We start from the raw sequence: 115343 nt of genomic DNA on the forward strand, positions 1-115343 counted from the left end.
TGTTCAACCTGCCGATGGCCGAGAAACACAACCTCCTCGTCGGTCTCGGTACCGATGTGGGCGCTGGCACCAGCTTCTCGCTGCTACACACCCTCAACGAAGCCTACAAAGTCATGCAACTGCAAGGCGCACGCCTGAGTCCGTTCAAGTCGCTGTACCTGGCGACCCTCGGCGGCGCCCGCGCGCTACGCCTGGAAGACCGGATCGGGACCCTGCAACCGGGCACCGACGCCGACTTCCTGGTGCTCGATTATCACGCCACTCCGCTGCTCAGCTACCGCCTGCAACAGGCGAACAACATCGCCGAAACCCTGTTTGTATTGATGACCCTGGGGGATGACCGGACGGTGCTGCAGACTTATGCGGCGGGGAACCTGGTGCACCAGCGCTAGGTTTCCACAGGCATAAAAAATCCCCCTGCGCTTTGCAGCCTGGGGGATTTTTCTTGTCTGTCAGATTGCTATCGTCGGAACGCCGCCCGGAGCAAGCCCGCTCCCACAGTGATCTTCGGTGATTACAAAATTCCAGTACACCACAGACCTTGTGGGAGCGGGCTTGCCCGCGATTGGCGCGACACAATTTCGGATCAGAGCTTGGCGGGTGAGCGCCCTGGCTTCTTGGTCTGCAGCAGATGGGAGAACACCGCGTGCAGGTCGTCCGAGGCGCTTTCTTCGTCGAGGTTGAGCTTGCTGTCGATGTGATCCATGTGATGCATCATCAGGTTCACCGCCAGCGTCGCGTCGCGGGCTTCGATGGCATCGATCAACTGGGTGTGTTCGTCATAGGAACAGTGCGAGCGGTTACCACTTTCGTACTGGGCAATGATCAACGAAGTCTGCGACACCAGGCTGCGCTGGAAGCTGATCAATGGCGCGTTTTTCGCTGCCTCGGCCAGCTTCAGGTGAAACTCCCCGGAAAGGCGGATACCCGCACCGCGGTCACCGCGGGAAAAGCTGTCGCGCTCGTCGTTGACCATCTGGCGCAACTCGCTCAGCTCTTCGGCGCTGGCGTGTTCGACCGCAAGTTCAGTAATCGCCCGCTCCACCAGACGCCGGGCCATGAACACCTGGCGCGCTTCGTCGACACTCGGGCTGGCAACCACGGCGCCACGATTCGGGCGCAACAGCACCACGCCTTCGTGGGCCAGGCGCGACAGGGCGCGGCGAATGATGGTGCGGCTGACCCCGAAAATCTCTCCCAGCGCCTCTTCGCTCAATTTGGTACCGGGCGCCAGGCGCTGTTCGAGGATGGCCTCGAAGATATGCGCATAGACAATATCGTCCTGGGTTCCGCTGCGGCCGGCTTTGCCTGCTCGCGGTTGTTTCTTGAGGGGCTGCAACTGTTCGTTCATGGGCACTCGAGTCGGGAGAACTGCGGCGAAGAGACCGTGACTGTAATACGTCACAGTGGGTCGCTGGCAAGTATCGCGTAAAAAACACGGCATATTGTACACAACTGCAGGTGGCAACACGACTGTACGGCCATATACGCCCCCGGCTGTATTGCAACGATCAGTTACGTTTGAGTTTAGGCTTGAACTCGCAAAACGCCTGCCCGCTTCACTCGCGGCCTACAAGACACAAGGAACAGCGCTGTCATGAACGACGCCACCCGCACCCAGCTCCGCCCGCTGGCCGATACCTCACCCTCGGCCATTGTCGCCGGCTTCATCGCAATGATGACCGGCTATACCAGCTCCCTGGTGCTGATGTTCCAGGCCGGACAGGCCGCCGGCCTGACCAGCGGGCAGATTTCCTCGTGGATCTGGGCCATCTCGATCGGCATGGCGGTGTGCTCCATCGGCCTGTCCCTGCGTTATCGCACCCCCATTACCATTGCCTGGTCGACGCCGGGCGCTGCGCTGCTGATCACCAGCCTGTCGGGGGTCAGCTACGGCGAAGCGATTGGGGCCTACATCACCTGCGCGGTGCTGGTAACGATCTGCGGCATGACCGGCAGCTTCGAACGCCTGGTCAAACGCATTCCGGCGTCGCTGGCCGCAGCCTTGCTGGCCGGGATCCTGTTCAAGATCGGCAGCGAGATCTTCGTCGCTGCCCAACACCGTACCGGCCTGGTCCTGGGGATGTTTTTCACCTACCTGGTGGTCAAGCGCCTGTCGCCGCGCTACGCGGTGCTGGCGGCGCTGTTGATCGGCACGGCGTTGTCGGGGTTCATGGGCCTGCTGGACTTCAGCGGCTTCCACCTCGAAGTAGCGACGCCGGTATGGACCACCCCGCACTTTTCCCTCGCCGCGACCATCAGCATCGGCATCCCGCTGTTTGTGGTGGCCATGACCTCGCAAAACATGCCCGGCATCGCGGTGCTGCGCGCCGATGGCTATGACGTGCCAGCCTCGCCACTGATCACCGCCACTGGCGTTGCCTCGCTGCTGCTGGCACCGTTCGGCTCCCACGGGATCAACCTGGCGGCCATCAGCGCAGCAATCTGCACCGGGCCGCACGCCCATGAAGATCGCAACAAGCGCTACACCGCGGCGGTCTGGTGCGGGATTTTCTACGGCATTGCCGGGGTCTTCGGGGCAACGTTGGCGGCGCTGTTCGCGGCCTTGCCCAAGGAGTTGGTGCTGTCGATTGCCGCACTGGCGCTGTTCGGTTCCATCATCAATGGCCTGAGCATTGCCATGAGTGAAACCCGGGAGCGTGAAGCGGCGCTGATCACCTTCATGGTCACGGCATCGGGGCTGACGCTGTTTTCCATTGGCTCGGCGTTCTGGGGGATTGTCGCGGGGGTGGTGACGCTGATGATTCTGAATTGGCGCAAAGCCTGATAGATAAAAAAACGGCGACCCGAGGGTCGCCGTTTTTTTCAACTTATTCATGTAGCTCCAGGGAGTAAAAACTGTATAAACACTCTGACCCAATGCAATAAAAAAATTCACACGAAGCAGCAGAGCGTTATTACCTTTTTGAGTGGCTAACAAGTCGCTCGACAAAAAACTCTACATGCCCTCTTGGAGCGCCCAGCAATGGCCACGCGTCAGCCTTGAGCGCTACCTCCTGAAAGGCTTTGCTGCATTTGCATCGCGGATGTCTCTCGTAAACCGCCCGCCGTGTCTGCGCGGCATTACGTACATATTCGTCGTAAGGAATTGCTCCCGCATACTCCAGGAAAACATCCAGGAAGTGGTCCGTGAGTTTAATAAGCTTGGCAAACAAATTCTGCCCTTCCAGGGGGTTGATCTCCATGTTGGCCAACACCCTGAAGCGCTTCATTCCGTGCTCATGATTAAGTACTTTGATCAACGCGTAAGCCCCGGAGATGGACGCCGGCTCATCGCATACAATCACCAAGACTTCATGGGCAGCTCGAATGAAGCTGACTACCGGTTCGCCAATACCCGTGGCGGTGTCGATCACCAGCACGTCCAGGCTGTCCGCTATCTCGCTGAATGCCTGTATCAGGCCTGAATGCTGAGCCCGCGACAGGCGCACCATACTCGGGACACCTGAACCAGATGCAACTACGCGCACTCCTCCCGGCCCGTCCATCAAGGTATCGGACAATTCACAGCGGCCCTCGATCAGATCGACAAGCGTATACCGTGGCACAAGCCCCAATTGGACGTCGACATTCGGGAACTCAAGGTTTGAATCCAGCAAAACGACGCGGCGCCCAAGCTCCGCCAGCGCCAATGATAGATTCACCGCCACAGTAGTTTTGCCTACACCGCCCTTACCGCTGGCGATAGCGATAACTTGTACAGCGTGCTCGGTATCCATACTGACTTTTCAACTCCATATTTAACGCTGACAAGCAATTGAATTCCTTAAATCATCAAGTTCCAAGTCTTCCAGAATCAGCCATTAACGACTGCTCAGCCACAACCACCGCACATAAGTTCGCGCTCGCCGATCAGTCGTCCTGATCGCCGAATGGATGGCTAATATCCAGAAAAAAACAGACTGAAAAAATTGAATACTGTAAAGACCGACGCACCAACCAAGATCAAAGCGGACACTATTTTCTTTTTTAACAACGGTAAACGTCCCTGTTATCGATGTATAAAACTGAAACGGGGATAGCACACCCGGACATGCCCTGATTATGCGCCAGGTGATAGCACTGCGCTATACGCCAAGCAACGTTCAAGCGCTGCTTTGAGCAGCACCTGACGTGCATCGGTAATCAGCCAAGGGATCGGCGTGCAGGGATCCACCGGCTGACCCGGGTGCTTTGGCTCAAACGCCGACCACCAGCTTGGGGGCCGGCAGCGCCTCGCCAGTCCGCCCATAGACATCCTCCAGGCGCTCGATGTCGTCCTCACCCAGGTAGCTGCCGGACTGCACCTCGATGATCTCCAGCGGGATTTTCCCGGGGTTGGCCAGGCGGTGCACCGAGGCGATCGGGATGTAGGTGGACTGGTTTTCGGCCAGCAGGAAGACCTTATCGTCACACGTCACCTGGGCGATGCCGGATACCACGATCCAGTGCTCGGCGCGGTGGTGGTGCTTCTGCAGCGACAGCTGCGCGCCGGGCTTCACGGTGATGCGCTTGACCTGATGGCGAGTACCGTTATCCACCGAGTCGTAGCAGCCCCAAGGTCGATTGACCGCACAATGGCTCTGGGTTTCCGAGCGGCCCTTCAGATCCAGGCTGTTGACCAGTGCTTTGACGTCCTGAACCGAGTTCTTGTGGGTAATCATCACCGCATCCTTGGTTTCCACTACCACCAGATCGTCCACACCGACCAAGGCCACCAGCTTGCTGCTGCTGTGGACGAAGCTATTGCGGCTGTCGTGGATCATCACATCGCCCTTGAGCACGTTGCCGGCCTCGTCCTTCTCATGCACGTCCGACAGAGAGGACCAGTTGCCCACGTCGCTCCAGCCGGCGGCGAGCGGCACCACGCAAGCGCGGGTGGTCTTCTCCATCACCGCGTAGTCGATGGAGTTGTCCGGGCAGCACTCGAAGGTGCCGCTATCGATGGTTATGACATTGCCGGTGCGGTGGCTGCGTTCCAGGGCCAGCGCACAAGCGTCGTAGATGCCCGGCGCATGCTTGAGCAACTCGTCCAGATAACGGCTGGCACGGAACAGGAACATGCCGCTGTTCCAGTAATAGCCACCCGTGCGGACGAGCTCGCGGGCCAGTTCTGCATTGGGCTTCTCGACGAAGTGGCTGACCCGGTAGACGCCGGGATGCATCCCGCCGGCGTCACCTGCACGGGTCGCCTTGATGTAGCCGAAGCCGGTCTCGGGACGCTCGACCGGGATGCCGAACAACACCATCTCCCCTTCCTCGGCCACCGCGCGCGCCACTTCCAGTGCCTCGCGCAGCGCCGGTTGGTCCTCGATCACATGGTCGGCGGGCAGCACCAGCATCAGTTCGTCGCGGCCCTCGGCCAGCAGTTGCAAGGCGGCCATAGCCACGGCCGGCGCGGTATTGCGGCCGAAGGGTTCGAGCAGTGTCGAGTGCCCCTCGACGCCGATCCGCTCCAGTTGCTCGTTGACGATAAAGCGGTGCTCAAGGTTGCACACGATCAGCGGGCTCTGCATACCTTCGAAGTCCAGGCGCTGCAGGGTCTGCTGGAACAGCGAATGCTCGCCGGTCAGGGCGAGGAACTGCTTTGGATACTGCTTGCGCGAAAGGGGCCACAAGCGCGAACCACTACCACCAGAAAGAATTACCGGAATCATGGGAGAAGCCTCATTAAAGTTCCATTTCAAATTAATACTTGTCCCCGCCGAGGCCCTGCCTCGGACTACCGGGAGAGTGAATGCATCGATGCGATCAAGGGTTGAACAACTGGGTGATATCCCCTCCTAGCCGATAGGTCTCCAGCGGCTCCAGAGAGCGGCGCCACGAATCGGTCTCGGCCGAGCAGCGATAAAGTGCGCAGTAGGGCTCCAGCCAGGCGAACTTGCCGTCCTCCTGCATATCCTCCAGTTCCTGCGGGTAGCCGGACCGGGCCTCGAAAAGGCGCGGGTTGTGCACGCCACTTTCGACCCGCTGGGCGAGCCGCTGCAGGGCACCACCGTTGTCGCCACGCAGATCCAGCCCGTTGGCCTCGGCGAATGCCGCGATCATTACCAGCGGCCCCAGGCTGTAGTTGTGGTAGGCAAGCGCCCGGGTCTGCCGGGACAGCTCCAGCGGCAGGTAGCCATCGGCGTCGACCTGCTCCATACCATGGCGGTACTGCTCGACCGCCCAGTCGAACAGGTCCTGGCGGTCGAGCACCACGGCGCTTGCCATCACCGCCCAGGCAGCCCAGTACTGGTGGTTGTTGCGCCGCTCACGCGGTTGCTCGTTCCAATCGTGCACCACCTGATCGGCGAGCTGGGCGAACCACTGTTCGATGGCGCGAGTTTCGGCCTCATGCCCACGCAAGGGTTCTGAGCCGGAAAACTGTAGCCGCAGATAGGCGGAAGACAGGCTGCCCAGCGCCCATTTGCGCACCGACTTGCCGGTGTGGTTGTAGGTTCGGCTGAGCAGCGCGTCGGCTTCGGCCCATGTGCTCAACCAGGTCAGGGCGCAGTCGGCGTATTCCTGACGGCCATCCTCCAGATACTTGCCGACCAGCTTGCTCACGCCGCTTTCCAGCGTACGCACATCGCCGGTCAGCCGCTTGTAGCGCGCGGCGGCCTGCGGGTTGAGCTTGTCCCTGGCCGAGTCCGAACCTTCGTACTTGCTCGGGAACAGCAGGTCGCCCGAATAGGGCGCGGGTACCTCGGGACAGGCCGCCACCTTATCCTTGGGGGACGGAGCGGCCAGGTAGTAGCCGCTGGGCGGCACGAGACTGGCGCCGGCGTTGCGTTCCAGGGGCTTGCTGCAGCCGCCGGCCAGCAACAGGGCCAGGCCGGTGAGCGCCATCCGCGAGCAGATCTGCCAGGGTTTCATAGCCATTCCTCAGTTGGTCGCAACCGGACGCTTGACCCAGGCCGGAGACAACTTGTCGGCGGAACCGGTGACGAACAGGCTGACCACTTCGCCACGCTCCAGCACCAGCGGGTCGAGGTCACGAATCTTGCGGTCGCCAGCGAACAGCGTCAGGCGCACCTTGACCGGGTTGATCTCGCGCTCGCCACGGGCGTTAGCCGAGACCGGGCGGATGACCTCGGTACGACCGTCGGCGGTTTTAATCGACAGGGCGGTGTCGGATAGATTCTGCAGGCGCAGCAGGGACTTCTGGCGATTCTTGAACGGCGGCTCCTCCACCAGTTCCAGCGCCCCATCCGGCATCTGCACCAGTGTGTAGTAGCGCTCGGCGTCGAGCTTCACCGCCAGGCTCTTGCTATCTGCGCTGACGGTGTATTTACCGGCCGGCAGGAAGGCGAAATCGCTGCTGCTTTTGGCGCCCAGGTCATTGATGCGGACAGGGCCGAGGTTGGCGTCAAAACTGCTGTTTGCGGCGTTGAAGCCGCGTACGAAAGCCGAGCCATGCGGTGCCGCCGGACCGTAGAGCGCCGCTTCGTCAGCCATCACCCACGGGGCGGACAGGCCAAGCAGCAGGCTGCCCAAGCGCAGGGTGTAGGAAATCGAGGAAAAAAGGGACATACAGGTACTCCTAGAATTGCAGGACGGGCTCAGTGGAGGTCGAGGTGGCGGTGTGCAGCGCGCGGCTGACCGGCTCCTCGCCGTTGTGCAGCCGGGCGAGCCAGGCCGCATCGAATCCGGACAGATCGCTGGGTAGCATCAGGTAGCGCTCGGGGAACTCCCAGATCACCAGGCGCAGCCCGGCGAGCTCTTTATCCCCCTGCTGCAGCAGGTTCAGCATGGGCACCAGTGGGCCCTTGCCCTCCTCGGCGTAATTGACCAGGTCGCTGCCCAGGGCCTGTTTCAGCGCACCGGCGAAGTTCCAGTCCGGGTTGGCGCTGTAGCTGGTCCCGACCAGCGCGATCGATGGCAGGGCGTCGACGAACAACTCATCCTCGGCGCTCGCCTCCTGTCCCTCGGCGGCCCGGGTCAGGCGCGGGCGCAGGCGCTCGGCCGGTAGTTGCAGGTCGGCGAAGTACGGCTCCAGGGGCAGGAAGCTCAACAGGTCGCCTTTGTGCTCCCGGCTGGCGACAGCCTCGGTGACGAAGGTCTGGTCGCCACGCTGCCAGATACCCTGCCGCGCCAGATGCTCGGCCAGACTCCTGGCCGCGACCTCTGCGCCGAAGGGGGTCCAGTGGCTGTCGGTACGCAGGAACACTGGCTCCTGCGCCTTCGCCTGCTGCAGCGCAGGCAACAGATCCGGCCCGCTCAACCCGGCTTGGCGCATCATGTCGAGGACCTTCGGGTACAGGCTCTGCTGAGTCAGCACGGGTCGCTCGTCATCCAGATGCTCCGGATAGAGTCGAACCTTGGCTGGCAGGAGCGCCAGCACCAGCGTCACCCCACGACGCTCGAACTCGGCCCGTACGGCGTTCACCAACCGCCAATTGTCCTGCAACTGATCGGGTTTGCTCGCCGGCTTGAACTCCTCGTCCGAGAACAGCCAGCCGTCCTGGCCGATGACCACGCCCTGGCGGCCTTCGCCGAAAAGCGTGTAGTCCGCCAGCGCCCAGAGATTGGTGCCCAGTTGCTTGACCGGGAACTGGGCGTCGTAGTGCTTCTCGAAGGCCAGCGCCAGTTTGCCGTCCAGCACGCTGGTTTCACTGGCTGCGGAGAAGCCGAATACCGCGCGCAGGGACCACAGGCAGAGCGCCAGCAGCAGGCTGCAGAAGAGCACGCTGTAGAGCAGGTTCAGGGTTCTGTTCATAGTCGGTTCCCCTCAGAACTGAAAGTACAGGAAGGGCGAAAAGCTTTGCGCCGAGAGCTTCAGCACCGAGACGGCGAACAGCAGGAGCACGGCAGCGTGGAAGGTCACGGCGCCTATCCGCAGGCGCGCCACGGCGGCTGCGCCGTTGGCGTTGATCATCATGCCGTGGTCTTCGCTGGCGCGGTCCTTGGCTCCGCCGGCCAGCGGCTGGGCGTAGAACTGACGGATGCCGAAGATGGCCAGCACGACATAGGCCAGCACCAGGGTGGCGATCTGCAGGCTGGTGAGCTGAGCGTGGTTGAGCTCGGAGAGCCGCCAGTCGGCGAAGCTGAACATGGCAACGTACATGCGCCAGGCCACGTCGAGGTTTTCGGCGCGGAAAATCACCCAGCCGATCACCACCAGCATGAAGGTGAAGATCCACTTCAGCGGGTTGAGCACCCGTGGCGCGGCGTTCACGCCCCAGAAACGCTCAATGGCCAACCAGACGCCGTGCCAGGCGCCCCAGAGGATGTAGGTGAAGTTGGCGCCATGCCACAGACCGCCCAACAGCATGGTCAGGAACAGGTTGCGGTAGGTCTGGAAAGCGGTTCCGCGGTTGCCGCCCAGGCTGATGTACAGGTAGTCGCGCAGCCAGGTGGAAAGGCTGATGTGCCAGCGTCGCCAGAACTCGGTAATGGATTGGCTGATGTACGGCTGCTTGAAGTTTTCCATGAAGCGGAAGCCCATCATCAGGCCCAGGCCGATGGCCATGTCGCTGTAGCCGGAAAAGTCGAAATACAGTTGCGCGGTATAGGCCAGCGCACCCAGCCAGGCGTCGCCCGTGGTGGGGTCGGAAAGCGCGAAGCAATGGTCGGCGATGGGCGCGATGCTGTCTGCGATGAAGACCTTCTTGATGAAGCCTTGCATGAAACGCGTACAGCCCTCGGCGAACTTGTCCACCGTGTGGGTACGGTGGTTGAACTGGTCCACCAGGTCGCGAAAACGCAGTACCGGGCCGGCAATCAGGTGCGGGAAGATCGCCACAAAGGCGGCGAAGTCCACCAGGTTATGGGTGGCTGGGGTGTCGCCGCGGTAGACGTCGATGATGTAGCTGATGGACTCGAAGATGTAGAAAGAGATCCCGATCGGCAGCAGGATGTGCGTGAGCACAAAGGGCTCCATGCCGAACGAGGTGATGATGGCGTTGAGGCTGTCGACGCCGAAATTGGCGTACTTGAAATAGCCGAGTACGCCGAGGTCCACCACCACGCCGAGGAGCAGCCATTTCTGCGCAGTTTTCGTGCGCACTCCGGCCGCGCCGATGCGCAGGCCAATCCAGTAGTTGAACACTGTCACGACAGCGAACAGCACCAGGAAGTCGATGCGCCACCAGGCATAGAAGATGTAGCTAGCGACCAGCAACAGCAGGTTTCGATAGCGCGTTCCGACCAGGTAGTACAAGCCGAGGAAAATCGGCAGGAACAGGAACAGGAACACGTTGGAAGAAAAAACCACGCTCTCAATCTCCTTTTGAATGATCGTCGTTGCCCTAAGGAGTCCATGCGCCAGGTGCAGCCCGGCGCATGGCTCAATCAGGTCAATCGGCCTTGGCTTGCATCACGCTTGCGGGTTTGTCCGCCCTGCGGCAGATCTTCGCCTCGACCTGCAGCCCCGGGGGCATGTCTGCCGGCATATCGATTTCCAGGGAGAGCAGCGTCTGCCCCGCCCACTCGGCGTCCTCACGCAAGCGGAAAACAAAGCGGCCGTTCGACTCGACTTCCCGCGACCGGCTGATCAACAGGTTTTCCCTCGAGCCGCTCATGTACCAGACGGTACTGCGCAAATCGCTGATCTCGGGCTTGCTGAACTGGATCTCGACGACGGCGTCCTCACTGCGGATCGGCTTGACCCCAGTGTTGACCAGCACCTCGTTCTTGCCTGGCCGCAGGGTCAGCTTCTGGTCTATTTGCGCCGTTACGTTCCGGCAACCGTTATCCAGCAGGGGCATGGCCTGGCGATAGAAAGTCGCCATGGCCAGGTCGTAATAGCTGTTGACCTCCCAGATCAGTACCTTCGGCGGTTTGTCCTGGAAGTCCTGGGTGCCGAGGTACTGCAGCATGGCACTGTGGAAGCCCCCGCCTGTCACCGAGCGGTTATCCACGTCGACGTTGGCGTACTGTTTGAGGAAGCCGTCGAAGTTGTACTGTGCGGAACTGAAACTGGTGCCGACCAGCACCACGTCGGGCCGCTCGGTATCACCAAACAGCTCGGTGCTCTCTTCTTTGGGCTCGGTCACGGCGCGGGTGAAATATTCATTGGCGTACCCGCTGCCACAGATTTTGCCGAATGCCTGGTTGAGAGAGCCGGCCTTGTACAGGCTGCCCTCGGTGCGCGTGGCAAATTCCTTGCGCGCAATCCCCTCGAAGACCTTCGACTTCCTGAGCTCGGCGGCCAGCAATTGCGCGGTCAACTCAGCGCCTTGCGGCGTCCAGTGGTTATCGCGTTTGAAGAAGAATTTGCTGCGCACGTCGGCCGGCAGATCCAGCAGTGCGGTGAGATCCGGCACGCGAATACCCAGGCTGCGCAGGCGCTCGATGGTCGCCAGGTAATTGCTGCGCGACAGTTCGGCATTGAAGCTGCTGCGCTCCTGCGGGTTGAGCATTTCAGTGACGAGCAGGCCCCGCGGTGGCAGGTAGACCATCACCAGTTCCACGCCCCTGGCTTTCAATGCATCACGCAGATCTTCCAGCAACTTGAAACCTTCGGGCGTGGTGCCGATGTTGGTCATCAAGTCGATCTTGCTGCGAAACAGCCAATCTTCCTGCCCCTGCGCCAGTCGGCTGAAATCGCCCAGATCACCGGTGTAGCTGCTGTCTTGCAGCGCCTGCGGGCAGATCTGGCAGCAGCGCTCGATCTCGTAGACGGGCGCCTCGGCGGCCAGGCTCAGGGAACTGGTGAAGAGCGTCGCAACCGAGGCGCACGCCAGCCACCCTTGGGCTAAGCGGCCCATTGAACTCCGTTTCATTGTTTGTCACTCACTTGAAGTTGCGCCAACTTGTCGAGCGGCAGGACCAGCACGGCCTGCTTCTGTCGCACCAGCAGGTCGATGATTCGGCTCTGCTCCTTGGCAAGCGCACCGAATATGCCGATGCCACTGGGCTGGGTCGGCATCAGCATTTCCACACCGTAGAGCTTCACGCTTTGCGGCGACACGACGGAGATGGCGCCCGACTGGTTACCGATCAGGCGACCGCCAACCACGGTCATGGAGAGGTTCATGTCGAAGGGGTCGAGTATCAGGTCGCGGGGTGTGCCGACGAGGTCTTTGACGTGCCCGTAGATGCCGAGCAGGCCGTTGGCCACTGCGAGGTTTTCATAGAGCCCGACATTGGCGCTGTTGCGCACACGAATGCCGTGCCGCGCGTTGTTGAACGCCCGGTTGCCCCACAACAGGTTGTCGCCGCTCTCGTAGATGGTGATGCCATCGGAGCCGTTGCGATAAACCTCGTTGTTGGCCAGCACGTTATTGACGCTGGAGCGGTCGACCACGATCCCGGAGAGGGTGTTCTCGTAGGAGCGGTTGTTGAAGATCCAGCTGTCGTTCACCTCGCGGGAGACGATGATGCCGTGCTTCTCGCGGGTGCCATAGGCGGTGTTCTCGGCGATGATCAAGCGTCGCGAGCGATCGTGCGGGTCGATACCGTAGACCAGGTTGTTGCGGTAGGTATTGCCCTTGAGTACCACGTCATAGGCTTCGTAGCAGTAGAAGCCGTACCACATGTCGTCGAACATCGAGTCAATCAGCCAGCCGCTGGGATGGTCGCGCTGCATGGTCGGATGCATCGCCGGGCTGTACTGGGAGATCGATACGCCATAGGACTTGCTCGCGGTGTAGCCAAGACTCGAGACCACCGAGTTGACGATGTAGGTCTCGGTACCGCCCCAAGCGTTGAGGAAGGGGCGGAACTTGCCCTTCTTCTTGAACCAGTCCTGCTGGTTTTCCGTCTCGCTCCAGGCGGTAAGGCGGGTGTACATGATGAACAGCTTGCCGTCGTTGATCAGGAACGCGCCGCGCTCGCTGGATAGGCGCAAGTCGCGGGTTTCGGCACCGACGTGCAGGGTCGCGCCCTGGCTGACGACGATCGGCAGGCGAGCGATGTAGATACCCGGCTCGGTTTCCTCGAAATACTTCTTCGGCAGGCTGCGGGCGAGATCCTTGAGCGTGACATAACCACCCTCGATGAAAATCGCCTGGGGCATTTCACCCTGGCGCTTGACCCACTCACGCAGACGCTCGTCGCCACCGGTGAACTCCACCAATTGGTTCGGGCCGATCATGCGCTTGAGCACCACGTTGCCAGCGGGCTTGCGAACGATCCGGGCATTGGCCGCCTCGGCCGTATAGGGCGACAGATCGGGCAGCTTCGGCGGCTCGATCAGCAGCGACTCGACGGGAATGCTCGAGACCTGGTAAGCGGGTGCGGCGTCTTCCCCGGCCGGTGCCACGAGCGCCCACGCGAGGCTAGCCGCGAGGACCATGCCGGCGACCCAGCGGTGCCTGTTTCTTGTGTGTAAATACATAGCGTCCAACTCCATGGTCAGCTCGGCAGGCGGCATTCAGTAGCGCCAGACAAAATCAACGAATGCGCGGTGCATACTCGAATCCGTGCCTTTGCCGAAGGCATCGCCCGGAAAGAACAGCCCGCCCCGGAAGCGGACCAGCGCGGAGGATGCCTTCAGCCACTCCATCCCGGCCGGTATCTGCCCGCGGTTCAGGTAGCGCGTCACCACCAGGTCGACTTCCTGCCCGATATCTTTCTCGCCAGGCACCAACTGGGCCTTCAGTCCGCTGCTGCTGTCGGCCTGGTCATCCACCCGCCAGAAGCGGTGGTAAACCAGGCTGGCGTCGTAGTCCTCGGCCAACTGCCAGCCACTGAACACGCTGGCCGCCTGCAGGTTGTTCATCTCACCGCGATAGGCTTCGCCGAAGCGGTTGATGGCACTGCCGGTGCCGGTGAATTTGGAGCGGTTGCTCTCCAGCCCGGTCTGTTGGAACTGCTCGGAGTCGTCGCCGTCGGAGCCGCCGCTGGCACGCATGTAGGTGGTACCGACGCGCCAGTTCTGGTCGATATTCCAGCGCAGGCCAAGGTCGACCGCCCAGGCATCGACATCCTGGCTGACCTGGTCGTTGGCCTGGCGCCGGCCGTTGACGGTGTTGGTGCGCAAGGTGTCGACATTACCGGTCAGCCACGTGGCGGCTACCCAGTAATTGAGCGGCAGGTTGCTGCGCTCGTTGTAGAAATCGCCATTGAGTTCAGCCCCCAACCAGGTGAGGTCGCCGGTCGTGGTCTTGCTCATCTGGTCCACCGACTCACCCACCCCCGGCAGGTTGCCGCCATCATCGCTGTGATGGAGCTTCACTCCGGCCCAGTGACCCGGCTGCCACTGCCAGGACAGGTCGGCGAGCAGGTGCAGGCGATCCTCGTCCTCGGGCGCCAGTTCATCCAGGTCCGTGCGGTAGTCACTGAAACGTTCGGCAATGCCGACGTGGGCACTGAGCAGGGTTGTCTCGAAATTCCAGCGCAAGGCTTCGATATTGCTGTCCCACCACAGGCCGTCGGCACTGCGGATCTTCTGCCGACCGAGTCGCAAGGACTCTCCCGGATAAGCGCTCAGACCGCCATAGTCGACCCAGAACTCGTGCATGGCGAGGAACTGGTCCTCTCGCTCGCGGGCGTCGTTGGGGTCGAAGGTGTCGGATTCGCTGGTGTCCGACTCGATGGTGTCGGTGGCGAGGAACGCCTCGCCGAGCGCGAAGGCGCTCCAGTCGCCCTGACGGTTGTAGACCCAGGGCCGCACGCTGAGACCGACGCCATTGAAGTCGCCACCGTCGCGGGTACCCAGATCGAGGTCATCGATCGACTGCGCGGTGAGTTTGAGATTGGCGCCATAAGACAAGCCGGGTTGCGGCTGCGCCCCAAGGACGACGGAGCTGGCCAGCAATCCGGCCATGCAGGCCAGCGTGGTGACTGGACGGTATTTCGAAGTCATAGCACTTCCTGCGCTTGATCAGCTTGATTCCTGGCGGTGACCTGTTGGCCACCGCGAGCCTCGATTTCACGGGCCAGCAGGCTCTCCACCTGCTGGTAGTCCTGCGCTTGCAGCCTCGGCGCCAGGCGCTCCATCAGGACCTGCCCCTGGGCCACGCCCTGACGCGACGCGAGCGTGGCGAAGGTGTAGCTGTAGACGGCGTTGATCCGCACGCCCTTGCCCTCGCCAAACAGCTGGGCCAGCGCGATGTTGGCGCTCGGGTCGCCCGCACGGGCGGCAATCAGCAGATGCTCCAGCGCCTTTTCCGGCTCGATGTCGCCCAGCGCGCCATCCCGGTACAACCGGCCCAGCAGCAGGTGCGCTTTGAGGTGGCCGGGCGCGGCCTGTAGCAGGTACTGCTCCGCCGCCCGCGGATCGGCCGGTACGACTTGGCCCTTGAGGTACAGCTGCCCGAGCATCAGTGCCGCGCGGCTGGAACCCGCCTCGATACCCTTGTTCAGGTATCCGGTGAGTACGGCCCCATCCCCCAGGTCGGGGAAGCGCAGGACCAGTTCGGCCAAACCGCACCAGGCATCCGGGTAGGCCGGCGCAATACGCGTGTAGAGCACCTGGGCAGCCTTTGGATCAGCTTCGCCCAGGCTGCTGTCGGCCAGGACCTTGGCAACGCTCATCACACGTTCAGGCGACACCAGGCCGGCCTGGTAGGCCGAGTCCAGCCGCGCCAGCAACTGCTGCTGGCGGTCTTTGTAACCACGCCGCTGGAAGATCTCGGCAAGTTCGACATAGCATTCACTGGCCTGGTCCAACCAGCCCTCACAGATGGCTTCGATCTCGTCCAGCTTCTGCTCGTAGTTGCCGCGCACACGGTACAGGAGCACCTTGCCGAGCCGGGCTTCGCTGATGCCTTGCGCCTGCCATTGCTCCAGCTCGCGTTCCAGCTCGCCGCTGGCAAGCTTTTGCGGATCCTGCAGTTGCAGCTGCACCAGTGGCAGCAATGCGCTGTTGTCGCCGGCCGCCAGGCTCTGGCGCAACAGCTGCTCGGCCTCCCGGCGCTCGGCAGGACTCGCCTGCGGCTTGCTCGCCAGCCATTTACCCAGCCGCGCTGGCGCCGCCGGAGAGCGATCGAGGGCCTGGCGGTACAGCGTCTCGCCCTGCATCCGCTGCTCGATCAAAGGACTGCGTATCAGCAGGTCGGCGAGACCGATCTGGGCCTCGACGTAACCTTCGCTGGCGAGGACGCGGTAATTCTGTTCCGCGGTCGCGAGGTCACCACTGCCCTTGGCCGTCTTGGCCAACTGCAGGTCGGGCAACGCCACGCAACCGGCCAGCAGACCGAGGCTGAGCGAGCTCAGCAGCCCGCATGCTAGTCCGGTGCTCTTCATTTTTCGAACACCAGGCTGTTCAGGCCGTTATTGGCGAAGAAGCCGTTCAACGGGCGAATGCGCACGTCCACCGGACGCTTGGCCAGATCGCTGGCAAGCGGCTCGTCTGGCTGGATGTGTACGCGGATGTCCGAAGCCAGGCCGCCGTCCTGCAGGGCGATGCTGGTGATCCGGCCGCTGCGTTCAGTGGTTTCGCCACCCACCAGGAAGGTCAGTGGGGTGCCTGGTTGCAGCTTGTTGAAAGCGCGGTACGGGAAGCGTGCTTCGACGGTGGCGACGCTGTCCACCGGCGCCAGCATGAACACCGGAGTGCCCTTGGCTGCCACCTGGCCATCACCCACCAGTTGGCTGACCACTTTGCAGTCACAAGGGCTGGTCAGGGTGCCCTGGAAGCGTTTGTTGAACAGGCGCTCCAGGTTGTCCGGGGTCATCTCCGATTCCGGCAGGGCGCCCTTCAGGGCATCCAGCATGTTCGCCGTGAAGGTGGCCACCGGTGCACCCTTGCTGACCGTGCTACCAACGGTGACCAGGCTTTGCACAGTGCCTTCGCGCGGCATCGCGACCTGCGTGCCGGGCACGCTGACCTGGGCCGAGTCAGCGTGAGTGACGAAGTAGATGTCGTAGAACTGGTACAGCACATAGGCGAAGGCGCCCAGGCCAACGAGCAGCATCACCAGGGTTAAACCCATGGCGCGCAGGCGGCCGAGCAGGCTGAGCCTTTCATTCCCCTTGCCGCCACGGGCCTTGGTGAAGTTCTCGCGCTGGAGAATGCTGATCAGGCCACCGACATTCACCAGCTCGCCGCCGATGAAGGAGCTGATGATGTAGCGCAGCGCCGACATCTCGCGCGGACGCAGGTTGTGAAACTCACAGCCAACGCGCTTGCCGCCAATGATGGAGCGCACCTGGAATTCGACATCCATGGCGAAGCCGATGCCCTCTACTTTGAACATCAGCTTGCCGCGATAGAGTTTGCCCTCGACCACCGACTGGCTGCCCTGCTCGAAGCTGAAACCGCCAGCGGACAGGTCTATCAGTTCGACTTCCTGGACGCCCCCCTGCTGGCCTTGGAACCGGATCTTCGCCGGCAGCTTCAGGCGCGCATGCTGACGCTGCGCCTCGGACTCATGCACCATATTGGCGTTGCCCACCGGGCTGATCACTGCACTCATAATTTTTTCCTTTCAAATTAGTAAGTTGAACCTGGCTTCAAGGTATTTGGGTCCTTTTCGCCGATCACACCACGAACATCAGCAGGGCAAGAAAGACGCTGCCCGCGGAGAAGGTCATAGCGCGCGAAGACCAGGTGTTGAACCAGCGCGAAAAGCTCGCCAGGTCGCGATTAAGCTTGGTGTCCTGGCGGGTCCAGGACTGCCGGTCGAGGCGGAAGAAGACGTACACCTTCACCAGCGCGCCCATGATCTGGTTGTAATAGAGGATCAGCGGATAAGCCGGCCCCACCTTGTGCCCGGAGGCCAGCAGCAGCAAAGTCAGCGCCAGGCGAGTGAGGCCGATCCACAGCAGGTACACCATCAGGAAGGCGAAGCCGTACTTGAGGCTGGCGATGATCGCCACGGTGGGCCCCAGCAGGCTGGTCCACATGGATACGCGCTGGTCGGCCAGCACCAGGCAGGTGAACCAGCCCAAACGATTCGGGCCAAGGCCCAGGGCGCGGGAGTTCTGCCGCAGGTTGTTGCCGTACCAGCGGAACATCAGCTTGCGACTGGCCTTGATGAAGCTTTTTTCCGGCGGGTGCTCAACGGTGTTGATGGACGCGTCCGGCACATAGAAAGTGTCGTAGCCCAGGCGCATCAGGCTGTACCAACTGGACTTGTCGTCGCCAGTGAGGAAGCGGAAGCGTCCGAGGCGCCAGTGTTCCAGGTGGTCGGTCTCGACGTCAGCGATGAAGCCGGGATTGGTCACCACGCTGGTGCGGAATACCGACATGCGCCCGGTCATGGTCAACACACGCTTGGAGAGCGCCATGGAGCACATGTTGAGGTGGCGCTGGGCGAAGCGCAGCTTATGCCACTCGCTCATGATGTAGCTGCCGCGCACTTCGCAGAACTCGTTGGTGGTCAGGCCACCGACATTGGGGAAAAGCTTGAACCAGGGCACGGTTTTCTTCACTACGCCCTGCTCCAGTACGGTATCGCCATCGATCACCGCCACCACCGAATCGTCGTCGGGCAGGTGCCGGGAAATGGCGCGGAAACCGTGGGCCAGGCCATCGCGCTTGCCGGTTCCGGCGATGCGCACGAAGTCCAGACTGACCCGCTGCGGTGGGTTCATCTGCCGCCACAGGCTCTCGATCAACAGCTCGTCCGAACGCTCGACGATGGAACACACCACGGTGGTCGGGTAGCCGCAGTCGATGGCCTCGCGGATCACCGATTGGTAGACCTGAGCGGTGGTGAGCGCCTCGATGCGAAAGCTGGTGACCAGCAGGAACACGTGGGACGGGGCCGCTTGCTCACCCAGCTGTCGCATTTTGCGCCGATACCAGGGGAACACCAGATAGAGGAAGATCATCCCCCGCACGAAATGCACGGCGCCCATGGAATAACGCCAGATGCCAATAACACCCAGCAGAAGAATGAAATCGACGGACTCCGGGTCGAATGTGCTGCGCGGCAGCAGCATTGCCATCCCCATGAGCGTGATTACCAGCAGTAACCACCCTGCGGCGGTGCGCAGGCGACTCTGAAAAACATCCATGTCTCGGACCTGTATGACTTATCAACAATATGGCAACAGGAGCGCCGTGCCTGTTGTCAGGGCGCCCCACGAGCATCACTGCAATGGCTCTACCAGCAGATACCCTCTAACCCGCCACCGCTGGACTGGCGCATAAACCCCACCAGGTCGAAGACCTTCTTGTCGGCGAAAGCCCGTTCTACCAGGGGCGCGAAGGCTTCATCGCCGTTGCCCAGGACGATCACGTCGGCATTGGCGACCACTTCGTCGAAATTGGATCGCAGCAACGACGAAACATGGGGAATCTTCGACTCGATGTAGTCGCGGTTGGCGCCGTGAACACGGGCATACTCGACGTTGCTGTCGTAGATGCTGAGGTCGAAGCCCTTGCCGATGAGCATCTCGGCCAGCTCCACCAGCGGGCTTTCACGCAGGTCGTCGGTACCGGCCTTGAAGGACAGCCCCAGCAGCGCGACCTTGCGCTTGTCGTAACTGGCGATGATGTCGAAAGCTTTGCGCACCTGCGCGGAGTTGCTGCGCATCAGCGACTCGATCAGCGGCGACTCGACGTCCAACTGACCGGCGCGGTAGCTCAGCGCGCGCACATCCTTGGGCAGGCACGAGCCGCCGAAGGCGAAGCCCGGGCGCATGTAGTAACTGGACAGGTTGAGCTTGCGATCCTGGCAGATCACCTCCATCACCTCGCGGCCGTCGACGCCGACCGCCTTGGCGATGTTGCCGATCTCGTTGGCGAAGGTGACCTTGGCCGCGTGCCAGACGTTGCAGGTGTACTTGATCATCTCCGCGACTTCGATGGTCTTGCGGATGACCGGCGCATCCAGCTCGCGGTAGATCTCTTCCAGCAGGTCGCCAGAGGTGCTGTCCAGCTCGCCGATCACCGTCATCGCCGGAAAGTCGTAGTCCTTGATCGCGGTGCTCTCGCGCAGGAACTCGGGGTTCACCGCCACGCCGAAGTCGACGCCGGCCTTGAGCCCGGAATACTGTTCCAGGGTCGGAATCACCACATTGCGCAGAGTGCCCGGTAGCACCGTGCTGCGTACCACTACCGTGTGACGGGTGGTCTTGAGCGGTAGAACCTGGCCGATCTGTCGGCACACCTCTTCGATGTAGGACACATCGAGGTCGCCGTTGCGCTTGCTCGGCGTCGGCGGTGCGAGGAAGGAAATATCGGTTTCGAGGACGGCCTCGCGAACATCCAGGGTGCCACGCAGCATGCCGCTGGCGACCCCTTGCTGCAGCAACTCGCCCAGACCCGGCTCGACAATGGGCGATTTGCCACTATTAATCATATCGATCTTGAGAGCCTGAACATCGACCCCGATGATCTGATGCCCTCTTGCCGACAAGCATCCGGCACATACCGCGCCGACGTAACCCAGACCAAATATGCTGATTCGCATGCTACGAACGCTCCTTGCAACTTAAGGTCATGGAATGTCCCTATAACATTCCCATATCCACTTACAGGCAACTTGAATCCACGACCTGTAACCAGTAGGGCGGCAGCTATTGGCAGCGCCCTATATAAATCAACTTTAGAAACTTCAATATCTCTTGCGAAAACCCACGCGAAAGCCACTTGCCGTCATAACAAACAACGGCACTAGCAAGCACAAGACAGACGATAGAACAGTGAGTACAGCATTCCCAAAGCTACGAAACCCTTGGTCCGTAGCTCCAAGCCGGACACATGGTGAGCACTTGGACAACGCAAAGCAATAGTGCAATTAAAAATAAACCACAAATAATGATTTTGACTTAATGGCGCCAAAACAACGGCAGCAAGGGAATTGAATAATAAGACAAAGTTAGTTGTCAGCTTTATGACGACAATATATTTACGGCAGATAAACCGTTTAAGCGCTGCAAGTTTATCGCCATATTAATGACGACTAAAATATGACGCACGATGCTATTTTTATGGCGCCGCCCTTTCGTCAACCCTTCAAGGGCTCGCCTGCGACGTGAAATGCTCGGCTGTCGAGTTGATGCGCATCACTGAAGGGCTGAGACAAGCCGCCAACGAGGCTGAGGCTTACAGGCTGCTCATTGTCCGGGCACAGACTTCTGTATCGGTGCTGGAATGCTCTCGTGCTTGCGACATACTAATCGGCAGCAACTTTTATACTTTCAGCCAATACCGGTAAATAGCTGTATCTGGTAATGCGGGGCGATTCAGGCAGGGCAATTAACGCCTTTCGATGCATACCAGGATGCTGATTAAGCACTTTGTTAACAGATAGGTAAGTGCTGCAGCGATTGAAGGCTCGAGCACGCTACGAACCTCCGAGACAGATGTCATTGTTCCCAAACGATTTTTATTATCTGCACTCATCTCTAAATCCCTTGGATCGTTTCCCGCCCAGACTCCAGACAGTTTTTCGCGGTACGTGGGAATGCCGCTATCGGCGCAGATACTTCGATCGACAACGTTGATAGGTGAGTCCGCGGACAGTACAAACCGCAGAATCGAGTATTCTCCCCCCGGCATTCCTTGCGGGAGCCAAATCGAATGCACGCACAGAATCAGGACCGAATTGAGTTGCGCGCCATAACTCATCTCGAAAGCCCTCGCCAACGCGGTCTTGGTGCTGGTGACCATGAACATCTGCGCCACCAGCAACCGGCCATCCTCGAAAATGGCGGAGCTAAAATGCGATGGAGCAACTGCTTCGCGTGGCCAGCGCCTCACTCAATCAGGCAGAGGTGCCGCGTAGCTGATAAGATGCGCGGCGTTATTACTCAAGAGGATTGTTTCATGGCCACTAACCGCTCCCAGCGTCTGCGTAAAAAGCTCTGTGTAGACGAGTTCCAGGAATTGGGCTTCGAGCTGAACCTGGACTTCAAGGAAGATTTGGCTGACGAGGCAATCGATGCATTCCTCGACGCGTTTTTGAAAGAAGCGATGGAAGCCAACGGCCTGGGCTATGTTGGCGGCGACGACTACGGTCTGGTTTGCCTGCAGAAGCGTGGCTCGGTTTCCGAAGAGCAGCGTGCTGCTGTTGAAGCCTGGCTCAAAGGCCGCAGCGAACTGACTGAAGTCACCGTCAGCCCGTTGCTGGACGTCTGGTACCCGGAAAAGCCGATCAATCCGGTAGCTTGATGTTCAAAGGGCCATCCATCGTGATGGCCCTTTTTGATTCTGGTTCAAGAAAAGAACCCTTATCGTCGATTTGAGTCCTCCCCCCCCCCCCGAAATCTCTCCCCTATTCAGCTCCCTCACTGTCCGTGATCAAGCACGGGGGACGATCCTCATAAGTAACTCTCTGGGCGCCCGCCTTGGTTCCGCTAAAAAAAATAGCCGATTAGCTCACCTGCTTGCGGCACAAAGCGCTATACCTTGGGCATAATGCCGACAATTTCGTGACCACTGAGGGAATTTATCTTCATGCCCTCATCTTTTTTCCCCTCGGCTGTAGGGTTTTATTTCATATGATCAGATCTTTGCGTCCATTGTTGCTGGCCGGCCTGCTTATCCCCCTGGCCTTTACCGTTTCTGCTGCGCCCGTCAATACCGCCCTCACCCCCAACGTCGAAAAAGCCCTCAAGGCCAGCAAGCTGCCCGACAGTGCGTTGTCGCTGGTGATGATCCCCCTGAACGGCCCGGGCACCCCGACCGTGTTCAACGCCGACGTCTCGGTCAACCCGGCGTCCACCATGAAGCTGGTGACCACCTACGCCGCTCTGGAAATGCTCGGCCCCAACCACCAGTGGAAAACCGAGTTCTACACCGACGGCACCCTCAGCGGCGGCATCCTGCGCGGCAACCTGTACCTCAAGGGCGGTGGCGACCCGAAACTGAACATGGAAAAACTCTGGTTGCTGATGCGCGACCTGCGGGCCAATGGCGTGCAGCAAGTCACCGGCGACCTGGTGCTGGACCGCAGCTTCTTCAATCAACCGCAATTGCCGCAGTTCAACGATGACGGCAATGACGACAACAAGCCGTTCCTGGTCAAGCCCGACGCGGCCATGGTCAACCTCAAGGCCCTGCGCTTCGTGGCCCGTAATGATTCGGGCCGGGTCCTGGTATCGGTCGAACCGCCGATTGCCAGCATCCGCATCGAAAACCAGGTCAAGGCCGTCAACTCCAAACAGTGCGCCGGCGGCGTGCGCTACAACCCGGTAACCCAGGCCGACGGCAGCGTCACCGTGACCGTGGCCGGCCAACTGGGCGACGGCTGCAGCTCGCAGACCTACCTTTCGCTACTCGACCACGCCACCTACACCGCCGGCGCCGTACGGGCGATCTGGCAGGAACTGGGCGGCAGCATCCAGGGCAAGGATCGCCAAGGCGCGGTGCCCAAGGACGCCAAGGTCCTGGCCCGGGCATTCTCCCCGGACCTGGCGGAGATCATCCGCGACATCAACAAATACAGTAACAACACCATGGCCCAGCAATTGTTCCTCAGCCTGGGCGCGAAATTCCGCACTGGCGCCGACAGCGACGACGCCATGGCTGCCCAACGGGTCGTACGTCAGTGGCTGGCGAAAAAAGGCATCACTGCGCCGCATCTGGTGATGGAGAACGGTTCCGGCCTGTCCCGTGCCGAGCGCGTCAGCGCCCGTGAGATGGCAAGCATGCTGCAGGCCGCCTGGAGAAGCCCGTACTCGGCCGAATTCGTCAGCTCGATGCCGATTGCCGGCATGGACGGCACCATGCGCAAACGCCTGAAAACCACGGCGATGCGCGGTGAAGCCCACGTCAAGACGGGCACCCTGAACACCGTCCGGGCGATTGCCGGCTTCAGCCGCGACAACAATGGCAACACCTGGGCCGTGGTCGCGATCCTCAACGACAAGGCGCCCTTTGGTGCTTCGTCGGTACTCGATCAAGTGTTGCTGGACCTGTATCGCCAGCCAAAACTGGCAGCCACCGCGTCGGTCCTCTAGGCCACGAGTAAAGGCTGCGCGCCGCAGGGTGCGCAGCCTTCGACAACTACGGCAACTCCTCGACCACCCGATCCCGGCCCGCCTGCTTGGCCGCATACACCCCTGAGTCGGCGCGCAGCAGCAAGGCATCGGCGCCCTCCCCCGGGCGCCAACTGGCAATCCCAAAACTCCCGGTCACCGTGCCCAGGCCGTCGATGGGCGTGGTGCGCAGGCTTTGCCAGAGTTCAACCGCCAAGTGATACGCATGCTGGCCGTCGGTGTCCGGGCACAGCACCATGAACTCCTCGCCCCCCAGGCGACAGAACACATCGGTACAGCGCAGACGATGGGCAATCCGCTGGCACACCGCCTGCAACACCCGGTCGCCCGCGGCATGGCCGTAGCGGTCGTTGATTCGCTTGAAGTGATCGATATCCAGCATGATCACCGCCAATTCACCATTGCCCCGCGACACCCGGGCCATTTCCAGGGTCAGGCGCTCCTGGAAGTAGCGCCGGTTGTGGATCCCGGTCAGGGCATCGGTCACCGACAGGGCCCGCAACTCCTCCTCGACTCGCTTCATGTCGGAAACGTCCGAGATGTAGCCATGCCACAGCACCCCACCACCGGGCAGCTCTTCCGGCGTGGCTTCACCCCTGACCCAGCGCAGGCCACGCACCGGCAGCAGCACTCGGTACTCTTCCCGCCAGGGGCTCAGCCGTTGCGAGGAGGTACGGATCGAGGCCCGAACCCGACTCACATCCAGCGGATGGATACGCTCGAAAATCACCTCGGCGTTCTCCAGCAACGCCTGCGGATCGAGCTCGTAGATATCGCGAATGCCGTCACTGGCGTAGATCACACTGAAGCGCCCGTCCGCCGCCATCTTGAATTGATAGATGCCACCCGGTACGTGGGCGCTGAGTTTTTTCAGCAACAGGTCGCGTGCCGCCAGGGCTTCGTGCACACGCTTGCGCTCGGTGATGTCAATGCAGATCGCCAGGTGCCCGACCCACAACCCCAGGTCATCAAGCACTGCGGTGGCGAGCATGTTCACCAGCAGATGGCTGCCATCGCGGCGCACCAGCGTCCACTCCCGGGGCTCATGTGCGAGTTCCTTGGCGTCCGGCACCAGCATCGCCTGGCACGCCGGCACCGGCTTGCCATAGCGCAGGCTCAACTCGGCCGCCCGCTCTTCCAGTTCCCGGGGCAGATGCAGGCTTTCCAGGGTGGCATGCCCCAGCACCTCGCTGCCGGGATAACCGAGCATGTGTTCGGCACCGGCGTTGAAGGTGGTGATCACGCCACGCAAGTCGGTGACAATCACCGCCACCTCGGTCGCGGCATCGAGCACTCCGCGCAATTGCGCGTGGGCTGCGCGCAACTCTTGTTCGCGCCCCCCCAGTTCCCGAGTGCGCTGCTCCACCAGGGACAAGGCGCGCTGGCGCTGGCTGACCAGGATATAGAGCAAGGCGCTGAGCAGCAGGCTCAACAACCCGCCCATGATCACCAGACTGGTGATGGCCGAACGGTTGGCTTGCTCGAAGGCGGCGCTGGTGCGGATCTCCAGATCGTAGATGCGATCCCCCAGGCGCAAGAGCGAACGCTCGTACAGCGGCTGGTGCGCCGGCGCGTTGGCCGATTGGTAAAGCCGCTCTGGTTGCTGGTCGAGGCTGCGCCCCGCGATCTCCACCACCAGGTTGTCCTGGTTCTGCTGGGTAAACCCGTCGGCCACCAACTGCCCGATACTGAGCACCGCCAGCACATACCCGCGCAGCGCAGGACTGCCATCGGCAGTTGCGGCCTGGCGCATGACGGGCGCTGCCAGCAACACACCGCTGGCGAACTCGGCGGCGACACCTGGCAACTGCAGCGGTTGCGACACCACCATCACCCCCAGCTCGCGGGCCTTGTCCAGGGTTGCCTGGCGTGCGGGCTGGGCCAGCAAGTCCACGCCCAGGGGTGCGCCCTGGATGCCTGAAGTCTGCTTGTACAACAGCGGAGCGTACTGGGCGCGCCACTGGGCCACGTGCGTGCCGCCCGCAGGATCGAGGTCGAGAATGGAAAAATCGTCGAGGCCTTGCTGTCGTACCTCGCGCTCGAAGGCCACGCGCTGGTCGCCGGCGATCAACGGCGCCCAGCCATAGGCCAGGGTGCGCTGCAACAAGGGATGGGTGTAGCCGTCGAACTCTTCGCGGGAAACCGCAGTGGAGTTGAGGAAAAAACGTCGCAGGCTATCGAGGCGCTGTTCCTGATCGGCGAAACGCTCGGCGATCCGGCTCTTGCGTTCACTGGCCAGCAACTGAAAACGCTGCGCCACCTGTTGCTGGTGGGCATTGAGGGCCGTCCAGGCGAGCAGGCCCGTGAGCACGCCACCGGCCAACAACGCCAGCAGTGCTACCAGCCAGGCCGAGACATCTTCATTGATGAAGCCCAGGATTTTTGGTCGTGCGGCATGCAACGGCATAAGCAAAACTCAAACGCCAGCGAGCTTCGGCGTCACCTGGGCCTTGTCTGAAGTTATAGCTATTCGCCATTAGCTTTGCCAGCCGAACACCCATAGAGCCGAGACGCATCAAGGCTCTATGGGACCCGTCGAACCTTAGCGCGCCATGATTTTCCAGGCGCGGTGGATCTTGCCGTTACGGGCAAAGTCCGGGTCGATGGTTTGCGCGGTGATTTCCTCGACGGCATAGCGCGCCGTGAGGTTGTCTTCGAGCTGGAACTTGCGGAAGTTGTTGGAGAAGTACAGCACCCCGCCCGGTGCCAGGCGTGCCATGGCCAGGTCGAGCAACTGCACGTGGTCACGCTGGACGTCGAAGATGCCTTCCATGCGCTTGGAGTTGGAGAAGGTCGGCGGATCGATGAAGATCATGTCGAACTCGTCACGGTTGGCTTCCAGCCAGGCCATGACATCGCCCTGCTCCAGGCGGTTCTTGTCGGAGAAACCGTTGAGCGACAGGTTGCGGCGCGCCCAGTCCAGGTAGGTCTTGGACAGGTCGACGCTGGTGGTGCTGCGCGCGCCACCCTTGGCCGCATGCACGCTGGCGGTCGCGGTGTAGCAGTACAGGTTGAGGAAACGTTTGCCGGCCGCCTCTTTCTGGATGCGCATGCGCATTGGGCGGTGGTCGAGGAACAGCCCGGTGTCGAGGTAGTCGGTCAGGTTGACCAGCAGTTTGACCCCGCCTTCATTGACTTCGACAAATTTGCCCTGGGCACTCTGGCGCTCGTACTGCTTGGTCCCGCTCTGGCGCTCACGACGCTTGACCACCACACGGCTCTTGTCGATGTTCAAGGCCTGGGGAATGGCAGCCAGGGCATCGAACATCCGCGCCGAGGCTTTTTCCGGGTCGATCGACTTCGGTGCTGCGTATTCCTGCACATGCACCCAGTCGTGGTACAGGTCGATGGCCATCGAGTACTCAGGCATGTCGGCATCGTACACGCGGTAGCAGTCGATCCCTTCGCGCTTGACCCACTTGCCCAGGGCCTTGAGGTTCTTCTGCAGACGGTTGGCAAACATCTGCCCACCCTCGCTCAGGCGCGCCTGCTCGACCACGGGTGCCGGGGCCGGGGCGGGTTTGATCGGATTGCCATTCTTGTTGTATTGGCGCTCTTGCGGCTCGACCGGTGCCTGATCGTAGATCGCCTGTTCCCGCTCGGCCTGGCGCTGCTCGGGGGTCCGGCGTTCGCCGGTGACGAACTGGTCGGGCAGGACTTTGATCAGCAGCAGCTTGCACGGCAGAGCGCCGTTCCAGAAGGCATATTGCTTGTGGCTGCGAATGCCCATGCGCTTGCCCAGGTCAGGCGCGCCGGTAAACACCGCCGCCTCCCAGTTCAAGCAGGCCTGGCGCAGGCGCTCGCCGAGGTTCTGGTAGAGGTAGAGCAGGCTCGCCTCGTCGCCCAGGCGCTCGCCGTACGGAGGGTTGCAGATCACCAGGCCTTTCTGGTTCTGGTCCGGGCGCGGCTCGAAGGTGGCCACTTCGCCCTGGTAGATCTTGATCCACTCGCTCAGGCCCGCACGCTCGACGTTGTTGCGACCTGGCTGGATCAGGCGCGGATCGGCTTCGTAACCGCGGATCCACAGCGGTGGCTTGGCCAGGCCGGCAGCGGCACGTGCGCTGGCTTCTTCATGGAGTTTTTTCCACAGCGCCGGCACGTGGCCGAGCCAGGCAGTGAAGCCCCATTGCTCACGACGCAGGTTGGGTGCCATGTCAGCAGCAATCATCGCCGCTTCGACCAGGAAGGTACCGACACCGCACATCGGGTCAGCGAGGGCGCCGCCCTCGGCTGCAATGCGTGGCCAGCCGGAACGGATCAGGATCGCCGCCGCAAGGTTTTCCTTCAGCGGGGCGGCACCTTGCTGCAGACGATAGCCGCGCTGGTGCAGGCTGTGCCCAGACAGGTCCAGGGACAGGATCGCTTCGCCACGGTCCAGGCGCAGGTGAATGCGCAGGTCCGGGTTGAGCTTGTCGATCGACGGACGTTCGCCCGTTGGCGTGCGCAGTTTGTCGACAATCGCATCCTTGACCTTCAGGGCGCCGAAGTGGGTGTTGTCGATGCCTGAACCGTGGCCGCTGAATTCCACCGCCAGGGTGCCATCCGCCAGCATGTGGTCTTGCCACTCGATATCCAGCACGCCGTGGTAGAGGTCTTCGGCGTCCTTCATCGCGAAGCGCTTGAGGACAAACAGCACGCGGTTTGCCAGGCGCGACCACAGGCACAGGCGATAAGCGGTTTCCATGGTGGCCATGCCGCGCACAGCCGAGGTGTGCTCGCGCGCTTCCTCAAGGCCAAGCCCGACGGCTTCCTCGATGAGCAGGCCTTCAAGGCCTTTTGGGCAAGTGAGGAAGAGTTCGTAACGATCCGACATGGGAATTCCAGGGCCTTTAGCAATAAGTGAACGGGCAACGCATTGACCGCTCGGTTTTCAATCAAGCGCTTTTCTAAAAGAGCGCTCGCGTGGCACGAAGGTGTGCCGTCCCACCCTGGCGGCTATTCCAGCCAACCGGCTGGAATGAGCTTAGATGCCCGGGCAGATAAAAAATTCGATGCAACAAAATGTCATAACTCGACCCTTCGTCGAATAGTAACTGAGTGCATCGGTTGGACATGAGGCTGGAAGCATTAGCCTCATCATTCTTTGAGAGCCTGATCATAGCGGGGTTTGGCCAACCACCCGGCAAAACCCTCGATGTTTCTTATGGCCTTAACATCTTTATCGTTACGTCCTTATGACAAAACGATCATTCCCTCGATGTGACGCATTGGTTAGAACTCAACACAGGTTGACGCCGCAATGACGTCAACACCTTGGCTCGCCACGCCGGCAGCGAGCCGCCATTGGCAGAGCGTTTTCTGCCTGACCTCGATAGAGGTCGACGCGACACATACAGTCAACAAGTGAGGGAAACACCCTATGAGAAGACTTAAGCGTGATCCGTTGGAAAGAGCATTTTTGCGCGGATATCAATATGGCGTTGGTGGCAAATCCCGTGAGCTTTGCCCATTTACTCTACCGTCGGTACGCCAAGCCTGGATTAACGGCTGGCGAGAAGGACGCGGCGACAACTGGGACGGTATGACCGGCACTGCGGGAATCCATAGACTCAACGAACTTCACGCCGTCGGCTAAACAGGGCACACACTCCGACACGACAACTTGATTACGTAACGACTTAACCATGCACGTCCTCTCCGGACGGCGGGCTTCGGCCCAGGGGCCCCCTTGAGGGGCCCTTTTTTATTGCTCTGCAACTGGCGCAGCCTGCGTTCGGCGCGGTATTAGCGCAAAGCAGCGATGGCGTCGACCGATTCACGGATCAGCGCCGGGCCCTTGTAGATGAAGCCCGAGTAGATCTGCACCAGGCTGGCACCCGCGGCGATTTTCTCAGCCGCGTGCCGTCCTTCGGTAATCCCGCCCGCGGCAATGATCGGCAAGCGCCCAGCCAGTTCCGCCGCCAACACCTTGACCGTGTGAGTGCTCTTCTCGCGCACCGGAGCGCCCGACAGGCCGCCCATCTCGTCACCGTGTTCCATGCCTTCGACGCCCACGCGGCTCAGGGTGGTGTTGGTGGCGATGACCGCGTCCATGCCGGTTTCGATCAGCGCCTGCGCGACCTGCGCGGTTTCTTCGTCCGTCATGTCCGGGGCGATCTTGATCGCCAGGGGTACATGCTTGCCGTGCCGCAGGGCCAACTCGGCGCGGCGCGTGGCCAGGTCGGCGAGCAGTTGCTTGAGCGAATCACCAAACTGCAGGCTGCGCAGCCCCGGGGTATTGGGGGAGCTGACGTTGACCGTGACATAGCTGGCGTGGGCGTAGACCTTGTCCAGGCAGATCAGGTAATCGTCGACCGCACGCTCGACCGGGGTATCGAAATTCTTGCCGATGTTGATCCCCAGCACGCCCTTGTACTTGGCCGCCGCGACCCGGGCCAGCAAATGATCGACGCCGAGGTTGTTGAACCCCATGCGATTGATGATCGCCTCGGCTTGCGGCAAGCGGAAAATCCGTGGTTTGGGATTTCCCGGTTGCGGGCGCGGGGTGATGGTGCCGATTTCGACAAAACCAAAACCGAGCTGGGCAAAGCCGTCGATGGCCGCGCCGTTCTTGTCCAGGCCTGCAGCCAGGCCGACCGGGTTGGGGAAGTCCAGGCCCATGACATTCACCGGCACATGGGCCGGCGCCTTGCACAGCAAGCCGTTCAGGCCCAGGCGTCCGCCCGCGCCGATCAAGTCCAGGGACAGATCGTGGGAGGTTTCCGGGGAGAGTTTGAACAGCAGTTGGCGGGCCAGGGTATACATGGGCGGGCTTGACTCGGTCGGCGGCGAAATAAGGCGGCGATTATAGCCGGGCATCGGGGTCGCAGGCGAGGTACATGTACAAATCCCTCGGCAATGGCATATGCCTTGCACCGTGAACCCTATCCGTACTCATGCCAGCGCCGGGATGAGTCGAAAGACCATGGCGTCGTCATCCGACTTGGCTTGCACAGGGGCCCGGGGCGACGCTTTTTTTTGCAAGGTGCACTCTCGATGAACGAACCATCAGTCGGCCCGCTGGCCTGGGTCAACGGCAGCGACGCGCCGGAAAAGACCTCGATCAACCTGGGCTTCATGGCCCTGAGCGATTGCGCCTCGGTGGTCGTAGCCGCCACCCAGGGCTTCGCTCAGCCTTATGGCCTGACCTTGAACCTCAAGCGCCAATCGTCCTGGGCCAACCTGCGGGACAAGCTGGTCAGCGGAGAGCTGGACGCCGCTCATAGCCTCTATGGCCTGGTGTACGCGGTACACCTGGGCATCGGCGGCGTGGCCGCCACCGACATGGCCGTGCTCATGGGCCTGAATCAGAACGGGCAGAGCATCAACCTTTCCCACGGCCTGCAAAGCCTGGGCGTGACCAGTCCTGAGGCGCTGGATCGGCACGTGCACCAAACTCGCCCAAAACTCACCTTCGCCCAGACCTTCCCCACCGGCACACACGCCATGTGGTTGTATTACTGGCTGGCCAGCCAGGGTATTCATCCGCTGCAGGATGTCACCAGCGTGGTGGTGCCACCGCCGCAGATGGTCGCGCATCTGCAGGCCGGGCGGATCGACGGGTTTTGCGTGGGCGAACCCTGGAGCGCCAGTGCGGTGCAACAGAACCTCGGCTTTACCCTGGCGACGAGCCAGGCCATCTGGCCTGACCACCCGGAAAAAGTCCTCGGCTGCACGCGCGCCTTCGTCGAGCAATACCCCAATACCGCCCGGGCGCTGGTGATGGCGATCCTGGAAGCCAGCCGGTTCATCGAACAAAGCCCGGAAAACCGCCGCAGCACCGCACAGTTGCTCAGCGCCGCCGACTACCTCGACACCCCGGTGGACAACATTGCACCGCGCTTGCTGGGCGATTACGCCGACGGGCTCGGCAATCGCTGGCAGGACCCGCACCCGCTGCGTTTTCACGGCCATGGCGAGGTGAACATGCCCTACTTGAGCGACGGCATGTGGTTCATGACCCAGTTCCGCCGCTGGGGCTTGCTGCGCGACGATCCGGATTACCTGGGCGTGGCACGCCAGGTCCAGCAACTGGGCCTGTACCGCGACGCGGCCGGGGCCCTGGGCATAACCGCGGACAGCCATGAGATGCGCAGCAGCCAACTGATCGACGGCAAGATCTGGGACGGTGCGGACCCGGCGGCCTATGCCCGCGGTTTCAGCCTGCACGCCATGACCGACACCCCCACTCTGCGCGCCCAGCCCTGACAGGAGAGCATGAGCATGTTGCGAATCCTGCTGATCAACGACACCGCAAAAAAAGTCGGACGCCTGAAGTCCGCCCTGACTGAAGCCGGGTTTGAGGTGATCGACGAATCCGGCCTGACCATCGACCTGCCCGCGCGCGTCGAAACGGTGCGCCCGGACGTGATCCTGATCGATACCGAGTCACCCAGCCGCGATGTGCTGGAACAAGTGGTGCTGGTCAGCCGCGACCAACCACGGCCCATCGTGATGTTCACCGACGAACACGACCCCGGCGTGATGCGCCAGGCGATCAAATCCGGCGTCAGTGCCTACATCGTCGAAGGCATCCATGCCGCCCGCCTGCAGCCGATCCTGGATGTGGCCATGGCGCGCTTTGAAAGCGACCAGGCCCTGCGCGCCCAACTGTTTGCCCGTGACCAGCAACTGGCCGAGCGCAAGCGCATCGAATTGGCCAAGGGTCTGCTGATGAAAATGAAGGCCTGCAACGAAGAACAGGCCTATACCCTGATGCGCCGCCAGGCCATGAGCCGCCAGCAGAAGCTGATCCAGGTGGCCGAGCAGATCATTGCCATGAGTGAACTGCTGGAATGAACGCGCGCTGAATCTGGCTTGGCGCGTCATCGTTGACGTCCATCGCGAGCAGGCCGCAAGCGGGCACCGCAAGCGGGCACCCGCCCCTACAGTGGCTTACCTCGCTCGCAGATCCCCCATGCACCCACCAAAACCTGTAGGAGCGAGCTTGCTCGCGAAGGACGTAAGGACGCCGCGCTGAATCAGGCTTGGCGCGTCATCGTTGACGACCATCGCGAGCAAGCCGCAAGCGGGCACCCGCCCCTACAGTGGTTTACCTCGCTCGTACTTGTTGGCACAGATATCGCTAAGTAATCGGTACAGGTAACCAACGGCGGTTGCCCCACCTACGACAACGACGTCGCACACCCCTTTCGCGCAAGCGCAGCGGGTTGCGGCGTTTTTTCGTTTTGGCCCCACAGCCCGGGGCCGGTGGTGCGGCCGTCGCGGCGCGCCACCGCCAAGCTCACGACTTCCTTCGAGACTCTTAACCGCTGAGGTGCGCGATGAATTCAAGCTTCTGGAAATCCGGTCATACCCCGACCCTGTTCTCGGCATTCCTGTATTTCGACCTGAGCTTCATGGTCTGGTACCTGTTGGGCCCCCTGGCGGTGCAAATTGCCGCCGACCTGCACCTGACCACCCAACAGCGCGGGCTGGTGGTGGCCACGCCGATCCTCGCCGGGGCCTTGCTGCGTTTTGTCATGGGCTTGCTCGCTGACCGCCTGTCGCCCAAGACCGCAGGCCTGATCGGCCAGGTCATCGTCATCTGCGCGCTGTTCGGCGCCTGGAAGCTGGGCATCCACAGCTACGAACAAGCCCTGCTGCTGGGGGTGTTCCTGGGCATGGCCGGGGCTTCGTTTGCCGTCGCCCTGCCCCTGGCCTCGCAGTGGTACCCGCCGCAGCACCAGGGCAAGGCCATGGGCATTGCCGGTGCGGGCAACTCGGGCACCGTGCTCGCCGCGCTGATCGCGCCGGTGCTGGCAGCCGCGTTTGGCTGGAGCAACGTATTCGGTTTCGCCCTGATCCCGCTGATCCTGACCTTGATCGTCTTCGCCTGGCTGGCGAAAAACGCGCCGCAACGGCCCAAGGCCAAATCCATGAGCGACTACTTCAAGGCCCTCGGTGATCGCGACAGCTGGTGGTTCATGTTCTTCTACTGCGTGACCTTTGGCGGTTTCATCGGCCTGGCCAGTGCCCTGCCCGGCTACTTCAACGACCAGTACGGCCTGAGCCCGGTGACTGCCGGCTACTACACCGCCGCCTGCGTGTTTGGCGGCAGCCTGATGCGCCCACTGGGTGGCGCCCTGGCCGATCGCTTCGGCGGGATCCGCACCCTGCTGCTGATGTACGGCGTCGCGATCGTGTGCATTGCCGCCGTCGGCTTCAACCTGCCCAACTCCTACGCGGCACTGGCGCTGTTCGTCTGCACCATGCTTGGCCTTGGCGCCGGCAATGGCGCGGTGTTCCAGTTGGTGCCCCAGCGTTTTCGCCGGGAAATCGGCGTGATGACCGGGTTGATCGGCATGGCGGGCGGAATCGGCGGTTTTGCCCTCGCCGCCGGCATGGGGGCGATCAAGCAGAGCACCGGCAGTTATCAACTGGCCTTGTGGCTGTTCGCCAGCCTGGGCGTCCTGGCGTGGTTCGGCCTGCACGGGGTCAAGCGCCGCTGGAGAACCACCTGGGGCTCGGCTGCCGTGACCGCCGCGCGGGTCTGAGGCGTCGATGAGCCTGCAATTGAGCTTTGCCGAAGCCAGCGCTATCGGCCCGCGCGAGGAAAACCAGGACGCCCTGCGCCTGGTCACTCCCGCCGCGGAACTGGCCGCGAGCAAGGGGTGTCTGTTCGCCATCGCCGATGGCGTCAGCCAATGCGCCGATGGCGGGCTGGCGGCACGTACCACCTTGCAGGCGCTGGCGCTGGACTACTACGCCACCCCGCAGACCTGGGGCGTGGCGCAGTCCCTGGACCGCCTGCTACTGGCGCAAAACCGCTGGCTGCAGGCCAACGGTGGCGGCTTGCCGCTGCTCACCACCGTCAGTGCGCTGGTGCTGCGCGGACAACGCTTCACCCTGGCCCACGTCGGCGATTGCCGGGTGTATCGCTGGCACGCCGAGCAATTGCAACGCATCAGCGAGGACCACGTCTGGGAGCAACCGGGCATGCAGCATGTGCTCAAACGCGCCCTGGGCCTGGACCAACACCTGGTGCTGGATTTTCTCGATGGCGAGTTGCGCGCCGGCGAGTGCTTCGTGCTGCTTAGCGATGGCGTCTGGGCAACCTTGGGCGACACCACGATTGCCGCGATTCTGCGCGATCAACCGGACCTGCACAGCGCGGCACAGACCCTGGTCAATGCCGCGCACCTGGCCGGCAGCCAGGACAATGCCAGCGCGCTGTTGGTGCGGGTCGACGCCCTCGGCGAGGCGAGCATCGGCGACGCGCTGATCCACCTGCAGCAATGGCCCTTGCCGCCTCCCCTCAAGCCCGGCCAGCGCTTCGAAGGCTGGCAGGTCGAGAAGCTGCTGGGGCAAAGCCAACAGTCACTGATCTATCGGGTCCACGACAACCAGCAGCAACCATGGCTGCTGAAAACCTTGCCGGCGCAGTTGAGCGACGACAGCCAGGCCGCCCAGGCCCTGCTGTCGGAGGAGTGGTTTCTCAAGCGCGTCGCCGGGCGCAGTTTTCCCGAGGTCCATCCGGCTACCCAGCGTCAGCACCTGTATTACCTGATGCGCGAATACCCGGGGCAGACCCTTGCCCAGGCCTTCGCCCAGAACGGTCCCCTGCCGCTGGCGCAATGGCAGGCACTGGCAGAGCGCCTGTTGCGCGCGGTGGGCCTGTTGCATCGGCGGCAGATTCTGCACCGCGACATCAAGCCGGAAAACCTGCTGCTCAGTGAAGACGGTGAGTTGCGCCTGCTGGATTTTGGCCTGGCGTACTGCCCGGGCTTGTCCGAAGACCAGGCCAACGCGCTGCCCGGCACCCCGAGCTACATCGCCCCGGAAGCCTTCAACGGTGAGGCGCCGTCTGCGCAACAAGACCTGTATGCCGTCGGCGTGACCCTGTATTACCTGGCCACCGGGCATTTTCCCTACGGCGAAATCGAAGCCTTCCAGCGTCCGCGCTTCGGCCAGCCGGTGAATGCTCAGCGCTACCGCCCGGACCTGCCGGACTGGCTGGGGCAGAGCCTGGAGCGCGGGGTAGATGCCGACCCGGCCCAGCGCTACGAAACCGCCGAGCAATGGCTGCTGATTCTCGAACACGGCGAGCGCGGCAGCTTGAGCGTGCGACCCAGACCGCTGCTGGAGCGCGAGCCGGTGAAAGTCTGGCGGGCCCTGGCGTTGGTGTTGCTGATGATCAACCTGGTGCTGCTGTTTTCCCTAATTCGCCACTGAATCTGGGCCCTGCAAACCCTGTCGGCGTCGCGCCATTGCTGTGCGCCGCGCCTTCAATCGGTGCAGAAAACCCCGCCGGAAGCGCCCGAACAGCGCGATGGGCCCGATAAAGCGGCGGCCTACGCCACTTGGCACAACCACTGCATTAGCCCTTTCACCACACATAAAGCCCAGCCTTCAACGACGAAGGGTGCGCTGCCCGAGAGAACGGGACCAGGACAAAGGCGTCCTCGCTAGGCCACTAGCGGGACGCCTTTTTTTGTTTGCGCGAAATACACCGAGCCAGTCCTATCGACCCGATGACACTGGCCTGAGCTTGCGGAGAACCCGATGAAAAAATTGAAACTGGTGATGATCGGCAACGGGATGGCCGGGATCCGCACGCTCGAAGAACTGCTCAAGCTGAGCAGCGACCTGTATGACATCACGGTTTTCGGCGCCGAACCCCACACCAACTACAACCGCATCCTGCTCTCCCCGGTGCTCGCAGGTGAACAGACCTTCGAAGATATCGAGCTCAACGACCTCACCTGGTACCAGGACCACAACATCACCTTGCTGCTCAACCGCAAAGTGGTGGAGATCGACCGGATCAAGCGCCGGGTGATCGCTGCCGACGGCAGCAGCGCCGAATACGACCGCCTGTTGATCGCCACCGGCTCGACACCCTTCATGCTGCCGATCCCGGGCAACACCCTGCAGGGGGTGATTGGCTACCGTGACATCGCCGACACTCAGACCATGATCGACACCGCCCGGACCCACCGTCACGCCGTGGTCATCGGCGGCGGCCTGCTAGGCCTGGAAGCGGCCAACGGCCTGATGCTTCGCGGCATGCACGTGACCGTGGTGCACATCGGCGAGTGGCTGCTGGAACGGCAATTGGACAAAACCAGCGGCCAGTTGCTGCAAGCCGCCCTGGAACAGCGTGGCCTGCACTTTCGCCTGGGCGAACAGACCCAGGCCCTGCTCGACGCCGGCAACGGTCGGGTCGGCTCAGTGCAGTTCAAGAACGGCGACATCATCCCTGCCGACCTGGTGGTGATGGCCGCCGGGATCCGCCCGGCCAGCGAGCTCGCAGAGCAAGCCGGCCTGCCCTGCAACCGCGGCATCCTGGTCAACGACACCCTGCAGACCTATGACCCGCGCATCTACGCCATCGGCGAATGCGCCAGCCATCGCGGCATTGCCTATGGCCTGGTGGCGCCGTTGTTCGAGCAGGCCAAGGTCTGCGCCAACCACCTGGCACAGCTGGGCTTTGCCACCTACAAAGGCTCGGTGACCTCGACCAAGCTGAAAGTCACCGGCATCGACCTGTTCTCCGCTGGCGACTTCATGGGCGGCGAAGGCACCGAGACCATCACCCTGCGCGACCCGATCGACGGGATCTACAAAAAACTGGTGATCAAGGATGACGTGCTGGTCGGCGCCTGCCTGTACGGCGATACCGTCGATGGCGGCTGGTATTTCCAGCAGATCCGCGAACAGCAGGGCATTGCCGCGATCCGCGATCACCTGATGTTTGGCGAACCAGCGCTGACCGCTGCCGGCGACCAGGACCTGACACTGCAGGAAGCGTCATGATGAAGCGCCAGACGACTGCCTCGACCTGCTGCTATTGCGGGGTGGGCTGCGGCGTCCTGATCGAGCATGACGGCGAGCAGATCCTCGGCGTCAACGGCGACCCGACGCACCCGGCCAACTACGGCAAACTGTGCAGCAAGGGCTCGACCCTGCACCTGACCGGCGACCTGGCGGCCCGCGCGCTGTACCCGCAGTTACGGCTGGGCAAGGGCCTGGCCCGCGCCCGCACCACCTGGGACAGCGCCCTGGACCACGCCGCCAGCGTGTTTGCCCGAACCATCGCCGAGCACGGCCCGGACAGCGTGGCGTTCTACATCTCCGGGCAACTGCTGACCGAGGACTACTACGCCTTCAACAAACTGGCGCGGGCGTTGGTGGGCACCAACAACATCGACAGCAATTCGCGGTTGTGCATGTCGTCGGCGGTGGTGGGCTACAAGCGCAGCCTGGGCGCCGATGCACCGCCCTGCAGCTACGAAGACCTGGAACTGAGTGATTGCGTGATGATCGTCGGCAGTAACATGGCCTACGCCCATCCGGTACTGTTTCGCCGCCTTGAGCAAGCCAGGGCCCGTCGGCCACAGATGAAGGTGATTGTCATCGACCCTCGGCGCACCGACACCTGCGACCTGGCCGACCTGCACCTGGCGATTCTGCCGGGCACCGATGTCGCGCTGTTCCACGGAATCTTGCACCTGCTGCTGTGGGAAGACTGGATCGACCGCGACTTTATCCAGGCCCACACCGAGGGCCTGGCCGAACTGAAGAACCTGGTACGCGACTACACGCCCCCCATGGTGGCGCAACTGTGCGGCATCAGCGTCGCGCAGTTGCAGCAGTGCGCGCAATGGGTCGGCACCTCGCCGAGCTTTCTGTCGCTGTGGTGCATGGGCTTGAACCAGTCCACTGCCGGCAGCGCGAAGAACAGCGCACTGATCAACCTGCACCTGGCCACCGGACAAATCGGCCGCCCAGGCGCAGGCCCCTTCTCCCTTACCGGTCAGCCGAATGCCATGGGCGGGCGAGAAACCGGCAGCCTGGCCAATCTGCTGCCAGGCCACCGCGAGGCCAGCAATGCCGGGCATCGCGCCGAGGTTGCCGCCTATTGGGGCGTGCCCACACTGCCGGAAACTCCCGGGCTGAGCGCCATCGAACTGTTCGAGCAGGTCAACAACGGCACAATCAAAGCGCTATGGATCGCCTGCACCAACCCGGCGCAGTCCCTGCCCGACCAACAGAACGTGCGCGCGGCCTTGCAGGCGTGCCCGTTCGTAGTGTTGCAGGAAGCCTTTAGCACCACCGAAACCGCGCCCTTCGCCGACTTGCTGCTGCCAGCCGCCAGTTGGGGGGAAAAGGAAGGCACGGTGACCAACTCCGAGCGGCGGATTTCCCACGTTCGCCGGGCCATTGCCCCACCCGGCGAAGCCCGCCCGGACTGGGCCATCACTGTGGATTTCGCCCAACGCCTGGAGAAATACCTGCGTCCGGGTCAGGCCAGCCTGTTTGCGTTCCATCACCCTGGGCAACTGTTCGATGAATTCAAACAGCTGACCTGCGGACGCGACCTGGACCTGTCGGGCATCAGCCACGCCTTGCTCGACCGCCTGGGTCCGCAGCAATGGCCCTTCCCACAAGGCGCCACCCGCGGTACGCCGCGCCTGTACGTGAACGGGATATTTCCCACGGCTAGCGGGCGGGCGCAGTTTATCGCCGAGCCGTTTTGCGCGGCCAAGGAACAACGCGACGCGCACTTTCCCCTGACCCTGATCACCGGACGCCTGCGCGATCAATGGCACGGCATGAGCCGCACCGGCACCGCGGCGCAGCTGTTTGGCCATGTCAGCGAAGCGCTCCTGAGCCTGCACCCGGATGAACTGCAGCGCCAACACTTGAATGCCGGCGACCTGGTCAACCTCAAGAGTCGCCGCGGCAGCGTGATCGTCGAGCTCGCCAGTGATGACTCGGTCCGCCCGGGGCAGGCCTTTCTACCCATGCACTGGGGCGACCGCTTCCTCAAGGGCGGCGTGAACGTGCTGACCCAGCCGGCGTTCGACCCGCTGTCCAAACAGCCCGAGCTGAAACACAGCGGCGTACGGATTGAAGCCGTTGAGTTGCCGTGGCAGTTCTTCGCCCTGGTCGAGGGCAATGTTCAACAGCACTTCGAGGCGCTGCGTCCGCTATGCGAGGACTTTGCCTACGTCAGCCTCAGCCTTGCCGGGCGTGAGCGGCCGGCACTGCTGATACGCGCCGCCTGCGCCCAGGCGCCGACCCCGCAACGGCTGCAGGAGATCGACCTGCACCTTGGTTTGGACCATGGCCCGGTATTGGCCTACGACGATCCGCGTCGCGCCATTGGCAAGCGCCTGCGTATCGAACAGGGGCGCATCACCGCGATCCGCCTGGCCGGGGAAACGCTGGCCCGGCACTGGTTGCAGAGCCTGTGGCTGGAAGGTCGTGTCGATGCGCAACTGCGGCCCTGGCTGCTGGCCCCCCTGAGCGCTCCGCCGGGCGCTGCCGGTGCCGACTCTGGCGCGCAGAAAACCCTGTGCAACTGCAAGAACGTCAGCCACAGCGCAGTGTGCGCCGGCATTCGCAGTGGCCTGGACCTGCAAGGCCTGAAACAACAACTGGGTTGCGGCACGCAATGCGGCTCCTGTGTCCCGGAAATCAAGCGTCTGCTGGCCGCCCAAGTGCGGCCAGCCGCAATCACCTCGTGAGGAATGCAACATGAGCGCAAAAGTCTGGTTGGTGGGTGCAGGCCCGGGTGACCCTGAATTGCTGACCCTCAAGGCGGTACGGGCATTGAGCGAAGCACAAGTGGTGTTGATCGACGACCTGGTCAACCCAGCTGTGCTGCAACATTGCCCCCAGGCGCGGGTCATTGCCGTGGGTAAACGCGGTGGCTGCCGCTCGACCCCACAAGCATTTATCCATCGGCTGATGCTGCGTTATGCCCGCCAAGGCAAGTGCGTAGTGCGGCTCAAGGGGGGCGACCCGTGCATATTTGGCCGGGGTGGTGAAGAAGCCCAGTGGTTGCGCGAACGGCAGATCGAGGTCGAACTGGTCAATGGCATCACCGCCGGCCTGGCGGGGGCCACACAGTGCGATATTTCCTTGACCCTGCGCGGCGTTGCGCGGGGGGTGACCCTGGTGACAGCCCATACCCAGGACGACAGCGAGCTCAATTGGCGCGCCCTGGCCCAGGGCGGGACCACCCTGGTGATCTACATGGGTGTGGCAAAACTCGGGGAAATTCGCCAGCAGTTGCTGGACGGCGGGATGGCGGTGGATACGCCAGTGGCAATGATTGAAAACGCTTCAATGCCGAACCAACGCGAATGCCGGAGCAACCTGACAGCCATGCAAGAAGATGCCTACAGCTTCCAGTTAAAAAGCCCAGCGATCCTTGTGATAGGTGCCGTGGCCGCCTCTGCAGCCCTGGATCAGAGTCTGCCGGCGTCCGTGACACAGTTGCCATGGCCGTCCAGCGCAGCGTTGTAACCCCTGGCAGTAAATCGCAGGCAAAGAAAAGCCCGGCCTAAGCCGGGCTTTTCGCGAGCTGCGAGCTAATTACTTAGCTTGAGCTTCAACCTGCGCTTCTACGCGACGGTTAACAGCACGGCCAGCGTCAGTTGCGTTGTCAGCAACTGGGCGGGATTCGCCGTAACCAACGGAGCTAACGCGGCCAGCGTCGATGCCGTCTTTGACCAGAACTTGCTTAACAGCGTCAGCACGACGCTGGGACAGCTTCTGGTTGTAAGCGTCTGGACCTACGGAGTCAGTGTGACCTTCAACCACGGTGGTGGTCTGTGGGTACTGCTTCATGAAGTCAGCCAGGTTTTGCACGTCAGCGTAGCTGTTTGGCTTAACAACAGATTTGTCGAAGTCAAACTTGACGTCCAGCTCAACGCGTACCACTTCAGCAACTGGAGCTTCTGGCTCTGGCTCTGGAGCCGGTGCCGGAACTGGAGCTGGAGCTACTGCGCCGGCGTTGCCGCCGAAGTTCACACCCAGACCAACCAGGGCGGAGTAGTCCCACTTACCGTTGTCCATTGCGTAGTCAGCTTCAACGCCGGCACGAGCGAACAGGTTGTCGGTGAAGTAGTACTTAACGCCGGTACCAACGATAGCCAGAGTCGACTGATCGCGACCGCTGTGACCGTCAGCTTTGACGCTGGTGCGGCTCTGGTGACCGAAACCACCGGAAACGTACGGACGCAGGGAATCTACGCCAGCCTGACCGAAGTGGTAGGTACCCAGCAGGGAGCCGGTGTCACCTTTGATCTTCTGGTTGCCAGTACCGTCGTTCGAACGGGTGTGGTGAGTCTGATCGTAGTTCAGATCGATCGAAACGTCGTCGGTCAGGAAGTAACCGATACGAGCGCCTGGGTTGAAGCCGTCTTCGATGTGCTTGACGCTATCGTTGTACTGCTTCTTGTAGAACAGCTCGCCTTCAACTGCGCCTTGGCCTTGTGCCAGAACGCCGAAAGAAGTAGCGGCAATAAGAGAACCAATGGCCAAGCCCAAGGTGTTTTTCAGTTTCATCCGTTAAATCCCCATCTGGTGATTGTAAAGCAGTCCCGCAAACCGGGGGACAACTCGGCGGCAAGTCTATCAGAACTTGCCTACACGTAAGAGATATTTGCGCCGAACTAAGTTTCAGCAATGCCTGCAAATTTCTCACGCAATTTATCTAGAGCGCGTTTGTACCGCATTTTTGTTGCACTCAAGCCCATATGCATGATGTCTGCGATCTCCTGAAATTCCAGCTCTGCGACAAATCGTAGCACCAGAATTTCCCGGTCAATCGGGTTCACATGCACCAACCAGCGATCAAGTCCACCCTTCTCCTCAGGTTTCGGCGTCTTTTCTTCCGACGCTTCCTCGAGGGGGTCCAGACTCAAAGCGTCCATCAAGCGACGCTTACGCCGTTCCTTTCGATACTGTGTGATGCATTCGTTGTACGTGATGCTATATAGCCATGTCTTGAACTTGGATTTACCTTCGAAGTTCTTCAGACCGTACAGCACCTTCAACATCACTTCCTGACAGACATCGTCCGCGTCGCGATCGTTCCCAAGATATCGTGCACAGACGTTAAATAAAGTTCTCTGGTAACGCCGCATCAGCTCTTCGTAAGCGCGCGTTACGTGAAACAGCTCGGTGTGCGAGCGCGCGACCAACTCCTCATCAGAGAGCTCGCGGGGGTCGTAGCGCGTGGATAGCGATTGGGGTTTATTCAAAACAAGTCGGGCCGACAGTCAGGTCAATGTCCGCCGCGGCCCAAGGGTATCGGGCATTTCGCGGCGGCATACATTAGCAGGGTTTGCCGGGTTAGCGGCTACTAACATGCTGTTCCAGGAGGATCCGATTGGAGAGTGATACTAGCTCACCCTCGTCGGTCAGCAATGTAGTTTTAACCGTGCCGATCTCTTCGATCTGGCCTTCGACCTCACCAACACGCACTTGTTGCCCAACCTGATACAACTCACGCACATAGATTCCCGCAAGAATCTGGCCGGCGATTTCCCGGCTACCCAATCCCATGGCCAAGGCGACTGCCAGACCAACGGTTATCAAAACTATCACGATCACATGGTTCAGCAAGTCGGTTTTGACTTCGAGCTGACTGATCGCCACCGAAATACTGATGATGATCACCAGGCCCTGGGCGATTCGCCCCAGGCCCGCAGCATAGTCCAGACCGACCCCTTCTGCAGCGCCGCGCACCAAGCCATTGGCCAGTTGCGCCAGCAATACCCCTACCAGCAACACCAACGCGGCACCGAATACTTTCGGTAAATACAACGCAAGCATATCGAGCGTAGCCGAAACTCGCTCCAAGCCAAGGGATTCTGCAGCAGAAACCAGAAAAATAAGTAAAACGAACCAGTAGACGATTTTTCCGATCAGGGTCGAGATCGGAACCTGCAGACCCGCCCGAGACATCAACTTGGTCAAACCGGTACCGCCCATCAAGCGATCCAGGCCCAGCTTGGCCAACAATTTCGACAGCAAGGTGTCCAGCAACTTGGCAACGACAAAACCCAGCAGCAGCACGACCAGGGCGCCAAACAGATTGGGAATGAAGTTCGCTACCTTGGTCCACAACGCAGTCATTGCCGTGACGAGGCTCTGAGTCCAGAGATCAAGTTCCATATTCAATCAGCCTTATCAGCAGTGCTTGCGGTAGGTTTACGACGGGAAACCGGCGAGACATGGGCCGATCCGTTATTCAGGGCAATCATCAGTGCCGGCACCCAGCGGCCCAGCAGACTGAACAGATCACCGGCACCCACCTGGCGGTTGGCGGTTTTCAGTACACGACCCAGGCACGCATCATCGTCGCGGGTGGACGGGGATGCCTGGAGCATGTCACGCAAAGACTGTTCAAACGGATCGTGCATACGCACCTCTCGTGATATCTGTGAAAGACGCGATCAAAATTCCCCGGGTCACATGACGCTCCTTCATACCCAGCGCAAACGCCGGAACAACCACCACTGCCCCAACGCCACCGAGACCATCAACAGGCAGGCAACCAGGAAGCCATAGGGGCTCTCGGAGAACGGAATGCCACCGACGTTGATGCCCAGCAGACCGGTCAGAAAACTCATCGGCAAAAAGATCCCGGTGATGATCCCGAAGCGGTACATGGTGCGACTCATTTTCACGCTCAGACGCCGGTCTTCGGCCTCCAGCACCAGCCCCACCCGCTCGCGGGTCAATTCCAGCTCTTCCAGATAACGCGTCAGACTGTTGTTCAATTCGTTCCAGTAATCGCCATCATCCTCGACAAACCAGGGCAGTTTGATCCGCGTCAGTTGTCCGAAAATATCCCGCTGCGGCGCCAGAAAACGCTTGAGCCCGGCGGCACGCCGACGGATCTGCAAAATGGAGCCGTGCTCGGGGGTATACCGTTCGTCGGCATCCAGTTTTTCTTCTTCGACATCGACCACTTCCGAGAGATCGCCCACCAGGTCCTGGACCTTGTGAGTGAGGTACTGGGCCATATACAGGATCAGTTCGGAAGCCGTCCGCGGCCCCTTGCCCTCAGCCAACTGCACCAACAATTCGTCGGTGGCGCGCAGTGGGCGCAAGCGCAGGGAAATGACCCGCTGGGCCGAGGCGAAGATACGCACCGAGACCATGTCTTCCGGCTCGGCACCAGGGTTGAGGTTGACCCCGCGCAAAAACAGCAGCAATTCGGAGTCCGGCAGTGCCAGCAAGCGCGGCCGGGTGTTCTCCTCCAGCAGCAGGTCGCAACTGAACTCACTCAGGCCACTGGATTTACGCAGCCAGGTCTGGGTTTGCGGGTGACTGCGATCCCAGTGCAGCCAGAGGCTTTCGTGGGGTTGCAGTTGCAGGTCATCCAGTTCAGTCCGGGCAATCGAACGCGCACCGCCTTTTCCATCCAGCACCAGGGCATGGACCAGCCCCCACTGCGCGTTTTCTTCCTCGAACATCCTCACCCCTGTCTGGTCGCCGTTTATTCAGGCATTTGCAACGGACTCGGCGAGATGATCACGCCGTTGTTGTCCGCATAAATGTATTCGCCCGGACGGAACGTCACACCGGCAAAGGTCACCGGTACATTGATCTCGCCAAGACCACGACGGTTGGACTTCTTCGGATGACTGGCAAGGGCCTGCACCCCCAGGTCGGTCTGTGCGATGACATCGACATCGCGGATGCAGCCGTAGATCACCAGGCCTTCCCAGCCGTTCTTGGCCGCTCTCTCGGCAATCATGTCGCCCAGCAGCGCGCAGCGCAGCGAACCGCCGCCATCGACTACCAGTACCTTGCCGTTCCCCGGGAGCTCGGCATGCTCCTTGACCCGCGAGTTGTCTTCGAAGCACTTGATGGTCACGATTTCACCGCCGAAGGAATCACGGCCGCCAAAATTGCTGAACATCGGCTCCAGGACCTGTACCAGTTCCGGATAGGCATCGCACAGGTCGGGAGTGAGGTAATGATTCATCGAGAAACTCCTGTAAAGAGGAAGACAATCGAGGATGTCACCTTAAAGGAAACGAGCGCTGAGGGTTGCGGTTTAAAGCCGTTTTTCCGCGAACACCGCCACCAGCATCGCCACGTAAAGTGACCAGAAAAGCTCAATGCGTCATATCTTAGCCGTAAGCGGACAGGAACGAAACGCCCTTGATAGAGCGTTCACGTCAGTCTGCGCCGACCGTGGCGAGCGTCTGCGCCTGCACGGGTGCCTGCGGGTCTGTCAGCCAACGCTGGACCAATGGCCAGACTTCGACTTGCGCGGCTTTGCTGACCAGCATTTGCACATGCCCGAAGTCATCGGCAAAGCCCTGGGCGCGGCCCAGGCAAATGTATTGCTTGTGCGTCGAGCCCATTTGCTCGAACAGTTTGCGGCACGCCCAGTCGGGGTCCTGGTGATCGTTGCTGGCGCTGACGGCCAGGACCGGCACCTGCACTTCGGCCAAGCCCGCCCACCAGTCCTTGTCGGCATCGCCAAAACGTCCGAACAGACCGAACCAGCGCATGCTTTCCAGAGCCAGGCCAATCGGTTCGTCCTCCGGGCCACGCTTGAGGCGAGACCCCGACAGTTGGGCAAAACGCTTGAGGATGAAACGTCCGCTCCATTCCACCGGGGGAATTTTCAGCGGCCAGTAGGTGCGACTCACTTGCGTGCCGAAAAATGCGGCGCTGGCGACATCGGACGCTTCCAGGTAGTGGCCACCGAGCGCGGCGGCCAGGGTGATGCCGCCCAATGAATGGCCGATCCAGTGCGGAGCCTGCCCGCTCTGTTCGCGGACGAACGCGGCGATGGCCGGCAGGTCGTAGCGGGCATAGTCGGCCACGCGGTTCTTGCGGTAGTGCTGATTGCGCTGCGACAGGCCGTGCCCGCGCATTTCCGCAATCCACACATCAAAACCGGCGCGTGCCAGGTACGCCCCCAAACCCAGGCCCTTGGGGGAAAACCAGAAACGCCGGTTGGAAAAACTGCCGTGCAGCAAAATCACCGGAACCCCGCGCATGGCGGGTTCATCGGCCATGCCCAGGCGGGTCACTGCCAGCTCAACGGTGCCGTCCGGGCTGTTGCCTGGTTTCAGGCGATAGACGTCCTCACTCAGATCGCCGCGACGTTCGGCGCTGAGCAAGGCGACAGGAAACAGGTTACTGCTGCTTTGCATAATGCTCTTGCACAAAAAAGGGCGGCATCCGGAGGAGCCCGCCCTACTTGAATCTCAAAAACAGGTCGCTCGCTCTTATTCCTGTAGGAGCGAGCTTGCTCGCGATGGACGTCGGGACAACGCGTTTGTCCAGCATGTGCGCGTTATCGTTAGCGACCATCGCGAGCAAGCTCGCTCCTACAGGGATGGACGCCAGGGCAACGCGCCTTGACGACCATCGCGAGCGAGCGACCTGTTCACACCATCAAGCCGAAGCTTGACCCTCAGCCAGGAAGAACCAGGTTTCCAGTACGGAATCGGGGTTCAACGAAACGCTTTCGATGCCCTGCTCCATCAGCCACTTGGCCAGGTCCGGGTGATCGGATGGGCCCTGGCCGCAGATGCCGATGTACTTGCCGGCCTTGTTGCAGGCGGCAATGGCATTGGCCAGCAGCTTCTTGACCGCCGGATTACGCTCATCGAACAGGTGCGCGATGATCCCGGAGTCACGGTCCAGGCCCAGGGTCAGCTGGGTCAGGTCGTTGGAGCCGATGGAGAAACCGTCGAAGAATTCCAGGAACTCTTCAGCCAGGATCGCGTTCGATGGCAGTTCGCACATCATGATCACGCGCAGGCCGTTGTCGCCACGGGCCAGGCCATTCTCGGCCAACAGATCGACGACCTGGCTGGCTTCGCCCAGGGTCCGCACGAACGGCACCATGATTTCGACGTTGGTCAGGCCCATCTCGTTGCGCACACGCTTGAGGGCGCGGCACTCGAGCTCGAAGCAGTCACGGAAGGCTTCGCTGATGTAACGCGAGGCACCGCGGAAGCCCAGCATCGGGTTCTCTTCTTCCGGCTCGTAGAGCTTGCCGCCGATCAGGTTGGCGTATTCGTTGGACTTGAAGTCCGACAGGCGCACGATGACTTTTTTCGGCCAGAACGCGGCAGCCAGGGTGCTGATGCCCTCGACCAGCTTCTCGACGTAGAAACCGACCGGATCGTCGTAGCCAGCGATACGCTTGTCGACGCTTTCCTTGATTTCCGCAGGCAGGCCGTCGTAGTTCAACAGCGCCTTGGGGTGCACGCCGATCATACGGTTGATGATGAACTCCAGGCGGGCCAGGCCCACACCGGCGTTCGGCAACTGCGCGAAGTCGAAGGCGCGGTCCGGGTTGCCGACGTTCATCATGATCTTGAACGGCAGGTCCGGCATGGCGTCCACGGAGTTTTTCTTGACGTCGAAGCCCAGTTCGCCTTCGAAGATGAAACCGGTGTCGCCTTCAGCGCAGGAAACGGTCACGCCCTGGCCATCTTTCAACAGCTGGGTAGCGTTACCGCAGCCCACTACCGCCGGGATCCCCAGCTCACGGGCAATGATCGCCGCGTGACAGGTACGGCCGCCACGGTTGGTGACGATGGCGCTGGCGCGCTTCATGACCGGTTCCCAATCCGGGTCGGTCATGTCGGAAACCAGCACGTCGCCCGGCTGGACCTTGTCCATCTCGGACACGTCCTTGATGATGCGGACCTTGCCGGCGCCAATGCGCTGGCCGATGGCACGGCCTTCCACCAGCACGGTGCCGGTTTCTTTCAACAGATAGCGTTCCATGACGTTGGCCGAAGTGCGGCTCTTCACGGTTTCCGGACGGGCCTGCACGATGTACAGCTTGCCGTCGTCACCGTCCTTGGCCCACTCGATGTCCATCGGGCACTTGTAGTGCTTCTCGATGATCATCGCTTGCTTGGCCAGCTCGCTGACTTCCGCGTCGGACAGGCAGAAACGCGCGCGCTCGGCCTTGTCGACGTCGACGGTCTTGACCGAACGACCGGCCTTGGCCTCGTCACCGTAGATCATCTTGATTGCTTTGCTGCCCAGGTTGCGGCGCAGGATCGCCGGGCGACCCGCGGCCAGCGTGCCCTTGTGGACGTAGAATTCATCCGGGTTGACTGCGCCCTGGACCACGGTTTCACCCAGCCCGTAGGCGCCGGTGATGAACACCACGTCACGGAAGCCCGACTCGGTATCGAGGGTGAACATCACGCCGGCGGTGCCGGTTTCCGAACGCACCATGCGCTGCACACCGGCCGACAGGGCCACCAGCTTGTGGTCGAAGCCCTGGTGGACGCGGTAGGAAATGGCACGGTCGTTGAACAGGGAAGCGAACACTTCCTTGGCCGCACGAATGACGTTCTCGACGCCACGAATGTTCAGGAAGGTTTCCTGCTGGCCGGCGAACGAGGCGTCCGGCAAGTCTTCGGCGGTGGCCGAAGAGCGCACGGCCACGGCCATGTCCGGGTTACCGGCCGACAGGGTGGCGAACGCGGTGCGAATCTCGGCGTTGAGCTTCTCCGGGAACTCGGCTTCCATGATCCATTGACGAATCTGCGCGCCGGTACGGGCCAGCGCGTTCACGTCATCCACGTCCAGCGCATCCAGCGCGGCGTGGATCTGGTCGTTCAAACCACTTAATTCGAGAAAATCACGATAAGCCTGAGCTGTCGTGGCAAAGCCACCCGGGACCGACACACCGGCACCTGCAAGGTTACTGATCATCTCGCCCAGGGATGCGTTCTTGCCCCCCACATGCTCTACATCATGGACGCCGAGCTTATCGAGGGAAACTACGTACTCTACCAAGGTGATCTCTCCACTAACTGTGTTGGAAAAGCTCAGGGTACTGGCCGCTCAAGGGAGCATTTGCCAGCTATATGGCCTGGACCTGGAAAATAAGTGAGAATGCCGGCCAATCCGGGCCGCCAAATCGCGCCTATCATATCCAAGAATCGTCACCAGCTTAAGGCCCAAGGCGCAAATGAAACGATCTGCTTTCTTTATCTCCGATGGCACGGGCATTACGGCCGAAACCCTGGGTCAAAGCCTGTTGGCGCAGTTCGAAAACATTACCTTCGGCAAATTCACCCGGCCGTACATCGACAGCGTCGATAAAGCGCGGGCCATGGTACAACAAATCAACACGGCCGCCGAAAAGGACGGCTTTCGTCCAATCATCTTCGACACGATCGTCAACCAGGACATTCGTGAGATTCTCGCCACGTCCAATGGTTTCATGATCGACATTTTTTCGACCTTCCTCGCCCCGCTGGAGCTGGAGCTGAGCGAGCACTCGTCCTATTCGGTCGGCAAGTCGCATTCCATTGGCCACAACTCCAATTACATGGAGCGTATCGAGGCGGTGAACTTCGCCCTGGACAACGACGACGGCGCGCGCACCCACTATTACGACAAGGCCGACCTGATCCTGGTGGGCGTGTCGCGGTGCGGCAAGACCCCGACCTGCCTGTACATGGCCATGCAGTTCGGCATCCGCGCAGCCAACTACCCACTGACCGAGGACGACATGGAGCGCCTGCAACTGCCGGCCGCCCTGCGCGCCCACCAGCACAAGCTGTTCGGCCTGACCATCGACCCGGACCGCCTCACCGCCATCCGCAACGAGCGCAAGCCCAACAGCCGGTACTCGAGCTACGCCCAGTGCGAGTTCGAGGTGCGTGAAGTGGAAAACCTGTTCCGCCGCGAGAACATCCCGAACATCAACTCCACGCATTTTTCCGTGGAAGAGATTTCCGCCAAGATCCTCGTGGAAAAAGGCGTCGAGCGCCGCTTCAAGTAGCCAGCCGAGTCGCCAGCGCAGGCGCGCCGGGCTCTTCGCAGGAGCCTGGCTTGCCCGCGCGGACCGACTAACCGACCTCCCGCAATGCCGAAACCACCGCCTCGACCCCCTCGCGCAACAACCGATCATCCCCCACCGAATTGCACACGCTGACGCGGATCGCCTGCGGCACGGCCCCATGCCCCACCGCAAACGCTTCGGCGGTGGCAATCAAGTAGCCGCTGCGCTTGAGCTCAGATTCGACCTGGGACGCGCGCCACGGCTCGGGCACGTCGATCCAGAAATGCGGGCTCTGTGCGTGCGTGCGGTACTGCAAGCCCTGCAACACGCCCTCGACCAGCGCTTTGCGCCGGCTGATTTCGATGATTTGCTGTTCCAGCAACTGCCGGGCGACACCGCTTTCGATCCACTGCGTGGCCAACTCCAGGGCCAGGGGCGTAGCCATCCAGCACGAAGCGCGCACCGCTGCCGACAAACGGCTGAGCAAGGCCTGGGGCGCATACAGATAGCCGACCCGCAAGCCCGCCGACACCGCCTTGCTCAGGCTGGCGATCAGCACCGTACGCTCCGGAGCAAAATGGCTCAGGGGTAACGGCCGCTCCTGGACCAGCACGGCGTGGGCCTGATCCTCGATGATCAACAGATTGTGCCCCCGGCAGACCTCCACCAGGGCCTCGCGACGCGCGGTGGACATTACCGCGGCCGTCGGATTTTGCAGGGTCGGCGTGCAGTACAGCGCCGTCACCCGGTGTTGGCGACAGACCTCGTCCAGAGCCGCTGGCAACAACCCCTCGGCGTCCATGGCCAGGCCAATCAGCTTGATCCCCAGATTGCGCGCCACGCTGATCAAGCCTGGGTAGGTCAACTGCTCGGTGACCAGCGTATCGCCGGCCTTGAGCAGCGCCATCAAGGCACACAGCAAACCGTGCTGGCCGCCGTTGACGCAAATCACCTGCTCGGCCCTGGCGACAAATTCGCCGTGCCCGAGCCACCGCGCGCCCGCCGCCCGATACTCCGGCAGGCCGGCGTCCGCGGTGTAGCCGCTGATGCGCTGCATGGCCTGGGGATCACTCGCCAGGGCCTGCAGCCCCTGGCTCAGGCACAACGCCTGGCGTCCGGGAATCGGCTGGTTGCGGCTCATGTCCAGGCACGGCGGTGGTTGCTCGCTGACATTGCGGAACCCACCGTCACGCGGGCGCTCCATGCCCTGCTCACGGACATAAGTACCGTCACCGACCCGGGCGACCACCTTGCCCAGGCGCTCAAGCTCGGCATAGGCGCGACTGACCGTGCCCACCGTTACCCCGAGGCTGTCCGCCAGCAGGCGATGGGGCGGCAATTTGCAGCCAGGCGCGAGCACGCCGTCAGCCATGCCCTGCTCTACCCCGTCGCTGAGGCGCTGGTACTTCATGCCGGTTCCATGGCTGAGGGCATCCCGCAGGATTGACACCATGGCAATACTTACTTTGACAGCCATTACCACCCCGAATAGCGTGCTGAAAACAGGTTCAATCAGGGATAGACCTTTTCCATGACCCGGTCAATTCCCATCACACCAAGGTGCCCGAGCATGCCCACCGCCATCGCCGTCGATATCCCGCAAAGACACCCCCGCCGCTGGCTGGCTGGATTGATCACCAGCGTGCTGTTTCTGATCGTCTGCCTGAGCTGGGGCACGACCTGGCTGGGGATCAAGATCGCCGTCGAAAGCGTGCCGCCGCTGACCGCTGCCGGCCTGCGTTTTCTGATCGCCTTCCCGCTGTTCCTGAGTTTTGCCGCGTGGCGCCGCGAACCCTTGCTGTTCCCCAAGGGCAGTCGCTGGTTCTTCCTGTTCGTTACGCTGACGTATTTCAGCCTGCCGTACTACTTGCTCAATTATGGCGAGATGCACGTTTCGTCAGGGCTCACGGCACTCCTGTTCAGCTGCATGCCGGTGTTTATCCTGGTGTTCTCGGCGCTGTTCCTGCGGGAAAAAATCTATGCCTCCCAGGTGCTCGGCATCGCCATCGGCTTTGCCAGCCTGTTCATGATCATCCGCAGCCAGGGCTTGCACCTGGACCACGCCGAACTGTTCGGCGTACTGGCGATTCTCACGGCGGCGATCCTGCATGCGCTGTGTTATGTAGTGACCAAGAAACACGGGAGCGCCATCAGCGTCATCACCTACAACACCTTGCCAATCGGTATCGCCGGGCTGCTGCTGTTTGTTACGGGACTGGCGGTCGAGACCCCGGCATTCGCGGCCATCAGCGCGCGTTCGTGGGGCGCCCTGCTCTATCTGGGACTGGTGGCGTCGGTGGGCGGGTTCATCGTGTATTTCATCCTGCTCAAGCGCTTGAGCCCGATCATCCTGTCTTTCGTGTTCATCATTTTCCCGGTGTTCGCGGTGATGATTGGCGCCTGGTACGAAGGGCAGGTGATTTCGCGGGAATTGATCGGCTACTCGGCGGTGCTGCTGATGGGGTTTGCGATCACCAAGTTGCCCGTGGAGAAGTGGCTGGCCAGGTAACAGCCAGCCACGGCATCCAGCGGGACAGGGTTAGCGGTCAGATCACGAAGAGATCCATGAAGCGGTTCACCGGAGTCGCTTCAAGGGCTGCCTGATCCTTGCACAGGGCAAAGATCTGCGCCGAGCGCTGGGCAGTGAAGCGGGTGGCGAGGTTGGCCTTGAACTTGTCCTCGAGCAACGGGATGCCCTCGGCGCGCCGGCGGCGATGGCCGATCGGGTACTCCACCAGCACTTGCTCGGTACTCGAACCGTCCTTGAAAAACACCTGCAGGGCATTGGCGATCGAACGTTTGTCGGCCTCCAGGTACTCGCGGGTGAAACGTGGATCCTCGACTATGACCATCTTCTCGCGCAGGACATCGATGATCGGGTGCGCAGCGTGGAACTGATCTTCGTACTGCTCGGCCACCAGGTTACCGAACGCCAGCGGTACGGCGGTCATGTACTGGATGCAGTGGTCACGGTCGGCGGCGTTGGCCAGTTGCCCGACCTTGGAGATGATGCGGATCGCCGACTCATGGGTGGTGATGACAATCCGGTCGATCTCGTGCAGGCGATTACGCACCTGCGGATGCAGGGTCACCGCCGCCTCGCAGGCGGTCTGCGCATGGAACTCGGCCGGGAAGCTGATCTTGAACAGCACGTTTTCCATCACGTAGCTGGCGTAAGGCTGGGAAAAACTGAAGGCGCGCTGATCCGCAGGCTTGAGCGCCAGGTCCTTGTTGGTGTGGCTGAACAGTACGTCGTAGAACCCCCATTGCGTGGCAGTCAGCGCGCCCGGAATGCCCATCTCTCCGCGCAGGGCGATGTCTGCCAGGCGTACCCCGCGACTGGACGCATCACCCGCGGCCCAGGATTTGCGTGAGCCGGCGTTCGGCGCATGCCGGTAGGTGCGCAAGGCCTGGCCGTCGACAAAGGCGTGGGACAGCGCTGCCAGCAATTGCTCGCGGCTGGCGCCGAGGAGTTTGGCGCTGACGGCGGTCGAGGCGACCTTGACCAGCAGCACGTGGTCCAGGCCGACCCGGTTGAAGGAGTTCTCCAGGGCAATCACCCCTTGAATCTCGTGGGCCATGATCATCGCGTCGAGCACCGCGCGCATGGTCAGCGGCGAGTCGCCATTGGCCAGGCGCTTTTGCGACAGGTGATCGGCCAGCGCCAGGATCGCCCCGAGGTTATCCGAGGGATGACCCCATTCCGCAGCCAGCCAGGTGTCGTTGTAGTCGAGCCAGCGGACGATGCAGCCGATGTCCCAGGCCGCCTTGACCGGGTCCAGGCGAAAACTCGTGCCTGGCACCCGGGCGCCAAAGGGCACGATCGTGCCTTCGACCATCGGCCCAAGGTGTTTGGTGCATTCGGGAAAACGCAGGGCCAGCAGGCCGCAGCCGAGGGTATCGAGCAGGCAGTTGCGGGCGGTGTCCAGGGCCTCCCGGGACTCGATCCGGTAGTTCAGGACGTAGTCGGCGATGTCCTGCAGGACCTGGTCATAGTCAGGACGGTTGTTTAAGTCAACGTTGGCGCTCATGTTCGATTCACTCGGGCAGTGGTTCGTAAATGGGACCTCGGTTCAGGGCTAACACGGACAACCTATTCTTATGATATTCCCCCTTTGTGGGAGCGAGCGCCCGCTCGCTCCCACAAAGGGCTATGTTTCAAGGCTAGAACGAATCCCCAGGGACCCGCACCCAGCCTTCCATCAGCACTCGCGCGCTGCGGCTCATGATGGCTTTGGTCACGGTCCATTCGCCGTCCACCAGGTTGGCTTCAGCGCCGACCCGCAAGGTGCCGGATGGGTGGCCGAAACGTACCGCGTTGCGCTCGACGCCGCCGGCCGCCAGGTTGACCAGGGTGCCGGTAATGGCCGCCGCGGTGCCGATGGCCACTGCTGCGGTGCCCATCATTGCGTGGTGCAGCTTGCCCATGGACAGCGCCCGCACCAGCAGGTCGACATCGCCCGCCGCCACGGGTTTGCCGCTGGAGGACAGGTAATCGCTGGGCCGCGCGACGAACGCTACCTTGGGGGTGTGTTGGCGCTTGGCCGCTTCGTCGAGGTTGGCAATCAAGCCCATGCGCAAGGCGCCGTGAGCACGGATCGTCTCGAACATGGCCAATGCCTTGGGATCGCCATTGATCTCGCCCTGCAATTCGCGGCCGGTGTAACCGATATCCTCGGCATTGACGAAGATCGTCGGGATGCCCGCATTGATCATGGTCACCTGCAAGGTGCCAACACCCGGCACGTGCAGTTCATCCACCAGGTTGCCGGTGGGGAACATCGAACCGCCAGCGCCCTCTTCCTCGGCCGCCGGGCTGATGAATTCCAACTGCACTTCAGCGGCCGGGAAGGTCACGCCGTCGAGTTCGAAATCACCGGTTTCCTGCACCGCGCCCTGGGTAATCGGCACATGGGCGATGATGGTCTTGCCGATGTTGGCCTGCCAGATGCGCACCACGGCCACGCCGTTGTCCGGCAGCCGGGCAGGATCGACCAGGCCACTGCTGACGGCGAACGAACCGACCGCTGCCGACAGGTTGCCGCAGTTACCGCTCCAGTCGACAAACGGCTTGTCGATGGAGACCTGGCCAAACAGGTAATCCACATCGTGATCGGCCTTGAGGCTCTTGGACAGGATCACCGTCTTGCTGGTGCTCGAGGTCGCGGCGCCCATGCCGTCGATCTGCTTTTCGTAAGGGTCCGGGCTGCCAATCACCCGCAGCAACAGCGCGTCGCGCGCCGGGCCAGGAACCTGCGCCGACTCGGGCAAATCTTCAAGACTGAAGAACACGCCTTTGCTGGTGCCACCACGCATGTAGGTGGCGGGAATCTTGATCTGAGGTGCGTGAGCCATGATGGTCCTTAATGGGCCGGCGCGGGACTGACGCCCCGCGCGGCACGTCGTGTTAAACGGCGACAGCCGATTCGAGGAAGTCCTGGGCAAAGCGCTGCAGCACGCCGCCCGCCTCGTAGATCGACACCTCTTCAGCGGTATCCAGGCGGCAGGTCACCGGCACCTCGACCTGCTCACCGTTCTTGCGGGTGATGACCAGGGTCAGGGTTGCACGCGGGGTGCGAGCGCCCACCACGTCGTAGGTTTCGGTACCGTCGATACCCAGGGTCTTGCGGTCGGTGCCCGGCTTGAACTCCAGGGGCAACACGCCCATGCCGACCAGGTTGGTACGGTGGATACGCTCGAAGCCTTCGGCCGCAATGGCCTCCACACCCGCCAGGCGCACGCCCTTGGCCGCCCAGTCGCGGGACGAGCCCTGGCCGTAGTCGGCACCGGCGATGATGATCAGCGGTTGCTTGCGTTCCATGTAGGTTTCGATCGCTTCCCACATGCGCATGACCTGGCCTTCCGGCTCGACCCGCGCCAGCGAACCCTGCTTGACCTTGCCGTTTTCCTGGACCATTTCGTTGAACAGTTTCGGGTTGGCGAAGGTCGCGCGTTGCGCGGTCAGGTGGTCACCGCGGTGGGTTGCGTAGGAGTTGAAGTCTTCCTCCGGCAGGCCCATTTTCGCCAGGTATTCGCCGGCGGCGCTGTCGAGCATGATCGCGTTGGACGGCGACAAGTGATCGGTGGTGATGTTGTCCGGCAGCACGGCCAGCGGGCGCATGCCCTTGAGTGGACGTGCCCCGGCCAACGCGCCTTCCCAGTACGGCGGACGGCGGATGTAGGTGCTCTGCTCGCGCCAGTCGTAGAGCGGCGTGACTTTCGGGCCGGTGTCTTCGTGGATGGCGAACATCGGGATGTACACCTGGCGGAACTGCTCCGGCTTGACCGAGGCCTTGACCACCGCGTCGATTTCTTCGTCGCTTGGCCAGATGTCTTTCAGACGGATGTCCTGGCCATCGACCACGCCCAACACGTCTTTTTCGATGTCGAAACGGATGGTCCCGGCAATGGCGTAAGCGACCACCAGTGGCGGCGACGCAAGGAACGCTTGCTTGGCGTACGGGTGAATCCGTCCGTCGAAGTTGCGGTTACCCGACAACACGGCGGTGGCGTACAGGTCGCGGTCGATGATCTCTTGCTGGATCACCGGGTCCAGTGCACCCGACATGCCGTTGCACGTGGTGCAGGCAAACGCCACGACGCCAAAACCCAGCTGTTCCAGTTCATCGGTCAGGCCGGCCTCGTCCAGGTACAGGGCCACGGTCTTCGAGCCCGGCGCCAGGGACGACTTGACCCACGGCTTGCGAGTCAGGCCCAGCTTGTTGGCGTTGCGCGCCAGCAGGCCGGCGGCAATCACGTTGCGCGGGTTGCTGGTGTTGGTGCAACTGGTGATGGCCGCGATGATCACCGCGCCGTCAGGCATTTGCCCTGGCACGTCATCCCATTGCCCGGAGATACCCTTGGCCGCCAGGTCCGAGGTCGCGACACGGGCGTGCGGGTTGCTCGGGCCGGCCATGTTGCGCACCACCGAAGACAGATCGAAGCTCAGGCTGCGCTCGTACTGCGCGCCCGCCAGGCTGTCGGCCCACAGGCCGGTCTGCTTGGCGTACTGCTCGACCAAACGCACCTGCTCGTCTTCGCGGCCGGTGAGTTTCAGGTAATCGATGGTCTGCTGGTCGATGTAGAACATCGCCGCGGTGGCGCCGTATTCCGGGGCCATGTTGGAAATGGTTGCACGGTCGCCCAGGGTCAGGCGCGATGCACCCTCACCGAAGAATTCCAGCCAGGCACCGACGACTTTTTGCTGGCGCAGGTATTCGGTCAACGCCAGCACCATGTCGGTGGCGGTGATGCCTGGTTGCAGCTTGCCAGTCAGTTCGACGCCGACGCTTTCCGGCAGGCGCATCCAGGAGGCACGGCCGAGCATCACGCTTTCGGCTTCCAGGCCACCGACACCGATGGCGATCACGCCCAGGGCATCGACGTGCGGGGTGTGGCTATCGGTGCCGACGCAGGTATCGGGGAACGCCACGCCGTCACGCACCTGGATCACCGGAGACATTTTCTCCAGGTTGATCTGGTGCATGATGCCGTTGCCCGGCGGGATCACGTCGACGTTCTTGAAGGCTTTTTTGGTCCAGTTGATGAAGTGGAAACGGTCTTCGTTGCGGCGGTCCTCGATGGCGCGGTTCTTCTCGAACGCCTCGGGATCAAAACCACCGCGCTCGACGGCCAGGGAGTGGTCGACGATCAACTGGGTCGGCACCACCGGGTTGACCTGCGCCGGATCGCCACCTTGCAGGGCAATCGCGTCACGCAGGCCCGCCAGGTCCACCAGGGCGGTCTGGCCGAGAATGTCGTGGCACACCACGCGCGCCGGGAACCATGGGAAGTCGAGGTCGCGCTTGCGTTCGATCAATTGCTTGAGCGAGTCGGTCAGGGTCGCCGGATCACAGCGCCGCACCAGGTTTTCCGCCAGCACGCGGGAGGTGTACGGCAGGGTGGCATAGGCGCCCGCCTGGATCGCATCGACCGCCGCGCGAACGTCGAAGTAATCCAGATGGCTGCCGGGAAGCGATTTGCGAAATTCAGTGTTCATCGTCAGGACTCGGTCACGGTAGTTACAAAAGGTGGGGCCTGGCGCCAGTTTCGAAAACAACACAATCCACTGTAGGAGCGAGCCTGCTCGCGATGGTGTATCAGTCGACACCAATGTGGATGACACTCCATCGCGAGCAAGCTCGCTCCTACAGGGATCTGCGTTGAATTCAGATCCCTGCGTCAAACCCTCACCATTCAGCGTTGTTCGATTGGCACGAACTTGCGCTGTTCGACGCCGGTGTACTCGGCGCTCGGGCGGATGATGCGGTTGTTGGCGCGCTGTTCGAACACGTGTGCCGCCCAGCCGGTCAGGCGCGAGCAGACGAAGATCGGGGTGAACAGCTTGGTCGGGATGCCCATGAAGTGGTACGCCGAGGCATGGTAGAAGTCGGCGTTGGGGAACAGTTTCTTCTGCTCCCACATGGTCTTGTCGATGGCTTCGGAGACCGGGAACAGCACAGTGTCACCGACTTCGTCGGCGAGTTTTTTCGACCACCCCTTGATCACTTCATTGCGCGGATCGTTGTCTTTATAGATCGCGTGGCCGAAGCCCATGATCTTGTCCTTGCGCTCGAGCATGCCCAGGGTGCCCTTGATCGCCTCTTCAGGCGAGGAGAAGCGCTGGATCATTTCCATCGCCGCCTCGTTGGCGCCACCGTGCAGCGGGCCACGCAGCGAACCGATGGCCGCAGTGATGCAGGAGAACAGGTCCGACAGGGTCGAAGCGCAAACCCGCGCGGTGAAGGTCGACGCATTGAACTCGTGCTCGGCGTAGAGGATCAGCGACACGTTCATTACCTTGACGTGCAACTCGCTCGGCTTCTCATCGTGCAGCAGGTGCAAGAAGTGACCACCGATGGACGGCTCGTCGCTGACGCAATTAATGCGCTTGCCGTCGTGGCTGAAGCGATACCAGTAGCACATGATCGCCGGGAAGGCGGCCAGCAGGCGGTCGGTCTTGTCGTGCTGCTCGCTGAAGCTGTGCTCGGCCTCCAGGTTACCGAGGAACGAGCAGCCGGTACGCATCACATCCATCGGATGGGCGTCGGCCGGAATGCGTTCGAGGACTTCTTTCAAGGCTTGCGGCAGGTCGCGCAGCTTGCTCAGCTTGGCCACATAGGCGTCCAGTTGCGCCTGGCTCGGCAGCTCGCCGTACAGCAGCAGGTAGGCCACTTCCTCGAACTGCGCATCCGCCGCCAGTTCGCGCACGTCGTAGCCACGGTAAGTCAGGCCTGCACCTTCCTGGCCAACGGTGGACAGTGCGGTTTGCCCGGCAACCTGACCACGGAGCCCGGCGCCACTCAATACTTTTGCTTCGGCCATTGCTGTCTCCAATCTTGAATTTTTTAGGGAATCGGCAAGTTCTTTCTGATTAACAACGTATATGTGTAGCAGCTGGCGAGTCCTTCGGACTCGAACACAGCCTCGCGGGCTCGGCAGCTGCTACAGGGTTTGCCTTATTTCTTTGCCGCGAACAGCGCATCGAGCTTCTGCTCGAAGGTGTGGTAGTCGATGCGATCGTAAAGCTCCATGCGCGTCTGCATGGTGTCGATGACGTTCTGCTGCGTGCCATCGCGACGGATCGCGGTGTAGACGTTCTCGGCGGCCTTGTTCATGGCGCGGAACGCCGACAGCGGGTACAGCACCAGCGACACGTCGGCCGCCCTCAGTTGCTCGGTGGTGTACAGCGGCGTGGCGCCGAATTCGGTGATGTTGGCCAGGATCGGCGCTTTCACGCGGCTGGCGAACAACTTGTACATCTCCAGCTCGGTGATGGCTTCCGGGAACACCATGTCGGCACCGGCTTCGATGCAGGCGGCGGCACGATCCAGGGCCGACTCCAGGCCTTCGACTGCCAGGGCGTCGGTGCGGGCCATGATCACGAAGCTGTCATCGGTGCGCGCATCCACGGCCGCCTTGATGCGGTCGACCATTTCCTGCTGGGTCACGATTTCTTTATTAGGACGGTGGCCGCAACGCTTGGCGCCGACCTGGTCCTCGATGTGGATCGCCGCCGCGCCGAACTTGATCATCGACTTGACGGTGCGGGCCACGTTGAAGGCCGAGGAACCAAAACCGGTGTCGACGTCCACCAGCAACGGCAGGTCGCAGACGTCGGTGATCCGGCGGACGTCGGTCAACACGTCATCCAGCCCGGTAATGCCCAGGTCCGGCACGCCGAGGGAGCCGGCAGCCACCCCGCCACCGGACAGATAAATAGCCTTGAAACCGGCGCGCTTGGCCAGCAGCGCGTGGTTGGCGTTGATCGCGCCGACCACTTGCAACGGCTGCTCGCTGGCAACCGCATCACGGAAACGCTGGCCTGGTGTGCTCTTGTTGGAACTCATGACTCACCTCGTGGAGTGACTGTCTGGTGGGCGCCGTCCTGATAGTGACGGGCGATGTTGCGTTTTGAAGCGCCGATGTGGCGACGCATCAATAACTCGGCCAATTCACCGTCACGGTCGGCGATGGCATCGAGAATTCGGTGGTGTTCGGCAAACGCCTGGCGTGGCCGATTGGGAGTGGCGGAAAACTGGATGCGGTACATGCGCACCAGTTGATACAACTCGCCGCAAAGCATTTGGGTCAGCGTGCGGTTGCCGCTGCCCTGGATGATCCGGTAGTGGAAGTCGAAGTCACCTTCCTGCTGGTAGTAGCCCACGCCTGCCTGGAACGCCTCGTCGCGCTCGTGGGTCTCCAGGACCCGGCGCAGCTCGTCGATGTCTTCGCTGCTCATGCGCTCGGCGGCCAGGCGACAGGCCATGCCTTCCAGCGACTCGCGGATTTCATAGAGTTCAATCAGTTCGGCGTGGCTCAGCGATACCACTCGGGCCCCGACGTGCGGTACGCGCACCAGCAGGCGCTGGCCTTCGAGACGGTGGATGGCCTCGCGCAGCGGCCCGCGGCTAATGCCGTAGGTGCGCGCCAGCTCTGGCTCGGAGATTTTGCTGCCCGGGGCGATGTCACCTTTGACGATGGCCGCCTGGATGCGGCGAAAGACGTTCTCGGAAAGGGTTTCCGAATCGTCCGAGGCCAGCACCGGGGGATCGAGTTGATCCAGCATATTGTCGACACCTTGTGAGTCAATGCGCCATAAACTAGCCAATACCTGCCTTCCAGTCAAAGGAAATAGAGTGATTGTCGACAATCGTCTAATAAACCCTTTGGATAAATCGAAATCGAAGGACCACCTCGGCGCTGGCACCAGAAAACCACCGTGCTAGAATGCCGCCCGCATTTGCCTGTCATCTTTTTATGGCAGGCACACGAGGCGCTTGTGCAGCAATGCCAGTCACCTTGAACTGAAGAATGGACAGCAACGCGCCAGGATTTATGAGACTCAAGCACCTCCCTTTATTGCTCTGCCTGTCCTGCCTGCCGAGCCTTGGCTACGCGGGTGAAAAGACCGTGTACGGCCTCAACGAATACGCCCAGCTGTCAGGCATCGACCTGGAAGTCGCGGCCAAACTCGACACCGGGGCCAAGACCGCCTCCCTCAGTGCCCGCGATATCAAGCGTTTCAAACGCAACGGCGAGTCCTGGGTGCGCTTCTACCTGGCTATCGACGCCGCCCACTCGCACCCGATCGAACGCCCGCTGGCCCGGGTCAGCAAGATCAAGCGGCGCGCCGGTGACTACGATCCCGAAGAGGGCAAGAAGTACACCGCACGTCCGGTAATCGAGCTGGATATCTGCATGGGATCGGCTTTGCGCAGCATAGAAGTGAACTTGACCGACCGAAGTGCATTCCAATACCCGCTCTTGATCGGCTCCGAAGCCCTGAAACGCTTTGATGCACTGGTCGACCCTAGCCTTAAATACGCTGCTGGCAAACCCGCCTGCGCCACCGACGTTCACACCGCAGAGTAATACCCATGCGCGCTCTTACCCTTCATCTGAAACTGCTGATCGCCATCCTGGTGGTGCTGGGCATTTCAGTTACGGCCTATCAGATTTTCGTGCTGGGCATCCCGGTGACCGAAGACGCCACCGACGACCTGTGGAACATCGACGCCAAGGTCGAGTTTGTCGCCAGCGCCAAGGACCCGGTAAAGATCCAGATGTTCGTGCCGCCCTTGAGCCGCGACTATGTCAGCCTCAATGAAAGCTTCATCTCCAACAACTATGGGGTGGCGGTCAACCGCGTCGACGGCAACCGCAAGGTCACCTGGTCGGCACGCCGCGCCAAGGGCAACCAGACCCTGTACTACCGCCTGGTGCTGACCAAGCGTTACACCGCCGATAAACCAAAGATCAAGGGCCCGACCTTCCGCGACAGCATCGCCATCGAAGGTCCGGAGAAGATCGCCGCCGAAGCCCTGCTCGCGCCGATCCGCCAGCACTCGGCCGACGTCGAGACCTTCATCAGTGAAGCGATCAAGCGGGTCAACAACAGCAACGACGACAACGCCAAGATGCTCCTGGCGGGCGACCCGGCGCCGGCGCACAAGGCCAAGATCGTCGAGCTGCTGCTGTCCATCGCCCACGTGCCGGTGGAAAAGGTCCACACCATTCGCCTGGTGGCCGACCAGCCCCAGACCCCGGAACTCTGGCTGCGCAGCTTCAACGGTACCGACTGGCTGTACTTCAACCCCGAGACTGGCGAACAGGGCCTGCCAAGCGACCGCCTGCTGTGGTGGACCGGCGATGACAACCTGATCACCGTCGATGGCGGCAAGAAAGCCACCGTGACCTTCAGCCTGAACAACAGCGAAATGAACGCCATTCGCCTGGCCAAGCTGACCGACGAGAACACCGACGCCAACTTCCTCGAGTACTCGTTGTACGGCTTGCCCCTGCAAACCCAGCAAACCTTCATGATCATGGTCATGATCCCGATCGGCGTGCTGGTGATCCTGATCCTGCGCAACCTGATCGGCCTGCAGACCCTGGGCACCTTCACCCCGGTGCTGATCGCCCTGGCCTTTCGCGAGACCCAACTGGGCTTCGGGATCGTGCTGTTTACCGTGATTACCGCCCTGGGCCTGTCACTACGCTCCTACCTTGAGCACCTGAAGCTGCAGATGCTGCCGCGCCTATCGGTGGTGCTGACGTTCGTGGTGGTGCTGATTGCCGCCATCAGCCTGTTCAGCCACAAGCTGGGCCTGGAACGCGGCCTGTCGGTGGCGCTGTTCCCGATGGTGATCCTGACCATGACCATCGAACGCCTGTCGATTACCTGGGAAGAACGTGGCGGTGGCCATGCCATGAAAGTGGCGATCGGCACCCTGTTCGCCGCCTCCCTGGCGCACCTGATCATGAGCGTGCCTGAGCTGGTGTACTTCGTCTTCACCTTCCCGGCGATCCTGCTGATCCTGGTGGGCTACATGCTGGCCATGGGGCGTTATCGCGGCTACCGCCTGACCGAGCTGGTGCGTTTCAAAGCCTTCCTCAAGGCTGACTCGTAATGTTCGGTTTCTGGAAGACCTGGAAGGCCCTGGAGGCGCGGGGCATCATGGGCATAAACCGGCGTAACGCCGACTACGTGCTCAAGTACAACAAGCGCAGCCTGTACCCCATCGTCGATGACAAGATCATCACCAAGGAACGGGCAATCAAGGCCGGTATCCACGTGCCGCAAATGTACGGGGTGATCTCCACCGAGAAGGAAATCGACAAGCTCGGCGAGATCATCGACGGCCACAGCGACTTCGTCATCAAGCCGGCACAAGGTGCCGGCGGTGACGGCATCCTGGTGATCGCCGACCGTTTCGAAGGGCGCTATCGGACCGTCTCCGGGAAGATCATCAGCCATGAGGAAATCGAGCACCAGATTTCCAGCATCCTCACCGGCCTGTACTCCCTGGGCGGCCACCGCGACCGTGCACTGATCGAGTACCGGGTGATACCCGACCAGATCTTCAAGAGCATCAGCTATGAGGGCGTGCCGGACATCCGCATCATCGTGCTGATGGGCTACCCGGTGATGGCCATGCTGCGCTTGCCGACCCGTCAGTCCGGCGGCAAGGCCAACCTGCACCAGGGCGCCATCGGCGTTGGTGTCGACCTGGCTACCGGCCTGACGTTGCGCGGTACCTGGCTGAACAACATCATCACCAAACACCCGGACACCACCAACGCGGTGGACGGCGTGCAACTGCCCTACTGGGACGGTTTCATGAAGCTTGCCGCCGGTTGTTATGAACTGTGCGGCCTGGGCTACATCGGCGTCGACATGGTGCTGGACCAGGAAAAAGGCCCGCTGATCCTCGAACTCAACGCGCGTCCAGGGCTGAACATCCAGATTGCCAACGACTGCGGGCTGACGTTGCGCACCCACGCGGTGGAAGCGCGCCTGGAAGAGCTCAAGGCCCAGGGCATCAGCGAAACCGTGGAAGAGCGTGTGCGGTTTGTCCAGGACCGGTTCGGGCATATTCCTGCGGTCGAGGGCTGATCGCCGAAACCGCTGCACCTGTCGCCAGCAGGCTGGCTCCCACACTGGGTCCGTGGGGGAGCCAGCCTGCTGTTGATGGCCAATCCCCTCTAGGAGCATTTCCTACAGAGGACTACAATCGCCACCCCGCCTCAATGGCTGATCTACCCCGCTCATGTCGACCTGTTCCGTATACCCGCTGCCCTATCACGCCAACCCCGCCGAGTATTTCGCGGCGATCCGTCATGCTCCCGGCAGCGTGCTGCTCGACAGTGGCCGGCCGACCGCCGAGCGCGGGCGATATGACCTGCTCAGCGCCTGGCCGCTGGCGACGCTGGCGGTCGCGCCGGATGAAAGCGGCGCAGGCTTCCTGCAACGCTTGCGCAGCACTCTCGGCCAATTGGGCGAAGCGACGATCCCGGCGCCTTTCGAACTGCCATTCGCTGGCGGCCTGATCGGCTACCTCAGCTACGATTTCGGCCGGCACCTCGAGGCCCTGCCCCACCAGGCGCAAGACGACCTGCAACTGCCCGATGCGCGCTTCGGCCTGTATGCCTGGGCGCTGATCAGCGACCACCTGCTGGGCACCAGCCAACTGGTGTTTCACCCCCACGTCAGCGCGGCCGAGCGCCAGCGCCTGCGCGAGGTGTTCAGCCAGCCATCTGCAGCCAACAGCGCGACCTTCAGCCTCAAAGGCCCCATGCAACCCGACCTCAGCCCCGAGGACTATCGGCAGGCATTCGAGCGCATCCAGCACTACATCCAGGCCGGTGACTGCTATCAGGTCAACTTTGCCCAACGCTTCCGCGCGCAGTGCCAAGGCGACGCCTGGACCGCTTATTGCGCACTGCGGGCAGCGTGCCCGACGCCGTTCTCGGGTTTCCAGAGCCTGCCCGACGGCGGTGCAGTACTCAGTCTGTCACCCGAGCGTTTCGTCAAAGTCAGCCAGCGCCAGGTGGAGACCCGCCCGATCAAAGGCACCCGCCCACGCGGACGCGATGCCGCCGAAGACGCGGCCAATGCCGCTGAACTGCTGGCCAGCCCCAAGGATCGCGCGGAAAACCTGATGATCGTCGACCTGTTGCGCAACGACCTGGGCCGCACCTGCCGCATCGGCTCGGTGCGCGTACCGGAATTGTTCAGCCTGGAAAGCTACCCCAACGTGCACCACCTGGTGAGCAGCGTCACCGGCGAGCTGGCAGCCGACAAGGACGCCCTGGACCTGATCGCCGGCAGTTTTCCTGGCGGTTCGATCACCGGCGCGCCGAAAATCCGCGCGATGCAGATCATCGACGAACTGGAACCCACCCGTCGCGGCTTGTACTGCGGCTCGTTGTTGTACCTGGACGTGCGCGGGCAAATGGACAGCTCGATCGCCATCCGCAGCCTGCTGGTCAAAGATACCCAAGTCTGCTGCTGGGGCGGCGGCGGAATCGTCGCCGACTCGCAGTGGCAGGCCGAGTATCAGGAGTCGATCACCAAGGTGAAGGTGCTGCTCGAAACCCTGCAGAACCTATAAAAACATCGCGAGCAGGCTCGTTCCCACAGGGAGCACATTCCATTGTGGGAGCGAGCCTGCTCGCGATAGCGTCCTCAAGGACGATTACAGGCTCAACTCCCGGTTCGAAGCCTTGAGAAATTCCTGCTTCAACTCGGCAAACGTGTGCACCGCCGGAAACTGCGGGAACTCACGGATCACATTGTCCGGTGCATGGAACAGAATCCCGGCATCAGCCTCGCCCAGCATGGTGGTGTCGTTGTACGAATCACCCGCGGCGATCACCCGGTAGTACAGGCTCTTGAAGGCCAGGACCGACTGGCGCTTGGGGTCTTTCTGGCGCAACTGATAACCGGTGACCCGACCGGTCTCGTCGGTGACCAGGCGATGGCAGAGCAAGGTCGGGAAGCCCAGTTGACGCATCAGTGGCTGGGAAAATTCGTAGAAAGTGTCGGACAGGATCACCACCTGGAAGCGCTCACGCAGCCAATTGACGAACTCGATAGCGCCCTCCAGCGGCTTGAGGGTGCCGATCACTTCCTGGATATCGGCCAGCTTCAGGCCGTGCTCGTCGAGGATGCGCAGGCGCTGCTGCATCAGCACGTCGTAGTCGGGAATATCCCGGGTGGTTGCCCTGAGGGATTCAATCCCGGTTTTTTCGGCAAAGGCGATCCAGATTTCCGGGACCAGGACACCTTCCAGGTCGAGACAGGCAATTTCCACAACACACTCCCATTTGTACTGATTATTGAGTTGAGCGAGCAAAAGGACTGCCGAACTCTAGCGAGTCGCAACTCGCTGCGCAACGCAGACAAGCGCGCCAGCGGGCCTGGGTTTTTGCTAACATCGCCTGCATATAGAGCGCTTAGCGCCACAGACCTGTAGGAAACCGCCCTGATGAGCCCATCGTTCGACGTCGCTGAACTCGCCGCGACCTATGCCAACAAATCCGCCCAGGACATTCTCAAACTGGCCTTTGCCGAGTTCGGGGACGACCTGTGGATCTCCTTCAGCGGCGCCGAGGATGTGGTGCTGGTGGACATGGCCTGGAAGCTCAATAAAAACGTCAAGGTCTTCAGCCTCGACACCGGGCGCCTGCACCCGGAGACCTATCGTTTCATCGATCAGGTGCGCGAGCACTACAACATCCAGATCGAACTGGTGTCGCCGGACCACAGCAAGCTGGAACCGTTCGTCAAGGAAAAAGGCTTGTTCAGCTTCTACAAGGACGGTCACGGCGAATGCTGTGGCATCCGCAAGATCGAACCGCTGCGCCGCAAGCTCTCCAGCGTGCGCGCCTGGGCCACCGGCCAACGCCGCGACCAGAGCCCGGGAACCCGCAGCCAGGTGGCCGTGCTGGAAATCGACAGCGCGTTCTCCACCGCCGAGCGCCCGCTGTACAAGTTCAACCCGCTGGCGCAAATGAGCAGCGAAGAGATCTGGGGCTACATCCGCATGCTGGAGCTGCCCTACAACAGCCTGCACGAGCGCGGCTTCATCAGCATCGGCTGCGAACCCTGCACCCGCCCGGTGCTGCCGAACCAGCACGAGCGCGAAGGTCGCTGGTGGTGGGAAGAGGCCACCCAGAAAGAATGCGGCCTGCACGCCGGCAACATCATCAAGAAAGCCTGATCCTGGTGGGAGCACAGCTTGCTCGCGACCATCACGCCGCGCGATTCAGACCGCACTGAATCGCACAGCCCACTGCTGCTGCGCAAACTGCTCGATGATGAAATCGACAAACACCCGGGTCTTGCCCGGTAGCAGTTTGTGCTCGGCGTAGTAGATGGAAATGTTGCCATCATCGACGTACCAGTCCGGCAACACCCGCTGCAACGTTCCCGCCTGCAGATAAGCCAGCGCAAACGGCATGCTCACCAGCGCAATGCCCAGACCCTGGGTCGCCGTGGCACAGGCCGCTTCCGAGTCACTGAGGGTCATCCGCACCTTGAGGTTCAGCGGGCTGTGTTGCTGCTGGCGACTGGTCAATTGCCAGGAACGTACGCGACCGGTCTGCGGCGAGCGAATCAGGATGCCGTCGTGGTGGCGCAGATCATCCGGTTCGAGCACCGGCGGTTGGCGTGCCAGGTACTCCGGGGACGCCACCAGCACCCGATGGGCCGGGGTCAGTCGACGGGCGACCACCCCCTGGGGCAGCTCGAAGCCGCCGCCGATCGCCGCGTCGAAGCCCTGGCCGATCAGGTCGACCTGGCGGTTATCGAAATGCCAATCCGGGTTGATCGCCGGATAGCGCCCCAGGAACTCCCCCAGCAACGGCACGATGTACAACCGGCCGAACACCGTGCCCATACTGACCTTGAGGGTCCCGGCCGGACGCCCTTCGGCGCTGGCCAGGTTGGCCACCGCATTCTGGATCGTATGCAGGCTGGCGCTGACCTCACCGAGAAACAACTGACCGGCCTCGGTCAGCGTCAGGCGCCGGGTACTGCGCTGAAACAGCCGCACACCCAGGCGCGCCTCCAGCTTGGCGACACTCTTGCCCACCGCCGCCGGGGTCAGGCTCAAGCGTCGTGCAGCCTCGGCAAAGCTGCCGACCTCGGCGCTACGGACGAAGCATTCGATACTGCTGAAGGTTTCCATGATCGCCACTATAAACTTTTGGTTTACACAGACTATCGCAATCAGGGTCTACTCAGGGGGTAATGGGAAATCAATACTAGGCTCCATCAACCGGGACACTTCGCCTCGGGACTTTGGAGATCGACATGACCACTCAACCTCTCAGCGGCAAAGTAGCGCTGATCCAGGGCGGCTCCCGCGGTATCGGCGCGGCCATCGTCCAGCGCCTGGCCGCTGAAGGCGCCGCCGTTGCCTTTACCTACGTCAGCTCCACCGCCAAGGCAAAGGAGCTGCAGGACAGCATCATTGCCACAGGTGGCAAAGCCCTGGCGATCCAGGCCGACAGCGCCGATGCCGTGGCCATCCGCCAGGCGGTCAATAGCACCGTGCAAACCTTTGGGCGGCTGGACATCCTGGTCAACAACGCGGGCGTGCTGGCCATCGCTGCGTTGGAAGATTTCAAACTCGAAGACTTCGACCAGACGCTGGCTATCAATGTGCGCAGCGTGTTCATCGCCAGCCAGGAAGCCGCACGGCACATGGGCGCCGGCGGTCGCATCATCAACATCGGCAGCACCAACGCCGACCGCATGCCCTTCGCCGGTGGCGGCCCCTACGCCATGAGCAAGGCCGCACTGGTCGGCCTGACCAAGGGCCTGGCCCGCGACCTGGGTCCACGGGGCATCACCATCAACAACGTGCAACCCGGCCCGGTCGACACCGACATGAACCCGGCCCACGGCGAGTTCGCCGAAAGCCTGATCCCGCTGATGGCTGTGGGCCGTTATGGCACCGCTGACGAAATCGCCAGCTTCGTCGCCTACCTGGCAGGTCCTGAAGCTGGCTATATCACCGGGGCCAGCTTGACCATCGACGGTGGTTTTGGCGCCTGAGGCCTTTACAGGTACAACAAAACGCCGGGTAACCCTGCACAGGTTACTCGGCGTCTTGTTGTGCCTGGATCACTGGTCAGGCGGTTTCAAGTGCCGGCAAGCCATAGGCCTGCAGCGAAAAAGCCTTCAACGAACGCAAGATGCTGTCGGCATGGGCATACTTTTCGTCAGCCATGGCCGCGTCCGGCACCGCTACCGCGGTCATCCCCGCCGCTTTCGCCGCAGTGACGCCAAATGGCGAATCCTCGAACACCAGGCAATCCTCAGGCGCTACGCCCAGGCGGCGCGCGGCGGTGAGGAAGATATCCGGGGCCGGCTTGGCGGCACCGACTTCAGGGTCGTCGGCGGTGACGATGGTGTCGAACAGCGCGAACCAGTCACGGTGCAAGGTGGTTTTCTGCGCGAAGGACTGACTCGAAGAACTGGTGCCCACGGCAATCGGAATATTGTTGGCCTGCAAGTGCTCAACCAACTCCCGCGCCCCTGGCATCGCCAGCGCAAGAGGAAAACGTTCCTGCATCAAGGGTTCGCGAACCCGCAGGAACTCCTCGGCACTGATGGGCAACTCTAGCGCCTGCACCAAATAACGCGCCAGGTCGGCGGCGCCACGGCCAATGATGTTCTGCTTGATGCTCCAGTCGAACGTACGGCCGTAGCGTTGCGCGATGATCTGCGTGACCTCGGTGTAAATGCCCTCGGTATCCAGCAACAGACCATCCATATCAAAAATCACGGCCTTGATCGGGCCCAACTCCAGCTGTGCACTCATCGCATCTGATCCGTTATCAACACAACATTCCAGGAACGGCTCAGGTACGGCCATGGCCCTGATCGACCGCGCAACGGTCGAAGAAAGGGTTCAGCAGCATAACGAGCCTGGTTTACATGGGGCAACCATTTGCCAGTCGCAACATCGACAGCAGGGCCTAGGGTGAATCTCGAGCGCAGGGAAAGCGTGAGACGTTAACTTATTATTTTATAAGATAACTGTTGATTAACTTATGGAAGACTTATTAGACTCTCATGAACGAAATCTACTGGACCCGCAAAGCCGTCAAGCAACTGCTGCGGATACACAGTGACCAGCAACGGAAAATACGCGACGCAGTCACGCTGCTCGAACGCATGCCCGATGTGAGCAACGTCAAAGCCCTGGGCCCTCATGCCTATGGCTATCGACTCAGGGTCGGCAACTACCGGGTGTTATTCGAGTGGGACGGCGCGATCCAGGTGATCAGCATTCAAGAGGTCAAAAAACGCGATGAACGCACCTACTGAGATTCAAATCATCAAGGGCCCGGACGGCGAGCCGGCCTTTGTGGTCATCCCCTATCAGCAGTACATCAGCCAAACTGGCACTGCCGAGCTGATTCCACACTCGGTGGTCAGCCGCATTGTCGACGGGGCCACCCCGATCCGCGCGTGGCGCGAGCACCTGAACCTGACCCAGGAAGAGGTGGCCAGGCGCCTGGGCATTTCCCAGCCGGCGTTTGCCCAACAGGAGGCGGTCAACAAACCACGCCGCGCCACCCGGGAAAAGATCGCCACGGCATTCGGCATCCGCGCCGATCAACTGGAGCTGTGAACCCCGGCTGTGGGAACTGCCTAGGGCTGCGTTCGTTTGATCTTGGTTTTGTGGCGGCCGTACGCAAAATGTGCGGACAGCCAGATTGACTGTAGGAGCGAGCTTGCTCGCGATGGACGTCAACGCTTACCCATGCTGCCTGAATAAACGCGTTGCGTTCAACGCGAGCAAGCCGCAAGCCGGCGCCCGCTCCTACCGGTACATCGCAGCGAAGGATCAGTGACCCTTCTTGCCCATGCTGTTACCCACCGCGCCACCCGCGGCACCGCCCAGGCCGGCGCCGATGGTCGCACCATTCTTGCCGCCCAGCGAACGCCCGATGACCGAACCACCGGCCGCGCCGACACCACCGCCAATGGCGGCCTTGGTGCGATTACCCTTGTGGGCGCCCGCAGCACCACCGGCAGCGCCGGCTACACCCGCGCCAATGGTCGCGCCGGTGCTGCCACCGAGCTTCTGACCCACCACGTTGCCCAACGCGCCACCCAGGCCGCCACCCAACGCCGCGGTGCCATCACCGGAAGCCATTGCACCTTGAGCGACCAGAAGCCCCAGAACCAGAGCAGGCAGAGTTAAACGCATGACATGAACCTCAAACAGAGTATTGAATCGTAGAAATGGGCTGCTACTGAAGGGGGGTGTCCAGACGAGGACGCCGCCAACCTTGCTGTGCGCGTGGGTTGGACAGCAATTAGCCGAAGAGTTTTATCGCGGGCAAAAAAAAGCCCGCTGGGGAACGGGCTGACAAGACTTGCTTTTAACGGATGAGCTGAGCCTACGTTTTGGCTTGTGAAAGAAACGTGAAACACCCCAACCACTCCTGGTTACATTGATACAAAATATGACACACCTGCATATCACCCCTCCTCCCGCCAAACCGCAGGCACAAAAAACCCCGCACATCGGCGTAATGCTGTTCACTTAAGCATTTGAGCTCACGCCGGGCTTCCTAGAAAATCCGATGCCAGACCTCTGGCATCGGATTTTTTATGTCTGTTCAACAGGACCTGCTCGACCTCGACGACCTTTTTAACTTCTGCGACCTGAGCACCTTCACCCAAAACATTCCCATCGAGTGGGTAGCGTCTGCGCTCGACCTCTCCAGTCAGGCGACCATTCGCCGGCGGCGCCTGCCCGCTGATCAAGTGCTGTGGCTAGTGCTTGGCATGGCGTTATTTCGTGACGAGCCGGTTCACGAGGTGGCCAGGCGTTTGAACATCTGCGCCCAAGGCCTGGCCTCTGACCATTTGCTGGCGCGCAGTGGTGTAACCGAAGCTCGTAAACGGCTCGGCGCCGATCCTGTTGAGTGGTTGTTCCGTAAGACCGGCAACCATTGGGGCGCAGAGCGCTATGACGATGATGCCTGGCATAATTTGCAGGTTTTCGCGGTGGACGGTGCGCTTTTTCGCACCCCGGATACGCCCGAGCTTCGAGATCACTTCGGGTCGGGAAACACCCCCAGCGATCGCCAGACACCGTTTCCGATGCTGCGCCTGGTGGCGCTAATGAATGTGCGTTCGCACGTGATCCTAGATGCACAATTGAGCCCCTACCGACGCAGTGAAATGCGCCTGGCCGACGAGTTTTTGCAGCAGATTCCCGACCACTCGGTGACGCTGTTCGACAAAGGGTTCTGGGGCGCGGAGCTGCTGTTGAGCCTAAGTAGAACGGGCACCAGCCGTCATTGGTTGATCCCGGCAAAAAAGGGACTGGTCTGCGAGGAAGTGGCCCGCTACAACCAGCGCGACCGTTTGGTGCGTATGAAAGTCTCGCCACAGGCCAGAAAGCGAAATCCGACTCTTCCCTCGCACTGGGAGGTACGCGAAGTCAGCTATGAAATTCAAGGCAAAGTGAAAACCGTCATGACGTCCTTGCCGGCCAAGACCTACACCACTAAGGCTGTTGCCAAACTTTATCAGGAGCGTTGGGAGATCGAGTTGGGTTTCAGGGACATCAAGAGTTCAATGCAACAGAACGCAATGACCTTGCGCAGCAAAAAAATCGAGCTGATCTATCAGGAAGTGTGGGGGCTGTTGCTGGCTTACAACGTGATTCGCCGGGAAGCGAGCCAAGCGGCGGTGGCGTTTGGTCGAGCGCCTTCGGACATCCGTTTCAAACCGGCCTGTCAGTACATCGCCGTGCAATTGATCGTGATGGCAGCAGCCAATCCAGTTTCAGCGACAGGGAGACGCTTGGCGGAACTGAGGGCAGGTATCGGGGGATTGTTTCTGGATCACCGCCCCAGGCCTTCGAGGCCAAGGACGGTGAAGATTTCAAAGACCCGGTTCCCAGTGGACCGTAAGGCTGCTCCGCTTAAGTGAACAGCATTACGCACATCGGCGGGGTCTGTCGGGTTTTCGATCACTTGCGCAATGGCACGGTGACCCTGGGCATGAACGGTTTACTGGAAGTCCTGCTCACTGTGGACGCACGGACCTGGCCCGGTTTGCTCGGCGCTTGGCCAAACCCCGAGACGTAATCTGTCTGCCCGCAGTGCACACAGTTGTTGATCGGGTACTCAGCGCCATCATCTTCGATGTACGGATTGCTCATCTCTGCGTCCCTCCCTACAGGTCGGTACCGACAAACAAGCGTTTGCCTGAAAAGCACAGACCCTCAAGAGATTCCAGACTAGCCGGTCATACCCGGACCACCCATTCAAAAAGCCATCCGCCGACGAATGGCCCAAGTCGGGTTACTTGAGCTTGACCGCGGTACCGGTCACAAAGACCACCAGCATGCTGCCCTTGCCGGAGGGCATGCTGATTTCAAAGTTGACCCCCACCACCGCATCCGCCTGCAGGCTGCGGGCGCGCTCCTTGAGCTCGTCAGTGGCCTGGGCACGGGCTTCACGCAGGGCTTTCTCGAGGGTCTGGGAACGCCCGCCGAAAAAATCGCGCATGCCGGCAAATATATCCCGCACCACATTGATGCCCTGCACGGACTCGGCGCTGACGATGTCCAGGTACGCCGCAATCTGCCGACCTTCGATGGAATGGGTAGTGGTGGTGATCATGAAAACTTCCTTGATGGACTAATGGCGGCCGCGAGGCTGGCCTAAGTCATGGAGACGTACATACTGGGTACTGGCGGCACAGATTCTGCCAGCGAGCGTGCGGGAGAGTGTATGACGGTCTTTCTACTGCTGTACCTGTGCACCGACGCTTCGCGCAGCGACTGCCAGGTGATTGCCGTTGAACATTGGGTGCAGCCCGATGCCTATCAACAGTGCGTCGCGGCGGCCAGACAACTGACCAAGGACCTCACCGCGAAAAACCGCCAGAGCAATTATTTCGTCTGTGAAACCCAAGCCAGCCCATGAGCTACAGGCAATCGCGCACCGCCTTGCGCAAGGCCGCCGACTTGGCCCACGGCGGTCCCTGGTACAACGAGACCTTGCTGCCATCCTTGTACTTGACGATATCGACGATCTCATCGGCGGTAATGATGCTGGGCGCGTTGATCCGCCAGCCGTTGGAGATCTGGGTCTGGGTAGCCTTGGGCACCTCGCGCTGCCAGGCTGGCAACACACACGCCGCGTATTCCTTGGGCGGCTTGGCAGTCTCCTTGCTCAGGTTCGGCTCCCCCGGCACCAGCGAGGCCGGTAACGAACACCCCGCCAATACCACACACCCCAGCGCTGCCATCCATATCCGCATGATTGTTCCTTGCACTCAAAGAGGAAAATGTAGCCTCACATTGAGTGCTCAGCCAGCCCACCCGGCATCAGGCCAGAACCACCACCCGGGTTGCATGGCCTGGGCCGAATGGATTCACACGCAGCGCCAGGCCAACGCTCCTGCTTAGAAAATCCCGCGATAGATGGCCGCTACATCCTGCTCCGTCATGTCCCGTGGATTGCTGTCGATCAAGCGGCGAATGCCTACCACCACTTCCGTGGCCATCGACGGGATGGCCTGTTCGTCGACCTGCAGCTTCGACAAACGCGTCTCCAGGCCGCTGTCGCGCACCAGCGCCTCAATGGCCAGGACAAACGCCTCGGCCGCCGTGGCCTCATCGGCAAACAGCTGGTCCGGCAGCAGATAGGCTGCCAGTTCAGCATATTGGCGCTGCGCCTGGGCGAGGTTGAAGCGAATGATCGGTGCCATGACCAGGGCGTTGGCGTGGCCATGGGGAATATGGAAGCGCGCCCCCAACGGATAGGCCAGGGCATGGATCGCCGCCACCGAAGCATTGACGAATGCCATGCCCGCCATCAGTGAACCTTGCAGCATCGCCGTGCGTGCCGCGACGTCCCGACCATCGGCCAGCACCTTGGGCAGATTGCGTCCCAGCAAAGCCAAGGCGGCGGTGGCCAGGCTGTCGGCAATTGGGTTCTTGCGCGTGCGGCTGGTGTAGGCCTCGATGGCATGCACCATGGCATCCAGGCCGGTGGCGGCAGTGACCTTGGGCGGCAGACCGAGGGTCAGCTCGGGGTCGAGCACCGCCACGTCGGGCAGCAATTGCGGCGAGTACACCACCTGCTTGCACTGCTGCTCATCAGTGATTACCGAGACCCAGGTCACCTCCGAACCCGTGCCGGCGGTGGTTGGCATCAACACCAGCGGCACCCGTTGCCCCAGCGCTTTATCGGTGCCGTACATGGCTTCCAGGGACTGCTCGCTATTGACCAGCAAGGCCACCAGTTTCGCCGCATCCAGGGAACTGCCGCCCCCCAGCCCCAGCACCCCATCGACCTTGAACGCGCGCGCCTGGGCTGCCGCCTGCTTGACCACACTGGCCGAAGGATCGGGCACCACCTGGTCAAACACCGTCACCTCGCAGCCAGCAGCGTGCAAGGCCTGCTGCGCACTGGCGGCAAACCCCAGGCTGACAATGCCTGGGTCGCACACCAGCATCACCCGCTGTGCGCCCAATCCGCTGAGCACGTGCCCGACCTGTTGCAGCGCACCGGCTTCACACAGGATGCGCGGTACGCTTCTGAATTCGTAACTCATGAATCACTCCTTCGCCCTACAGCACCGAGGCGTAGATGGCGTGAATATCGTCGCGGTTGAGCGGACGCGGGTTGTTGATCAGCAAGCGCTCGACTTTCAGCGCGTCCTCGGTCAGCCGGGACAGGTCCTGGGCCGTGACGCCCACCTCATGCAAACGCTGGGCGAACGGCATGCGCGCCACCAGGCGGGTGATGAAATCGATGAACCCCTCGCACGCCTCGGCCGCATTGGCAAAGCGCTGCTGCGGCAGTACCGCCGAGGCCAGTTGCGCGTACAGCGGCTCGGCCGCCGAACGGTTGAAATTCAGCACGGGCACCAACACCAGGGCATTGCTCAAGCCATGGGGCACGTGGAATTGCCCACCCAGTGGATAGGCCAGCGCATGCACCGCCGCCACTGGCGCATTGGCGAACGCCATGCCGGCCAGCATCGAACCCAGGAGCATGTCCGAACGCGCCGCCAAGTCACCCGGCTCGGCCAGTACCCGATCCAGGTTGCCCGCCAGCAAACGCAGGGCCTGCACCGCCAGGCCATCGGACAACACGTTTTTCTTGTGCACGCTGGTATAGGCCTCGATCGCGTGCACCATCGCATCGACCCCGGTCATGGCGCTGATCGCCGCCGGCAGGCCGACGGTCAAGCGCGCATCCAGCAAGGCGATGTCCGGATACAACAGCGGGCTGACCACGCCCTTCTTTTCATGGCTGGGGGTAGTGACGATTGCCACGGCCGTGACCTCGGACCCGGTGCCCGCGGTGGTCGGCACCTGGATCAACGGCAAACGTGGCCCCTTGGCCAGGTTGATGCCGTAGATCGACTCCAGCGACTGCTCGTGACCACACAGCAGCGCCACCAGCTTGGCGGTGTCCAGGGAGCTGCCGCCGCCCAACCCGATGACCGCCTGGGCGCTGCAACCGCGCGCCACTTCCACCGCATCCAGCACCGCGGCCACCGGCGGATCCGCCTGCACATCGCTGTACAGCGTGACCTGCACGCCCTGCTCGCGCATCGCCGCCAGCGGTGCATCGAGCAAGCCGGCGCGCAGCAGGCCTGGGTCACTGACCAGCAGTACCCGCTCGGCTTTGAGCTCGCGACACAACTGGCCCAGGCGCAAGGCGCCGTCAATTTCACAGATCACCCGTGGGGTGGTTTCAAAGTTAAATGTCGACATGGTGTTCCCTACCCTACTGTCACGCTGCCGCGCTCGATGCGAAACAACGCATCGACCAGGTCAGCAGAATGAGTGTCATCGGACTCGCTGATCAGCACGCACAAACCTTCCTGCCCGAGCTTGGCGATCACCTCGCTCAAGCGCCTCGACAGCACGGGCGCCACGCCCTCGAAGGGTTCGTCGAGCAACAGCAGCTTGTTGCCGGGCATCAGCGCCCGGGCCAGCGCCACCAGTTTTTGCTGGCCGCCCGACAGTTGCATGGCCTTGCGGTCGCGGAACTGGGCGATCTCCGGGATCAGGCTGTACACCCATTCCAGGCGGCGCTGACTGTCGGCCAAGTGATTGGCCCAGACCGGCAGCAGGATGTTCTCCTCGACCGTCAACGCCGGGATCAACCGCCGATCCTCCGGCAAATAGCTGATACCCGCCGCTGCCCGCTTGAAGCTGGGCAGGGTGCGCAGGTCCTGCCCGGCAAAGGACATGTCACCCGCGTCGGCGTCCAGCAACCCCATGATGGCGCGGATCAGCGTGGTCTTGCCGGCACCGTTATGGCCGATCAATCCCACCATCTGCCCGGCGCCCACGGCCAGCGACACCTGGTGCAGGATCGGTACCCCTTCGATCGATACACTCAGGTTGCGAATTTCAAGACTCATAGCGCGGCCCTCAGGTGAACTTTCTGGCTACCGGTGACAAATTCCTGCACCCGGGGATTGGCCAGCACCTGTTCCGGCACCCCGTCGGCCAGTACTTCACCGCTGTAGAACGCGAGGATGCGCGAGACGTAACGACGCACCACGTCCATGTCGTGCTCGACAAACAACACCGTCACCCGGCGCTCGGCGACCACCCGCATCACCGTGTCCATCAGCGCAGTTTTCTCCTCGGCGCTGACCCCACTGGTGGGTTCGTCGAGCAGCAGCATCTGTGGCTCGCCAATCAGCGCCATGGCGATATCGATCAGCTTGCGCACACCCTGCGGCACGGCGGTGACCTGGGTATCGCGCCAGCGGGCGATGTCGAACTGCGCAAGCATCGCGTCGGCCAACGCCACCCGCGCCGCCGTGCGCATCGGCGCCAGCAGCGAGGGAAACGGGTTCTGCGCCGCCGCCACGGCGATCAGCAGGTTGTCCATTACGCTCAACTGGGGGAACAACTGGGCGACCTGGAACGAGCGGGCCATGCCCAGGCGGGTAATCGCCCGGGGCGTGCGGCCGATGATCGACTGGCCATTGAACAGGACCTGGCCACTGCTGGGTTTCAGGTAGCCGGTGACCATGTTGATAAAGGTGGTCTTGCCGGCGCCGTTGGAACCGATGACGCCGACCACTTCGCCCGGCCGAATGCGCACGTTGACGTCCTTGGCCGCGGTGACCGCACCAAATGCCTTGCACAGTCCTTGAGTTTCGAGAATGCAGCTCATGCCTTGGCCCTCCGCGCTTGTCCGGTAAACAGGCTCCACAACCCCTTGGGCAGGAACACGATGATCGCCAGCAAGGTGAAGCCCAGAATCATTTGCCAGCTATGGGGCACCAGCTCGATGGCATAGGTGCGCACCACCGCAAACACAATCGCCGCAATGAAGGGCGCCGCGACGTGGGCGGTACCGCCGAGCAAGGCAATGAACACGAACTCGCCAGAGGTGATCCAGTACGCCATTTCCGGGTCGATGTGCCCGGCCGACAGCGCCATGAAGCCGCCGCCCAGGGCCGACACCGCAGCCGCCGCCACGTAGTTCATGTACAGCACCCAACGGGGAGATTGGCCGAGGTACTCGACGCGCACTTCGTTTTCGCGAATCGCTTCGCACATCATCCCGGCACTGCTGCGGCTGTAGCGGTGCAGCAACACCGCCAACACCGCGCAGACGCCGACGATGATGATGAACAGCGCGAGCGGCGCCTGGCCCTGGGCCGGGCTCCAGCCGAACAGGCTCCAGGCCTTGACGTTGAAGCCGTCGGTGCTGCCCAGGGCCGAGCTCTTGACCAGCACGCCGTACAGGATCATCGAGAACGCCAACGACAACATGGCGAAAAAGATCTCTCGGTAGCGGGTCATCAACAGGCCCAGCAGCATTGCCAGCAACACGGCTGCGCCCACCCCGATCACCAGCAGCAAGGCCAGGTCGGAGATCTCCAGGAAGTGCCCGCTCATGCCCACGGCATAACCGCCGACGCAGAAGTACAGGCCCTGGCCGAAGGTCACCAGGCCCGCGCGCATCTGCATCACCACGCCCTGCACCACCATCGACTTGGCCAGGGCCATCGTCAGCAGGAACACCAGCCATTGCGGCGCAATCAAGCCGCCGGCGGCCAGCAGCAGCGCGACGCCGAGCAGTATCAGTTCGGTTCTATTGAGGCGCATATCAGATTTTCCTCGCCAGCACGCGGCCGAACAGGCCCTGCGGACGCACCGCAAGCACCAGCGCCATCACGCCGTAGATCACAAAGAGTTCGAATTCCGGGGCGTAGTGCACGGCGGCGGCACGGCTCAGGCCCACCAGCAAGGCACCAACAGCGGCCCCTTCGATGCTGCCCATGCCACCGACCACGACCACGGCAAAGGCCAGCACGATGATTTCCACGCCCATGCCCGGCACCACGGAAATCGCCGGCGCCGTCAGGGCACCCGCCAGCGTGCCGAGCATGGTGCCCAGCACGAACACCAGGGTGAACATGCGGCGCACGTTGACGCCCATGGCCATCGCCACTTCCCGGTCATGGATCACCGCGCGCAGCACCTTGCCCTGGTGGGTGCGCTCCAGCCACAGCCACAGGCACAGGCCCAGCACCACCGACACACCGACCAGCATCAGGTCGTAGTTGGACACCTTGAGCCCCGCCAGGGCGCTGCGGCCCATCTCGGCATACGGCTGATAGGCGAAGTAAGGATTCACCCCCCAGACCATCTTCATGCTGTCTTCGAGGACCAGCAGCAAGGCGTAGGTGATGATCACCATCAGCACTTCGTCGCGGCCGTACATGAAGCGCAACAACCCGCGCTCGATGATCAGCCCGACGATCAGCCCGGCCACCAGCGCGCAACCGAGCATCAACAGATACCCCGCCCACACCGGCCCGATGCCGTTGTTGAAATACCAGCCCACCAGCGACGCGGCGGTATAGGCGCCGATGGCGTAGAAGCTGCCATGGGCCATGTTCAGGATGCGCATCACCCCGTAGATCACCGTAAGCCCGGCGGCTACCAGGAACAGCCACGAGGCATAGATGGTGCCGTCAATCAGCACCGCAAAAAGACTCATCATAGGGGTCCTACCTTGGCAAAGAGGTGGCGGCGCCCGCAGGCCCGCCACAGTGGATCAATCACGCGGCGCGGCTCAGTTGCACTGGGCACCCGGGAAGCCGGCCTTGATCCATTCCAGCGCGGTGGTACCGTCCGGCGGGGTCACGCACTCACCGTTGAAGGCGATGACGTTCTGCACGCCGCCCTTCTTGTTCGCCGCGTCGTACTGGTACTCGCCGTAGGCAATGCCTTGCATCGCCTGGTGACCACCGGCCCGGGCCATTTGCACCTGGCCCGAGACCGACTCGAAGGTCGCGCCCTTGAAGGCCTTGGCGATCTCCAGCGGTGCCGGGACCTTGCCCGACTCGACCTTGGCGTTCTCCGCCGCGTGCTTGAGGCCGAGAATCGCCTGGGCCATCTTGCTCGCCGGGTACGTCGGGTCGGTCTTGTAGGCCGCCTGGTAGCTGCCCTTGAACCAGCGGTTGAGCTCGTTATCCGGGGCAAACGCACCGAATGGCCCACGGCCGCCGATGATCATGCCGTTGGGTGCCTGGTCCTTGTAGCGGTCGATCGCCGACTCGCCGCACGTCAGCACGGCGGTTGCATCCTCCAGCAGGCCACGGGCGTTGGCCTGCAGTACCAGGGCCTCCATGTCGCCACCCCAGAAGCTGGAGTGGATGATGTCCGGGCGCTTGACCGACAAGGCGGAAATCTCGGCGCCATACTGGCCCTGGAACACCTTGGGCATTTGCGACTCGACCACCTTGGCCTTGGGCATCAACTGCTCCATGGAGTGGGTGAAGTCGTTCCAGCTGTCCTGGCCCCAGGCGTAGTTCTGCTGGATCCCGGCGACCTTCTGCGCGTCCGGGCGGACCTTGGCCAGGTAACGCGCCGCGCCGATGTTGTCCACGGCCGCATCGAGGCTGGTGCGGAACACGAACTGCGGGGTCTTGTCTTCATTGAACAACTGCGAAGTGCCGCAATCGTAGAACACCGTCATCGCGCCCAGCTCTTCGGCCACCGGGGCAATGGCCAGGCAGTCGCCGGACGAGATGTAGCCCACCACTGCATCGACCTTCTGGCGCTGCACCAGGTTACGGAACTCTTCCACCTGCTTGGCCGCACCACCGGCCTCATCGATGATCACCACTTCGATCTCGGCACCGTTGATGCCAATGGTGTTATAGGGCGCGGGCAGCTTGCCCTGGTTCAGCCCTTCCACCAGCACCTTGGCGGCATTCGCCGAGGGTTCGCCGAACGGGCCGGCCGCAGGGCCCGAGAGGAAGGTCACGATACCGATGCGGAACTTGCCGTTCTCGGCTGCCTGGACGCTGGTGGTCAAGGACAGGGCCAGGCCCGTGGCAGCGATGGCCAGGGCCAGGGGATGTTTGATCATGGTTTTTTTATAGTTGTACATGGGCTGATGTCTCGGTGGATGAATGAACGGCCTAAGGTGCCTGGCCCTCGGTACTGCGTTTACGTGCGGCCAGTCGCCGCGCCAGCGTGGCGTCATCGAGCTGCAGCTCCTGCGCCGAATACACCGACCAGTCCCCCAGCATCAGTTGCGCCGGAGGAAAATCGGCATTGGCCACAGGAGTGCCAACCGCCTGGGTTTGCTGGATCTGGTGGGTGATCGGGTCAATCCGTGAAGCGAAACCGTCCGGGTCTTCCGGCAGGGCGATCTCCAGCCCCTCCAACGCCTTGATCAACGCCTGGCTGTCGGTGGCCCCGGCGGCTTTCTCATAGGCCTTGGCCAGCACCATCACGCCGGTGTAAGCGCCCTGGGCGGCGTAGGTCGGGTATCGCCCGCTCAGGGCACGAAAGCGCTCGACAAAGGAGTGGTTGCGCTCGGTGGCCGGCCAGTTGTTGTGGTGACGGGCCGAGAGAATCAACCCCGGCGGCGCCTTGGCTCCCAGTGACACCAGGAAGTCGTAGTTGCCACCCGTGTCGAAGTTGGCCAGGCGCGAGGTTTCGAACAACCGGGTACCGGCTGCCTGCTTGATGAAGGCGTGCAGGTCGCCGCCCCACAGGGCCGAGACAATGATGTCGGGCTTGGCCTGCTCGAGGGCGGCGATGTACGCCGAATAGTCCGGCTCGTACAGCCGTGGCCACAGCTCGGTGACATCTTCGAATTGCACGCCCAACTGGCTGAAGGCTTCATGCAGGTCATCACGGGAGACGTGGCCGTACTCGTAGTCCGGACCGATGAACGCCAGGCGCTTCCACCCCGTGGTTTTCTGCAGCGCTTGCAGATAACGGGCACCGGCCGCCATCGAGGTCCAGGTGTCGTTGGTCACGCGAAAATAATACGGATGGCCGTTTTCCAGGGTCATGCGCGAGGACGCATGGTCGGTGCCGATCATCAGCACCCGCTCCTGGTAGGCCAGCTCGCTGACCGCCAGCGCCACCCCCGAAGACACCATGCCGCACAACACCTGCACGCCGTCCTTGTGGATAAAACTCTTGGCCAGGCTGACGCCATAGGACGCCTTCGACTGGTCGTCATCGACGATCACCCGCAGGCGCGGCAGCAACTCGCCCGCCTCACGCCGGGCATGCAGTTCGTCCAGCGCCACCTGGATGCCGACGATGCTGTCCTGGCCGTAGATCGCGGCGCGCTCGGTCATCGGGTACAGGCAGCCCATGGTCAGGTCGGCCTGACCGGCGGCCACACCCAACTCCAGCCGGCCAACCTGGGCACAGGCGGCAACGCTCACGAGCACACTGCTGAAGGCCAGGGCAACCTGAAACCAATGACGGGGCAGGGACATACAATGAATTCCTGTTGGGCGTTGACAACGCCTCTTGTTGGACAGCCGGGTTGCTAGAGCAAGGGCTGTGCCAGAGGTGTTGGGGAAGGTCTCAAGGATGGGCAAAGCGAACCAGCCAAACCCTTGTAGGAGCGAGCGCCCGCTTGCGGCTTGCTCGCGATGGCGGTGTGTCAGGCACCGTTGATGTTGGCTGTGCCTGCCCCATCGCGAGCAAGCTCGCTCCTACAAGGGTTTGGCGGGTGTGGTGGTGGCGGGGATGTTGAGCGGTTAGCGCTCATCCCCCGCGCAAGGTTGAGCGGTTAGCGCTCGATGCCCAGGCGTTGCAAGCGACGCTTGAGCGCATGCCGGGAGATCCCCAACAGGTGCGCGGCCAGGCCCTTGTGCCCGGCGGTCCGGCTGAGGGCATCGGTCACCAGCTCGCGCTCGGCGCGCTCAAGTTGATCGCCCAGCGCCGGGGCCTCGCTCGCCAGTTCGGGGCCGTGCATCGGTGCCGGCAACAACGCCGCGCTGATCGCCCGGCCCGGGGACAGGATGGTCAGGCGCTCGATGAGGTTCTTCAGCTCGCGAACATTGCCCGGCCAGCGATGGGCACGCAGCGCCGCCAGACAATCTGCCTCGAACCGGATCGCCTCGACGCCCTCCTCCAGGGCCTGGCGCCGGGCAAAATACTCGGCCAGCAACACCACATCATCGCCGCGCTCGCGCAGGGCCGGGATGTCCACGGTGATCACGTTCAGCCGATAAAACAGGTCCTCGCGAAACCGCCCCAGGCGCACATCTTCCGCCAGGTCGCGATTGGTCGCCGCCACCACCCGTACGTCGGCGTTGCTGGCGCGATTGGCCCCCACCGCACGGTAACTGCCGTTCTCCAGGAAGTGCAGGAGCTTGGCTTGCAACGCCAGGGGCAACTCGCCGATTTCATCGAGAAACAGCGTCCCGCCATCGGCCTGGCTGACCAGCCCCACACGCTTTTGATGGGCACCGGTGTAGGCGCCCTTCTCCGAGCCAAACAGCTCGGCCTCGATCAACTGCTCCGGCAAGGCGGCGCAGTTGACCTCGATAAAGGCGTGGGCCACCCGCGAGCTATGGGCATGCAGCGCCTGCGCCACCAATGTCTTGCCAGTACCGGACTCGCCCAACAGCAGGATGCGCGTCGCCGAACTGCGCGCGATGCGCTGCACCGCCGCACTCAGGGTGCACATCGCCGGGCTCTGGCCGTGCAGGCCGGCGTCCATCTGCTTGCCATCCGACTCGGCCACGGGCCCGGGTGTGGCCAGGGTGCTGGCGATGGTCGCCAACAGGTCATCCAGTTCGAAGGGTTTGGTCAGGTAGTCGGTCGCCCCGCCTTTCACCGCCTGCACCGCCGCACGCGTATCGCCGTGCGCAGAGATCATGATCACCGGTAACCCGGGCTGCAGCGCGCGCAGGCCGTCGAGCGTGGCCAGGCCATCGATGCCCGGCAGGCCGAGGTCGAGCAGGACCATATCGATGTCGGCGGGCCCGCCCTTGACCCGCTCCAGCGCCGCCTCGCCACTGCCGGCCGTGCTGATGCGCATGCCCTCCGCACGCAAGGCATAGCTCAGAGAGCGCACCAGCGCCTCTTCGTCATCAACGATCAAAACGTGAATTTCAGACATCAACGACTCACTTAGCGCGTGCACTGAGGCCAGGGAAATCAAGCGTGACCTGCGTGCCCTCCCCCAGCGTACTGACGATTTCCATGCGGGCGGCGTTGGCCTCCAGCAGTTGTTGGCAAATGCTCAAGCCCAGCCCGGTGCCCCGGGCTTTGGAGGTGAAAAAGGGTTGGCGAATCTGTTGCAGGTCGGCCTCGGATATCCCGCAACCACGGTCCAGCACGCTGATGCAAACGCGCTCGCCTGAGGCTTCGCCGCGCAGGTGCACCACCTGGTCATCGGGACTGGCCTGTACCGCGTTCAGGCACAGATTGAGCAGCACTTGCTGGGCTTGCTCCGGGTCGACGTACAGCTGCAACCCGGGTTCGGTCCAACAGCGCAGCTCGATATTGTGCGCCTGGCTATCCGCCGCCACCTGCCGTGCGATGCGCTCGAACAACTGCGCCACGTCCACTGCCTGGGGCTGGGCCGGGTGTGGCCGGCCGTACTCCAGGAGATCGCTGGTGACATGGGACAGTCGATCGATTTCCTGACCGAGATCGCTCAACAGCATCCGCCGCTCCGGCTCCTGTTCACGCCGCAGCAGCGCTTGCACGGTGGTCTTCATGGTTGCCAGGGGGTTACGCACCTCATGGGCAACCCCGGTGGCGAACGTACCCAACACCGCCAGGTTTTCACTGCGCACGGTGTTTTCCATCACAGCCGCCAAACGCTCGGCCATCACATTGAAGGCCCTGGCGACATGCCCGATTTCGTCGTTGTGCGGCTGCTCCGCCAGGCGATAACCGAGGTCGCCCATCGACAGTTGGTGAGCCCCTTGCAACAGGGTACTGACCCGTGCGCGCAGTTGCCGCGACAGGGTGAAAAACACGATGAGGATAAACCCGATGAAGCTCGCGGCCACCCAGTACAACCACTGGCGAGCATCGTTCAAGGGTTCGAGGATCGCCCCCGGCTGGACGCTGAATACCAGTTGCCAACCCGGCAGGATCTGCGGCCCCTCGCGCCACTGCGTGGGGGCCGGAACCACGCGCCCGGTGGGATCGATGAACACCCCGCCCGGCACCCGCAACAACGGTGCGACCACTCCACTCATACCGGCGCTGACCAGCAGTTCGGTCAACGACGCCAGGCGCAGGTGCAAGGCGATACTCGCCCCATGATCGGTGCGTCCGCTGCGAATCAGCTTGCGAATCAAAAATCCACCGGAACGCCCGGCCTTGGGCAGCAACGGCCCGATCACCTCGACATCACCGACGCGGGTGCTCGGCAAGCCGGCGACCGACCACTGCGAATTGGTCCAGTAGGGTTCACCCGAGGCCGCTTGGCCGGGCAGCACATTGAGCAACTGCTCGTGCTCATCGAAGAACAGCACGCCGTACAGGAACGGCAGGTCGCCCTCAAGCTTGAGCAGTGAATCCACATCGCTGCTGGGACGCGACTGGTCGGTGATGAAGTCCGGCATGTTCGGGTGGTTGGACAACGCCGACAGCTGGTAGAAGCGGTCATCGAGAAACGATGACAGACGGTTGGCCGTGGACAGCGCCTGGGCATCGAGCCGCTCACCGGTCAAGCGGTTGAGCAAATCCTTGGCCAGTTGCTCGTAGAAAATCGCCAGGGCAATCAGGGCGATGCTCATGACCACCACGGAAAGCAGGGTGTAGCGCGCCACCAGACTGCGCCGCGGACGCGCGAGCCAGTGCCACAGCACAGAGGTTGGAGCGTTGGGGTTCATAATTTTTTGTTTGTTTTTGTATGAACCCGGCAGCATAAGGACCCAGGCGCGCTCCTGTCCACCGCGCCCCTTCAGATCTCCAGAATGCCCGATGCCATGAAACCGCCGTCCACCGGAATCACATGGCCGCTGATGTACGACGAATCATCGGATGCCAGGAAGGCCACCGCCCCAGCCATTTCCGCCGGAGTGCCATAGCGGCGCATCGGTACGGCGCGGGCATAGGAATCGCGCGTCGCGGCCGAGTGCAGCCTTTGCGTCAACGGGGTATCCACCGGGCCTGGGGCAATGCCGTTGACGGTAATCCCGTACTCGGCAAGCTCGACTGCCATCTGCCGGGTCAGCCCGATGAGCGCGGCCTTGGACGTGCCGTAGGCCGTGCGACCCAAGCTGGCGCGCAGACCGCTGATCGAGGCGACGTTGATGATCCGCCCCCAGCCATTGGCCTGCATCAGCCGTGCCGCGTGTTGGCCGCAGAGCAGCGAACCGGTCAGGTTAATGTTCAGTACCCGTTGCCAGTCGCTGAGGTCGCACTCCAGGAACGCCTGAGTCTTGGCCACCCCGGCATTGTTGACCAGCACATCACAGCGCCCGAAGCGCGCTTGCAGCAAGGCAAACGCCGCGGCTATGGACTGCGCGTCACCGACGTCGATGACCAAGGCCATCGCCGTTATGCCTTGGGCATCCAGCCCGGCGACCATTTCTTGTGCCGCCGCCAGGTTGATGTCGGCCACCACCACGGTATGCCCGTCGTGCCCCAGGCGTTCGGCGATGGCGGCACCGATCCCCATGGCGGCCCCCGTCACCAGGGCCACGCGCCCAAGCTCCGCGGCGCCTGGCAGTTGTTGTTTGGCTGATTGGCTCATGACAAGTGCTCTCTTAAAGGAAACCGATGGAAATCCATGGGAAACAGGCGACGATAATCAACGCCAGGATCAATGCCGCGAGGTAGCCCCAGACACGCCGGATGACCAGGTCGGAGGAAACCTTGCTGATCGCGCAGGCGGCGTAGAAACCAACCCCCAGGGGTGGTGCGAACAGACCGATGCCCATGGCCAGGATCACCACCATGGCGTAATGCACCGGGTGAATCGAAAGCATCTCGGCCAGCGGGAACATCAGTGGCCCGAACAGCACGATCGCCGGGATGCCTTCGAGCACGCTGCCCAGGATCACGAAAGTGACGATGGTGACGATCATGAAGCCGATGGCTCCGCCCGGGATTTCACTGATCAGGTCCACCAGCGATGCCGAGAAGCCCGACTGGGTCAGTGCCCAGGCCATGGCCGATGCCATGCCGATGATCAGCAGGATGGCGCCGGAGAGTGCCGCCGCTTCGAGCATCATCGGGTAGACCTTCTTGAACTCGATGTGGCGCATGAACAGGTGCATCACCAGCCCGACCATCACCACATACGCCACACCGATCGTGGAGACCTCGGTCGCGGTGGCCGCACCTTCCAGCACTGCCACTCGGATCAGCACCGGCAGGGCCAGCGCCGGCACGGCGATCATGAACGTGCGCGCGACCACCGACAGCGGCGCACGCTGAACATTGGGCATTGCTTCCTTGCGTGAGCGCCACCAGCACACCAGCGCGATCACCACGGTGGCCACCACCGCCGGCATCAGCCCACCGATGAACAGCGCGGTAATCGAGACGCTGCACACCGCGCCGATGGTGATCAACACCAGGCTTGGCGGAATGGTCTCGGTCATCGCCCCGGTCGCCGCCAGCAGCGCGGCCAATTCTTCGGGCTCGGAACCGCGTTTTTTCATTTCAGGAAACAGGGCCGGTGCTACGGCCGCCATGTCGGCGACCTTGGAACCGGAAATCCCCGAGACCAGGAACATCGCCCCCAGCAAGACATACTGCAGGCCGCCGCGCACATGACCGAGCAACGAGGCCATGAAGTCGATCAGCGTGCGCGCCATGCCGGACAGTTGCAGCACCACGCCCAGCATCACGAACAGTGGCACCGCCAGCAGCACCATGTGCGACATGCCTTCGTCCATGCGACTGACCACAATCGACAACGGGGCATGGGTGGCCAGCGCCAGGTAGGCCATGGTCGCGGTGCCGAAGGCGAACGCGATGGGAATCCCGCCGAAGACACAGGCCCCCAGCAGCACCAGGAAAAAGATAATCAGGTTGTAGTTGCCCAGGTCCACCAGCAACGGCTGGCTGATCCACAACACCGAGGCCACGAGCGCCACCACGGCAATCCCGGCCATGAACTGGCGCACCGTGGAAAACCGCGCCATGCGCGACACGGCGGCCAGCAGCATCAACACCGCACCGACCGGCAAGGCCGCTGCGCGCAGGCCATCGGGAATGCCCAGCGCCGGGGTGGTGATCGACATCTGCTCATGGGAGTGCTGCATGGCCGGGGCGATGATCATCACCACGAACAGGCACACCACCAGCGCCGACAGCGTCTCGCAGAAGCCGCGCCAGGCTTGCGGCAGCTTGTTCACCAGCGCCGACATGCGCATGTGTTCGCCGCGGTCCAGCGCCAGCACCGCACCAAACATGGCCATCCAGATAAACAGCGAAGACGCCAGCTCATCGGACCAGATCAGCGGACTGTGGAGCAGGTAGCGGTAAATCACTCCCGCCAGCAGCACGCAGGTTTCAATCACCATCAACGCGACGGTGATCAACCCGACTGCCCGCATGGTCCATGTGTTCAGACAGACAAGCGCCCGGGCCGGCAGGCGCATGGTAGACGTGGGGGCCACTGCCGCTGGCGCGACCATCATGCCAGTTTCCCGGCATATTTCTCGAGGATGGACCAGGCGGCGTCGCCGAACTTGTCGTGCCAGTCGCCATAATAATTGGCGCTTTGCAGGCGCTCGCGGAACGGTTCCGGTGGCGCCGCCACCAGCTCCAGGCCTTGCTGCTTGAGCGTATCGCGGATGGTGCCCTGCAGCTTGGCCAGGTCATCGCGCTGCGCGAGCACGGCGGTATTGATGTGTTTGCTGACCACGGCCTGCACGTCCGCGGGCAAGCGCTTGAAGGAGGCGCTGTTACCCAGCATCCAGAAGCCATCCCAGACATGGTTGGTCAGGGAGCAGTACTTCTGCACTTCGTAGAGTTTCGCCGAGGCCACCAGGGTCAGCGGGTTTTCCTGGCCCTCGACGATGCGGGTCTGCAGTGCCGAGTACACTTCGGAAAAGTTGATGCTGGTCGGCGCCGCTTCAAAGGCGCGGAAGATCGACATGATGATGGGGCTCGGCGGCACGCGCAGCTTCATGCCCTTGAGGTCGTCGGGGGTGGCAATCGGGCGGGTACTGGTGGTGGTCACCCGAAAACCGTTGTCCCAGATTTTGTCGAACGCAAACAGGGTCTCGGTCTTGGCGATCTCGGCCCGCACATGCGCGCCGAGCTCACCGTCCATCGCACTCCATACTTGCTCGTAATCCTTGAAGGCGAACCCGACGGCGCTGATCTGCACTGAAGGCACCATCGTGCCCAGGATCACCGGCGACAGGGCAAACATGTCGACGGCACCCGAGCGCACTTGGGCCAGGGTATCGGTGTCGCTGCCCAGCTGGCTGCTGGGGAAGATCTGGATCTGCACCGCGCCGTTGGTTTCTTCACGAATCGCCTTGGCCATTTCCCGCGCCCGCACATTCATGGAGTGGCTGATGGGCATGTTGTTGGCAAACTTCAGCTTGAACTCGGCAGCCTGGCTCTTGCCGCTGTACAGACCGAGCCCGGCGGCGGCAACGGCGGCAGAAGCAAGGGTGGCCGTTTTGAGAAAGTTGCGGCGCGAAAAGTCGCTCATTTGGTTCTCCTGACTTTATTGTTTTTATGGATCAATGGCCGTTATGCCGGCGACTGGCTAAGCAAGCTATAGCAATTGGGGTGCCACGAATGGCGCAGTCCTCCTGGCGGCAACCCAGGCTGCTACTCAACCAGCTGTTTTCACAAGGAAAAACAGCGCCTAAAAGGATGTATCTATTTCTTGCAGGGCAATTGCGGCGACGGCGGATGTAACAGGTGTCTCCTGCAAGTGTCGCTACACCTGGCATGGCAAGCGACACCTGTCCTGTACATCTGCAGCATAGGTGTCTACACAACTGTGGTGCGACGTTGCACCAGGGTGTTGGATTAGACCGAGTACATATCCATTTTTGCGGTAACGGCCTCCTATGGTTCCGCCTGACGGCGGCTCACTTTTGAACAGCGCAAAAGTAAGCAAAACGCTCTTACCCCACCACTCGGTGCCTCGCTTAGGCTCGGCATGCCCGTACTCCGACATTGATTTGGGGGGCCGCCGCAATGGGCCCTCCCTGGCCCAGTGCGGCTAAACCGGCGTCCTGCCGGTTTACCCCCCAAATCAATATCGGATTCCGGCCAGCGTGGTTAACGGGGCGCCCAGGATCAAAAACAAAGCGAGGCGGCCTAAAAGCCGACCTGATCGCTAGGGCATGCGCGGTGTCGCTTCTACTTCCTAAGACGCTGACGAAGTCAGCCATCTTTTGATCTGGCTCTGGCTCTGGCTCTTGATCCTGGGCGCCCCGTTAACCACGCTGGCCGAACGCAGGCTTGAAGCCGTGGGTAACCCGGCAGGACGCCGGGTTAGCCGCCCCGCGCCAGGGATGGCGCGTGGCGGCGGCCCACGGATTCAAGCCGGAGTGAGGGAACACCGAGCCTAAGCGAGGTGCCGAGTGGTGGGGTAAGAGCGTTTTGCTTACTTTTGCGCTGTTCAAAAGTGAGCCGCCGTCAGGCGGAACCATAGGAGGCCGTTACCGAAGAAATGGATATGTACTCCGCCTAATCCAACACCCCACAGGCCGCTACAGTTGTGTAGATACCTATGCATCTGCAGGGCCGCCAACCCTGCCGCCAACGGACAAGGGGCCCTGTTCAAGCGACCCCCACGGGATCAGAACAACGCCAGGGTGTAGTTGACCGACACGCGGTTCTGGTCCTGGGAATACTCGCTGGGTACGCCGCTGCGCATCGTGCCGTTACGCCAGCTGAACCCGACGCCCTTGAAGGTGCCGCTCTGCACCACGTAATCCAGCGCCAGGTCACGCTCCCACTCTTTCTCGTCGGACCCGCTCGCCATGCGGATATGGGTGCCCTTGAGGTAGGTGACCGACGCCACCAGCCCTGGCACACCCAAGGAGGCGAAGTTGTAGCCGTATTGGCCGAAAGCCGTGCGCTCGCCGGCCCGGGTGAAGCTGGTGATCAAGCGGTCGGTGAACAGGTAGATGCTGCTGCCGGCCGCACCTTCGTTGGTATTGCCCTGGTTGGCCTGGACAAAATTGCCGCTGTCGGAGACGTTCTGGTAACCGAGCAGGAAGGAGTTGCCACCCAGGGCGTAGGTGAACATCGCGCTCCAGGTGTCGTTGTCGATTTTGCCGGGGGTGTCCCCCAGGCCACTGACCCGGTACCCGGCAGCCCGACCCGAGGCAGTGTCGTTGCGGCCATCGGCGTCGGTCTTGAAGTAACGCAGGTCGGTGGTCAGCGACTGGCCTTCGCCCAAAGGCAGCACATGCACCAGGCCGCCGAAATGCTGCACGTAGTAGTCTTCCAACTGGGCTGCGTAGTATTGCAGGGTCAGTTGTTTGCTCAGCTTGTAGTCGGCGCCGGCAAACAGGAACTCATTGCTTTGCTGGGTGCCACCAGCAACCGCGAGCCCCGAACTGTTGGTCGAACCACGGCCAGTCGCGTGTTCCAGGCGACCACCGAGCAGGGTCAGGTTGTCCACTTCCTTGGAGGTGATCATGCCGCCCTCGAAGGTTTGCGGCAGCACGCGACCATCGTTGGCCACCAGGATCGGCAACTTCGGCTGCAGGGTCCCGTAGCGGGCCTCGGTCTGGGAAAAACGCACCTTGCCGGTCAGGCCCAGTCGGCTCCAATCGTCCACGGCGCTGCCATCGCTCTCATCCGGAATCATCGAGCTGCCACGGTGATTGCCTTTGCCGCCATCCAGGCGCACCCCCTGCAAACCGAGCGCGTCGACACCAAAGCCGACGGTGCCGTCGGTGAAGCCTGACTTGTAATCGAGAAAGAAGCCCTGCGCCCATTCGGCGGTCTTGCTTTGCCCGGCGGGACCGGCGCGATCGCGGTAGTCGTTGTTGAAGTAGTAGTTGCGAAACCCCAGGGTGGCCTTGCCGTCCTTGATGAAGTCAGCGTGGGCCAGGGGTGACAGGAGCACCCCGCTGGTGGCGAGTAAAGACAGGCGAACGAAAGGATTTATTGTCATTTTTGTTTCTCCTAATGGGTGCGGTCGACAATCCGGGGCGCGGGGCATGAAAGAGCCCGCGGCACCTGGCTTCGACTTTCTTGTTATGGCTATGGCGGGTGAAAGCGTCAGTCGGGCAGCCACTCTTGCAGCGTCAGCTCGACCGTGATGAAGGTGAGGTTTTTGCCGCGTTCCAGGCGGCCGGCGTACAGCTTGCCATCGGCATCGGCAACCACCGCCTGCAGGCGACTTGCACCGCTGAGGATTTCGCCGCTGACGCTAAGGATTTCCACCCCAGGTCCCGGGACGTGGATCTGGATCATGCCCTCGCGACCCAGGTAGCTGAGTTGCCCGTCAATCAGGCTGCCCAAGCCACCGCGAACCACCGCCAAATCAATGCCGTGCTCTTTGCACAGGGCCTCGGCGCTGTCGATAAGGTCTTCGTTGGGCTTGAGGCGGGCGATCACCAGACGGCCCAGGCGGCCGTCCTGGACCAGCGATTCTTCGGTTACGGCAACGCTCATGACAGCTCCTTGCGGACAGGATGCAGCAGGTTGAAATGGGTTTCTGCGTCAGGCTGTACCTGGTAGGCAACCTGGTCGAACAGGCACAGGCGAATCGTCAGTGGCTCGCTGCCGACAATCAGTTTGTCCAGCACCAGATGCCCGCCGTGCTGCTCGCCATCGCGGTCCAGAAAACCGGCATGGCAATGCAACAACGGCGCGCCCCGGGCGTCGCGCCCCACGGTGATGGCGCCGCTGATAAAGGTGATGTAGCCGTCCAGGACCACCGGCTGGCCGTAGTCATACGGACGCTCGGGCTGGTCGGTGACGATCATCCGGTGATAGCTCAGGTGTGCGGCACCGCCACACAGGATGCGCCCCACGGCGCTGCCGTAACGTCGACCTTCAAGCGCCTTGAGCACGCCTGCCGCGACGTTGCTCGCCAGGGGCAGGACGATGCGCAGCTCTTCGCAGCACGGTACTTCCAGGTCCAGCAGTCGCGGTGCCAGGGACGGCCCCTCGTGAATAAACGTGCGTACTCCGGCACGCTCAGCGAAATGCGGCGTCATCAGGCCACCTCCTGGCGTTCTTCGAGCAACGCGCGGATCTGCTTCTTGACGATCTTGCCGTAGCCCGACTTGGGCATTTCCTCCCAGCGGACAAAACGCTTGGGCCATTTGTAGCGGGCGATTCGCGGCTCCAGATGGGCCAGCAGTTGTTCGTCGCTGACCTCGCCGGTGGTGACGATCACGGCGTAGCCGGACTCGCCCCACTTCACGTCGGGCATGCCCAGTACGGCGGCTTCGGTCACCGCCGGATGGCTGAGCAGGGCCTCTTCGATCTCCCGCGGGTACACGTTGGAACCACCGGAAATGTACATATCCGAAGCCCGCCCGGTGATGAACAGATAGCCGTGTTCATCCACATGACCAAGGTCGCCGGTGTGGAACCAGCCGAACTTGAAACAGCTCTCGTTGGCCTGGGGGTTGTTGTAGTAGCCGCTGAACACCGCCGGTCCACGTACGCAGATTTCACCGTCGACTCCCGTGTCCAGTTCGTTGCCGGCCTCATCGAGAATCGCCACCTGCATGCCGGTGCGCGGGTAACCGCAGCTACCGACCTTGGCATTCGGCGAGTCCTCGTTGTCGTGGCAATCGGCAGGCAGCACGGTGATGTTGCCCGTCACTTCACCCAGGCCGTAGTACTGCACCAGGACCTTGCCCAACTTGTCCAGGGCATGGCGCTGGTCGGCGCGATACATCGGCGCGCCCGCGTAGATCAGGTGGCGCAGGCTGCTGTGGTCGTAGCGGTCGACGGCCTCGCTTTCGGTGAGCATCTTGACGATGGTCGGCACGGTGAACAGGTTGTCCACGCGGTATTCCTGCACCAGGCGCCAGGCTTCGTCACAGTCCAGCTTGTCGCTGGCCGGCAGGATGCAGGCAGCGCCCCGGGCGACGTTGACCAACGCATGGATGCCCGCACCGTGGGACAGCGGGGCCAGGACCAGCGAACGCGAATGCTGATTCAGGCCCGGCATCAGGTCGGCGATATGGTTGGTGATGACAAACGCCATCTGGCCGTGGGTCAGCACCCCGGCCTTGGGATGGCCAGTGGTGCCCGAGGTGTAGAAGAACCACAGCGGGTCGTGGTACTTCACTTCGGCCGCACGGAAGCTGGCCTGCAGCGCGCTGCCCTCCTCCAGCAATTGCTCGTAGCCCAGTTCGCCGGCACGCGGCTGACCGATGGCGATCACCTGTTGCAGGCTCGGCGATACCGCACGCACGGCGTCGACATAATGCTCCAGGCCTTCGTCATACAGCATCGCTACCGCGCCGCTGGAGCTGCCCAGGTAGGCCGCTTCCGCCGGGGTGATCCGCACGTTGGTCGGCACCCACACGGCGCCAAGGCGGAACGCGACCCAGGCACTTTCGAACAGCGGCAGGTTGTTGCGCGAATGCACCAGCAGCTTGTCGCCTTTACCCAGGCCGCGCGCGCGCAAGGCCGCAGCAACACTGTCGACCCGCCTGGAAATTTCTTGCCAGGAATGCTCACGACCGTCACGAATGAAACCCGGTGCATCCGGATAGCGACGCGCGACCTGGTTGAGCATTTCCCCCAGATTCATCACGTTGTCGATGCCCATCATTGCGCGCGCTCCAGGATGCTCACGTAGTTGGTCACTGCCGCACCGCCCATGTTGAAGACCCCGGCGCGATCGGCCTTGGGCAACTGCATGTCGCCGGCCTGGCCGCAGAGCTGCATGGCCGCCATCACGTGCATCGACACGCCGGTGGCACCGATGGGATGGCCCTTGGACTTGAGGCCGCCCGAGGGGTTGATCGGCAGGCGCCCGTCCTTGCGGCTGATGCCCTCGGCGATGACGCGCGCACCTTGACCCCGCTCGGCCAGGCCCATGGCTTCGTACTCCAGCAACTCGGCGATGGTGAAGCAGTCGTGGGTCTCGACCAGCGACAGGTCGGCCAGGCTCAACTCGGCCCGCTGCAGGGCCTGTTGCCAGGCGCGGGCGGCGCCTTCGAAGTAGGTGGGGTCGCGCTTGGACAGCGGCATGTAGTCGTTGACTTGCACCGCGGCACGGAAACGCACGGCATGGCGGCGCTCACCTATCAGGTCCTCGCGGCTGATCACCAGGGCGGCCGCGCCATCGGTGATCAACGAGCAGTCGGTGCGTTTCAGTGGCCCGGCCACGAACGGGTTTTTTTCCGATGGCTGACGGCAGAACTCATAACCGAAATCTCGTCGCATGTGGGCGTACGGGTTGAGCACACCGTTGGCGTGGTTCTTGGCCGCGATCATTGCCAGCGCATCGGACTGGTCGCCGTAACGCTCGAAGTAGCTTTGTGCGATGTTGCCGAACACCCCGGCAAAGCCGCCCTCGATGTCGGCTTCTTCCTTGGCGTAGCAGCACTTGAGCAGGATCTTGCCCACCTCGGCGGTGGGCAGGGTATTCATCTTCTCGAAGCCCACTACCAGTGCGTGTTGGCTTTGGCCACTGAGGACGGCTTGCAGCGCCGAGTGGATCGCAGCGGAGCCGGTGGCACAGGCATTCTCCAGCCGAACCGAGGGCGTGAAGCGCAGCGCCTCAATGTGGTTGGCCAACAGGGACGAGGGAAAGTCCTGATACACAAAGCCGGCATTGAAGTGGCCAATGTGGATGGAGTCGATCTGCTGCGGCGCGATGTCGGCATGCGCCAATGCGCCAACGGCGGCCTCGGCCATCATCATCTCGGGATCGAGTTGGTCGAACTTACCGAATGGGGAGTGATACCAGCCTGTGATAACGGGCGATCGCATAAGGGGTTCCTTGCATGAATGGTGTTTGCAAGGGCGATAGCAAGAGCGGTGCCAAGGCTTGGCAAGGCCAGCACAGGCCTTATGGGACGGGGTTTTGCGCGATAGAGGTCAGGTCCAGGCAGCTGTCGCCTGGACAGGGGTGGGAGACACTTGGGGAGACACGTGTCGCTTCAGTTGTATCGTCTGGGCCAGCCGATTTTTCCGCAGCTCACCCCGCTTGCGCCTCGCGAGTCACTTGCAGGCAAGCGTGCTCTGCGCTGTCGATGAAGGTGGCGATGCAGGGGTTGTGATTGTCGGCCTTCCACACCGCGACCACCTCGATGACCGGGGCATCGCGCAACGGTTTGAAGGTGGTGGTGGCCAGGCGCATGTTGCACATCGAGCGCGGCACGATCGCGATTCCCAAGCCTTCGCCCACCAGGTTGACGATGGTTTGCTGCATGTTGATTTCCAGCCCGATGTTCGGGGTGACACCGTGCTGCAGGCAGTAGTTGAAGATCATGTCGTGCAAGGCGGGAGCGATCCGTCGCGGCACGATGATGAAGGTTTCTCCCGCCAGCTCCCGAGGGTCGATCAGCGCCTGCTCGAGGAGCCGATGGCCCGGCGGCAGGACCACGGTCATTTCTTCGCGAAACAGGGTCACGGTTTCCAGCCCGGAGCAGTCCTGCGGGCGGTACATGATCGCCACGTCCTTGTTTCCGCTGCTGATGTCCTGGGCCAGGTCCAGGGGCAAGGTCTCGGTCAGCTTCAGGCTGACCTGGGGAAACTGCGCAGCGTAGCGCCGGGTAATCGCCGGCGTAACGCTGTAGGCCGTCGACATCATGAACCCCACCGACAACTCGCCCGCCGCCCCCCGCGCTGCGGCCAAGGCATTGCGCTTGGCCTGCTCGAACGCGGCAAACACCGTGCCGGTGTCCAGGTAAAAACGCTGGCCGGCTTCGGTGAGCTCCACCCGTCGCCGGGAACGATCAAACAGCCTGACCCCCAGTTCGTCTTCCAGCAAGGCGATCTGCCGTGACAGCGGCGGCTGCGAGATATGCAGGCGTTCGGCGGCACGACCGAAGTGCAGGGTTTCTGCCAGGGTGCGGAAATATTGCAGATGGCGGAGCTCAATCATGATGCTCTCAAAGGTATCAATAGATGATTTATTATGGATTGGAAAATATAAGTGTGCCTCGTTATTGTCATTCAACGCCATATCGACGGCTGCATCACAAGTGCGGTGAGTCGACATAGTCACGAGCTATACAATAATAAAAGGTGACGCTGATGCCTTCTGTACACGAAAACCCTTCGTTTACCCGAGCCCACACAACCTCCGCCTACCCTGAATGCGATATTGCCCACGACTCCGACCCCTACGTGCGCCAGGCCTTTCGCCGTGCACTGCGGCTCATGGAGCGCGGCATCGCGGTGCTGATCCAGGGCGAGACCGGGACTGGCAAAGAGGTCCTCGCCCGTGCACTGCACGAGCACAGTCAGCGCCACGCCGCGCAACTGGTCGCCCTCAACTGCGCCTCAATCCCCGAAACCCTGATCGAAAGCGAACTGTTCGGCTATGCCCGCGGTGCTTTCTCCGGTGCCCTGCCCGGCGGCAAGAAAGGCAAAGTGGCCCAGGCCGACGGCGGCACCTTGTTTCTTGATGAAATCGGCGACATGCCCTTCGAACAGCAGACCCGCCTACTGCGGGTCATCGCCGAACGCGAGATCACCCCGCTGGGTGCCGAACGCAGCGTGCCAGTGAACTTCGCCTTGATCTGCGCGACCCACCAATCACTGTCCGACCTGGTGGAAAACGGCCGCTTTCGCGAAGACTTGTTCTATCGCATTGCTACCGGCGTGGTGCAATTGCCGCCCCTGCGTGAGCGCACTGATCGGGCCGAACTGGTGTGCAGCATGGTCGCCAACGAATTGCCCGGTTGCGACCCACGCCAGGTGATCAGTGCCGATGTCTGGCCCCTGCTGCTCGGCCATGCGTGGCCCGGCAACCTGCGGCAGATGCGCGCGGTTATCCGCTACGCCTGCGCGGTCAAGGAAGGCGCGCGCATCCAGCGCTGTGACCTGCCCGCTGACTTCCTCGCCCAAGCCGGTGGTCAGCCTGGGCTGCCGGTCCGCGCCCAGGTGCAGAACGTCACGCCGATTCGCCCGAGCAGGCCCACCGCCGCGCCCATGGGTGAGCGCGAGGACGTCCTCGGCGTACTCATCGACTGCCGCTGGAACATGACTGCGGCGGCCCGCGCGCTGGGCATCTGCCGACCCTCGCTGTATCGCGTCCTGCGGCGGCTGGACATCGCGCCGCTGAAGAACCAGTTGGCGCTGGGCAGCTTCGCCCCTTCCTGACGGTTTACCCCCTGCTGTCCATCGAAAAGCCGGCCACTTCCCGTGTATCGGGAAGGCCGACCTGCGTCCAGATCAAGGAATAACAATAATGAATGCCTCAGCCAATTTTGCGCCGATCAGTTTTTCTCTCAAGGGCCGTAACGCACTGGTGACCGGCGCCGCACGCGGCATCGGCTATGCCATCGCCGTGGCCCTGGGCCAATGCGGCGCGCGGGTCGCCATCTGCGACCTCGACCACGACGCCGCAGAACGGGCAGCCGCCCAGCTGGGTGAGTTGGGCATCGATGCCATCGGCCTGGGCGTCGACGTTGCCGATGAGCAACAGGTGCAGGCAATGGTCAGCCAGGTGGGCCTGGCGTTGGGCAGCATCGACATCCTGGTCAACAATGCCGGCATCGTCTCGACCTTGCCCCTGCTAGAAGTCAGCGCGGCAGAATGGAAGCGCGTCATGGCAATCGACCTCAACAGCGTTTTCTACTGCGCCAAAGCCGTACTCCCCGGCATGATGGCCCGCCGCTGCGGACGCATCATCAACATCGCCTCCGTCGCCGGCAAACGCGGCGGCGGCCTGCTGGGCAACAGTTGTTATGCCGCCGCCAAAGGCGGCGTAATCGCCCTGACCAAGGGCCTGGCCCGCGAGGCCGGCCCCTTCAACATCACCGCCAACGCCGTCTCCCCCGCCCTGACTGAAACCGACATGACCAGCACCCTGAGCAGCGAAGCACGGGCCAAAGTACTGGCAGACATGCCACTGGGACGCGCCGGAACCCCCCGCGACATCGCCGCCGCCGTGTGCTTCCTGGCATCGGATGCGGCGAGTTTTGTGACTGGGGAAATTATGGATGTGGATGGGGGGTATATGCGGGATTAGGAGAAGGCCTGCTCGCACGGCCATTGGTGCTGCGCGATCGCCTTTTTCCAGACGCCAAAAACCACAAACCCCCGACTTTCTCTAGGAAAATCGGGGGTTTGTGTTTGTAGAATGTGGCGGTGAAGGAGAGATTCGAACTCTCGATACAGTTTCCTGTATACACACTTTCCAGGCGTGCTCCTTAAGCCACTCGGACACTTCACCGTATCTCTTCAAACAAGTTCTGTCTGTCGAGGCGCGCTAATGTAGTCGAAAGCTTTTCTGATGGCAAACATTTTTTTCAGAATTTTCATGCGCTTAAGAGATTTGTTCGGGTATGCGGTTTTGTGGGCAGGGCAAACCGGCCATTCTCCGGCCCGGGCCGCGCTTCTATATAGAGGGGAATGCCGGGCGGCCGTGGCCGGCCATGCCTGGCGGAGCCGGTTTGGCTGACTGGCCGGTCAGTCATGGCGCTTTACCTGGCCGACGGCCATGGGTAACGTCTGCTGCACTTCAATACAAGGAATAGCGTCATGAGTGAGTTGATTTCCTACCACCTCGAAGACGGTATCGCGACCCTGACCTTGAGCAATGGCAAGGTCAATGCCATCTCCCCGGACGTGATCGCCGCGTTTAATGCTGCGCTGGACCAGGCCGTGACGGATCGGGCGGTGGTGATCATCACTGGCCAGCCGGGCATTCTCTCCGGCGGTTATGACCTGAAGGTGATGACGGCGGGTCCCAAGGAAGCCGTGAGCCTGGTGACTGCCGGTTCTACCCTCGCCCGCCGCCTGCTGGCCCACCCGTTCCCGGTGATCGTTGCGTGCCCTGGGCATGCGGTGGCCAAGGGCGCGTTCATTCTGTTGTCGGCTGACTACCGGATCGGGGTCGAGGGGCCGTTCAGCATTGGCCTGAATGAAGTGCAGATCGGCATGACCATGCACCACGCCGGTATCGAACTGGCCCGTGATCGCCTGCGCAAGTCGGCGTTCCACCGTTCGGTGATCAATGGCGAGATGTTCGACCCGCAAGGCGCGGTGGATGCCGGCTTCCTCGACAAGGTGGTAGCGGCCGAGGAGCTGCAAAGTGCTGCACTGGCGGCGGCCCGCCAGTTGAAGAAGATCAACATGACTGCCCACAAGAACACCAAACTCAAGGTTCGCAAGGGCTTGCTGGATGCGCTGGACAGCGCAATCGTCCAGGACCAGGCTCACCTGGTTTAACGTCAGGCCCTGCACTTGCTCGCGATGGACTAAAAAACAACGCGTTTTCCAGGTTTCACGCGTCATCGTTTACGTCCATCGCGAGCGCGCTCGCTCCTACAATGTTCGGCGTTGTCGCCAAGCATTGGGGTTTTTCCTACATCGGCAACCGAAAAGCGCTTAAACGCTCTAGCCCGCATCCATCAGCAGATGTTGGAAACATGCGCTTAAACATCGGCCATCTCCTACCTATATAGCGGCAATTGCCGAAAACAGTGCACATCCGTACACTGCGCCACCTTTTGCTCCGGTGGGCCTGTAGATGCTGTATCTGTTTCGTATGTTGTTGATGGGCCTGCATTTTGTTTTGGCGGGTGTGCTGGGTGTGTTGCTTGGGCTGTGCCGGCCGTTCAATCCGGATAACAGCCGATTGTGCGCCCGCCTCTATGCCTGGCCGGCGATGTGCATCCTGCGCCTGCGGGTCAAGACCGACGTCGACTCGCTGACCCACAAAAAGCAAAGCTGCGTGGTGATTGCCAACCACCAGTCCAACTACGACTTGTTTGTGCTCGGCAACGTGGTGCCCCACCGCACCGTGTGCATCGGCAAGAAGAGCCTGAAATGGGTGCCGCTGTTCGGGCAACTGTTCTGGCTGGCCGGCAATGTGCTGATCGACCGCGGCAATGCTCACAAGGCCCGCCAGTCGATGCTCACCACCACCCACACCTTGCAGCACAAGGACACCTCGATCTGGGTGTTCCCCGAGGGCACGCGTAACCTGGGCAAGGAGTTGCTGCCGTTCAAGAAGGGCGCGTTCCAGATGGCGATTGCCGCCGGCGTGCCGATCGTGCAGGTGTGCGTCAGCAACTACATCAACCACATGCGCCTCAATCGCTGGAACAGCGGCCAGATCCTGATCCGCTCGCTGCCGCCGATCCCTACCGCTGGCCTGACCCTGGATGACATGCCGCAACTGATCGCGCAGTGCCGCGAGCAGATGCGTGAATGCATCGAGGCCATGGACCACCAACTGCAAGCCGCCTGATCGCCGAGCCCGCGCTCCGGTTTACCCTCGCCCCGACCTCCACAAGCAGGCTAAGCTGCACCCTGCTTGTCACTGCCATCGGCGAAGAAGAAGTGAATCGGAATTATGGGTAGAGTCGTTGCGGCCGCGGTCTACAGCGCCGGCAAGAAAGTCACCAATATCACCCTGGATGAAGGCGCGGCCTGGGCGGCAAAACCCGGCCACTTCGTCTGGATCGGCCTCGAAGAGCCGAGTGCGCTGGAGCTGGCCAACCTGCAACGCCAGTTCAACCTGCACGAACTGGCCATCGAAGACGCCCTGGAAAAACATAGCCGGCCCAAGCTCGAGACCTTCGGTGACGCGCTGTTCATCGTGACCTACTCACCGGTGCGCGAGAACGGCGTGCTGGAGTTCATCGAGACTCACATCTTTGCCGGCACGGGCTACATCATCACCTGCCGTAACGGCCACTCGGCCTCCTATGCTCATGTACGCCAGCGCTGCGAGGCGCGCCCGCTGCTGCTGGAGCATGGCGAAGACTTCGTGCTGTATGCCCTGCTCGACTTCGTGATTGAAAACTACCAGCCGGTGGGCGAAGCGATTCACGGCGAAATCGACGCGCTGGAACACAACGTGCTGAACAGCGCCCTGAACGAGCGCGATATCCAGAACCTGCATGGCCTGCGTCGCGACGTGTTGCGCCTGCGTCGCTACGCCGCGCCCATGGTGGAGATCAGCGAAGAGCTGCAGAAGCTCAAGTTCCCGTTTATCGACAAGAACATGCGCCCCTACTTTCGGGACGTGCAGATTCATGTCACGCGACAAATGGAAGACCTCACCACCCTGCGCGACATTGCCAGCCAGACCATCGAGATCGGGGTGCTGCTGGAGGCGTCACGGCAAAGCGTGGTGCAACGCAAGTTCGCTGCCTGGGCGGCGATCCTGGCGTTTCCGACAGCGGTGGCGGGGATCTACGGGATGAACTTCCAGAACATGCCGGAGCTGACCTGGCACTACGGCTATTTCGCGGTGCTGGGGTTTATCAGCGTGGGTTGCGTCGCGCTGTGGGGCAGCTTTAAACGCTCGGGGTGGTTGTAGCCTGCAGCGAGCGACAACCGCTCAAACCGCATCCCATTGGCGCATGCGCAAGCGGCAATGTTTCATGGCATTGACGATGTGCTTCTCCACCAGGCTGCGGGAAATGCCCAGGTGCTCGGCAATCTCGGGGTGGGACATGCCTTCGAGCTTGCGCAACAGGAAACTCTCGCGGCACAGCGGCGGCAGTTCAGCCAGGGCGCGCTGCAACAGCTCCATGCGCTGCGCTTGCGCGAGACTGTTCTGCGGGGACGGGCTATGGAAGCGTTCTTCGCTGTCGAGCACTTCCAGCGGTTCGGCCGCGCGCGCAACATTGCGCCGATGACCATCGATCACCAGGTTCAGGGCAGTGCGATAGAGGAAGGCGCGCGGCTGTTCGATCGGCGTGTCGCTGGCGCGTTCCAGCACCCTCACGTAGGCGTCATGCACCGCATCTTCGGCCACCTGGCGGTTGCCCAGCTTGGCGTTGAGGAAACGCACCAGCTCGCGATAGTAGTTTTCCAACGTGACTCCCGACCGCTTTGATGAACGGTACCTGTCCTTGAACCTGGCCAACGCCTGAGGAAAACGATGGCGGCACGATGATGGCAAATCTGCGGCGTGTAATTTATAGTAATTCTCATATAGATTTAAAGCACTGCGTCGATTGCGCGGTAAATAATCCCGACGGGCAGCTGTAACCCTTTGTGTCAGCGCCTAAATTTGCCCGTCAATTCATCGTATTAAGGACAGTTCCCCGTAACTGCCGGGATTTCTGGCAGGGCCTGGCTGTGGTCGCGCTGTTTGCGCCAACCGGCAGGGGACGATTTCCATTGATCGGAACCCTGCATGAAACACCCGCGAAAGACCCGCCGTGCCTTGCTTGCAGGCCTTTGCCTGATCCCGGTTATTGCCCTGGCTGCCTGGCAGCTCAACGCCCCCGGCCGGGATCAGTTCGCCACGGTGCAGGTCAGCCGCGGCGACATCGAGAGTAGCGTCACCGCCCTTGGCACCTTGCAGCCACGGCGCTATGTCGACGTCGGCGCCCAGGCCTCGGGACAGATCAAGAACATCCACGTCGAAGTCGGGGATGTGGTCAAGGAAGGTCAACTGCTGGTGGAAATCGACCCCGCGACCCAGAACGCCAAGCTCGATGCCGGGCGTTTCTCCATCGACAACCTCAAGGCCCAACTGCAAGAACAACGCGCCCAGCACGACCTGGCCCGGCAGAAATACCAGCGCCAGCAGAACCTCGCCGCCGGCGGCGCCACCCGTGAAGAGGATGTGCAGACCGCCCACGCCGAACTGCGCGCCACCGAGGCTCGCATCCAGATGTTCCAGGCCCAGATCCGCCAGGCCGAAGCCAGCCTGCGCAGCGATCAGGCCGAGTTGGGCTACACACGGATTTACGCACCGATGGCCGGTACGGTAGTGGCGCTGGATGCCCGAACCGGCCAGACCCTCAACGCGCAGCAGCAGACGCCGTTGATCCTGCGTATCGCCAAACTGTCGCCGATGACCGTCTGGGCCGAGGTCTCGGAGGCTGATATCGGCCACGTCAAACCTGGCATGCAGGCTTACTTCACGACCCTCGCAGGCGGTGCGCGACGCTGGCAAAGCACGGTGCGGCAGATTCTCCCGGTGCCGCCCAAGCCCTTGGACCAGAGTGGCCAGGGCAGCGGTGGTGGCAGCCCGTCCAGCAGCGGTAAAAGCGGCAGCGCGCGGGTGGTGCTGTACACCGTATTGCTCGACGTCGACAACGCCGACAACGCGCTGATGGCGGAGATGACCACCCAGGTGTTTTTTGTCGCCGGTGCGGCGAAAGACGTGCTCACAGCTCCGGTTTCGGCCCTGCAGAACGGCGCCAGGGCCGGCAGCCAGAGTGTGCGGGTGGTTGCCAAGAACGGCAGCATTGAAGCTCGGGAAGTCAGCACCGGCCTCAGCGACCGCTTGCAGGTGCAGATCCTCGATGGCGTGAATGAGGGCGATCACCTGCTGATCGGTCCGGTCGACGGCAACGAGGGTTGAATGCAAACGCCGCTGATCGACCTCAAACACATCCGCAAATCCTACGGCGGCGGTGACGCCCCCGAAGTCCACGTGCTGCGCGGCATCGACCTGTCGATCCATGCCGGCGAGTTCGTGGCGATTGTCGGCGCCTCCGGTTCCGGCAAGTCGACGTTGATGAACATCCTCGGATGCCTCGATCGCCCGAGCGCCGGAGAGTACCGGTTTGCCGGGGAAAACGTCGCGCAACTGGACAGCGACGAACTGGCCTGGCTGCGCCGTGAAGCCTTCGGTTTTGTGTTCCAGGGCTACCACCTGATCCCCTCGGGCTCGGCCCAGGAAAACGTCGAGATGCCGGCGATCTACGCCGGCACCCCGGCCGCCGAACGGCATGCCCGCGCGGCCGCCCTGCTCGCCCGGCTGGGGCTGGCGGAGCGCACCGGCAACCGTCCCCACCAGCTCTCCGGCGGCCAGCAACAGCGGGTGTCGATTGCCCGCGCGTTGATGAACGGCGGCCATATCATCCTCGCCGATGAACCCACCGGCGCCCTCGACAGCCAGAGTGGCGCCGAGGTCATGACCCTGCTCGATGAACTGGCGAGCCAGGGTCACGTGGTGATCCTGATTACCCACGACCGCCAAGTCGCGGCCCGGGCCAAGCGCGTTATCGAAATCCGCGACGGGCTGATCATCAGCGACAGTGCCGCCGACAACCCGCAGGTCCAGCATTCGGCCAACCCCGGTGCCCTGCAGGCCGTCGACCTGCGCCAACGCCTGAGCCAGGGCAGCGCAGCCAGCGGCGCCTGGAAAGGCGAACTGCTGGATGCGGTGCACGCGGCCTGGCGCGTGATGTGGATCAACCGCTTTCGCACCGCCCTGACCCTGCTCGGGATCATCATCGGCGTGGCTTCGGTGGTGGTGATGCTGGCGGTGGGCGAAGGCAGCAAGCGCCAGGTGATGGCGCAGATGGGTGCCTTTGGCTCGAACATCATTTACCTCAGCGGCTCGTCGCCAAACCCGCGCACGCCCCCAGGGGTAGTTACTCTCAGCGACGTCGCGGCCCTGGCCCGCCTGCCGCAAGTCAAGCGCATCATGCCGGTCAATGGCGCCGAAGCCGGGGTGCGCTTTGGCAATGCCGACCACCTGAGCTACGTCGGCGGCAACGACACCAACTTCCCGGCGATCTTCAACTGGCCGGTGGTCGAGGGCAGCTACTTCACCGAGGCCGACGAGCGCAATGCCGCGGCGGTGGCGGTGATCGGCAAGAAGGTCCGCGACAAACTGCTCAAGGACGTCGCCGACCCGATCGGCCAGTACATCCTGATCGAGAACGTGCCGTTCCAGGTGGTCGGTGTGCTGGCGGAAAAAGGCGCCAGCTCCGGTGATCAGGACAGCGACGACCGCATCGCCATCCCCTACTCCGCCGCCAGCGTGCGCCTGTTCGGCACGTACGAGCCGGAGTACATCGCCATTGCCGCCGCCGATGCGCGCAAGGTCAAGGAAGCCGAACAGGCTATCGACCAGTTGATGCGCAAGCTGCACAACGGCAAGAAGGACTACGAGCTGACCAACAACGCCGCGATGATCCAGGCCGAGGCGCGCACGCAGAATACCCTGTCGCTGATGCTCGGCTCGATTGCCGCGATTTCCCTGCTGGTGGGCGGTATCGGAGTGATGAACATCATGCTCATGACCGTGCGCGAACGCACCCGCGAGATCGGCATCCGCATGGCCACCGGCGCCCGGCAACGGGACATCCTGCGCCAGTTCCTGACAGAAGCGGTGATGCTCTCGGTGGTCGGCGGCATTGCCGGGATCGCCCTGGCCCTGCTGGTGGGCGGCGTGCTGATCCTCAGTGAAGTGGCCGTGGCGTTCTCCCTGTTCGCGGTCCTCGGCGCCTTCGGCTGCGCCCTGGTCACCGGCGTTATCTTCGGCTTCATGCCGGCCCGTAAAGCTGCCCGGCTCGACCCGGTCACGGCCCTAACCAGTGAATGATCGACCTATGAAGCCGCCTTTGAGTCTGCTCTGCGCCTGCCTGCTGCTCAGTGCCTGCGGGACCCCCGCCGAGCGCCCGGACAGCGGCATCAGCCCACCGCCTGCCTGGCAATCGCCCGTCAGCGCCAAGCCCGAGAAAAACCGCCAGCAATGGTGGGCCACGTTCGGCAGCCCGGAGCTCGAGAGCCTGATCGCCGAAGCGCAGCTCGGCAGCCATGACCTGGCAGCCGCCGTGGCACGGGTGCGTCAGGCCCAGGCGACGGCGGTGATCGCCGGTGGCCCGTTGCTGCCGGAGGTCAAGGCCGGATTGAATGCCAACCGCCAGAAGCTGCTGCGCGGCAATGGCTACAGCCAGCTGGACGCCGACAGCAGTAACCAGGCGGTGGACTACTTTGACGCCAGCCTCAGCGCCAGCTACGAGATCGACTTCTGGGGTGCCCGGCACGCCGCCCGTGACAGCGCGCTGCAAGGGGTGCGCGCCAGCGAGTTCGATCAGGCAACCGTCGAGCTGACTCTGCTCAGCAGCGTGGCCAACAGTTACAGCCAAAGCCTGTCGCTGGCCGAGCAAAGCCGCATCGCCGAGTTGAACCTGGGCAACGCGCAAAGCGTGTTGAAACTGGTGCAGACCCGCTACGATTCGGGGTCGGCCACAGCCCTGGAGCTGGCCCAGCAAAAGAGCCTGGTCGCGGCCCAACAGCGGCAATTACCGCTGATGCAACAGCAGGCCGCAGAAGCCCGGATCACCCTCGCGGCCCTGCTCGGTCGCCCGGTGCAAGCGCTGCCGCGCAGCCACCTGAACTTCGCCCAAATGAGCTGGCCGAGTATCGCCAGCGGGGTACCCAGCGACCTACTCAGCCGCCGCCCCGACATCGCCCGCGCCGAAGCGCAACTGGCCGCCGCCCAGGCCGACGTCACCGTGGCCCGTGCGGCGCTGCTGCCCAGCGTCACCCTGAGCGCCAATATCGGCTCGGGTGCCGACACCTTCGGCGACCTGCTGCGCAGTCCGTTCTACAACCTCACGGCCGGGCTGGTGGCGCCGATCTTCAACAATGGCCGCCTGAGCGCCGAACGCGACCGCGCCACCGCGCGCCAGCAAGAGCTGCTGGAAAGTTATCGCGGGGCGATCATCAATGGCTTTGCCGACGTCGAAAAAGCCCTCACCAGCATCCGCGGCCTCGATGAGCAACGCCAATGGCAAGGCGAGGAACTGGCCCAGGCCCAGACCGCCTTCGACATCGCCCAGAGCCGCTACCAGGCCGGTGCCGAGGATTTGCTCAGCGTGCTGGAAACCCAACGCACCCTGTTCGCCGCCCAGGACTTGAACGTGCAACTGCGCCTGGCGCGGTTGCAGGCCAGCATTGGCTTGTACAAGGCGCTGGGGGGCAATTGGTGATGACACGGCAGGGCTGCGCGTCTGCATCACCGACCTGATTGTGAAAATTTCGTAAAAAACCTCATCAAGCCTTTCCGGTTTTTCCAAGGGCTCGCGTCTTACTAACAGAAGGTACAAATAATTCTCAGTCAACGCATTGAAGAGTAAAAGAATAATGCCCGCACCACACGGACTCCACCCACTGGCCAAGGCCCTGCTGATCCGCCATTCCTTTCGTCCACGGCTGCCGACCCTGTGCGCCCTGGCACTGACCGCGCCGCTGATCGGCCAGGCCCAGGCGCAAGTGGTCGAGGTCAACATCCAGGCCCAGCCACTGGGTAGCGCGCTGCAGGAGTTCGGTCGCCAGACCAACCTGCAAGTGCTGTACAGCCCGGACGATGTCGCCGGCCTGCGCAGCACCGCGATCAAGGGCAGCCTGGATTCCAACGCGGCAATCGCCCAGTTGCTGCAAGGCACCGGCATCAACTACAGCGTCCAGGGCAATACCTTGACCCTGCGCACCCGCAGCAGCGCGAACTCCGTGGACCTGGACCCGACCAACATTTCTGCGACCCAGGAATCGGCATGGGGCCCGGTTGCCGGGATTGTGGCCAAGCGCAGCGGCACCGGGACCAAAACCGATACACCGCTGAATGAAATCCCGCAGACCGTCAACGTGGTCACCGCCGACGAAGTCAAATCCCGTGGCGCGCAGACCGTCACCGAAGCGCTGCGCTATACCGCGGGCGTGACCGGCGGCGGTTTCTCCGACCGCGTGGGGATTTTCGACGAGCCGACCTCCCGCGGTTTCACCCCGACCCCGGTGTACCTCGACGGCCTGCACCTGCCCTACGGCGGCGGCAGCACCGGCGGCTCGCTGCAGATCGACCCCTACACCCTGGAGCGCATCGAAGTTCTCAAGGGGCCGGCCTCGGTGCTCTACGGACAAAACCAGCCAGGCGGGATCGTCAACCTGGTGGGCAAGCGCCCGACCGCCACGCCGCTGCATGAAGTGGTCCTGGGCACCGGCAGTTACGACCGCAAGTACGGCGCCTTCGACTTCGCCGGCCCGATCGACGACCAGGGCGAGTTGCTCTATCGCCTGACCGGCCTGGCCAGTGACGCTAACTCGAACATCGACTACGCCGACACCAACCGCATGCTGCTGGCGCCGAGCCTGACCTGGCTGCCGAACGAGCGCACCAGCGTGACGCTGTTCGCCCAGTACCAGAAAGACCGCGACACCCCGGAAGCCCAGGGCCTGCCGGCAGAAGGCACGGTGTTCAAGAGCCCCAATGGCAAGATCAGCCGCGACCTGTTCCTCGGTGAGCCAGGCCTGAACAAATACGACCGCGAGCAATTTGTGGTCGGCTATGACGCGGCCTACGAACTCAACGACATCTGGACCCTCAAGCAACGCACCAGCTACGCCTACGTGGATGACCAGTACGTCGCGCCGCTGCACGGCTACTCCTACATTCCCAACCCGGCCACCGGCGTTGACGACAACCGCTACCAGAAACGCTTCGGCGTGGACTGGTCGCAGACCAACAAGGTCTACGGCATCGATAGCACCGCCCAGGCCAAGTTCAAGACCAGTGAGCTCGACCACACCGTACTGCTGGGCGTGGACTACTACCACTTCAACACCAAGTTCCTCGGCCTGTACGACCGCAACGGCCCGGCCATCGACCTGTTCAACCCGGTCTATGGCAGCGAGTTCACCTTCAGCCAACCGTACCGCTGGGACAACACCGTCAAGCAGACCGGCCTGTACGTGCAGGACCAGATGCGGTGGGACAAGTGGTTCCTGACCCTCGGTGGGCGTTATGACTACGCCACCACCGAAAACACCCAGCCAGGCAGCACCATGGCTGACACCAAGTCCACGGATGAGAAGTTCACCGGCCGGGCCGGCTTTGGCTACCTGTTCGAGAACGGCCTGACGCCCTACGTCAGCTACGCCGAATCGTTCCTGCCGCAAACCGGCGTGGACATGAATGAAAAAGCCTTCAAGCCAACCGAAGGCAAGCAGTATGAAGTGGGCGTCAAGTACGAGCCCACTGCGATCGATGGCTTCATCCAGTTGTCGGTGTACCAGATCGACCAGGAGAATATGCTGACCAACGACCTCGACAACCCGGGCTTCAGTATCCAGAGCGGCGCGGTGCGCTCGCGCGGCGTGGAGCTGGAAGGCAAGGTCAACGTCACCCAGAACCTGCGCGTGTTGGGTTCGGTGTCGCGCAACCAGATCAAGTGGCAGAGCACCAACGATGGTCGCGAGGGTCGTACCCTGGCCATGAGCCCACCGCTGAACGCCTCGGCATGGGTTGACTACAGCTTCGACCACAGCGCCCTCGCCGGTCTCGGCGCTGGCCTGGGCGTGCGTTACGTGCGCAGCAGCTACGGATCGGACTACGAGGAAGATTCGTTCCAGATTCCGTCCTACACCGTGTACGACGGCATGCTCTCCTACGACCTGGAAAAATCGCCCCTGCGGGTCAATGGCGTGAAGGTCAAACTGAACCTGGAAAACATCGAAGACAAGAAATACGTCGCCGCCTGCAACAGCACCCTGGACTGTTACTACGGCGAAGGTCGCACCGTCACGGCGGACATGACCTACAACTTTTAAACCGGCAACCGCAAACGCCGCTGCCCCAGGAATGGGCCAGCGGCGTTTTTGTTATGGGAGCCATGCAGGCCAAGCAGTCCTGATCACGCAGGCAAGCGACGATAGCTCTGGACTGCCGCCCCCAGCACCACCGCCCCCGCGACAATCGCCAGCCAGAATCCACTGCGCGCGCCAAAGGCGTCCACCAGCCAGCCGGAACCGGCGGCGCCGATGGCCACGCCGATGCTCAGGCCGGTCACCAGCCAGGTCAGGCCCTCGGTGAGCTTGGCCGGCGGCACGATGCGTTCGACCAGGGCCATGGCGACAATCAGGGTCGGGGCAAAAAACAGCCCGGCGATGAATACCGTCAGTGCCAGCCCGACAATGTTGCTCGCCAGCAGCAACGGCAGCGTGGTCAGCGCCGTCGCCACCCCGCCATAGAGGAACAGGCGCGGCAGCGGCACCTCGGTTTTCAGCGCACCAAATGCCAGGCCCGCCAGGCAAGAGCCGATGGCATACACCGAGAGCACGATGCTCGCCGCCGCCGGCTGCCCTTGCTGTTGGGCGAAGGCCACGCTGACCACGTCGACCACGCCGACGATGGTGCCCAGGGCGACCATCAGCAGGATCAACCAGCGCACGTGCACCGAGGCGATGGCCGAGCCGGGTTGCGCCTGGTCATGGGGATGCACGCCAGGCTCGGTGCTGCGCTGCAGGACAAACGCACTGACCCCGATGGCCAACGCCAGCAGTGCCGCCAGCGGCCCGGCCTCGGGAAAGGCCACCACGCACAGCCCCACCGAGAGCGGCGGGCCGACGATAAAACAGACCTCGTCCAGCACCGACTCCAGGGCGTAGGCGGTCTGCAATTGAGGCTGGCCGCGGTAGATCTCGGTCCAGCGCGCCCGCACCATCGCCGACATGCTCGGCATGCAACCGGCCAACGCGGCGAATACAAACAATGTCCAGTGCGGCGCCTGCAAGCGGGTACAAAGCAACAGCAGCAACAGCGCACCACCGCCAAGCAACGCGGCGATGGGCAACACCCGGCCCTGACCGTAACGGTCGACCAGGCGCGACACCTGGGGAGCACACACCGCCGTGGCCAAGGCGAAGGTCGCGGCCACGGCACCGGCCAATGCATAACCGCCGTGCAGCTGCGACAACATGGTGATCAGGCCGATGCCGGTCATGGAAATCGGCATGCGCGCAATCATCCCGGCCAGCACAAAGGCCCGGCTGCCGGGTGCCTTGAACAAGGCCGAATAGGGGTTTGCCATCGGGTTCCATCCTCTTTTGGGGCATGCAACTTGCCATAAAGCGTCGACGTGGTAAAAATACATACGCCGCGTATGTACAAAAGCATGCAAACATACGCACCGTATGTCAAACCGAAAAAACCGTGAGGGACACCATGGGCCAGCGACCACGCGCCGAAATGATCGAGCAGACCCGCGCCAAATTGATCAGCAGCGCCCGCCACGCCTTCGCCACCCAGGGCTATGGCGCCACCTCAATGGACGACTTGACCGCCGACGTTGGCTTGACGCGTGGCGCGTTGTATCACCATTTTGGCGACAAGAAAGGCTTGCTGGCGGCGGTGGTCGCGCAGATCGACGGCGAAATGGACGCCCGGCTCGACGCCATCTCAGCCGTTGCCAGCGACCCCTGGAGCGGCTTCTGCCAGCGCTGCACCGCGTACCTGCAGATGGCCCAGGAAACCGAGATCCAGCGCATCATGCTGCTCGATGCCCCGGCCGTGCTGGGCGACCTGACACTGTCGCTGCAAATGGACTGCATCGCCACCCTCACCCGCCTGCTCGAACAGTTGATGGACCGGCAGACCATCGCTGCCGCCCCACCCCAGGCCCTGGCACGCCTGATCAACGGCAGCCTGGTCCACGCCGCCCTGTGGATCGCCCGCGATCAAGCTCCCGCCGAACGCCTGGACGAAGCGTTGGCAGCTCTGGAGCTGATGTTGCGCGGCTTGCTGTTAGCACCGCGGACCTGACAGTTCTGACAGTAGGCAGGATCGAAACTTTGCGCCACAGTACGAGCGAAACCGGTCACGTGGAGCCAGGCAATGGAAGAGTCGCTGATTCTGGTTGATCTGCAAGACCGCGAGATCGGCTCGGCAGGCAAACTCTACGCCCACCAGCAAGGCCTGCTGCACCGGGCCTTCTCGGTGTTCATTTTCGATAGCAACGGCCGCCTGCTGTTGCAGCAACGAGCCTTGGGCAAGTACCACTCCCAGGGGCTGTGGACCAATACCTGCTGCGGACACCCGCGGCCCGGGGAGCGTACACGTGCGGCGGCCAGGCGCCGGCTGCACGAGGAAATGGGCCTGCGCTGCCGGCTCACGCCGGTCACCACCCTGCTCTACCACGAGCCGGTGTCAAATCAGCTGATCGAACACGAGTACGACCATGTATTCGCCGGTATCAGCCGCTGCGCGCCCCTTGCCAACCCCGAGGAAGCCCACGCCTGGCGCTGGCAGAAACTCGCCGACCTGGATCGCCTCATCGCAGCCAGCCCAGAAATGTTCAGCGTCTGGTTCGTGCGGATCTTTCAGCAGGTTGGCCCCGGCGGATTGCGACGCTGGAAGGAACTCGCCCAGCGCCAGTGCTGAGCAGTGAACAGCGAAAGCTGCCGGTGAGGTAGAACGCCATGAGCCATTCCCTTGATCTTCCCTGGGTGATACCGCCCCTGCACTGCCCCGAACCGGTACGGATAAACGAGCCGCTCGGGCAGCAGGTCGACACATTGCTGATCCCCTGGGTCGAGCAAGTCGGCATTTTCGCCGGGCAGATGCCGAAATTGCGTGGCGCGCAGTTCGGTCGCTTCGCCATGCTGTGCCATCCGGACACCGACGCACCCGAGCGCCTCTTGCTTTCAGCGCAGTGCATCGCCGCGCTGTTCGCGGTGGATGACTATTACTGCGATGACGAGCAGTGTGGATCGGTGCCGGAGTTGGTGGGCGCACGCCTGTCCCTGGCATTGGCTGCCCTGGAGCCTGCGCACCTGAGCTATGAGTTTGCGCCCGATCTGCACCAGGCCCTGAATGCCGACCCCGTGCTCAAGGGGTTACGTGCCTACATGGCGCATGTAGCGGGGTTCGCCACGCCGGCGCAAGTGGCGAGGGTCCGACACGAGATCATCGCCATGTTCGTGACCATGGGGGCGGAAGCCTCCTGGCGCATGACCAAACAACCACCCCGAGTCTGGGAGTACTTGGCCCACCGCCAGGTCAACAGCTTCCTGCCGTGCATGTCGTTGATCGACATCATCGGCGGTTACGAGCTGCCGGCCAGTGTGTACTCGGCGCCCTTGGTGCGCCGGGTCACCACGCTCGCGGCCAGTGCCACCATCCTGGCCAACGACCTCTATTCCGCCCACAAGGAAAGCCTCACCGAGCAGGAGGACTTCAACCTGCCGCGGCTGTTGGCCGCCCAGCAGCACTGCTCGCTAGCCGACGCCATGGGCCTGGCGGCGAAGATCCATGACGACGTCGTGTATGCCTACGAGGCGGCCGAACAGCGGGTGTTGCCAGGGGCCAGTTGGGAACTCGAGCGATTTCTCGGCGGGGTCAAAGCCTGGGTCGCCGGCAGTCGCGAGTGGCACCAACGCAGCGGACGCTATCAGGGATGAACGACGAGCGCAGCGGCGACCCCAACGCAAATAAACCGACCTGAACCTGAACTCCCCCGCCTTTGCGTCAGTCTGCTGAATACGCTCTTTGTGCGAGGCTGACTGGACATGGCTGATCATCGTGACGAACGCCAAAGCGCGATCGACGCCCACGGCATCATTGGCGACCTGCGCAGTGCCGCGCTGGTCAACGACAAGGGCAGCGTGGATTTCTTCTGCTGGCCGGAGTTCGACAGCCCGTCGATCTTCTGTTCGTTGCTGGACACCCCCAAGGCGGGGATTTTTCAGCTGGCCCCCGACCTGCCGGACGCGCGCCGCGAACAGATCTACCTGCCTGACACCAACGTGCTGCAAACCCGCTGGCTGAGCGCCCGGGCGGTGGTGGAAATCACCGACCTGCTGGTCATCGGCGACAGTGAAGATGACCTGCCGTTGCTGATTCGCCGGGTGCGCATGGTCAGCGGCAGCGC

At 62.2% G+C, this 115343-nt stretch carries 97 protein-coding genes, 1 tRNA gene and 1 pseudogene (2 of these 99 only partly in view); 37 read left to right on the plus strand and 62 right to left on the minus strand.

Going from position 1 to position 115343, the window contains the following annotated elements; translation table 11 throughout:
- A protein-coding gene (gene guaD, locus PspS04_RS18595) for a guanine deaminase (RefSeq protein WP_095165436.1) crosses the window boundary here: on the plus strand, positions 1-392 show its end. The gene continues 913 nt to the left of window position 1, outside the view; only the last 392 of its 1305 coding nucleotides appear in the window; its start codon lies beyond the left edge, outside the window; its stop codon occupies positions 390-392.
- A 194-nt stretch (positions 393-586) separates the two neighbouring features.
- Here guaD and PspS04_RS18600 read toward each other — a convergent pair whose 3' ends face one another.
- Positions 587-1351 carry a GntR family transcriptional regulator gene (locus PspS04_RS18600; RefSeq protein ID WP_095165437.1) on the minus strand — a complete coding sequence of 255 codons (765 nt, stop codon included), beginning with the start codon at positions 1349-1351 and terminating at the stop codon, positions 587-589.
- A gap of 246 nt (positions 1352-1597) precedes the next feature.
- Here PspS04_RS18600 and PspS04_RS18605 point away from each other — a divergent pair, with 246 nt between their 5' ends.
- Entirely contained in the window at positions 1598-2788 is a 1191-nt protein-coding gene (locus tag PspS04_RS18605; RefSeq protein ID WP_095165439.1) for a benzoate/H(+) symporter BenE family transporter, read from the plus strand.
- Positions 2789-2918: 130 nt separating this feature from the next.
- Here PspS04_RS18605 and PspS04_RS18610 read toward each other — a convergent pair whose 3' ends face one another.
- The 14 genes from PspS04_RS18610 to PspS04_RS18675 form a co-directional block, all read right to left on the minus strand.
- On the minus strand, positions 2919-3740 hold the full coding sequence (locus PspS04_RS18610) for a MinD/ParA family protein (RefSeq protein WP_159997092.1): 822 nt from the start codon (positions 3738-3740) through the stop codon (positions 2919-2921).
- A 459-nt stretch (positions 3741-4199) separates the two neighbouring features.
- Positions 4200-5657 (minus strand): mannose-1-phosphate guanylyltransferase/mannose-6-phosphate isomerase, encoded by a 1458-nt coding sequence (locus PspS04_RS18615; RefSeq protein ID WP_159997094.1) that lies wholly within the window; start codon positions 5655-5657, stop codon positions 4200-4202.
- A 94-nt stretch (positions 5658-5751) separates the two neighbouring features.
- A complete protein-coding gene (locus PspS04_RS18620) occupies positions 5752-6858 on the minus strand; it encodes a mannuronate-specific alginate lyase (protein ID WP_159997096.1) in 1107 nt (368 codons plus the stop codon).
- Between the two features lie 9 nt (positions 6859-6867).
- Positions 6868-7515 (minus strand): alginate O-acetyltransferase AlgF, encoded by a 648-nt coding sequence (locus PspS04_RS18625; RefSeq protein ID WP_159997098.1) that lies wholly within the window; start codon positions 7513-7515, stop codon positions 6868-6870.
- A 10-nt stretch (positions 7516-7525) separates the two neighbouring features.
- Entirely contained in the window at positions 7526-8701 is a 1176-nt protein-coding gene (locus PspS04_RS18630) for an alginate O-acetyltransferase (RefSeq protein WP_159997100.1), read from the minus strand.
- Positions 8702-8713: 12 nt separating this feature from the next.
- Positions 8714-10198 (minus strand): MBOAT family O-acyltransferase, encoded by a 1485-nt coding sequence (locus tag PspS04_RS18635; protein WP_159997102.1) that lies wholly within the window; start codon positions 10196-10198, stop codon positions 8714-8716.
- A gap of 82 nt (positions 10199-10280) precedes the next feature.
- Positions 10281-11693, minus strand: coding sequence for an alginate O-acetyltransferase (locus tag PspS04_RS18640; protein ID WP_159997104.1), 1413 nt, complete (start codon positions 11691-11693; stop codon positions 10281-10283).
- 11 nt (positions 11694-11704) lie between these two features.
- The gene (gene algG, locus PspS04_RS18645; RefSeq protein ID WP_095165645.1) at positions 11705-13264 is read right to left on the minus strand and encodes a mannuronan 5-epimerase AlgG; all 1560 of its coding nucleotides are present in this window, start codon (positions 13262-13264) and stop codon (positions 11705-11707) included.
- Positions 13265-13300: 36 nt separating this feature from the next.
- Complete coding sequence (locus tag PspS04_RS18650) at positions 13301-14734, minus strand: alginate export family protein (protein ID WP_194240662.1); 1434 nt, start codon at positions 14732-14734, stop codon at positions 13301-13303.
- Positions 14731-16116 carry an SEL1-like repeat protein gene (locus tag PspS04_RS18655; protein ID WP_159997106.1) on the minus strand — a complete coding sequence of 462 codons (1386 nt, stop codon included), beginning with the start codon at positions 16114-16116 and terminating at the stop codon, positions 14731-14733. Before PspS04_RS18655 ends, PspS04_RS18650 begins: the two co-directional genes overlap by 4 nt.
- Positions 16113-17288, minus strand: coding sequence for an alginate biosynthesis protein Alg44 (locus tag PspS04_RS18660; RefSeq protein ID WP_269467579.1), 1176 nt, complete (start codon positions 17286-17288; stop codon positions 16113-16115). Before PspS04_RS18660 ends, PspS04_RS18655 begins: the two co-directional genes overlap by 4 nt.
- Before the next feature lie 64 nt (positions 17289-17352).
- Entirely contained in the window at positions 17353-18834 is a 1482-nt protein-coding gene (locus PspS04_RS18665; protein ID WP_159997108.1) for a glycosyltransferase family 2 protein, read from the minus strand.
- 89 nt (positions 18835-18923) lie between these two features.
- Positions 18924-20234, minus strand: a complete 1311-nt coding sequence (locus PspS04_RS18670; protein ID WP_095081201.1) for a nucleotide sugar dehydrogenase — start codon at positions 20232-20234, stop codon at positions 18924-18926.
- 788 nt (positions 20235-21022) lie between these two features.
- Positions 21023-21457: a hypothetical protein gene (locus tag PspS04_RS18675; protein WP_159997110.1), complete on the minus strand. Its 435-nt coding sequence runs from the start codon at positions 21455-21457 to the stop codon at positions 21023-21025.
- Between the two features lie 135 nt (positions 21458-21592).
- On the opposite strand from PspS04_RS18675, the gene PspS04_RS18680 reads away from it, so the two are divergent.
- On the plus strand, positions 21593-21937 hold the full coding sequence (locus PspS04_RS18680) for a YggL family protein (RefSeq protein WP_095165457.1): 345 nt from the start codon (positions 21593-21595) through the stop codon (positions 21935-21937).
- A 329-nt stretch (positions 21938-22266) separates the two neighbouring features.
- On the plus strand, positions 22267-23727 hold the full coding sequence (gene dacB, locus PspS04_RS18685) for a D-alanyl-D-alanine carboxypeptidase/D-alanyl-D-alanine endopeptidase (protein ID WP_095165459.1): 1461 nt from the start codon (positions 22267-22269) through the stop codon (positions 23725-23727).
- A gap of 46 nt (positions 23728-23773) precedes the next feature.
- On the opposite strand, the gene PspS04_RS18690 is transcribed toward dacB, so the two are convergent.
- Together PspS04_RS18690 and rlmKL are read right to left on the minus strand one after the other, a co-directional pair.
- Positions 23774-26173 (minus strand): sensor domain-containing diguanylate cyclase, encoded by a 2400-nt coding sequence (locus PspS04_RS18690; protein ID WP_159997112.1) that lies wholly within the window; start codon positions 26171-26173, stop codon positions 23774-23776.
- 135 nt (positions 26174-26308) lie between these two features.
- Positions 26309-28579 carry a bifunctional 23S rRNA (guanine(2069)-N(7))-methyltransferase RlmK/23S rRNA (guanine(2445)-N(2))-methyltransferase RlmL gene (rlmKL, locus tag PspS04_RS18695; RefSeq protein ID WP_095165463.1) on the minus strand — a complete coding sequence of 757 codons (2271 nt, stop codon included), beginning with the start codon at positions 28577-28579 and terminating at the stop codon, positions 26309-26311.
- Between the two features lie 546 nt (positions 28580-29125).
- Here rlmKL and rmf point away from each other — a divergent pair.
- Positions 29126-29341 (plus strand): ribosome modulation factor, encoded by a 216-nt coding sequence (rmf, locus tag PspS04_RS18700; RefSeq protein ID WP_003223300.1) that lies wholly within the window; start codon positions 29126-29128, stop codon positions 29339-29341.
- Positions 29342-29490: 149 nt separating this feature from the next.
- Here rmf and PspS04_RS18705 read toward each other — a convergent pair whose 3' ends face one another.
- Positions 29491-30510 (minus strand): quinone-dependent dihydroorotate dehydrogenase, encoded by a 1020-nt coding sequence (locus PspS04_RS18705; protein WP_095165464.1) that lies wholly within the window; start codon positions 30508-30510, stop codon positions 29491-29493.
- 231 nt (positions 30511-30741) lie between these two features.
- On the opposite strand from PspS04_RS18705, the gene PspS04_RS18710 reads away from it, so the two are divergent.
- The 7 genes and pseudogenes from PspS04_RS18710 (at position 30742) to cobA (ending at position 41004) form a co-directional block, all read left to right on the plus strand.
- Positions 30742-31953 (plus strand): CmpA/NrtA family ABC transporter substrate-binding protein, encoded by a 1212-nt coding sequence (locus tag PspS04_RS18710; RefSeq protein ID WP_159997114.1) that lies wholly within the window; start codon positions 30742-30744, stop codon positions 31951-31953.
- A 15-nt stretch (positions 31954-31968) separates the two neighbouring features.
- Positions 31969-32544: an ANTAR domain-containing response regulator gene (locus PspS04_RS18715; protein WP_095165467.1), complete on the plus strand. Its 576-nt coding sequence runs from the start codon at positions 31969-31971 to the stop codon at positions 32542-32544.
- 485 nt (positions 32545-33029) lie between these two features.
- Positions 33030-34241 (plus strand): nitrate/nitrite transporter, encoded by a 1212-nt coding sequence (locus tag PspS04_RS18720; RefSeq protein WP_159997116.1) that lies wholly within the window; start codon positions 33030-33032, stop codon positions 34239-34241.
- Between the two features lie 7 nt (positions 34242-34248).
- The gene (locus tag PspS04_RS18725) at positions 34249-35919 is read left to right on the plus strand and encodes a bifunctional protein-serine/threonine kinase/phosphatase (RefSeq protein ID WP_159997118.1); all 1671 of its coding nucleotides are present in this window, start codon (positions 34249-34251) and stop codon (positions 35917-35919) included.
- A gap of 330 nt (positions 35920-36249) precedes the next feature.
- A pseudogene (locus tag PspS04_RS18730) lies at positions 36250-37476 on the plus strand (NAD(P)/FAD-dependent oxidoreductase); the annotation flags it as partial.
- A 26-nt stretch (positions 37477-37502) separates the two neighbouring features.
- The gene (locus PspS04_RS18735) at positions 37503-40220 is read left to right on the plus strand and encodes a nitrate reductase (RefSeq protein ID WP_159998884.1); all 2718 of its coding nucleotides are present in this window, start codon (positions 37503-37505) and stop codon (positions 40218-40220) included.
- 10 nt (positions 40221-40230) lie between these two features.
- Positions 40231-41004 carry a uroporphyrinogen-III C-methyltransferase gene (gene cobA / locus PspS04_RS18740; RefSeq protein ID WP_095165473.1) on the plus strand — a complete coding sequence of 258 codons (774 nt, stop codon included), beginning with the start codon at positions 40231-40233 and terminating at the stop codon, positions 41002-41004.
- 69 nt (positions 41005-41073) lie between these two features.
- On the opposite strand, the gene PspS04_RS18745 is transcribed toward cobA, so the two are convergent.
- The 8 genes from PspS04_RS18745 to ppsA form a co-directional block, all read right to left on the minus strand.
- On the minus strand, positions 41074-42048 hold the full coding sequence (locus PspS04_RS18745; protein ID WP_095165475.1) for an OmpA family protein: 975 nt from the start codon (positions 42046-42048) through the stop codon (positions 41074-41076).
- Between the two features lie 107 nt (positions 42049-42155).
- The gene (gene sigX / locus PspS04_RS18750) at positions 42156-42746 is read right to left on the minus strand and encodes an RNA polymerase sigma factor SigX (protein WP_095165477.1); all 591 of its coding nucleotides are present in this window, start codon (positions 42744-42746) and stop codon (positions 42156-42158) included.
- 91 nt (positions 42747-42837) lie between these two features.
- Positions 42838-43662: a mechanosensitive ion channel family protein gene (locus PspS04_RS18755; RefSeq protein ID WP_095165479.1), complete on the minus strand. Its 825-nt coding sequence runs from the start codon at positions 43660-43662 to the stop codon at positions 42838-42840.
- 2 nt (positions 43663-43664) lie between these two features.
- Positions 43665-43910: a CrfX protein gene (locus PspS04_RS18760; RefSeq protein ID WP_095165481.1), complete on the minus strand. Its 246-nt coding sequence runs from the start codon at positions 43908-43910 to the stop codon at positions 43665-43667.
- 63 nt (positions 43911-43973) lie between these two features.
- Positions 43974-44969 carry a zinc transporter ZntB gene (locus PspS04_RS18765; RefSeq protein ID WP_095165483.1) on the minus strand — a complete coding sequence of 332 codons (996 nt, stop codon included), beginning with the start codon at positions 44967-44969 and terminating at the stop codon, positions 43974-43976.
- Positions 44970-44992: 23 nt separating this feature from the next.
- Complete coding sequence (rraA, locus tag PspS04_RS18770; RefSeq protein WP_095165485.1) at positions 44993-45484, minus strand: ribonuclease E activity regulator RraA; 492 nt, start codon at positions 45482-45484, stop codon at positions 44993-44995.
- A gap of 196 nt (positions 45485-45680) precedes the next feature.
- Complete coding sequence (locus PspS04_RS18775) at positions 45681-46670, minus strand: alpha/beta fold hydrolase (RefSeq protein ID WP_159997120.1); 990 nt, start codon at positions 46668-46670, stop codon at positions 45681-45683.
- A 244-nt stretch (positions 46671-46914) separates the two neighbouring features.
- Positions 46915-49290, minus strand: coding sequence for a phosphoenolpyruvate synthase (gene ppsA, locus PspS04_RS18780; RefSeq protein ID WP_095165488.1), 2376 nt, complete (start codon positions 49288-49290; stop codon positions 46915-46917).
- Positions 49291-49465: 175 nt separating this feature from the next.
- On the opposite strand from ppsA, the gene ppsR reads away from it, so the two are divergent.
- Entirely contained in the window at positions 49466-50284 is an 819-nt protein-coding gene (ppsR, locus tag PspS04_RS18785; RefSeq protein ID WP_095165490.1) for a posphoenolpyruvate synthetase regulatory kinase/phosphorylase PpsR, read from the plus strand.
- A gap of 67 nt (positions 50285-50351) precedes the next feature.
- Here ppsR and PspS04_RS18790 read toward each other — a convergent pair whose 3' ends face one another.
- On the minus strand, positions 50352-51761 hold the full coding sequence (locus PspS04_RS18790) for an aminotransferase-like domain-containing protein (protein WP_095165492.1): 1410 nt from the start codon (positions 51759-51761) through the stop codon (positions 50352-50354).
- A gap of 144 nt (positions 51762-51905) precedes the next feature.
- On the opposite strand from PspS04_RS18790, the gene PspS04_RS18795 reads away from it, so the two are divergent.
- Positions 51906-52793, plus strand: a complete 888-nt coding sequence (locus PspS04_RS18795) for a DMT family transporter (RefSeq protein ID WP_162530231.1) — start codon at positions 51906-51908, stop codon at positions 52791-52793.
- A gap of 37 nt (positions 52794-52830) precedes the next feature.
- Here PspS04_RS18795 and prpD read toward each other — a convergent pair whose 3' ends face one another.
- The 6 genes from prpD to PspS04_RS18825 all read right to left on the minus strand — a co-directional run bounded on the left by prpD (position 52831) and on the right by PspS04_RS18825 (position 61352).
- Positions 52831-54315: a 2-methylcitrate dehydratase gene (prpD, locus tag PspS04_RS18800; RefSeq protein ID WP_159997124.1), complete on the minus strand. Its 1485-nt coding sequence runs from the start codon at positions 54313-54315 to the stop codon at positions 52831-52833.
- 133 nt (positions 54316-54448) lie between these two features.
- Positions 54449-55639, minus strand: a complete 1191-nt coding sequence (prpF, locus tag PspS04_RS18805; protein ID WP_159997126.1) for a 2-methylaconitate cis-trans isomerase PrpF — start codon at positions 55637-55639, stop codon at positions 54449-54451.
- A gap of 52 nt (positions 55640-55691) precedes the next feature.
- Positions 55692-58283, minus strand: coding sequence for a Fe/S-dependent 2-methylisocitrate dehydratase AcnD (gene acnD, locus PspS04_RS18810; RefSeq protein WP_159997128.1), 2592 nt, complete (start codon positions 58281-58283; stop codon positions 55692-55694).
- Between the two features lie 197 nt (positions 58284-58480).
- Positions 58481-59608 (minus strand): bifunctional 2-methylcitrate synthase/citrate synthase, encoded by a 1128-nt coding sequence (gene prpC, locus PspS04_RS18815; RefSeq protein WP_159997130.1) that lies wholly within the window; start codon positions 59606-59608, stop codon positions 58481-58483.
- Between the two features lie 134 nt (positions 59609-59742).
- Positions 59743-60633 (minus strand): methylisocitrate lyase, encoded by an 891-nt coding sequence (gene prpB / locus PspS04_RS18820; RefSeq protein WP_095165503.1) that lies wholly within the window; start codon positions 60631-60633, stop codon positions 59743-59745.
- Complete coding sequence (locus tag PspS04_RS18825; protein WP_095165505.1) at positions 60630-61352, minus strand: GntR family transcriptional regulator; 723 nt, start codon at positions 61350-61352, stop codon at positions 60630-60632. Before PspS04_RS18825 ends, prpB begins: the two co-directional genes overlap by 4 nt.
- 269 nt (positions 61353-61621) lie before the next feature.
- On the opposite strand from PspS04_RS18825, the gene rloA reads away from it, so the two are divergent.
- The 4 genes from rloA (at position 61622) to pabB (ending at position 66180) form a co-directional block, all read left to right on the plus strand.
- A complete protein-coding gene (gene rloA / locus PspS04_RS18830; RefSeq protein WP_095165650.1) occupies positions 61622-62158 on the plus strand; it encodes a retropepsin-like aspartic peptidase RloA in 537 nt (178 codons plus the stop codon).
- Positions 62159-62163: 5 nt separating this feature from the next.
- A complete protein-coding gene (gene rloB, locus PspS04_RS18835; protein ID WP_159997132.1) occupies positions 62164-63696 on the plus strand; it encodes an osmotic stress tolerance membrane protein RloB in 1533 nt (510 codons plus the stop codon).
- Positions 63696-64682, plus strand: coding sequence for an alpha-L-glutamate ligase-like protein (locus PspS04_RS18840; protein WP_159997133.1), 987 nt, complete (start codon positions 63696-63698; stop codon positions 64680-64682). The genes rloB and PspS04_RS18840 overlap by 1 nt, the downstream gene beginning before the upstream one ends.
- 154 nt (positions 64683-64836) lie before the next feature.
- A complete protein-coding gene (gene pabB, locus PspS04_RS18845) occupies positions 64837-66180 on the plus strand; it encodes an aminodeoxychorismate synthase component I (protein ID WP_159997135.1) in 1344 nt (447 codons plus the stop codon).
- 84 nt (positions 66181-66264) lie between these two features.
- Here pabB and thrH read toward each other — a convergent pair whose 3' ends face one another.
- On the minus strand, positions 66265-66882 hold the full coding sequence (gene thrH / locus PspS04_RS18850) for a bifunctional phosphoserine phosphatase/homoserine phosphotransferase ThrH (RefSeq protein WP_095165513.1): 618 nt from the start codon (positions 66880-66882) through the stop codon (positions 66265-66267).
- A 174-nt stretch (positions 66883-67056) separates the two neighbouring features.
- Between thrH and PspS04_RS18855 the strand changes: the two genes are divergently transcribed.
- A complete protein-coding gene (locus tag PspS04_RS18855) occupies positions 67057-67791 on the plus strand; it encodes a phosphoadenylyl-sulfate reductase (RefSeq protein ID WP_095165515.1) in 735 nt (244 codons plus the stop codon).
- Between the two features lie 45 nt (positions 67792-67836).
- On the opposite strand, the gene PspS04_RS18860 is transcribed toward PspS04_RS18855, so the two are convergent.
- Entirely contained in the window at positions 67837-68760 is a 924-nt protein-coding gene (locus PspS04_RS18860) for a LysR family transcriptional regulator (RefSeq protein WP_159997137.1), read from the minus strand.
- Between the two features lie 125 nt (positions 68761-68885).
- Between PspS04_RS18860 and PspS04_RS18865 the strand changes: the two genes are divergently transcribed.
- Positions 68886-69632: a 3-oxoacyl-ACP reductase family protein gene (locus tag PspS04_RS18865; RefSeq protein ID WP_159997139.1), complete on the plus strand. Its 747-nt coding sequence runs from the start codon at positions 68886-68888 to the stop codon at positions 69630-69632.
- Between the two features lie 76 nt (positions 69633-69708).
- Here the strand turns inward: PspS04_RS18865 and PspS04_RS18870 are convergent, their stop codons facing one another.
- Complete coding sequence (locus tag PspS04_RS18870; RefSeq protein ID WP_159997141.1) at positions 69709-70401, minus strand: HAD-IA family hydrolase; 693 nt, start codon at positions 70399-70401, stop codon at positions 69709-69711.
- Positions 70402-70655: 254 nt separating this feature from the next.
- Between PspS04_RS18870 and PspS04_RS18875 the strand changes: the two genes are divergently transcribed.
- Both PspS04_RS18875 and PspS04_RS18880 read left to right on the plus strand, forming a co-directional pair.
- Entirely contained in the window at positions 70656-70910 is a 255-nt protein-coding gene (locus PspS04_RS18875) for a type II toxin-antitoxin system RelE family toxin (RefSeq protein WP_095165523.1), read from the plus strand.
- Positions 70894-71217: a helix-turn-helix domain-containing protein gene (locus PspS04_RS18880; protein ID WP_095165524.1), complete on the plus strand. Its 324-nt coding sequence runs from the start codon at positions 70894-70896 to the stop codon at positions 71215-71217. The genes PspS04_RS18875 and PspS04_RS18880 overlap by 17 nt, the downstream gene beginning before the upstream one ends.
- Before the next feature lie 216 nt (positions 71218-71433).
- On the opposite strand, the gene PspS04_RS18885 is transcribed toward PspS04_RS18880, so the two are convergent.
- Positions 71434-71799: a glycine zipper domain-containing protein gene (locus tag PspS04_RS18885; protein WP_095165526.1), complete on the minus strand. Its 366-nt coding sequence runs from the start codon at positions 71797-71799 to the stop codon at positions 71434-71436.
- A 407-nt stretch (positions 71800-72206) separates the two neighbouring features.
- On the opposite strand from PspS04_RS18885, the gene PspS04_RS18890 reads away from it, so the two are divergent.
- On the plus strand, positions 72207-73538 hold the full coding sequence (locus PspS04_RS18890) for an IS4 family transposase (RefSeq protein WP_159993239.1): 1332 nt from the start codon (positions 72207-72209) through the stop codon (positions 73536-73538).
- Positions 73539-73578: 40 nt separating this feature from the next.
- Here the strand turns inward: PspS04_RS18890 and PspS04_RS18895 are convergent, their stop codons facing one another.
- Positions 73579-73770, minus strand: a complete 192-nt coding sequence (locus tag PspS04_RS18895; RefSeq protein WP_095165528.1) for a hypothetical protein — start codon at positions 73768-73770, stop codon at positions 73579-73581.
- Positions 73771-73912: 142 nt separating this feature from the next.
- Positions 73913-74233, minus strand: coding sequence for a YbjQ family protein (locus tag PspS04_RS18900; RefSeq protein ID WP_095165530.1), 321 nt, complete (start codon positions 74231-74233; stop codon positions 73913-73915).
- A 111-nt stretch (positions 74234-74344) separates the two neighbouring features.
- Between PspS04_RS18900 and PspS04_RS18905 the strand changes: the two genes are divergently transcribed.
- A complete protein-coding gene (locus tag PspS04_RS18905; protein WP_095165532.1) occupies positions 74345-74539 on the plus strand; it encodes a hypothetical protein in 195 nt (64 codons plus the stop codon).
- A gap of 1 nt (position 74540) precedes the next feature.
- Here PspS04_RS18905 and PspS04_RS18910 read toward each other — a convergent pair whose 3' ends face one another.
- The 20 genes from PspS04_RS18910 to PspS04_RS19005 form a co-directional block, all read right to left on the minus strand.
- On the minus strand, positions 74541-74876 hold the full coding sequence (locus tag PspS04_RS18910; protein WP_159997143.1) for a hypothetical protein: 336 nt from the start codon (positions 74874-74876) through the stop codon (positions 74541-74543).
- 144 nt (positions 74877-75020) lie between these two features.
- Positions 75021-76175, minus strand: a complete 1155-nt coding sequence (locus tag PspS04_RS18915; RefSeq protein WP_095165536.1) for an iron-containing alcohol dehydrogenase — start codon at positions 76173-76175, stop codon at positions 75021-75023.
- A gap of 16 nt (positions 76176-76191) precedes the next feature.
- On the minus strand, positions 76192-77346 hold the full coding sequence (locus PspS04_RS18920) for an iron-containing alcohol dehydrogenase (RefSeq protein ID WP_159997145.1): 1155 nt from the start codon (positions 77344-77346) through the stop codon (positions 76192-76194).
- 8 nt (positions 77347-77354) lie between these two features.
- Positions 77355-78002, minus strand: coding sequence for an ATP-binding cassette domain-containing protein (locus PspS04_RS18925; protein WP_159997147.1), 648 nt, complete (start codon positions 78000-78002; stop codon positions 77355-77357).
- Positions 77999-78769 carry an ABC transporter ATP-binding protein gene (locus tag PspS04_RS18930; RefSeq protein WP_095165542.1) on the minus strand — a complete coding sequence of 257 codons (771 nt, stop codon included), beginning with the start codon at positions 78767-78769 and terminating at the stop codon, positions 77999-78001. Before PspS04_RS18930 ends, PspS04_RS18925 begins: the two co-directional genes overlap by 4 nt.
- Entirely contained in the window at positions 78766-79710 is a 945-nt protein-coding gene (locus tag PspS04_RS18935) for a branched-chain amino acid ABC transporter permease (RefSeq protein WP_095165544.1), read from the minus strand. Before PspS04_RS18935 ends, PspS04_RS18930 begins: the two co-directional genes overlap by 4 nt.
- Position 79711: 1 nt before the next feature.
- Positions 79712-80611 (minus strand): branched-chain amino acid ABC transporter permease, encoded by a 900-nt coding sequence (locus PspS04_RS18940; protein WP_095165546.1) that lies wholly within the window; start codon positions 80609-80611, stop codon positions 79712-79714.
- Positions 80612-80683: 72 nt separating this feature from the next.
- Positions 80684-82006 (minus strand): ABC transporter substrate-binding protein, encoded by a 1323-nt coding sequence (locus tag PspS04_RS18945; RefSeq protein WP_095165548.1) that lies wholly within the window; start codon positions 82004-82006, stop codon positions 80684-80686.
- 31 nt (positions 82007-82037) lie between these two features.
- Positions 82038-83360, minus strand: a complete 1323-nt coding sequence (locus PspS04_RS18950) for an ABC transporter substrate-binding protein (protein WP_159997149.1) — start codon at positions 83358-83360, stop codon at positions 82038-82040.
- 299 nt (positions 83361-83659) lie between these two features.
- Positions 83660-84997: a sigma-54-dependent transcriptional regulator gene (locus tag PspS04_RS18955; RefSeq protein ID WP_159997151.1), complete on the minus strand. Its 1338-nt coding sequence runs from the start codon at positions 84995-84997 to the stop codon at positions 83660-83662.
- A 7-nt stretch (positions 84998-85004) separates the two neighbouring features.
- Positions 85005-86729: a sensor histidine kinase gene (locus PspS04_RS18960; protein ID WP_095165652.1), complete on the minus strand. Its 1725-nt coding sequence runs from the start codon at positions 86727-86729 to the stop codon at positions 85005-85007.
- A gap of 71 nt (positions 86730-86800) precedes the next feature.
- Positions 86801-87595: an SDR family NAD(P)-dependent oxidoreductase gene (locus tag PspS04_RS18965; protein WP_159997153.1), complete on the minus strand. Its 795-nt coding sequence runs from the start codon at positions 87593-87595 to the stop codon at positions 86801-86803.
- Positions 87596-87608: 13 nt separating this feature from the next.
- The gene (locus PspS04_RS18970) at positions 87609-89492 is read right to left on the minus strand and encodes a TRAP transporter large permease (protein ID WP_095165555.1); all 1884 of its coding nucleotides are present in this window, start codon (positions 89490-89492) and stop codon (positions 87609-87611) included.
- Positions 89489-90520 (minus strand): TRAP transporter substrate-binding protein, encoded by a 1032-nt coding sequence (locus tag PspS04_RS18975; protein WP_159997155.1) that lies wholly within the window; start codon positions 90518-90520, stop codon positions 89489-89491. Before PspS04_RS18975 ends, PspS04_RS18970 begins: the two co-directional genes overlap by 4 nt.
- A 1104-nt stretch (positions 90521-91624) precedes the next feature.
- Positions 91625-92953, minus strand: coding sequence for an OprD family porin (locus PspS04_RS18980; protein WP_095165558.1), 1329 nt, complete (start codon positions 92951-92953; stop codon positions 91625-91627).
- Positions 92954-93060: 107 nt separating this feature from the next.
- Positions 93061-93456, minus strand: coding sequence for a PPC domain-containing DNA-binding protein (locus PspS04_RS18985; protein ID WP_159997157.1), 396 nt, complete (start codon positions 93454-93456; stop codon positions 93061-93063).
- Positions 93453-94004: a hypothetical protein gene (locus tag PspS04_RS18990; protein ID WP_095165562.1), complete on the minus strand. Its 552-nt coding sequence runs from the start codon at positions 94002-94004 to the stop codon at positions 93453-93455. The genes PspS04_RS18985 and PspS04_RS18990 overlap by 4 nt, the downstream gene beginning before the upstream one ends.
- The gene (locus PspS04_RS18995) at positions 94004-95581 is read right to left on the minus strand and encodes an acyl-CoA synthetase (protein ID WP_159997159.1); all 1578 of its coding nucleotides are present in this window, start codon (positions 95579-95581) and stop codon (positions 94004-94006) included. Before PspS04_RS18995 ends, PspS04_RS18990 begins: the two co-directional genes overlap by 1 nt.
- Entirely contained in the window at positions 95578-96747 is a 1170-nt protein-coding gene (locus tag PspS04_RS19000; RefSeq protein WP_159997161.1) for an acetyl-CoA acetyltransferase, read from the minus strand. The genes PspS04_RS18995 and PspS04_RS19000 overlap by 4 nt, the downstream gene beginning before the upstream one ends.
- Positions 96748-96955: 208 nt before the next feature.
- Entirely contained in the window at positions 96956-97864 is a 909-nt protein-coding gene (locus tag PspS04_RS19005) for a LysR family transcriptional regulator (protein WP_095165568.1), read from the minus strand.
- Between the two features lie 152 nt (positions 97865-98016).
- Between PspS04_RS19005 and PspS04_RS19010 the strand changes: the two genes are divergently transcribed.
- Both PspS04_RS19010 and PspS04_RS19015 read left to right on the plus strand, forming a co-directional pair.
- Entirely contained in the window at positions 98017-99087 is a 1071-nt protein-coding gene (locus PspS04_RS19010) for a sigma-54-dependent Fis family transcriptional regulator (protein ID WP_159997163.1), read from the plus strand.
- 88 nt (positions 99088-99175) lie between these two features.
- A complete protein-coding gene (locus PspS04_RS19015; protein WP_159997165.1) occupies positions 99176-99958 on the plus strand; it encodes an SDR family NAD(P)-dependent oxidoreductase in 783 nt (260 codons plus the stop codon).
- A 114-nt stretch (positions 99959-100072) separates the two neighbouring features.
- On the opposite strand, the gene PspS04_RS19020 is transcribed toward PspS04_RS19015, so the two are convergent.
- Positions 100073-100162: transfer RNA gene (locus tag PspS04_RS19020), tRNA-Ser, on the minus strand.
- 308 nt (positions 100163-100470) lie between these two features.
- Between PspS04_RS19020 and PspS04_RS19025 the strand changes: the two genes are divergently transcribed.
- From PspS04_RS19025 to PspS04_RS19035, 3 genes are all read left to right on the plus strand, one after another.
- Complete coding sequence (locus PspS04_RS19025; protein WP_095165585.1) at positions 100471-101160, plus strand: crotonase/enoyl-CoA hydratase family protein; 690 nt, start codon at positions 100471-100473, stop codon at positions 101158-101160.
- 301 nt (positions 101161-101461) lie between these two features.
- Positions 101462-102184 (plus strand): 1-acylglycerol-3-phosphate O-acyltransferase, encoded by a 723-nt coding sequence (locus tag PspS04_RS19030; protein ID WP_159997166.1) that lies wholly within the window; start codon positions 101462-101464, stop codon positions 102182-102184.
- Between the two features lie 105 nt (positions 102185-102289).
- Positions 102290-103261 (plus strand): magnesium and cobalt transport protein CorA, encoded by a 972-nt coding sequence (locus PspS04_RS19035; protein ID WP_095165592.1) that lies wholly within the window; start codon positions 102290-102292, stop codon positions 103259-103261.
- 21 nt (positions 103262-103282) lie between these two features.
- On the opposite strand, the gene PspS04_RS19040 is transcribed toward PspS04_RS19035, so the two are convergent.
- Positions 103283-103813, minus strand: coding sequence for a sigma-70 family RNA polymerase sigma factor (locus tag PspS04_RS19040; RefSeq protein ID WP_256585398.1), 531 nt, complete (start codon positions 103811-103813; stop codon positions 103283-103285).
- A 273-nt stretch (positions 103814-104086) separates the two neighbouring features.
- Between PspS04_RS19040 and PspS04_RS19045 the strand changes: the two genes are divergently transcribed.
- The 4 genes from PspS04_RS19045 to PspS04_RS19060 all read left to right on the plus strand — a co-directional run bounded on the left by PspS04_RS19045 (position 104087) and on the right by PspS04_RS19060 (position 111246).
- Entirely contained in the window at positions 104087-105265 is a 1179-nt protein-coding gene (locus PspS04_RS19045) for an efflux RND transporter periplasmic adaptor subunit (protein ID WP_159997168.1), read from the plus strand.
- Entirely contained in the window at positions 105266-107239 is a 1974-nt protein-coding gene (locus tag PspS04_RS19050; RefSeq protein WP_159997170.1) for a MacB family efflux pump subunit, read from the plus strand.
- Positions 107240-107246: 7 nt separating this feature from the next.
- Entirely contained in the window at positions 107247-108632 is a 1386-nt protein-coding gene (locus PspS04_RS19055) for an efflux transporter outer membrane subunit (protein WP_159997172.1), read from the plus strand.
- Positions 108633-108786: 154 nt separating this feature from the next.
- The gene (locus PspS04_RS19060) at positions 108787-111246 is read left to right on the plus strand and encodes a TonB-dependent siderophore receptor (RefSeq protein ID WP_159997174.1); all 2460 of its coding nucleotides are present in this window, start codon (positions 108787-108789) and stop codon (positions 111244-111246) included.
- 83 nt (positions 111247-111329) lie between these two features.
- Here PspS04_RS19060 and PspS04_RS19065 read toward each other — a convergent pair whose 3' ends face one another.
- Complete coding sequence (locus PspS04_RS19065) at positions 111330-112505, minus strand: MFS transporter (RefSeq protein ID WP_095165602.1); 1176 nt, start codon at positions 112503-112505, stop codon at positions 111330-111332.
- A gap of 134 nt (positions 112506-112639) precedes the next feature.
- On the opposite strand from PspS04_RS19065, the gene PspS04_RS19070 reads away from it, so the two are divergent.
- The 4 genes from PspS04_RS19070 to PspS04_RS19085 form a co-directional block, all read left to right on the plus strand.
- Positions 112640-113236, plus strand: a complete 597-nt coding sequence (locus PspS04_RS19070; RefSeq protein WP_159997176.1) for a TetR/AcrR family transcriptional regulator — start codon at positions 112640-112642, stop codon at positions 113234-113236.
- A 72-nt stretch (positions 113237-113308) separates the two neighbouring features.
- On the plus strand, positions 113309-113854 hold the full coding sequence (gene idi, locus PspS04_RS19075) for an isopentenyl-diphosphate Delta-isomerase (protein ID WP_095165605.1): 546 nt from the start codon (positions 113309-113311) through the stop codon (positions 113852-113854).
- Between the two features lie 38 nt (positions 113855-113892).
- Positions 113893-114873, plus strand: a complete 981-nt coding sequence (locus PspS04_RS19080; RefSeq protein ID WP_159997178.1) for a family 2 encapsulin nanocompartment cargo protein terpene cyclase — start codon at positions 113893-113895, stop codon at positions 114871-114873.
- A 108-nt stretch (positions 114874-114981) separates the two neighbouring features.
- Positions 114982-115343, plus strand: the start of a protein-coding gene (locus PspS04_RS19085; RefSeq protein WP_159997180.1) for a glycoside hydrolase family 15 protein. The gene runs 1465 nt beyond the window's last position; only the first 362 of its 1827 coding nucleotides appear in the window; it begins with the start codon at positions 114982-114984; the stop codon falls past the right edge of the window.

Origin of the sequence: Pseudomonas sp. S04 (assembly GCF_009834545.1) — a bacterium.
Classification (GTDB): domain Bacteria; phylum Pseudomonadota; class Gammaproteobacteria; order Pseudomonadales; family Pseudomonadaceae; genus Aquipseudomonas.

Bases quoted from the DNA above. Each gene is read 5' to 3' on its own strand.
- PspS04_RS18600 (WP_095165437.1), bottom strand. From the start codon at position 1,351: ATGAACGAACAGTTGCAGCCCCTCAAGAAACAACCGCGAGCAGGCAAA.
- PspS04_RS18605 (WP_095165439.1), top strand. From the start codon at position 1,598: ATGAACGACGCCACCCGCACCCAGCTCCGCCCGCTGGCCGATACCTCA.
- PspS04_RS18610 (WP_159997092.1), bottom strand. From the start codon at position 3,740: ATGGATACCGAGCACGCTGTACAAGTTATCGCTATCGCCAGCGGTAAG.
- PspS04_RS18615 (WP_159997094.1), bottom strand. From the start codon at position 5,657: ATGATTCCGGTAATTCTTTCTGGTGGTAGTGGTTCGCGCTTGTGGCCC.
- PspS04_RS18620 (WP_159997096.1), bottom strand. From the start codon at position 6,858: ATGAAACCCTGGCAGATCTGCTCGCGGATGGCGCTCACCGGCCTGGCC.
- PspS04_RS18625 (WP_159997098.1), bottom strand. From the start codon at position 7,515: ATGTCCCTTTTTTCCTCGATTTCCTACACCCTGCGCTTGGGCAGCCTG.
- PspS04_RS18630 (WP_159997100.1), bottom strand. From the start codon at position 8,701: ATGAACAGAACCCTGAACCTGCTCTACAGCGTGCTCTTCTGCAGCCTG.
- PspS04_RS18640 (WP_159997104.1), bottom strand. From the start codon at position 11,693: ATGGGCCGCTTAGCCCAAGGGTGGCTGGCGTGCGCCTCGGTTGCGACG.
- algG (WP_095165645.1), bottom strand. From the start codon at position 13,264: ATGTATTTACACACAAGAAACAGGCACCGCTGGGTCGCCGGCATGGTC.
- PspS04_RS18650 (WP_194240662.1), bottom strand. From the start codon at position 14,734: ATGACTTCGAAATACCGTCCAGTCACCACGCTGGCCTGCATGGCCGGA.
- PspS04_RS18655 (WP_159997106.1), bottom strand. From the start codon at position 16,116: ATGAAGAGCACCGGACTAGCATGCGGGCTGCTGAGCTCGCTCAGCCTC.
- PspS04_RS18660 (WP_269467579.1), bottom strand. From the start codon at position 17,288: ATGAGTGCAGTGATCAGCCCGGTGGGCAACGCCAATATGGTGCATGAG.
- PspS04_RS18665 (WP_159997108.1), bottom strand. From the start codon at position 18,834: ATGGATGTTTTTCAGAGTCGCCTGCGCACCGCCGCAGGGTGGTTACTG.
- PspS04_RS18670 (WP_095081201.1), bottom strand. From the start codon at position 20,234: ATGCGAATCAGCATATTTGGTCTGGGTTACGTCGGCGCGGTATGTGCC.
- PspS04_RS18680 (WP_095165457.1), top strand. From the start codon at position 21,593: ATGGCCACTAACCGCTCCCAGCGTCTGCGTAAAAAGCTCTGTGTAGAC.
- dacB (WP_095165459.1), top strand. From the start codon at position 22,267: ATGATCAGATCTTTGCGTCCATTGTTGCTGGCCGGCCTGCTTATCCCC.
- PspS04_RS18690 (WP_159997112.1), bottom strand. From the start codon at position 26,173: ATGCCGTTGCATGCCGCACGACCAAAAATCCTGGGCTTCATCAATGAA.
- rlmKL (WP_095165463.1), bottom strand. From the start codon at position 28,579: ATGTCGGATCGTTACGAACTCTTCCTCACTTGCCCAAAAGGCCTTGAA.
- rmf (WP_003223300.1), top strand. From the start codon at position 29,126: ATGAGAAGACTTAAGCGTGATCCGTTGGAAAGAGCATTTTTGCGCGGA.
- PspS04_RS18705 (WP_095165464.1), bottom strand. From the start codon at position 30,510: ATGTATACCCTGGCCCGCCAACTGCTGTTCAAACTCTCCCCGGAAACC.
- PspS04_RS18710 (WP_159997114.1), top strand. From the start codon at position 30,742: ATGAACGAACCATCAGTCGGCCCGCTGGCCTGGGTCAACGGCAGCGAC.
- PspS04_RS18715 (WP_095165467.1), top strand. From the start codon at position 31,969: ATGTTGCGAATCCTGCTGATCAACGACACCGCAAAAAAAGTCGGACGC.
- PspS04_RS18720 (WP_159997116.1), top strand. From the start codon at position 33,030: ATGAATTCAAGCTTCTGGAAATCCGGTCATACCCCGACCCTGTTCTCG.
- PspS04_RS18725 (WP_159997118.1), top strand. From the start codon at position 34,249: ATGAGCCTGCAATTGAGCTTTGCCGAAGCCAGCGCTATCGGCCCGCGC.
- PspS04_RS18735 (WP_159998884.1), top strand. From the start codon at position 37,503: ATGAAGCGCCAGACGACTGCCTCGACCTGCTGCTATTGCGGGGTGGGC.
- cobA (WP_095165473.1), top strand. From the start codon at position 40,231: ATGAGCGCAAAAGTCTGGTTGGTGGGTGCAGGCCCGGGTGACCCTGAA.
- PspS04_RS18745 (WP_095165475.1), bottom strand. From the start codon at position 42,048: ATGAAACTGAAAAACACCTTGGGCTTGGCCATTGGTTCTCTTATTGCC.
- PspS04_RS18755 (WP_095165479.1), bottom strand. From the start codon at position 43,662: ATGGAACTTGATCTCTGGACTCAGAGCCTCGTCACGGCAATGACTGCG.
- PspS04_RS18760 (WP_095165481.1), bottom strand. From the start codon at position 43,910: ATGCACGATCCGTTTGAACAGTCTTTGCGTGACATGCTCCAGGCATCC.
- PspS04_RS18765 (WP_095165483.1), bottom strand. From the start codon at position 44,969: ATGTTCGAGGAAGAAAACGCGCAGTGGGGGCTGGTCCATGCCCTGGTG.
- rraA (WP_095165485.1), bottom strand. From the start codon at position 45,484: ATGAATCATTACCTCACTCCCGACCTGTGCGATGCCTATCCGGAACTG.
- PspS04_RS18775 (WP_159997120.1), bottom strand. From the start codon at position 46,670: ATGCAAAGCAGCAGTAACCTGTTTCCTGTCGCCTTGCTCAGCGCCGAA.
- ppsR (WP_095165490.1), top strand. From the start codon at position 49,466: ATGAAACGATCTGCTTTCTTTATCTCCGATGGCACGGGCATTACGGCC.
- PspS04_RS18790 (WP_095165492.1), bottom strand. From the start codon at position 51,761: ATGGCTGTCAAAGTAAGTATTGCCATGGTGTCAATCCTGCGGGATGCC.
- prpD (WP_159997124.1), bottom strand. From the start codon at position 54,315: ATGAGCGCCAACGTTGACTTAAACAACCGTCCTGACTATGACCAGGTC.
- prpF (WP_159997126.1), bottom strand. From the start codon at position 55,639: ATGGCTCACGCACCTCAGATCAAGATTCCCGCCACCTACATGCGTGGT.
- acnD (WP_159997128.1), bottom strand. From the start codon at position 58,283: ATGAACACTGAATTTCGCAAATCGCTTCCCGGCAGCCATCTGGATTAC.
- prpC (WP_159997130.1), bottom strand. From the start codon at position 59,608: ATGGCCGAAGCAAAAGTATTGAGTGGCGCCGGGCTCCGTGGTCAGGTT.
- prpB (WP_095165503.1), bottom strand. From the start codon at position 60,633: ATGAGTTCCAACAAGAGCACACCAGGCCAGCGTTTCCGTGATGCGGTT.
- PspS04_RS18825 (WP_095165505.1), bottom strand. From the start codon at position 61,352: ATGCTGGATCAACTCGATCCCCCGGTGCTGGCCTCGGACGATTCGGAA.
- rloA (WP_095165650.1), top strand. From the start codon at position 61,622: ATGAGACTCAAGCACCTCCCTTTATTGCTCTGCCTGTCCTGCCTGCCG.
- rloB (WP_159997132.1), top strand. From the start codon at position 62,164: ATGCGCGCTCTTACCCTTCATCTGAAACTGCTGATCGCCATCCTGGTG.
- PspS04_RS18840 (WP_159997133.1), top strand. From the start codon at position 63,696: ATGTTCGGTTTCTGGAAGACCTGGAAGGCCCTGGAGGCGCGGGGCATC.
- pabB (WP_159997135.1), top strand. From the start codon at position 64,837: ATGTCGACCTGTTCCGTATACCCGCTGCCCTATCACGCCAACCCCGCC.
- PspS04_RS18855 (WP_095165515.1), top strand. From the start codon at position 67,057: ATGAGCCCATCGTTCGACGTCGCTGAACTCGCCGCGACCTATGCCAAC.
- PspS04_RS18860 (WP_159997137.1), bottom strand. From the start codon at position 68,760: ATGGAAACCTTCAGCAGTATCGAATGCTTCGTCCGTAGCGCCGAGGTC.
- PspS04_RS18865 (WP_159997139.1), top strand. From the start codon at position 68,886: ATGACCACTCAACCTCTCAGCGGCAAAGTAGCGCTGATCCAGGGCGGC.
- PspS04_RS18870 (WP_159997141.1), bottom strand. From the start codon at position 70,401: ATGAGTGCACAGCTGGAGTTGGGCCCGATCAAGGCCGTGATTTTTGAT.
- PspS04_RS18875 (WP_095165523.1), top strand. From the start codon at position 70,656: ATGAACGAAATCTACTGGACCCGCAAAGCCGTCAAGCAACTGCTGCGG.
- PspS04_RS18880 (WP_095165524.1), top strand. From the start codon at position 70,894: ATGAACGCACCTACTGAGATTCAAATCATCAAGGGCCCGGACGGCGAG.
- PspS04_RS18885 (WP_095165526.1), bottom strand. From the start codon at position 71,799: ATGCGTTTAACTCTGCCTGCTCTGGTTCTGGGGCTTCTGGTCGCTCAA.
- PspS04_RS18890 (WP_159993239.1), top strand. From the start codon at position 72,207: ATGTCTGTTCAACAGGACCTGCTCGACCTCGACGACCTTTTTAACTTC.
- PspS04_RS18895 (WP_095165528.1), bottom strand. From the start codon at position 73,770: ATGAGCAATCCGTACATCGAAGATGATGGCGCTGAGTACCCGATCAAC.
- PspS04_RS18900 (WP_095165530.1), bottom strand. From the start codon at position 74,233: ATGATCACCACCACTACCCATTCCATCGAAGGTCGGCAGATTGCGGCG.
- PspS04_RS18905 (WP_095165532.1), top strand. From the start codon at position 74,345: ATGACGGTCTTTCTACTGCTGTACCTGTGCACCGACGCTTCGCGCAGC.
- PspS04_RS18910 (WP_159997143.1), bottom strand. From the start codon at position 74,876: ATGCGGATATGGATGGCAGCGCTGGGGTGTGTGGTATTGGCGGGGTGT.
- PspS04_RS18915 (WP_095165536.1), bottom strand. From the start codon at position 76,175: ATGAGTTACGAATTCAGAAGCGTACCGCGCATCCTGTGTGAAGCCGGT.
- PspS04_RS18920 (WP_159997145.1), bottom strand. From the start codon at position 77,346: ATGTCGACATTTAACTTTGAAACCACCCCACGGGTGATCTGTGAAATT.
- PspS04_RS18925 (WP_159997147.1), bottom strand. From the start codon at position 78,002: ATGAGTCTTGAAATTCGCAACCTGAGTGTATCGATCGAAGGGGTACCG.
- PspS04_RS18930 (WP_095165542.1), bottom strand. From the start codon at position 78,769: ATGAGCTGCATTCTCGAAACTCAAGGACTGTGCAAGGCATTTGGTGCG.
- PspS04_RS18935 (WP_095165544.1), bottom strand. From the start codon at position 79,710: ATGCGCCTCAATAGAACCGAACTGATACTGCTCGGCGTCGCGCTGCTG.
- PspS04_RS18940 (WP_095165546.1), bottom strand. From the start codon at position 80,611: ATGATGAGTCTTTTTGCGGTGCTGATTGACGGCACCATCTATGCCTCG.
- PspS04_RS18945 (WP_095165548.1), bottom strand. From the start codon at position 82,006: ATGTACAACTATAAAAAAACCATGATCAAACATCCCCTGGCCCTGGCC.
- PspS04_RS18950 (WP_159997149.1), bottom strand. From the start codon at position 83,360: ATGTCCCTGCCCCGTCATTGGTTTCAGGTTGCCCTGGCCTTCAGCAGT.
- PspS04_RS18955 (WP_159997151.1), bottom strand. From the start codon at position 84,997: ATGTCTGAAATTCACGTTTTGATCGTTGATGACGAAGAGGCGCTGGTG.
- PspS04_RS18960 (WP_095165652.1), bottom strand. From the start codon at position 86,729: ATGAACCCCAACGCTCCAACCTCTGTGCTGTGGCACTGGCTCGCGCGT.
- PspS04_RS18965 (WP_159997153.1), bottom strand. From the start codon at position 87,595: ATGAGCCAATCAGCCAAACAACAACTGCCAGGCGCCGCGGAGCTTGGG.
- PspS04_RS18970 (WP_095165555.1), bottom strand. From the start codon at position 89,492: ATGATGGTCGCGCCAGCGGCAGTGGCCCCCACGTCTACCATGCGCCTG.
- PspS04_RS18975 (WP_159997155.1), bottom strand. From the start codon at position 90,520: ATGAGCGACTTTTCGCGCCGCAACTTTCTCAAAACGGCCACCCTTGCT.
- PspS04_RS18980 (WP_095165558.1), bottom strand. From the start codon at position 92,953: ATGACAATAAATCCTTTCGTTCGCCTGTCTTTACTCGCCACCAGCGGG.
- PspS04_RS18985 (WP_159997157.1), bottom strand. From the start codon at position 93,456: ATGAGCGTTGCCGTAACCGAAGAATCGCTGGTCCAGGACGGCCGCCTG.
- PspS04_RS18990 (WP_095165562.1), bottom strand. From the start codon at position 94,004: ATGACGCCGCATTTCGCTGAGCGTGCCGGAGTACGCACGTTTATTCAC.
- PspS04_RS18995 (WP_159997159.1), bottom strand. From the start codon at position 95,581: ATGATGGGCATCGACAACGTGATGAATCTGGGGGAAATGCTCAACCAG.
- PspS04_RS19000 (WP_159997161.1), bottom strand. From the start codon at position 96,747: ATGCGATCGCCCGTTATCACAGGCTGGTATCACTCCCCATTCGGTAAG.
- PspS04_RS19005 (WP_095165568.1), bottom strand. From the start codon at position 97,864: ATGATTGAGCTCCGCCATCTGCAATATTTCCGCACCCTGGCAGAAACC.
- PspS04_RS19010 (WP_159997163.1), top strand. From the start codon at position 98,017: ATGCCTTCTGTACACGAAAACCCTTCGTTTACCCGAGCCCACACAACC.
- PspS04_RS19015 (WP_159997165.1), top strand. From the start codon at position 99,176: ATGAATGCCTCAGCCAATTTTGCGCCGATCAGTTTTTCTCTCAAGGGC.
- PspS04_RS19025 (WP_095165585.1), top strand. From the start codon at position 100,471: ATGAGTGAGTTGATTTCCTACCACCTCGAAGACGGTATCGCGACCCTG.
- PspS04_RS19030 (WP_159997166.1), top strand. From the start codon at position 101,462: ATGCTGTATCTGTTTCGTATGTTGTTGATGGGCCTGCATTTTGTTTTG.
- PspS04_RS19035 (WP_095165592.1), top strand. From the start codon at position 102,290: ATGGGTAGAGTCGTTGCGGCCGCGGTCTACAGCGCCGGCAAGAAAGTC.
- PspS04_RS19045 (WP_159997168.1), top strand. From the start codon at position 104,087: ATGAAACACCCGCGAAAGACCCGCCGTGCCTTGCTTGCAGGCCTTTGC.
- PspS04_RS19050 (WP_159997170.1), top strand. From the start codon at position 105,266: ATGCAAACGCCGCTGATCGACCTCAAACACATCCGCAAATCCTACGGC.
- PspS04_RS19055 (WP_159997172.1), top strand. From the start codon at position 107,247: ATGAAGCCGCCTTTGAGTCTGCTCTGCGCCTGCCTGCTGCTCAGTGCC.
- PspS04_RS19060 (WP_159997174.1), top strand. From the start codon at position 108,787: ATGCCCGCACCACACGGACTCCACCCACTGGCCAAGGCCCTGCTGATC.
- PspS04_RS19065 (WP_095165602.1), bottom strand. From the start codon at position 112,505: ATGGCAAACCCCTATTCGGCCTTGTTCAAGGCACCCGGCAGCCGGGCC.
- PspS04_RS19070 (WP_159997176.1), top strand. From the start codon at position 112,640: ATGGGCCAGCGACCACGCGCCGAAATGATCGAGCAGACCCGCGCCAAA.
- idi (WP_095165605.1), top strand. From the start codon at position 113,309: ATGGAAGAGTCGCTGATTCTGGTTGATCTGCAAGACCGCGAGATCGGC.
- PspS04_RS19080 (WP_159997178.1), top strand. From the start codon at position 113,893: ATGAGCCATTCCCTTGATCTTCCCTGGGTGATACCGCCCCTGCACTGC.